A 115,343-nucleotide genomic window follows, 5' to 3' on the forward strand; every position below is an offset into this window, starting at 1 on the left:
TCAAAAACCATCTGGGCGGATTTAATCTTACTCATCATACCACCCGTACCAAATTTACTACCGGCACCACCAGCTGAGGCCAGAATTCCCTCGGTAATCTCTGGGACATAGCTACGAAGGGTCGCATCCTCATAAACATTTGGGTTCTTATCAAAGAGCCCATCAATATCTGACAGCATGATAAGTAGGTCTGCACCAACAATCTTAGCAACGATAGCAGACAAGCGGTCATTGTCTCCAAACTTAGTCGCATGGTCCATTTCATCTACGCTGACAGCGTCATTTTCATTAACAACCGGGACAACCCCAAGCTCGAAGAGGCTCTCAAAGGCATTGATGGCATTGGCCAAACTCTCAGGATACTCAACCACATCACGCGTCAAAAGCAACTGAGATATCTTGGTCTGGTAATGTGAAAAGACCTGCGAATAAAGGCTCATCATAGCCACCTGCCCTACACTTGAGACAGCCTGTTGCTTACCAACTTCTGCTGGGCGTTTCTCAAGGTCTAGAACATTTAGACCAAAGCCCATGGCACCAGAGGATACGAGGACAACCTCAATTCCCTTATTATGCAAGCTAGAAATGACAAAAGCTAATTGATCGATTTTTTCAAGATTAATTTTCCCTGATGGTAAAACCAGAGAACTAGTCCCGATTTTGATAACCAGGCGTTTTACTGAGTCAAAATTTCGTTTCATGTTTATGATTATACACTAAATTCAGGTATTTTGACATATATAATGCATAAGTTTACATATTAAGGATTTTCAGTAAAAAAGAATCCCTCCAATCGGAGAGACTCTTTAAACAGTTTGTACTAGGCAAAAAACATGGCTCTAATACGTTTCCAACGTCTGCGATCAACAAAGATATAAACGATTAGTACAACTAAAGCTATAAGCCCAGATACTATAGCATTGACTACTAGGGCAATCCAGAACTTACTTGCAAAGAAGACAATACCTCCTAGCAAGGCAGCGATGAAAATTGTAAGAATAAAGATACCCATATAGAGCCACTGTCCGCCACCTCGATTGAAGAGCTGGGTAACTTCCTGCCAATTCACTTCCAACAATTTAAGGTCACGTTCAAAGTAATAGCCACCTACAAGATAGGTTGTTACGAGAAAACCAAGAGTGAAACTTGCCACCAAAATAAGATGGAGATGAGCCAAGAATATTAAACCAAGTCCTCCTAATAAGAGGGAAACACCGACTTGCAAGCTATAGAAAAGCCAAAACTTTTGACGAAGATAGTCACCCGTATTGATTGGTAGGCTACGAATAAAGTCAAAGTTTGTCCCCTCTAAGGATGTTGCTACACCAAGAAAACTTGTTGGTTGAGCTGAAAAGAAACCAAAGGCAATTCCGACCAAAAGCAGGAGTCCGAAATAGTCTGGACCCAGATCTTTCAAAAATACCGCACCCCCACCTAACATGATCATATATAAGACTGGTACCACATAGGTATTGATAATGAGGGTTGAATTTCCCAAAGTAGATAAATGATGGCGAATCAAGACCTGTCTTTGGCTTCGAGTAACAGCTTTGGCCTGAGGCTTTCTAGCCTTTTGGTTATAAATGGCTTCGTGGAAATAACGAGGCATTCTGACCTTATAAAACCAAAAGCCCAAGATAAGCACTAAGATAAGAGGAAGATAGAAATTTAGCAGGGCCTCTGGAGATAGAGGGGCAGCTACGACATCATAGTAACCTCTTAGATAAGGAAGCAAGGGAAAATTGGCTTGTCCAGCACCATCAACATAGCCTTTAATAAAACCAACCATCATAATAGGCAACATAATCAATAGGGTTGACAGGGTCATCAAAATGGTTGAATAGAGCTTTTTATGAGAACTGCGAACAATCAGCGTTCCAATACTATTAGACAGAATCACTGAAAAAACGAGATTGATAAAGAGAGAAACGATAAAGGTCAGAAGCCCGACGACTATCCCCAATGGGCCAATAAATTGCCAGTAAGCTAGGATAAGAAGACTAAGGATAGGCACCATGAAGGTCATCCCGACCATAGAACCTGACAAGGTCTTGGCCAAAAAAACTTCCGCTGGCTTCAAGGGAAGAGGCAGATAAGCCTTGCTATCCTTACTGTCATAAAAGGTACTATAAAGAGCCGTGAAGGTCTGGAGAAGCCCCATGATTGAAAATGTCAAGAGATATAGGGTTAAGACTCCAGGATTGGCCTTATAATCGACACCTACAAAAAGATAGCTATAGACAACCGTAAAAACAACTAGAATCAAGAGTTGTTGTCTAAGCATGGCATTAACGATGGAGAAATTGGCTTTTTTCTTTTTCTCCTGACGTTTCTGTAGGTTAGTTACTGCTTGAGGATTAGCGTAGAGGAGATTGATTTTAAAAAGCTCCCAAACATGGTTCCAGTTCATGACTATACCTCCTCAATCTTACGTCCAGCCATTTCCAGATAAATAGTTTCCAAATCCTTGTCAGGGTACTGAGACTTCAGTTCAGCTAGAGACCCTTGGAAGATAAGTTTTCCTTTCTTCAAAATAGCAATACGATCACAGAGCTGCTCAGCTACACTTAAAACGTGGGTTGAGAAAAGGACACTATTACCTTCCTTGGCATGATGACGCATGGCTTCCTTCAAATCATAAGACGCCTGTGGATCCAGACCAGTCAGAGGCTCATCCAAAACCCAAATCTGTGGATTAACCAAAAGGGCACCGATGACAACAACCTTCTGACGCATACCGTGAGAGAAGGAAGAAATAAGGTTATAGCGACTTTCCGTTAGGTCAAAGGTAGCCATGAGATCAATCAAACGTTCCTCAACCTGACTAGCTTCCAAATCATAGATACGTGTCAAGAAGTACCAATAGTCATTGGCCGTCAAATTTAGGAATAGGTCCGGTGAATCTGGCACATAAGCGATTTTTTTCTTGATAGCATCACGATGTTGACTGAGGGCCATATCATCGACGTAAACTTCACCGTAGCTAGCTTCAATGATAGACGTCAAAATGGAAATGGTCGTGGTCTTACCAGCTCCATTGTGACCAATCAGCCCAAAAATCTCCCCATCTCGAATCTCGAGGTTAAGATCTGAGAGAGCATCTTTATCTTCATAACGTTTCGTTACGTGTTCAAAACGAATCATCTTTTATCCTTTCTTGAGAATCTATTTAACAATAGTCTCATTTTACACTTTATATTAGATTATAAATTAGAGTTATTACCTTGTTTTTTTTATGAACAATACTCTAATAATATCGGCAATAGATTTAGATAAGGCTATTTCGTTACCTTCTCATTTATTGTATCATTTCAAAGGTACAATTTCAAGAAAACGTTTGTAAAAACAAGACAATTTTGCATTCGGTCTTTGATAATGCTAAACTTATAGTATTTAAAACAAATAGGAGGAAAATCACAAGTGCCAACTGGAATTATCATCAACTCGCTATCTATTATTTTAGGAGGAATCGCTGGAGGTCTCTTTGGAGACTATCTCAGAGATGATTTCAAGGACAATCTTAACCTTATCTTTGGCCTAGCCTCTATGGTTATGGGGATTAGTGCTATTATGAATATGGTTAATATGCCTGCGGTTATCTTTGCGGTAGTTATCGGTACCATTATTGGACTGGCCCTAAAGTTTGGAAACCTCATCAACAAGGGAGCTGGGCTTATGGAAAAAGGCTTGTCCAAGATTACACCAAGCAAACAAACAGGGTTAGCTCACGATGAGTTTTATGCGCAGCTCTTAACGGTTATCGTCCTTTTCTGTGCGAGTGGTACAGGAATTTACGGGAGCCTTGAGTCTGGGATGACAGGCGATGCTTCCATCTTGATTTCCAAATCTATCCTAGATTTCTTTACGGCCATGATTTTCTCTTGTAGTCTAGGTTACATCGTCTCCATGATTGCCATTCCACAATTTATCGTTTTCTTCCTCCTCTTTGTGAGTGCTGGTTTCATTCTCCCTCTAACAACAAAAGCCATGATTGGAGACTTTAAGGCTTGCGGGGGCTTCCTCATGATTGCGACAGGTTTTCGTATTATGAAACTGCGTCAATTCCCAACAGCAGATATGATTCCAGCCATGATTCTGGTTATGCCTATTTCCTGGGCCTGGGTCAATTGGGTGGTGCCTTTGATTAGTTGACATTAGGATTAAACTAAACAAATACCGTCAGTCTAATGCTGGCGTTTTTTGTCTGTTTTTTAGCTGTTATAGACTTGGATTATTAAAAACTAGTAATGTTCGTGGTGTTGAATTCTAATTTTTCTAACCTTGTTTAGACTGAGATGAGTTTGTTATAATAACCCTTGTAGGACTAAGCAACCTACAAGATACTTTTTTTCATAACTATTTCCATCCTCTAATATTTTAACGAACTTACAATACTGATGGAAATCTATCAGAAAAGACTGGTGTGTGCACACTGGTCTTTTTTGGTGGGATTGAGACACAAAAAAACCACTCTTTCACTATGAAAGAATGGTTATGCTATAGCTTATACTTCTACAACTTCCAAGTTTTTTCCACCTAGGAGAATAAGGTATTTATCAATCTTATCTATTTGATAGGCTTGGCTGAGTGCTTTAGCATAGAGGCTCATTTGCCCTTTGTAGCGGTCCTTAAGCTCACCAGGTTGAGTGAAGCGGTCTGTCTTATAGTCAAAGAGGACAATACGGTCTTCAAGAAGAAGGTAGCCATCGATGATACCACGGACGACAAAGTCTTCCTTACTAGCCGGGTCTTCTGCCAACATGGCAAATGGCGCTTCGCGACGCAACTTATCACGGTTAGCTAGAATGAGCTTCCCAAGTTCGGTGTCAAAGAAGCCTAGTAGCTTTTCTAACTGCACACGCGCCTTGACTTGATCATCTGCCGATACTCGACTCAAGGCCTGTGTCAAATCTTGGAGGGTCACCTTGTCAGAAAGAATCAAGCGTTGCATGAGTTCATGGGTGGCTGAACCAACTGCAGCTCCAGTGACCTTGGTTTTTTGCCCAAAATCTGGAAGCTCAAAGCTAGTGGTAGTCTCAAGAGGTTGCACCTCCTCTTTCTTGTCCATAATATCCACCCCTTCGGTATCCATGACAGGTTCGTAGAAGGCTTTGAGCTGGCTCGGCGTACGCACAGATGGAAGTTCAATCGCTGGTGCATAAAGTTGATTGAGTTTTTCAACACTTTCTAAGACAGTTAGGGCACGCTTAATGTCTTCCGTCTGGCGATTGTTAGAGAGATCATCAGCATCTACTGCCGCTTGAACTTCAACCTGACCAATAGCCTCTGGGGTCAAGTCCTCAGCCTCAACAAAGCGAACAGTAAACTTGAGATCCTTTCTCATAAAGGCAGTATCCAAAGCCATAACCCAATCCTGATAAGTAGCAATTTGGTCACGTAGAGCTACTGGTAGGCGATTATTTTCAACATCCGTGCCAAATTGCTGGGTCAATTTTTCCTTACTACCCTTACCAACTAGGTAGAGTTTTTTCTCTGCACGGGTCATTGCAACATAGAGTAGACGCATCTCTTCTGAGATACTTGCTCGACGCTCTTCCCTACGATTTTCCTGGAAGGTTAAGGTCTCAAGAACAACATTTAACTTAGGCAAATTAGTGTTTACCTGGTCTTTGAGGTCAGCTAGATACTTAATGCCTAGTCCTTTTTCACGGTTAATGATGTACTTACCACTCAGTCCGTCCTTGCTGTGACCAATGAACTTGCGATTCATCTGCAAGACAAAGACATACTTGAACTCTAGTCCCTTGGACTTGTGAATGGTCATAAGGCTAACGGCATTTTTGGGAACCAAGTCTGTTACTTCCTCTAGGTCGTTACCGCTAGAAATAATCTTATCAATCATGCCAATAAAACGAGAAAGTCCCTTAAAGCCAGTCTTTTCATAGGCATTGGCACGCAAGGCAAGGGCGTAGAGATTGGCCTGGCGTTGCTCAGTTCGTGGAAGACTGCCGACATAATCATAATAGAAACGATCGTCGTAAATCTTCCAAATGAGGTCGTAAAGCGAGTGCCACTTACTGTAATAACGCCAATCTGAAAGAATCTCAATGAAGAGAGTCAACTTGGCCTCCAGTCCTTGCGTCACGACTTCTGGATGAAGTCCTGATTTAGTATGAGCTGCAAGAATCTTGTCATAGAATTGCACTTTGTCAGCCTGAACAGCAATCCGAGCCAAATCGTCCTCGTTGAAGTTAAACATAGGTGAACGAAGGAGGGCAACCAAGGCGTAGTCATTGAGAGGATTATTGATGGCACGAAGGGTATCCAACATAATCATAACTTCTAGTGACTCTAGGTAGCTTGACTTGTACTCGTCAGGAACCAAGGGAATTCCGTGCTCCTCAAAGCTTGCCATCAAGTCCAGATAGGTGTTGCGGGTTGGTGCTAGGAGGGTAATGTCCTCAAAACGTACACCCTGCTCGTGAAGTTTGATGATTTCTTTGATAACCAAGGAAATCTCTCCGCTACTAATAGGTTGATCAGCACTTTCCTCGTCAGGAGTTACACTCGCTTCATCACTATTGTAAATCAGAACCTCTGTCTCATTTTCAGGATGGGGTTCTTTTTGCTTCTCGCTACCTGCTACCAACATATGCGTCTTGTCATAGAGGATATCTCCGATTTCCTGGTCCATGAGGTGGCTGAAAACACCATTAGTCGCATCAAGAACCTCAGATTGGCTACGGAAGTTCTCTTTAAGGAGAATCAACTTACCTGCATCTGGATTTTCAAGGAAGAGCTGAAACTTGCCGTTAAAAATCTGAGGATCCGCCTGACGGAAACGATATATGGATTGTTTGATATCTCCCACCATGAATCGGTTGTGGCCGTTAGAGAGGAGCTCCAACATGCGTTCTTGGGTATGGCTATTGTCCTGATACTCGTCTACCATTACTTCATGGTAACGGTCACGGTAGCTAGCTGCCACCTCTGGATTTTCCTCCAAAATACGGATAGCAAAATGGGCAATATCCGAGAATTCAAAAGCATTTTCCTGAATCTTGGCCTGTAAATACTGGTCCGAAAAATCAAGTACAAAGGCCTGAAGCAACTCCAACAGAGGTAGGATGTCATCATTATGCTTGGTCAAAACCTCGAGGACCGTTAGTTGGGTATCAATCTCTCGCAACTGGGCCACAAACTCATTTTTGGTCTTGTTGTAAGCTTCCTTGTAGGCCTTGAGTTCCTCGTCTTTAGGACGGGTCATATTGGTCAAACCAGTCCCTCCTGACAAAGTCAAGAGTTGTTTGAGCAGGTCCTCCATATCCGTTTGGTCATTAGCCAAGGCTCCTTCAAGAAGGCTAATGGCATCTGACACATTATTTAGATATTTGGCCTTGGCAAATTCACGCTGAGCTAGACCTAGATGGTCTCTTAAGAAGTCTAAGAAATCAGCCAACAAGCCATCTTTGAGACCCTCTAAAAGCTCAGCTTTAGCCTTTTCTGGATTGGCCTCTGCCTGCCCTTTTAAAAGATTTTGACGTAGCCATTTTTCAGGACCTGCAGTAGCCTGAGAAAAGTTATAGACATCGTAAACTAAATCACGAAAAGCCTTACTAGTCTTGCCATTTCCTGCGAAGTTGCGGACCAATTTTTGGAAAAGTTGGGCATCCTTTCCTTGCATATAATCGTTAAAGAGATCAGCATAAACCTCATTTTTCATGAGTGTCTGCTCGGCAGGGTCTGTCATAATGCGGAAAATAGGTGACACACCCAGGAGATAGCCATACTGATTGACCAATTTCTGGGTAAAGGCATCCATAGTTCCAATATCAGCCGTTCCAATCTTGGCAATCTGATCTGAAAGAAAGGCACGCTCTTCATCCGTCTCAACTTGTCCAAGTTGCTCTGTCAGACGCTTTTCCAGACGCTCTTTTAACTCACCCGCGGCCTTTACCGTAAAGGTTGAGATAAAGAGTTGATCAATGCCAACGCCACGTCCAATCATATCAAGGATACGCTCAACCATAACAAAGGTTTTTCCTGATCCAGCCGAAGCTGACACAAGAATATTGCTACCATTACTGTAAATGGCCTCAATCTGCTCAGGTGTTAACTTGCGTTCCTTGTCAGAAGCTGCTTCTTGGGCAATGCGTTCCTTAATCTCTGTTGGACTTAAAAAAGCTTTAGTCAACATGGTTGTCCTCCTGGTCTTTTTTGTCTGCTGTCACAGCTTGATCAGTGACTGGAAAGGGGATGATTTTTTCAGCAACTTGCATCTGATTCTTGTCCTCATCTTTTGCCATCAGCTCCAAATAGGCTTCCTTCTTGCCCCTACTTGGTAAACGCAGGAGCTTTCGAGCCTGTCCCATGTGGCGGTCGGCCTCAAAATGAGTAATAGCCTTGATTTGATCCCCTTGAACAGACTTGCCATCCTCGGTATAAGGATTGACTGCAAAATTCCCGCTTCGAATAACTTCAGCAGCACCTGTAAAGAGCTTAATGTTGTATTCTAGCAAGGTCTCTAGGTCCTCCTTGTCGTAGGTGACAGTCTTTTGTAAATCATAGTTTCCACCAGCCAGATGCTCCGTCTCTGAAGCCACAAAGAGTCCCTTATAGGTCAATTCCTTATGAGCCTGAGCCGCTAGCTTGTCCAAGCCAAACTGAGCCAGATTAAGTTGTGGGTCCTTCATATGTAAATACATGGCACCAAAAAGCTGATCAGCATCAACCTTATAGGTCTGGCGAAGGGCTTCTAGATAGGTTACTAACTGCGGACTAAGGCCATTGTAGAATTTTTGAATGTCAAAGACATTTTTACCTGACTTGTAGTCAACGACACCCAGAGCCCCATCCGATAAACGGTCCACCCTGTCAATAATCCCTGTAATCTTGATGCTATTAGCTAAAAGCAAGTCAAACTTGGCTTCCTCTCGCTCAACCTTAACGGCTGCATTATCACGTAAAACACTAGCTGTAGAACGAGCGATATCTTCCAAAATCTGACGGGACAAACGACTCTCCTGGTCCTCCGTATAGAGGAGTTCAAAGGGTTGCTCCTGATTGGTCTGAGCAATTGCCTTTTCCAGTTTATCATCGAAGTTTTCTGACGAAGAATCCCCCATAACACGCTCAAAGACACGGTGCAAGTAAGTCCCGTGGTGTCGAGCATCCGGATGGATAGATTCCAACTCCTGAAGCCCCAAGACATAGCGCAAGAAATAAAGATACTGGTTGTTATAGAAGGTTGTCAGAGCCGAAGCTGATAATTTCAGTGGTTCTTCCCCCGGAAAGACCAACTGCATGACCTGATCATCCACCTTGGTCGTCGTCACATCGTCAATCACATTTGGAATCAAGACTTGGTCCTTATCAAGTCGCTTACGGAGATAACGCACAGCAACTGACCAGAAAGTCTGGGTTTCCTTGTCCAAATCAGCATCTAGCTGACTGCTATTAAGGGCAATGACAGTCGACAAGAGGTCCTTGTAGTTTCCAATCTGGTCACCTTTAGCCTCGAAACGATTGCGTCCCTTTTCAACCAAAGGAAGACCAAGATCAAGAAGTTCCTTCAAATAAACCGACATGTCATCCTGAGTCTCATTGAGAATTTGTGGCTGACTAAGCACCAATTGTTCACTAGCCGCATTAAAAAGTGACATAGCCACGAAATGTCCCCGCTGGCTATTGCTCTGCGTAACAATATCCAAACTTCTGTGCTCGTCCGTAGCTTCATTGATACGACTACGTTCCTCGTCAGACAGGAGACTCTTATTTTGCCCTACCTTTGGAAAATGCGACTGGGTCATTCCCAAGGCAAAAACATAAGGAGCAGAGTGTGGTTGAATCAAATCGTATTTCTTCACATTAACCACATCGACAGTGGCTGGGACCGTACGGTAATCACAGGCCAACATTCCTGAACGCAAAATGGACAAAAAGTCGTCCACTGACAGAGTTTCTTCCCCAAAAATAGTCTCAACCTGCTCCAAGAGTTGTGTGAAAGCCTTCCAGACCTGTTCATTCTGCTCTTTTTCGGCCTCACTGGCCTTGCCAGTCAAAGCAGCCATCTTACTTGGCACTTGCACAGCCTCTAAAAAAACCACAAGTTTTTTGAGCAGACTAGACCCCTTCTGTTTGCGACTGTTAAGCAACTTGTCCAAAGGCTCTACCAGTTGTGACCTCAAGGCATTGAGCTGGTCCAAATCATACTTATCACGACTATTAGCCGTGAAATCAGAAAGGAACTTGTGACGCCCCTTGATATCTGCAAAATTGACATAATACTCAAAAAGGTCTAAATCCTCTTGAGCAAAACCACCATAGAGACCGGATTTTATGAGATTAAGTAAATCCTCAGCACGGTAATTGTAGCGTTTGATCCGCTCCAAGGAATCCACAAACTGCACCAAAGGATGGCTAGACATGGTTTCTTCCTTACCGAAATAATAGGGAATATCAAATTTTCGAAAAATCTGACCCACCTGAAGCTTATAACTCTCCTCATCACCTAGCAAGACCAAGATATCCTTATAGCGCTTGCCATCTGCTAGCAACTGACGAATACTCTTAGCAACCTGAGCCACTTCTTCCTTTTGGTTGACCACTTCCCAAACCTGCAAAGCTTGCTTGTCCTGAGCAGTCAGCTGCTCGTCAATCGTACTAAAATCATGACGGCTCTCCAAAAGACGGCTAATATGTGCAAAAGAAGGATTCCCCTCTTTGTCTGTCGTCACATAGTCGGGTGTCACCTTATAGGTCTGAGCCAGAGTTCTCAGAAAATCCACTGAAGCCTGATAAACATTGCCGTAAACAAAGTTAGCACTATAAGCTTTTTGACTGGTATAAGTCCCAATGACAATTTGGTGGCACTTATCATTCAAGAGGGCAACTAGGGCCTCCTCCTCGGCAGAGAAACGCGTAAAGCCATCAATGACCAAAACCGTATTACTCAGTGCCTTATCCAGATGTCCTGAGGTAATTTCCTTGAAGAAGGCACTAAGTTTTGATTGATTGTCAAAATCTCCTGCCAACAAGAGATCCTGAGCCGCACTGAAAATCCTGAGCAAATCCTCTTGTTTCTCAACCTGATCCAAATGCTGCAAATCCAGAACCGTCATATTAGCCTGCTGCAACTCTTTGTAAAGGTCTACCAATTGATTAATAAAGTTACTATCCTTGCGCAAACGGCCATAAACCTTGAGCTCATCATCGCCCATATGCGACAACACCTTATAAAAAATCATGGCCAGACCAGTATCATCCAGCTGCGTTTTGGGGTTGCTCGTATTGAGAATGAAATATCTAGCCATCTGAGTAAAACGAGTCACCGTAATCTCAAAGGATGCTGACTGAGGCAGGTATTCCAAGACCTTACGCTCCTTCTCAAATGACAGGGCATTAGGGGCAATATAAAAGACCCTCTTTCCCTTTTGAGCATAGCTGGTTGCCTGCTCCGTCAGAATTTCTGTTAAATCCTGAGACATATCCGTATAAAGTAATTTCATAAGACGTCCCTTTCTTATCTCTACACCAGTCGTTAGGCCAAGCAAGAACTGCCATTCACTTAGTGCTAACAACCACTAATCCTTGCTATTATAACACAGAATGAAGCAACAATCAGACTCCTCCCTCGCCCCTATCTCCTCCGATGTCCTAAGTTTCTCACATAAGCACAAGCACCACAGCAAAGAGCCCTCCTTCATGGACTTGTACCTAAAAAAAAAGAGCCAAATCCTCTGATTTAGCTCTACATCTTTATTTAAAAATCAATTCCTGTTTGAAGAGGTAATCACCACTGCTTGTAATCAAATTGGCATCACTATACTTCCTAAGAATATCCTTGGCTGAGTGGAGGTTAAGACCTGAGGTCTTCTTCTGGTTTTCTTCCTGCATAATGGCATCAAGGTCAACTTTTTCTTCTTGCGTCCTATTTTCCATGACAAAATGGTAGCTTCCATCCTTATCATGTCGATGAAAACTAAACTTGATTTGACTGGCAGGTACCTGCTTACTCTCATCAATCGCATTACTAAAGAAAATAGACACCAGCAAGGTCAAGTCAACCACGTTCATGGTAAACCCTGAAATCTCCTCAGGAATATCACAAGTCACTGGAATATTACTACGTTTAGCCTCCATCATACGAGCCGAAAGAAGGCTACGTAAGGGTAGGGACTGAATATTTTCCAGCTTAGGATTATCAATGACACGGAAACGTTCAAACTCCTTGGCACTCTCTCTAAGGACATTCTGATACACCTGTTCAGCAAGAGCCTCTTCCTGGTCACGTACTTCCTCTGAAAATTGTTCCACAACCGTCTGATAAGACTGTCTGTATTGTAACAACTCATTGTAGAGAAGATCAATCTTTTGGTTGGCCTTGGTCAAACTATTCAAATGCCTCTTTTCCTCCATGGCCAAACTCTCTTCCAAATACTGCCGAGACAGTTGATTAAGATGGGCAATTAGGAAAATGAAAGCCACTGCGGACAAGAGAACCCAAAGCATCCGAAGTCTCAACTCCACCTCTGAAGAGTAGCCAGGAAACCAACTGTCTAAATTCACACTGAGATAGATTCCCAATAAATAAATGGCCATTGCTATAGCAACTCTTCTAGAAATCTGGAGGTTCTGGAAAGAGTCATCGCTATAGACCTTCCAACGCTTCAAATCCAAGCCCAAGAAACGGTCAAATACAAAATAAAGTGGCAAAATCAAACCGTAAGATAAGAGATAGAAAAGGGCATTAGACCCTACCTCAGCGACAGGGAGATTTAAGAGAAGGGGAATAAAGAAGAGTCCCAATAAGCGATAAAGTAAATCTGACGTCACCACTGGAAACAAAGTATGAAAAGCATACTGGGTCACCGACCAGGTCTTCCCTTTAGCAAGAAAGGCCAAAATCATCAGGATAAAGACATCAAAAACCATAATCATGTTAGTAATATTATACTGAATGACTACATCTAACAGGGCTAAGGTCAAGAAGACCGTCCAGGAGATACGAATGTCTGTCATTCGTTTGAAAATGGCACAATTTATCATCAGAGTTAAAATAAGCTGAATGGCTAGAAAGGCATCTGTATCATAGAGATTTAAAAAATTTATTCCCAAAAACGATTCAAACATCGAATCTCCTTTCTATATATTTTTTTACAAGTTATTTAGTATTCAAATTGCTGTCTATAGATGAACTTATCATTCGTAAAGCTAAGTTTAGACTGAGGGTAACGCTCCATAATATCTTCGAGCTGCTCATTGATTGATAAGTGACTCTCATACGCCTCGTGGGGCGCCTCGGCACTATCTTGCGAAAGGGTTGTCTCTACAGAGAGGACCTGGACCTCACCTCTTTGGTAATAAGACATACGAACTAAACTATTTTCTTGACCATGAGCTCTCAACAAGGCATTGTCCAAGAAGGTCGTTAGAACAGCTGATAAATCCACCACATCGATATGAACTGGGGATATAGGGTCTGGAACCTCCATGATAAAATCAACGCCAACTGCATGAAACTCCATATACTTACTCTCAATGACGGAACGTAACAATTGAGAAAGCAGGTTAGAAATATCTGGCATAACCTTGCTGAAGGGAACCTCTTCATTAGATAGGTTCTGAGTGTCTCCCTCTTGACTAGTAGCCAGAACGGTCTTAACCTTCTTAGGTACGACTACCTTAGGCACTCCATCACGGTATAGCTCCTGATAAAGATGGAGGATATGTCTACTAGATTCCTGTAAGCTCTGGAAATGACGCTCCTGCTCCTCTTTCAACTCCAGAAAAAGTTCATCCTTAATCCACTGGTTGGCATAGGAAACAACGATGAAGAAGGCTCCTGTTGCTAATAGAACGATCAACTTGGCATAATTGTTAACCACTTCTACAGACCAGATAGTAGCAAGGTAGGGTAAATAGTCGTTAAAAAGTCCATATGAAAGAAAGGCAAAGCTAACCCCAATAACAATAGGGGTGAAGTGTATGCGCAAGCTCTCCTTTTCCTCAACCTGCAAATATTCATAACCAATAAAACAGTGAACCAAGAAGTAAAGAGGATAGGTAACTACCACACATATAAACTCCGTTAAAGATTCTGGAATACGGCTCATCAAGTCGGCTCCCAAAAGTAAAGGAAAGACGATTAATGACAAGCCTCGTATAATGATATTGGTTGTCCCCCAGGAATAAAAACTATTAAATACCGGTTCTATCCATGGCAAGTCTGGACGTTTGTAATAACTAAAACAAAATAAAATGAGAGGATTAAGTAAAAATTTGAATCCCATAGGAAGAAGGGGAGTCAAAACAACCGACAAAAGACCACCTAATAAAAGTAGCCACCAAGAAATCTTGACCCTACCAGCTGCATGAAACATCAGATAATTGACAAAGAAAATCAAGAGCGTATCTATAGATACTAGCCAATGAAAATCTTTAAAAGCAGCAAGTAGTGATTCAATAATAGAAGTCATTCTTTTCCCCCTCTCCCTCTAATCTGATTTAAGAAACTTCCTCAAAAATCCCCTAGGAAGCCCTTTTTACAACACTACTCATTATATAGCTTTTTGTAAGTTTTCACAATAATTAATTTTATAAGAAAGCCTTCGCCTCCCTAATAATCCGCTTATTTATACAAGGAAGGTTGACTATTAAATTAAAGTTACAAATGTAATATAAAAAGTTGAGATAATTTTATCTCAACTCAGAATGAAGACAAACATCGTTTTTGATGTTTGTCTTTTTTATATTCTTACCTAATTCTCCTATAATCCAATAATATTGAGATATTTGGGTAAAATTATAGGTCTTTCCTGTCATCATTTTTACCAATTTTTTGATATTTAGACACGCTAAAGTAAGCCCAACCTTATCCTCCATTTTGGACTTTCCTTTTTCTCTGGTATAACGTAAGTTATGATATTCTTTAGCTGTTCCGAATAACCGTTCTATCGTTTCTTTCCGGTGTTGATACCGTTCTTTCATACCACTTTGATGGCGAATATCTTCACAGACTTCTAGGGCATCTTTCCAAATATGACGCACAACAACTTTTTGGTTCTGGCGACTTTCTGTACAAATAGCTAACAAGGGACAGGTCTTACAAATTTTAGGATTACTTTTATACTCTCGATAACCTTCACGTGTAGTTGTACGATAAGTTAACACCTGGTTCTCAGGACAAAGATAACAATCAAAATGCTCGTCATAGACAAAGTCTTTTGGACGTAAAAAATCTTTCTTACCTCTTGGTCTAGTGTAAGGGAAAACTGGTGTAATCCCTTTTTCTAGAAGAAACTTGGCAATACTAGGTGTTTTATAGCCTGAATCCGCAATAATGAATTCAGGTGAGAATGGTTCTAGTTTGACAAAAAGAGCAGAGAAAGCCTGACTATCATGGATGTTTCCTGCTTCAACCGTATAAGCTAAAGCCCAGCCGTGTTTATCACAAGCTACTTGAGCATTGTAAGCGAAGACCTCCTTATGTTCTCCCTTATGAAACCAACCACTGTCTGGGTCCGTCGTTGATTGTTTCTTAGGTTTAGCCTCGCTTTTTTTGGCGGGCTTTAAGAGCTTTTTTGCGTGTTTTCTCCTATCTAAATTAATCTCAATCTCCAGTTGTTCACTCATGAATTTAGCTTTTTGATCAATAACAACATTTTTGTACTTATGATTATTAGCAGCTGCCTTGATATGGGTCCCATCAATGAAGATTTCTGAGAGATCAATGAGCCCCGCTTCCAAAACATGATGAAGCACATGACTAAAAATGTGTGCTAACACTTCCTTGTTTTCAAAGCGTCGGCTATAGTTCTTACCGTAAGTTGTAAAATGTGGTACCTTATCGTCCAGAGATAAGCCAAGAAACCAACGGTAGGCTGTATTCACCTCAATATCTTTAATGGTTTGGCGCATAGAACGAATGCCATAAAAACATTGAATCAACGGAATTTTAACTAATAAAACGGGGTCTAGACTAGGGCGACCATTATCCGAGGAATAACTATCTTCGACAAGATCATAAATAAAAGAGAAATCAATCGTTTCCTCGACTTTTCTTAGAAAATGGTCTTTAGGCACAAGTTCGTCAAGCGTATAGAATCCTACTTGACGTCGATTGTATTCGGGATTTTCTTTGTGAAACATAGGAACACCTCATCAAATACCTTTTTCTTTTATTATACTCCTTCAAAGCAAGAAAAGTCCCCAGAAGTATAACTTCTGAGGACTTTGTCTTCAATCTGAGTTGAGATAATTTTATCTCAACTTTCAGATTTATCAGATCTAGTCAGCCTTGTAGTAGAATTGTTTGGCGTCAGATTGTGCACTTCCTGATTGGGTCACTAGGATACGGTCTTTGGTATTATCTGAAGCATCAGGATTATTTCCTGACACATTCGGTAATGTCGTACCTTTAGGGATGAAAAAGATTATTGCGCCATACATTCCTGTTCTTAGGCTCGCTCTCAGGTAGCCATTTTCAAGACTGGAATTAGCATTCTGAACCTCATAATCTGTTGGCGCAGTTACTTGATCCTTAGAAAATGTCAAACTATTACCATTCCCATTCTTCCAAGTCCCTTCGAGGCTTTGGAAGTTATTATCCTTGATAGCATTAACATCCATGCCTGTCTGTTCGGTCTTAGTTTCCGTTTTTGATTCTGTCTTAGTTTCTGATGAACTTGACGATGACTCTGATGATTGTGAAGAACTTGAAGATTCTGAGCTTTCAGATGTGCTAGCACTAGAGTAATGCTTGAGCAACTCTTGGTAAGCCTCTTGCATGTCATCTGGTGCTACCTTATAGGTCTGAACAGCCTTCTTATCGTAATTGCCCTTCCAGTAGTTCGTCACATAATAAACGGTACCGTTGGAGCCTAGAACGATTTGGTAAGAATCCTTATCTTGGTCAACCAAATCCTTATAGAGCTTGTTGTAGCCATTATAATTGCCACCAGTTTTATCATCAGCTGAAAAGTCCTTAAAGAGGGCTTTTTGTTCAGCCGCATCGTCTTCATACATCGCATGTTTCTTATCCTTCAAGGTATAAAGACGGAAGGATGATCTTGGGCTATAGTCTGCAGTCTTACCACTATTGTCATTAATCCCTAAAGCAAAGGAATCAACCGTGTTTTTATAGTCCTTGAAATCATAGTTTGAGACTTCCTTACCATTGATGATACCACTTGGAACACCAGTAACATGTTCATAGCCATCCGCATTGATGAGATTAGCAAGGATGGTAATCGTTTGGCTGCTACCTTTTTCCTTAGGTGCCTTAAATGACAGGAAGGTTGGACTACCATCATTGACCTTGGTGATGCTGTCAAAGCTACTTTGAACTAAAACAGCATCCTTGGCATAATCAGACTGATAGAGCCATTTCCCAAAGGCTTCTGTGATAGACTTAATGTCCTCAGTCGAATAGTCTGCAATATAAGTGGTTTCCTTATCACCATTGACATCAGTCTTAGTCTTGATATCTGCATTTGGCTTATTGGGATCGTTAGAAGACGATTCTGAGCTTGCATCGCTACCAGAGGATGAACTACTTGATTCCAAAATATCCTTAATAATGCTTTTAACTTGGCTACTTGAAGAACTAGACGAAGCCTCGCTAGACTCAACGACTTCAGAGCCTCCCTCAATCTGAGTATAGGTGTCTGATTCAGTCATTTCAACCTTCGCATCTCCTCCAGGTACCATACTTGGTGTGATACGGATAGTACCGTCTGAGCTACCGTTAGTTCCAGGCAACTTAAAGCTCAAAGAACGGTCTTCGCCGGATTGGGCATTAGCCTGATAAGTATCCCCGGTCTCCGTATTTTTGACTTCGTATTTGTCTCCCTTGATCTTACGAACTTCAAAACGCACCTTGTTCCCGGTATTCTTATCGACAACGGTTGTGGCATAAACTCTTGAAGACGATGTAAAAGCCGTGCTCTGAGTGTATTTTCCAAGTACCATGAAGACCAAAAAGACAATTAAGGCTAAACCGATAAACTTTTTATGTTTAAACTGTTTCATGAGGTCCTCCTAGATAAATAGATAGCCAACAACATAGCCAAAGAGAGCAATACAAATCAAGAGCAAAATTTCCAAAACTAAGAACCAGCTAAACTTGAGATCACCCAAACCAACCTTAGACAAAACTTGTCTGAATTTAGAATTTTTCTGTCTGCTCAAGCCACTCGAAAGAGCAAAACCAGTCTTAGCAGCTTCAGCAACTTCCTTATCGCTCGGCTTGCGACCATGCTGCACTTGGAAGTCAATCAGCCATTCATCATATTGTTGCATTTATTTCTCCTTCTTCTGAAGTGTGATGAAAAAGAGTAGGGCGTAAACGAGGCAATGAAGCACCAAGGCCCACCATTGTCCCCAGAATTCGCCTGTAGACCCTTGAAAGGCCTCCAACTGGCTCTTAGGGACAGGAACATGGTACTTAGCCAAGCTAGATGGCAAGTCTGACAAGTCACTAGAAATCCCAAAAAGCTTGTGGCCATAACCAAGATAGATAAATTTTTGTACCCAATCAATGGCCTTTGGCAAAGACAGGATAGTTCCCGACAATGAAAATTGCATGATACCCACAATGACTGCTAGGATAACAGAGGTAATCTCAGATTTGCCAACTAAGGCTGAGATAAAGAGGGCAATAAAATGCGACGCCAAGAAAACCAGGAGCACTGTAATCCCAACTTCCCAACGGTAGGAACCAAAAATATGACCAGCATCTGGAAATTCCTTGTCAAAGAACTTACTAAAGACAGAGTAAGATAGGATAAAGACAATGGTTTCCAAAACGGCAAAGAAGGCGTGAATCCCCATACTAGCCAAGGCGAAGGCTGAACGACTCAAACCTGAGAAAAAGTCACGGTTGAGGACCGAGCGTTCCTTAGAAATATAAATACTGTTTTGAACCACAATCAAGAGACTGGTTGAGAAAAGCAAGAGAAAGAGGGTCATTCGAGTTGTTTCGAAATCTTTCAAAAATCCCTTGTCTTGGATATAGAGGATTAAGCCTTCGAAAGCGACAATGCCCAGAAGAACCTTCACAAAATCCATGTAGTGGTGTTTAAATTTATACCAACTTAATCGTAATGCTGCGTTCATAAGTCTCCCTAAATCTTGTAAATACGTGTTGAAGCATTGAGCTCTTGGTAGACATCTGCTATATTCATATCCATATATTTACGAATCATATAAGGATCGCTAGTCTTGTATTCCAAAAGCAACTCTTCATAGGTTCCTGCAAATGTCGGACGTCCCTTAGACAAGAAGATGATCTTGTCAAAAATAGCCAAATTTTCTGTATTGTGAGTAATAACCACAATAGACTTGTTAGCTGATTTAGCCAAGATTTTCAAGGTACGTAAGAGATTACGATCACTAAGGGCATCCAAACCTGAAGACGGCTCATCAAGGATAAAGTAGGGACTAGGGCTAAGAAGCTCGATACCAATAGAGACACGACGTTTTTGCCCACCAGAAAGCTCTGAGATCTTCTTATTGGCAAATTCCGTCAACCCTAAATCATCCATGATGCCTGCAATGCGATGCTTTTTAGTCAGCTTACCACTCCCTTTCAGATGGTGGTCCGCATAAAAATCAAAGGTCTCAGATACCTTGAGGTACTCACGTAGGAGATTTTGTTGGGGTACATAGGACCAAGAGCGTGAACCCGCAGTCACAGGTTTACCATTTTCTAAAATACGAAATTGTTGGCAAGTCGGTTTAAGCTGGCCTAGGAGAATCTCTGTTAAAGTTGTTTTCCCTGAACCAGAAGCACCCAAGATACCGACAACTTGACCAGTCTCCATAGTAACATCCAAATCTGTAAAGAGCTGGTTATCATTTCCCTTATATTTGAAACAGATATGTTCAAATGTTAATTGATTGGTTTCCATTTATATCTCCTAAGACATAAGTAACATCAAAGCCACAATTAGAATGGCTCCGATAATAAGAACGATGACATTGATATTGAAGAAGAGAATCAAGCTTAGTAGAATCACAAAAGCGAAGGCCGCAAAGAGGTAATTTTTAAGAGGCGACTCTTTAGTCTGAGTCACCGCAACAGGTTCAAAAGGGATTTCCTTTTTAGCTGATAGATTGCTAGCATCAGTGGTCGTCACCTTCTCAACTTCCAAGGCCTTTCTCTGAGCCTGTCTAAGTTTTCGGTCATATTGTAACTTCTCATGGTCTGAGAAAAAGATTGAGCGAATCGTGTAGAGCTCACTGCGCAAACGCTCACCTTCTTTATCCAAGGTACCATTTGTCCAGAGCTCCTCCAGCTCCTCACGTAAAAAGGAAAGAGCCACGAAACAATCTTGAGCCGACATCTCTGGAGAGATGCGGTTACTGACCTCTCTTAAATAGGTCACTTCCTGTCCTGTCTCTGTATCAATTGCTTTGTAGTAGTCTATCATGAGATGAATTTAGCAAAAATAGCTTGAAGTTCTGACAAATCTTCCTTAACCACTTCTTGGGTTTGGTTGACTTGTGCATTGACTGAAAAGCGTGCCACAACAGTATTACTTCGAGGATCCGATACTGTCACGGTAACAATTTGTTCTGAGTCAAAGGCATAGGTGACTTGTGCCAAGAGCTCGCCTTTCTGACGAGGTTGTGGCACTTGCCCTTCCACTTGTCCCAAAATCTTCACAGCAAATGGATTCTCGTAATTTCCTTCTGTGATACGAAGCTTGAACTTGCTCTGTCCATCCACGACCGCAAAGAGATCCTTAGTAACAGCCAAAGGCAAGACCGAGTTACGTGGAACCACGACACTATTATAGTAGTCACCCACAAAGCTGTAGTTCTTATTTGGATTTTTCTTGAAGAGCAGACCGATTCCCTGAGAGGTCACATCCTTAACAACTACTCTATCTGTCTCAGTTGTCTTACCATCCTGATGTTCAGAGAAGCTAACCTCATTATTGACGATAAGGTCAGCCAAAATAGAAGCTCCCTGTGCCACGATAGTGTCTGGATTAAGGTCAAACTTAGGTTCCAAACCACTCATCAAGCGAATCATTTGACGAATCATTGGCATACGTGTTGACCCACCCACAAGGAGAATATGATCAATCTCTTCCCATTTTAAGCCAGATGCTTGAAGAGTAGACTGCACCTTGATTTCAGTATCTTTGAGGAGGTCCAAGGTAATTTCATTGAAAATCGCTTGAGTAATCAAGACACCGTAACCTTGACCATTGACATAGTGCTCATAGAGAGCTTGGTCATTCACAGACAGACTAGTCTTAATCTGCTCAGCCTTATATTGAAGTTGAATTTTTTCCTTCTCGGAAAGGTTAGTCATATTGACCCCTTGTTTTTCCAACTCCTGCATGATGTAGCCCACAAGACGCTTATCAAAGTCAATCCCACCAAGACGTGAATTCCCATCAGTTGCCAAAATATCATAGGCATGATCAGCCACGCGCATGATGGTAACGTCAAAAGTTCCTCCACCTAGGTCGAAGACCAAGACATTTCCTTGAGCATTTTTAGTGTGGGCATAGGCAATAGCCGCAGCTGTAGGCTCATTGATAATACGCAAGACATTAAATCCTGCGATACGACCAGCATTCTTAGTTGCTGCACGTTGATCTGACGTAAAGTAGGCAGGCACTGTGATAACAGCATCCTTGATACCATCTGCTTGCCCCATCTCCTGACCAACTACATAAGCGCGTTTACGAAATTCGTTCAAAACCAAGGCAGAAAGAATAATAGAATTGACACGTGTGTGGTCTGGTGTATCACTGGCAATTGGACGCCCAATATCACGTTTAAAGTCAAATTTAAAATTTTCTGTACTTCCGATTTCTGTCCCACGCTCAATGGCTTCCTTACCAAAAGACACATGGTTTTGTCCACCAATATTTGAGAAATAAACCGCTGAACGTAAGACCTGATCGTCATTCGTCCCCATCGGAATAATCTCTGGCATATCTTCACGAACAACAGCCATAACGGAATTCGTTGTTCCTAAATCAATACCAATCGCTTTTTTTCTCATAACAATTTCCCTTCTAGCCTCATTTTGAGTTTACTTGACTATCGCTCCAAGCAGGCATCTGCTTAGATTGTCTCCATTCATCGCTGTCACATAAAACTCCAAAAGAGTAAAGTTATTCCAGTCTAGTTTTTTCACTATACTATAGTATCACAAATAAAGAGACTATAAAACAGGAAAAAAGGGGGTAGGACCGAACAACTTTTTACAAATTGTTCCTTGTCCCACTCCCTTGAGTGTCAATCAATCTGATAGATTGGATGAACTTATAAATACAGAGGATATGATCTTCCTCATTGTCATGTTTAGAGCAACTTCTCTCCTAACTTAATCAATCGAACTCTCACCAACATAAATGATTTCTAAATTCCCCAAGGAAACATCCCCTTTGATGTAGAAGTCCTTGCTAGTCAAGTTGCTAGGATTTTCCTCATGCTGTACAGCTGAGAGAGAATTATCCACATTCACATGTACTCGCCAATCACTAGGCACATAGAGACTAAGACTTCCAAGAGAAACGTCCACATCAAACTGGGCAGATGGCCCCTCAATACGGCAATTATCAAAATAGACGGAAGCCTGTCCTAAACTAACATCTGCACTCCCATGCGTAAATTGCTGGTCATTAAGATACTTGGTCACTGATGAAAAAGTGACATCAATATCATTTCCTCCATTATTAGCGTCTGAACCAGTTACACCCAATCCAAAACGATTCTTTGTTTTACCAGAAGAATTGAAGAGAATGTTCAAGCCAATAACTGCAAGAACAGAAGAAAAAATAACGACCGAATTAGATACTGGAAGAAAATGGAACTGTCCATTGAGTGACAAAAGAGCCACAATACCATAGGCGAAACCAAGACCAAAATGTCGCTTCAAAAGACTAGAAAGGGATAAAATAGCCAGTAAGACCACCCAGGCCAACATCCAAATACTAATTTCCCATTTTATAAAATAGTCTTGTACAATTACCAAAGCTGCCAAAAGGATCAAGAGGATCCCAATTAATTTCTTTCTCATTATCTTACCTCATTTCGTTTAGTCGTTCTTTTAAAACTTGATAGTAGCGTCTTGATACATGGACCTGCTTGTGGGTCTGATAGAAATTCACCGTGCTGGTCCCTGAAAAAGACTTCTCCAAAGAATAAATCTGCTTAGCATTAACAATCGTCGATTTGGAAATCCGACAAAAGGCAATCGGAAGCAATTCTTCCAATTCGTAAAGCTTTTGCTTTACCTCATAGGCCTCATCCTTAGTATGACCATAAATTTTCTCCCCGTCTGTTTCAAAAAAGAGAATATCTGCCAAATCCAGAAAATATTCGCTTCGTTCCTTGTAAAAGGCTAAAGGAACTAACTTTTGCTTTAGAATAGACTCTTGGAGCTGGGCTAATTCCTGTGTTAACCGAGGAGCTCGAATCAAGATTTCAGGCTCATCCATGGATAGGTCTAATTCGATTCTAACTTTCATAAGACTCCTTTCCTGTCCTTTTGATGCTTCCATTATAACAACTGCTTTACACAAAACAAGGCCTTTGGGGTAAGTGGCACAGTTTAGCCCCTAAGAGGTAAAAACGGGCAAACAAAAGAACCTGGCAATTACCAGGCTCTCATTTTTAGTGTGGCGGTCTAGCCTCCTATTTGTAATCTGTTCAATGCTAACTAACTGAGCAAGCAACTACTACTTCACAGTATCCTCACGACTCACTTTTTGTGATTCACCAGCCTTACCATTGATACGGTAGTCGCTGTAGTTAGAACCACTACTACTAGAGTCACTATCGTCACCAACATATTCCACATTACATGACCAAGAGATTTTATCTTTGATATCTCCTGATGACTTGAATTTCGAATCATAACCATAATAGAAATCATAAACTGCTGTGAAGGTTACCTTGAAGGTCTTCTCACCAGTCTGAACGACTTCTGTGACGTCAACGTCTGAGAAAGAAATACTATCAGCAGCACGGTTTTTAGCACCCGTAGTATTTCTATCAATATCAGCCGTTACATCCTTGTACATGGTATCATCAGTACCATTAAGGAATATGTCGGATACACCATCTGGTGTCGTGTTGTGATTAGAAGCGTAGCTACCAAATTTACCGTAGGCAGCAGTCAAGAGACGATCTGCCGTATCACGATCAAGAACACCATCAGCATCTAGAGTCACCGTTTGGCCTTCAGAAATTTTCTTAATAGACAATGTCTCTGTCTTGATAGAGCTACCATCTTCGAAATTCTTCTTGACATAAACGGCTGATGATCCAGCTACTGCTACCTTGTTAACATCTAGTTTCCCTGAGTTGAGGGTTCCAATCTTGGTACCACCAACGTAGAGGTCTCCATCCTTAAGATTAGACTTAACAGTAAAGCTGAGATACTCTACAGAGAGATTGACTTCTGTTTTAGAGGTCACATTTTCCTCAGATGAGACAGTGATATCTTGATCATTGACCTTACCAGAAGCCACAAAATTGTAGGTTCCTGGATAGAGATGATTCAATTTAGCCGTGTAGTTATTGCCATCTGTGGTCGCGTAAGAAACCCCGTTAATAGTCACATTCAAATCAGCTGTATTAACAGTCAAATCAACCGTTCCAGGATCTACCACGACTCGCCACTTAGGAAAAATAAGGAACTGACGTCCAACCTTTTGCATACGTTCGCCAGACATGAGTTGGCTCTTGCTATAGGCTTGTGTACTTTTAGTGTCTGTGTACTTGACTTCGGATGTTTTAATTTCCTTTTTAGTATCAGACCATACTTGGTATTCCAAGCTATCTTTAAAGCTCTTCTTAGCTGCTGCTTCATAACGTTCTGCTACTTGACCACGTGAGTAGTAATAAGAACCAAAGCCGTAACCAGCAAGTGCTAAGACTGCTGCAACAACACCAGCAATAATCAGGATTTTCTTCCCTTTAGCCATGGCAGGCTTGGCTGGTTTCGCAGCCTTACCATCTGAGATAAATTGATGGATGGTTGACACATCATAACCTGAAGACTTACCAAGTAGGAATTCCTCAGGAAGAGGTTGACGCCCAACATAGGTTTTAAAAGCCTTCATCCAGATAGCTTGTGCTTCTTTAGAAGCGGCCTCTGAATTTTCTTCAGCTTGAGATACTGGTGTAAGCTCCTCAGTTTCTAAAGGAGTCGTTTCCTCTTCATCACCAAGCGGTACATCTTCAAACACTTCCTCGGCAACGTCATACTCATCCACTTCTTCTGTTGGTTCAGAAGGAGTGGCTTCTTGGTCCAAGCCCATTGCCGCAATGCCTTTAATAGCCTTTAAGTCAAAGTCTGCTTTCTGGCCTTCTTCAATCTCCAAAGCATGGGGCGGACGACCAACTGCCTTTTCAAATAAATCAATCCACTTTTCTTTTGTTGCCATAAAGACTCCTATAAACTTACTTTTTCAAAAAATGCTAGAGGTTTACTTAGATTAGAATAGAAGCCCCACCATAAATGATGACATAATAGTAAATACGATTGCAAACAAGATTGACAAAATTACACCATTCAAAAGTGCTGCCAAGATCATTTGATAGAACTTATCAGCCTTCCACGCTGTTGTTACAGGAACAATTGTAAAGAGGTTTGCAAGTGCAAATAAGAAGTAAACAACATAGAACAAGAAAAGTGGGAAGCCAACAAGTCCAATAGCTCCGAACAAGATTGTTACGAGCAAGATTGGCAAGGCCAATGATGTCAAGCGACCAAAACGGTCAAAGCTATTCAAGAAAGTAGTCTCAGGATCACGGAAGATGGCCTTACGTGTCACAAACCCTGCCAAGATGAAGGCAAAGATGAAGAGGAAGGCAGCTAGAATACTTGCGAAGAAAGCTCCAAAACCAATGCTAGATGTATGGCTTGAAAATGAAGATGAGTAACTATCTGTTCCGTAAGAACCAAACATACTAGACAATGCGTTTGTTGTTGATACAACTGGGCTAACAAATTTACGTGCCATAGCGCTCAAGATTGCAAAGAAGGCAAGTCCAGTGAAGAGTGACAAGAAGATATAGTTAAGCCAACCATTGTGTTTACCATAATCTGTCATGTCAGCTGGACGACGCCATGCATTAAGCAACCATGTCCAGTAGTTTTTGAAAGTAGTAGCAAATGCTGATGGTTGCGCTGGTACAACTACAGCTTGACCATTGATAAATTGAACGTTTTGACCTGGTTGAAGAGGTTGACCGTTAGCAAAAGCCGCTTGTTGACCAGCTTGAGGATTGGCAAAACCAGCTTGTGGTTGCGCTGCTTGATTTGGCACTCCTTGTACTGGAGTAGCTTGAGCACCCGCAAAGGTTGGTTGTGCTTGGGCTGCCTGAGCATTTGCAAAAGGAGCTTGCGCTGGCGCTTCTTGGGCACTCGCAAAAGTCGGCTGTGGTTGCGCTTCTTGGGCACCAGCGAAAGTCGGCTGTGGTTGCGCTTCTTGGGCACTCGCGAAAGTTGGCTGTGGTTGCACTTCTTGGGCACTCGCGAAAGTCGGTTGTGGTTGCGCTGGCGCTTCTTGTGTTGGAGCAGTTTCTACTGCTGGTGCGTCATCTTGGAACTCACCAGCTGCAAGTGCTGCTGCAATTTCTTCTTCAGTCGCTGAACGACCATTGATGGCTTCAAAAAAATCTAACCAATCTGCTTTAGTCATAACAATCTCCTTAAAAATACATAGAATGACTTCATTTTATCACAAATAAAGCCATTAATAAATGTCATTTTTATTAGAAAAAGGTTCGGAGCAAGCTGTCCAAACCTTTATATCTTCTTATCTGTTTCTTTGTAGAGATTTTTGAATCTGACGATCCAGCTCACGTTTAATGTGTGGTTCTGGTGCAAATCGCTCTTCCCAGTCACTTGGTTTAAGAATTTTGTGGGTCACAGGATCAAAATGGGCTTTTCCATCTGGGAAAATTTTCCCCATATTAGCCTCATGAACCGTATCAAAGAAAGGTTTAGGATCCACCCCCATAAGAACAAATGAACCATAGGTCAAGTAAAGCAAGTCAATCAAAGCATCCACCTGACCAACCATCGTTGACTCTGAGTGCTCTTTAGAACTAACTTTGAGGGCTGCCTTATCAAGAGCAGCATGCAAATCCAGAACAGCCTGACCAAAGACACGCTTGTCCCCACCTGATGAAGCATAAAGGAATTCGACAATTTCTTCCAACTTGAAGTCCGCACGGTGACCAGCTTCCTCGATACCGTAAACACGAGGCATGTCGTTAGTTGAGCCATCCATCAAATGGTGGAAATCCTTAACCTTGTTGAAGTTGTCATCATCACTGGTAAATGAATTTTCTGTCTCAAAATGAATCAAACCGTAGTGTGACAAGGCTTTGGCAATCCCATTTTGGTTATTAGTATCAGTGACATGGGTAGCCTGGTCTTTCAGCTCGTCTTCACCATTACCCATGGCAACACCAATGCCGACGCCAGACAGCATTTCTAGGTCATTTTCCGAATCCCCAAAGGCCATAACCTCACTGAGTTCGAAACCAAAAACCTCACCTAGATGAGCGATACCTTTCAACTTAGATTGGTCCGCTGAAATAATATCGGCTGAATAAGGGCTTGAACGGGTAATCTTCACATGAGGAAACTTTTCTTCAATATCTTGTGTTTCCCCCACCGTCGCTACCATAACCACCTGATAAATAGGCTCACGCATGATAGTCTTAAGAGTCTCAATACTTTGTGGCTTGAAACGACGAATCAAAGACTTGAAACTACGTTCCACCATCTTAGCCCAGGACTTAGGGACAATACGGCTAACGATTTGCCCAAACTTACTCGTTCCCATACTAATAATATTGGAACCAACAAGACCTGTGCTAGTCCCTAGAGAAATCTCTCTACGGTGCTTGGTGGCATAGCGAATCAAGTTGTAGACTGTTGATTTAGGGAGCTGATTTTGATACAGTACCTTGTCATGAGTCAAAATATATTGACCATTATAAGTGACTGCAAAATCCAGACCCAGATTGTCCATGAAAGGCTGAACAAATCCTGGCCCACGACCTGTTGCCAAACCAACTAAGATACCATCTTCCTTCATTTGACTGATAGCTTTTTTAGTCGAACTTGACACACGTTTTCGGTCATTTAGAAAAGTCCCATCAATATCAAAAAAGACTGCTTTAATGGCCACAGAGCTCCCCTCCTTCTAACATTTTATGCTAAAATAAATTATAACACATAATACAATGGTGAGTAATATAAATGAAAAAAAAAATCCTAGTCCTTCACACTGGAGGAACAATTTCCATGTCAGCAGATAATGATGGCAAGGTCAGTCAAAACGATGATAATCCCATGAACCATGTGGGACTTGATTTAGACAATTTAGAACTAACCGTTCTCGATTTTCTTAATATCCCTAGCCCACATATCACACCCTACCACATGCTGGATATTTACAAAAAAATCAAGGAAACAGCTGGGCAATATGATGGGGTGGTCATCACTCATGGGACAGATACTCTGGAAGAGACAGCCTACTTCCTAGACACCATGGCCGTTCCTGAAATTCCAATCGTTTTAACTGGTGCCATGCGTTCGTCGAACGAACTAGGTAGCGACGGAGTCTATAACTATCTCTCAGCTCTACGCGTTGCTAGCGACGACAAGGCCGCTGACAAAGGAATCCTGGTCGTGATGAATGATGAAATCCATGCAGCCAAGTATGTGACTAAGACCCATACCACAAACGTGGCAACCTTCCACACACCAACTCATGGTCCACTAGGAATCATCATGAAGCATGACATCCTCTGGTTCAAAACTGCTGAGCCTCGGGTTCGCTTTGATTTGGAACAAATCACAGGAACAGTCCCAATCATCAAGGCCTATGCTGGGATGGGTATCGGAGATGGAATCATCAGTCTCCTAGACCCTGAAAAGATTGACGGCGTGGTTATCGAGGCCCTAGGTGCTGGAAACCTCCCACCACTAGCTGCAAGAGAAATTACGTCACTTATGGACAAGGGAGTTCCCGTTGTACTCGTTTCCCGTTGCTTTAACGGTATCGCCGAACCAGTCTATGCCTACGAAGGAGGTGGCGTTAAACTCCAAGAAGCAGGCGTTATGTTTGTCAAAGAACTCAATGCACCAAAAGCCCGCCTCAAACTCCTCATCGCACTTAGTGCAGGACTTGAAGGCCAAGAATTGAAAGACTATATCGAGGGGTAAGACATGAAACTTAGCATTGAAGCAACCGATAAATTGGAAAACAAAGATTTCCACTATGAGCTGACAGTCTCAAAAACACATATCGCCATGGTCTGTGGCACCGTGCTAGCCAGTCTAGCCCTGGTCGCATGGCTAAAGAAAAAATAAAAAAAGCTTGAAGCATCGTCACGAGAAAGGTGACTGAACTGCTTCAGGCTTTTAGTTTTCTTCGTCTGGTCTATATTCAAGAATATCTCCTGGTTGACAATTCAACTCCTTACAAATAGCGTCCAGTGTTGTAAAACGGATTGCCTTGGCCTTGCCTGTCTTAAGAACCGAGAGATTGGCTGGGGTAATACCAATCCGTTCTGCAAGCTCACCCGAGCGCATCTTCTTCTTGGCAAGTTCAACGTCCAAATTGACAATAATCATAAGCCCCTCCTAAATCGTGTACTCATTTTCCTCAGCAATGGCATTAGCCTTGGTCAAAATCATAGCAACAGCATAGAGGACAAAACTAACTAGCAAATAACTGATGTTAAAGAAACTATAACTATGGCTGCCTGTTCCAAATGTAAAGATACCATTATTGATAAAAGCCCCAAGAACTAGCAAATGCGCTGACCAACGAACCAACTTAGCATTTTTAGCAATGAAAATATCAGAACGATAAAGATTAATCAAAAAGGCACGTAGACACAACAAGAATCCTATGTTGACTACCATACGAAGGAAATCAATGGTTGCTGTAAAAATCGTCAAACTAGAGCCGTTGCTTTTTACAGTAACTCCTGGACCGAGAAGCATCCGCAAACCTTGTTGTAAGAGTCCTTCATGACCAGTCAGAATAATGGCATCAGTAAGAATGGTGATTACAAGACTTAAAAAGCCCACAAAAAGGAGAACATTGACGAATAGGAGAACACTACGCAGACGTTTTTGTTCTTGCGTTTCCTGGCGACTTTTGGCACTTTTGGCAGATCTCCAACCATAATAACTAGAACCAGCTAAGGCTAGGACGATTAAAACATAGAATAAGATAGTTTTCATGTGTTACCTCAATTGTAAATACATTTTGATTTTTTTGGAGAATAGACTAGAAAAAGCCAAGGTGCCTCTAGGAGCCCTTGACCTCGTTCTAAATCATTAGCTAACTATTAACAGTATCAATTATATCGAATATCAATATAAAATACTAGTTTTTAGATAAGATTTTACTACTTTTCAAATAAGAATTATTCAATTATTTGACCGCTGTTTGTCCCTTACGAAGACGAATCGCATCACAAGCTAGAGAGACCAAGAAGAGCCAGACTGATGTACTAAAATCCATTACAAGGTGATTAGTCATTCCCAACTGCAGGAAGATATTCAAGGCTGATGGCACAAAGGTTAAGAGGGCAACCTTTTTCAAGAAAAGAGAGAAATCTTCTGTCCAAAGTGCCTTCCAAGTAAAGGATTTAAGTTCTTTACGAAGGAACCAAATCAAGGCAAGATAGAAGGCAAATTGTAGCTCTGCGACCAGCCAGTAACCCCAACCAGAAAGGTAATGAACCTCTGCACCTGGGAAAAGGCTAGCCACATCCACAAAAGGAAGGATAGGTAAAGCAAGCATTGCAAGACCGTAGATTGCCATAAGAAGAATAAGAAGAGCGTTGATGATTAATTTAAGTGTTTTCATGATAAGTATTTCCTTTGTTAAATAGTTTTTAGTATATAATTTCTCTGATACTGTCAATAAAGTTCATTCTATCACGATCTGCTAAACTGCCCATAATTAAAGGCAAAGCAAGTGTAGATAAGGCACCGATAATACTTAGAATTAATCCTACTATAAATAAAAAGTACTCAGGTATAAGAAAGCGTCTAATTTGAGATAATACTGAAGAACTTTTTTTACTCTCCATAATAGTACCTCAACCCACTAATACTCAAGTCTACTGTAAAAATATAAAGAAGCAATATACAAAATTGCATAGTAGACTACAAATAATAACATAATAAGTAATATACTACTATTAAAAGACATATGACCTAACACATTAACATAACCGTTCGGAAACACATATTTTAGCGAAGCAAGTTGTGGAGCTATAAAAGAAAAAAGTGCAAAAATAATTCCTACAAGCATAGTGAATCCATTTGTCAAGATAATTGATGCCAGACTGGCAACTAATAAACACAACAAAAACACCAAAATAGTCCCTAAAATACTAATTACCGTATACTGTACATCATCAATTTTGGAAGGCCAAAACCTACCTGATGTATATGGTTTATGAACCAAATAAACATAATAAGTAAACAATGATGAAAAGAAAGTTATTACTATATACAATATTTGAAACAATAAAATCGCTCCTAACTTTGCATTTAAAATAACTTTTCTACTAATATCTTTGTAAAGATACATAATACCACTTGTAATTTCATCCCTAAAAATCGTACTTACAATATAAATAAAAACTACTAATGGCAAGGTCATTTGGTACTGAGTAAATAAAACTGCACTAAAAAACTCTAAAAAGCTTAGTGACCCTACTGGGGCGCTCAATTGCATAAAATTGGTATTAAATAATCCTACAACAATTAATAGCATTGGGAAAAAGCTAAAAGCTAACGCAATTTTTGATTCTTTTTTCTTCAACAATGCTTTAAAAAAAGGTAATGTTAAGTAATTCATTCCTATTCCTCCACAAATAATCTTTCTAAACTATCCTTTTTAGATAAAACATTATTAATTAGCTTAGCAACTGCAAGTTGTTCCAAGATACTATTTAATGCTTCATTATTTACAGAATTATCAATTTCAATATTATTTTCACTATACTTTAAGCTATATTTTTTCACAAGATTCTCTATCAAATGATTATCTTCATCTCTGAAAATCTCATTCAGCTCTATTATAATACTATTTTGCTCCGTACTGATTTTATCATCAATTATCCCTGATTCAATGAAAAGATAACGTGTACACAAGTCTTCTAATTCTGCTAACTGATGACTAGATATTATCATTGATGTTTTATTAACTTTTGACCATTGTTTTAAAATTTCCAATAAATTTTTAACACCGATAGGATCTAAACCCACAAAAGGCTCATCTAACAACACAAATTGAGGTTCCGTAACAAGAGCCAATGCTAAAGCAGTTCTTTGTTTCATACCAAAAGAAAAATCTATAGGTTTTCTATCTTTAGCTTCCCAAAGTCCGACTAATTTCAGTATTTTTTCGATATTATCTTGATACTGTTCTTTCTTATGAATTTTAAGATATAACTTTAAGTTTTCTTCAACACTAATTTGTGGAAAGAATACAGGTTCTATCATGATTCCAAAATCTTTAAGAATATTATCTTCTTTAAAAATGTCCCTACCATTAAAAAAAACATTCCCTTCTGTAGGATTTTGAGATTTTGCTAATATTTTGAGCAAAGTACTCTTCCCTGAACCATTTTTACCTACTAAACCTATAATATCTCCCTCTTCAATCGTAAAAGTAGCATTTTCTAAAGAATAAAAAGCATTACCCTTATATTTTTTTCCTAACCCTTTAACTTCAATTATTGCCATTTTTCTTCACCATACGTTCCATAACTTTTATACTAATATACTCTACCAAGAAATAAAGTAAGGCTACAAATACAATTTGAGAAGGCTCAATTAAACTATTATTTATCTTGATATACATTTCTCCACTTGTTATTGTATTTTTTTGAATAAAACTAGTCCAGACACTAGAACCTTTTAAAAATAGCCCTATAATAATGTAAGCAATTAAAGAGATTGCTGGAAAAATTCATCAATATCTTGCTTTTGGGCTAGGAAGTTAAGCAGTTCTGTGCTAAACTGAGTCATAGGAATAAATCTCTTTCTAGTAATGTGTTGCAACTCTACTATAACGGATTTATTCCTTTTTGTGTTTACACAACTTATTTTACACTATCATTTCTCTTTTTCGCGAATAAGATTGTCTTTATCGAAAACTTATTATCGTTTATCGATAATTATATATTACACTCTTTATTTCTCCTTGTCAACAACTTTTATCGTTTTTCGATATTTTTTATCTAAGATTCAAAAAAATAGAAAAACCAGCTAAGAAAATCTTAACTGGTTACCTTACTTATGTTAATCACCTAGACTGGTCATACTTCCGTCTAGACTTGTTATGATTTTAAGAAGAGGGGTTCTACGTTATGAAAAAAAGGAAAAAGGGATTTTGGAAAATGAGGGATGAAAGTTGTAGAATATGGGTAAATTTAGCCTCTTCCTGGCATCAATATTAGTTTTGATAAACCTTAAAGTCTTGAGGATGCTTTTGGAAATTTGGGTTGTATGTTACTTTAATTTTTACTGTCATTGTTGTTTCCTCCTTTTTAGGAATGGTTTGGCCTAGCCAAAACGTTTTATTATCAAAACCTATCTCGTTTTGATGGTTTTATTATAGGATCTCTAACTTAAAGAAAGCTTGTAATAAGCTTGAAGGAAACTTAAAACTCTCAGTGAGTTCACTGAGAGTGCTTGTGTTTATATCATGGATAAAATAAGATAAAAACTGCAAAATAAAATATAAGACCTATCAGTAGAAGAAAGAAGGGATGAAAGATAGCAAAAAAATCGAGTTTTAACCGCTTCTTTTTCATGGGTTTCCTCCTCAGTCAAACTCAGCTTGCCTTCTCAAATGTGCTTCTAGCACCTGCCAAGTAGGATTTTCACGCCAGTTAGGGTCAGATACAATTTGGCTGGCCACGCGCCTTGCTTCTTCTAGGATATTATAGTCTTCCACAATGTCAGCCACCTGAAATTCAGGAATACCTGACTGCCGTGTCCCAAAAATCTCTCCTGAGCCACGCATTTTAAGGTCCTCTTCTGCTAGAACAAAACCATCCGTAGTCTCACACATGGCCTGCATGCGTTTTTTACCGATATCATTTTTAGGATTAGCCACCAATACACAGTAAGATTGCTTGTCGCCACGACCTACACGGCCTCGAAGCTGGTGAAGCTGGCTAAGTCCAAAACGATCCGCATCCATAATGACCATAACCGTGGCATTAGGTACGTTAACTCCCACTTCGATAACTGTGGTTGATACTAAAATCTGAGATATTTTGTTCTTAAAGTCCTGCATAATTTGGTCTTTTTCATCATTTTTCATGCGACCATGCATCAGAGCCACCGTAGCTGAATCTCCAAAGAACTCTGTGAGTTCCTGATGAAGGGCAACAGCATTTTTCAAATCAAGAGCCTCAGACTCTTCAATCAAAGGAGAAATAAAATAGACCTGAGCATCTTTTTCCAACTCGCTCTTAATCCAAGTCAATACGGTGTCTAGTTGCTCATGTTTAACCCAACGGGTAATAATGGGCTTACGCCCAGTTGGCATCTGGTCAATGATTGACACATCCATCTCCCCAAAGGCAGTGATTGCCAAAGTCCTAGGGATAGGGGTTGCTGTCATCATAAGAACGTCAGGATTGTCTCCCTTCTCGCGGAAAATACGACGTTGATTAACCCCAAAACGGTGCTGTTCATCAGTAATCACCAACCCAAGTTTATGATAAGTCACCGCATTCTGAATCAACGAGTGAGTCCCCACAATCATCTGAGCCTCCCCAGATTCAATTTTAGAAAGAGCTACTTTCTTATCTGCCGCCTTCATCCCAGAAGTTAAGAGGACTACCTCTAGTTCAGGAAAAAGTCCCTGCAAGCTCTGATAATGCTGCTCTGCTAAGATTTCCGTCGGAACCATCAGGGCTGACTGCAATCCTGCCGTATAGGCCCCATACATGGCAAGACTAGCGATAACTGTTTTCCCTGAGCCCACATCTCCTTGCAAGAGACGGTTCATATGAGCCCCAGATTTCATATCAGCTAGGATTTCTGATAAACTACGCTCCTGAGCCTCGGTCAAGGGGAAGGGCAAGGTAGCAATCTTGGCTTTGATTTTGCTTTCATCATAAGTAATTGCTAGACCATTAGTCTCTGACTTATTCTCAGCCTTTAGCACCTGTAAATTCATCTGGAAATAAAAGAGTTCTTCAAACTTTGTTCGGCGTAGAGCCTGCTTATATTCAGCCAAATCTTTAGGAAAATGCATGGCACGCACAGCCTCTTGACGCCCCATGAGACGATACTTGTCCATAAGCATCTGGGGAAGACTTTCCTCCAACAAATTCAGCGCCCCACTATCAAAAGCTGCTTTTATAGCCTTTATCAGCTGGGCCTGACTAACCCCCTGAGCCACATGGTAGACTGGCTGCATATCGTCCTCAACTTGAGCCAAGACTTTCATACCAGTCACTGCAGACTTCTTCTGGTCCCACTTGCCAAAGATAGCCACTTCTGCCCCCATCTCAATCTTGTCCACAAGATAAGGCTGGTTGAAGAAACTAATAGCAATCACTGCCTCCCCTTGTTTGATTTTAAAACTCAGACGATTACGTTTAAAGCCATAATACTGCACATTGGCAGGCGTCACCACTGTTCCCGTAATGACCGCCTTGTCTCCATCCATCAGTTCAAAGATGGACTTACTCTTAAAATCTTCATATCGGAAAGGAAAATAAAGCAAGAGGTCTCCAACTGTGTGTAAATCTAATTTGGTAAATTTTTCAGCGGACTTAGGACCAAAGCCCTTCAAATCTGCAATTGGTGAATCTAGTTGAATCATATTCTATATCATTTCTATCGAGTTCTGTTCCTCCTGAAAGAGGAAGCCTTATCAGCTATTATAACACATGGAAATAGTCTCCCTAAAATCAAAAAATCCAGTATCAAACTGGATTTCCTTTTTTTATATTAGTCATAGCTACGAGGTACACGATCAGTAAGTAAACAAAGGACCTCGTAATTGATTGTGCCACGTTTTTCAGCCACCTCTGTCGCAGTGATGCTTGCTCCACCATTTTCACCCATAAGAATGACAGGAGTTCCTAGGGGATAAACCTTAGGAAGACGAACGGTAATCTGGTCCATAGACACACGCCCAACAATAGGACAAAACTGTCCATCCACAATAACGTGGAAACCTTGTAAATCTCTGGTCCAACCATCCGCATAGCCAACTGGAATGGTTCCAATAACCTCATCAGCTGTCGTCGTATAGGTTGCACCATAACCCACATCTTGACCTGCTGGCAGGATCTTAACATGAACAAGCGCTGTCTCCAAGCTTAAAGCAGGACGAATGTTATAGGGAAGTTCTAAAGCACTGCCACTAGGATTGAGACCATATATCACGACACCCAGACGTACAGCATTAAAGACTGTTTCTGCATGCCAGATACTCGTCGCAGAGTTGCTTGCATGTACCAAGCGAGGGCGGTCCACCAAGTTATTAACCAAATCCGTGAAGAAGGCCAATTGACGCTTGAATTTACTATCATCTGCCTCATCAGCTGTTGCAAAATGGGTAAAAATACCTTCGACATCCGCACCAAGTGCCTTCAGACCAGCAATCAAGCTATCTGCATCTCCTTGGCTACGCACCCCAATGCGTCCCATGCCTGAATCAATCTTAATATGACAGGTCAAACCAGTCAAATCAAGCCCCTGATCCTTAGCCATTTCCAACCACTCAAGCGAAGCTACCGTCAGAGTGATGTTTTCTTGAATAGCCAAAGGAGCCTCGTCTGGCAAGACGACTCCTAAAATAAGTATCGGTTGCTCTAAGCCAGCTTGACGGAGTTCAAGTGCCTCGTCTAGGTTGGAAACACAAAAACCATCTACCTGTTTAGACAAATGCTTGGCCACCGTAACAGCACCATGACCATAGGCATTGGCCTTAACAACTGCAAAAGTCTTTACCTTTTTAGGAATGTGGCTAACCACTTGTTCAATATTTTCTGAAATTGCTGATAGATCAACCTTTGCCAAGGTTGGTCGATGTAAACTTGAGATCATAAGCTATCCTCTTCCAACATCTATCTCTTAGTTTTTTTCTAAAATGACACTTGCCTGAACAAAATCACCGCTATGGGAAATCGAGATGAAGACATTGCCTTCAAAAGGCGACTGGGTCACCACTGGCGCTCCCTTGTCATTGGTCAAAATTTCAATATCCTTAAAGCCGACTGCTCCAATACCTGTACCCCAGGCCTTTGAAAATGCTTCCTTACCGGCCCAGCGACCTGCTAAATAGGACATCTGACGATTGCCAGAAAGGGATTCAAAACGCTCCCACTCTTTTGGTGTCAATACCTTTTTTGCAAAGCGTGGATTGCGGTCATAAGCCTTTTTAACAGCTGAAATTTCCTGCAAGTCTATACCATGTCCAAAAATCATAATTGTTACGAAAGTCTATTGTGGATTTCACGAATAAGGCTATCTGTCTTATCCCAGCCAAGACATGGATCTGTGATTGATTTACCATAAACTTCAGGTGTGTCCTGACGACCATCCTCAAGGTAAGACTCAATCATAAAGCCACGCACGGTATCCGCGATACGCTCATCCCACTCACGGTTAAGAAGGACTTCTCGCACAATGCGAACTTGTTCCATGAAGTTTTTACCTGAGTTATCATGGTTTGTATCAACAAGAATAAATGGATTTTCCAAATTAAATGCACTGTACTTGTCCAAAGCCTTAACCAAGTCTTCGTAATGGTAGTTGACAATGTTCTGACCATTTTCATTGTTGGCACCACGCAAGATAGCGTGAGCGAGCGGGTTACCATCTGTTTTAACTTCAGCGCCATTGTAAAGGAAATGCTGTTGGTTCTGCGCAGCATAGATACCATTAAACATGACATTCAAATTTCCTGACGTTGGGTTCTTCAAACCAATTGGCACATCAATACCTGAAGCTACAAAGCGGTGTTCTTGGTCCTCAACCGAACGTATTCCAACAGCGTGGTAGCTAAGTAGGTCATCAAAGAAGGAAAGATTTGACGGATAAAGCATCTCATCAGCGATTGGGAGGCCTGTTTCAGTAATAATACGTGACTGAAGGTGGCGAACCGCCTTAACTCCAGCAAGAAGGTCTACATCACCCTCTGCATCTGGTTGGTGGATAAGCCCCTTATAACCATCCCCATTAGTACGAGGTTTAGCTGTATAAACACGCATAACAATAAAGATTTTATCTTTCACTTCTTCCTGAAGTTTGGCCAAACGGTGAGCATAGTCAAGAACGGCTTCTTCATTATCAGATGAACATGGGCCAATAACCAAGAGAATACGTTTGTCCTCACCCTTGATAATTTTTGCCAAAGCCTCATCATTAGCCTGTTTAGTTACTAGTGCGTCTCCCGTAAGAGCATGCAATTTCCTTACTTCCGCTACATCAATCAGCGGACTATTTTGATGAATTCCCATCTTTTTCCCTCTCTTTGTGAAAAGAGAGCGAACCGCTTGGTCATCCAAACGGTTCACTCCCCATATATGGTTTCTGTTACCTTATTATTTTGACAAAGTATCGTGGATTTCACGAATCAATTCTTCTGTCTTATCCCAACCAAGACATGGGTCAGTGATTGATTTACCATAGACATCTGGCGCATCTTGACGGCCATCTTCAAGGTAAGATTCAATCATGAAACCACGTGCAACTTTGTTGATTTTTTCATTCCAGTCACGGTTAATCAAGGTTTGACGAACGATACGGATTTGTTCCAAGTAACGTTTACCTGAATTATCATGGTTTGTATCAATAACGATGAATGGATTTTCAAGGCCCATTTGTTCATAGTGTTCGATTGTTTCAAGAACATCATCATAGTAGAAGTTAGGCACGTTTTTACCATATTCATTCGTTGAACCACGAAGAATAACGTGTGCCAATGGGTTACCTGATGTTTCAACTTCTTCACCGTTAAAGAGGAAGTTTTGTTTGTTTTGTGCAGCGTAGATACCATTAAACATAACGTTAAGGTTCCCTGATGTTGGGTTCTTCATACCAGTTGGAACATCAATACCTGATGCAACAAAACGGTGTTGTTGGTCTTCTACAGAACGTGCACCGATGGCAATATATGACACAAGGTCATCTACCAAAGGAAGGTTTTCTGGGTAAAGCATTTCATCAGCAGTTGTGATACCAGTTTCAGTGATAACACGGTAGTGAAGATTACGCACAGCCTTGATACCATTGATTAGGTTTGGTTTACCTTCAGCATCAGGTTGGTGGACAAGCCCTTTATAACCATCACCATTTGTACGAGGTTTAGCTGTATAAACACGCATAACCATAAAGACTTTATCTTTAACTTCTTCTTGAAGTTTAGCCAAACGGTGAGCATAGTCAAGAACTGCATCCTCATTATCAGATGAACATGGACCAATAACCAAAAGCGTACGGTCATCTTCACCCTTGATGATTGCTTCAAGCTCTTTATCACGAGCTTGTTTCTTGGCAAGGGCTTCACCTGTCAATGTAGTTGATTCTTTAACTGCATCAAAATCAATTTTTTCACTTACTGCTTTAAAAACCATAATAATTACCTATTTCTTTTTTCCTAAAATTGTTTACGACCGTGACAATTTTTAAATTTCTTACCAGAGCCACATGGACAGAAGTCATTACGACCAACCTTACTAAAGTCAATTTCTTGACCATTAGCATCTGCTTGGTGGGCCTGGATATTGCCTGTTGCTGTTGTCGAAACACGTTCATTCACATTTTCACGAGATTGCTCATGAATTTGTGCTTTCATCATTGTACGTGTCACATCATATTCAATTGCCCCAATCATATCTTGGAACATCTTGAACCCTTCAGATTGATACTCAACGATTGGGTTGTTTTGTGCATAACCACGCAAACCAACGGCATTACGTAATTGATCTAGAGCATCGATGTGGTCCGTCCACTTGTTATCAACAACCATCAAAATCAAGACTTTTTGGAATTCACGGATAGCTTCCTCTGAACGCAATTTCTTGATTTGACGAGCATAAACATCATCTGCTAACTCATTCAAGTAAACTTTAATAGCGTCATAATTAACACTACGTTTCGTTACCTCTCCCACTTCTTGTAAATCTTCAAGTGAGATGGCATTCTCAGGAACCAAGGCCTGACGAGCAAAGTTCAAGATACCTTTAAGAGCTTCCTCTTGATCATTGCGGCTGTGACCATCTACCGTACGGTTAATCGTACGCTTAATCATAGCCTTAATCTCAGGTTCAAGGTCACGTTCCGCTGTGATAACATCATAACGCTCAGCGTAGATGATTTCACGTTGTTCACGCATAACGTCATCGTACTGAAGGACTTGTTTACGAGTATCGTAGTTATTTCCTTCGACACGTTTTTGAGCCGCTTCCACTTGGCGTGTCAACATACGTGATTTGATAACAATATCCTCATCATCAGCATTCAAACGTTCCAAGACTTGCTTGATACGATCAGAACCGAAGCGACGCATCAATTCGTCTTCAAGTGAAAGATAGAATTGAGATTCTCCTGGGTCCCCTTGACGTCCCGCACGACCACGCAACTGGTTATCGATACGACGGCTTTCGTGACGCTCTGTACCAATGACACAGAGTCCACCAAGGTCAAGAACCCCTTCACCAAGTTTGATGTCGGTACCACGACCGGCCATGTTGGTCGCAATCGTAACGGCACCACGTTGACCCGCATTCATGATAATATGCGCTTCTTTTTCGTGGTTCTTGGCATTAAGCACTTCATGAGGAATACCTGCTTCAACCAACATCTTAGAAATCAAGTCAGATGTTTCAACGGCAACCGTACCAACAAGGACTGGTTGCCCCTTTTCATAACGACGTTTAACATCTTGTACCACAGCGCGGAATTTAGCATCCAAGGTAGGGTAAAGAAGGTCATCATGGTCAATACGTTGAATTGGACGGTTGGTTGGAATCGGAATGATTCGCATGTTATAAATTTCACGGAATTCATCTTCCTCAGTTTTACCAGTACCAGTCATCCCTGACAATTTCTTGTACATACGGAACATATTTTGGTAAGTGATTGAGGCAGATGTCTTCGTTTCTTCTTGAACTGGCACACCTTCTTTTGCCTCAATGGCTTGGTGGAGTCCATCTGAGAAACGACGACCTTCCATAGTACGACCTGTAAATTGGTCAACGATAAGGATTTCTTGCTCAGGACTGACCACATAGTCGATATCATGCAACATGATGTAGTTGGCACGAAGGGCGTTGTCAATATAGTGAGTCAAGGCAACATTGTCAATATCGTACAAGTTATCCAAGTTGAAGAATTCTTCAGCCTTGTCAATACCTGAGTCATTCAAACCAATCGTTTTCGTTGGAATATCAATAGCATAATCATCTTCTGTTAATGTCTTAACAAAAGCATCCGCACGATGATACAACTGATTAGTTTCTGAACTTACAGGACCTGATACGATCAATGGTGTACGAGCTTCGTCGATAAGAACTGAGTCAACTTCATCGACCAAAGCATAGTTCAATGGACGTTGTACCATGTTTTCCTTACGAACAACCATGTTATCACGAAGATAGTCGAAACCTACCTCTGAGTTGGTTGAATAAGTGATGTCACAGTTATAAGCTTCACGTTTTTCAGCTGGTGATTTGGCTGAAAGGTTAATCCCTACTGACAAACCAAGCCAACTATAAAGCTCACCCATTTCAGTCGCATCACGCTCTGAAAGGTATTCGTTAACGGTGATAACGTGCACGCCTTCACCTGAAATAGCATTTAGGTAAACAGGCATTGTCGCAGTCAGGGTTTTCCCTTCCCCTGTACGCATCTCTGGTACGTCACCATGGTGAAGAACGATACCACCCATGATTTGCACACGATATGGGAAAAGTCCAAGGACACGTTTTGCCCCTTCACGAACAACTGCAAATGCCTCTGGCAAGAGTTGGTCTAGGCTTTCTCCGTTTTGATATCGTTTTTTAAATTCTTCTGTTTTTGCCTGAAGTTCTTCATCTGAAAGAGCCGCCATTGCATCAGCATAGCTCTCGACTTTCTTGGCAGTTTTTTCTAGTTTCTTAATTTCGCCTTTATCATTTTCAATGATTTTGCGTAATATATTTGCCATCTTTTTTCCTTTCGACAGTCTTTATCTCCATATTTTACCACAAAAGCCCCCTTTAAACAAGAAATCACTCAAGGATTAACAAAGAAAAAAGCCCTAGTTTAAGGGCTTTCACAATGGATTTGCAAATAAACGAAAACTTTTTTATTAGATTCACTGAAAATATCGACAATAATGCTTTAAAACTACTTCTTAGAGTTCTCTTGGCTCTCTAGGATATCCTCAAAATCATGCAAGAGATTTTCAAAAGCCTGCTCAAAGAAGGCATGGTCGGTGCCGCTATAGGCCTTCATTATCATAGGGCTAGCTTCAAAATCAACGTAGAATTGATAGTCCAAGACACCATTTTTCCAGTAAAATTTAATGCTAGGGGATGCCGTTTTTTCACCGCACATACCAGGAATGGCCCGTTGTAAGCCATAAATGTGATCTCCATAGTCTTTCAGACGATAGTAAGCTCCCTCAAAATAATAAGATTTGCCGATTTCAATACGCTCAAATAGTGCAGCTAAAACTTTTTCATTACTCATACTTAAGCCTCGTTAGGGTGACTGACAATCATCTCCAATTGTCCATCAATTTCCCAATCTGTCACATCATTTGGAAGAATGAAGTGATCACCTTTTTTTAGACAATAAATGCGTGAATCGATAGTCATAGTCCCATTTCCAGAAAGTACCGAACAAAGCAAATAAGGAGCTGATTGCTTGAAGTCAACCAAGCCACTGAGTTTCCATTTATATACGGTGAAGAAGGAGTTTGATGTCAAACAAGTCGACTCTAATTGCAAGGTCTTAACAGTTGCTGGGACGCTATTTTCTGGGTCCCCTAGATTCAAGACATCGAGAGACTGTTGAATATGAAGCTCACGTTTATTGCCCTGATCATCCCTACGATCAAAATCATAGACACGGTAAGTGGTATCGCTAGATTGTTGAGTCTCTAAGATCAAGATACCTGGACCAATAGCATGCATGGTACCACTTGGTACAAAGAAAAAGTCACCTTTCTTAACAGGAGTTTTCGACAAAAGTCCGTCCCAATCACCTGCTTCAATTAAGGACGATAATTCTTCCTTGGTCTTAGCCTTGTGACCATAAATAATCTCTGCACCCTCTTCAGCATCAATAATATACCAACATTCTGTCTTTCCTAGCTCACCTTCATGCTCTAGTCCATAAGCATCATCAGGGTGTACTTGTACTGAGAGCCAGTCATTAGCGTCCAAAATCTTTGTCAACAAAGGAAAAACACTAGTCTTGGGATTTCCAAAAAGTTCCGGTTTATCCTTGTAAAGCTCTGCCAGGTGGAAACCAGCATACTTTCCGTTTTTGACATAGGATACACCATTAGGATGGGCAGAAATTGCCCAGTATTCACCAGTGTGTTCACTGGGAATATCGTAACCAAACTCTGTCTTGAGGCGATTACCTCCCCAGATTTTCTCATGCATTGGTGAATCTAAAAATAAAGGTTCCATTACACCCTCCTGTATAGAGCAAAACGCCTTAAGATTATCTCTTAAAGCGATTTTACATATTTTGTTTATTTGTTTGCATGCTTATCAGCTACGTCTTTAGCAAGTGCGAAGTTACCAAGCGTTGCAGAACCATTACCTGAAACAGCGGGTGTCACAATATACTCATTTACATCTGGTACTGGAAGGTAACCATTCAAAAGAGCTGTGAATTTTTCACGAACACGACGAAGCATGTGTTCTTGCCCCATAACACCACCACCAAAGACGATAACTTCTGGACGGTAGAGCACAGTTGCCTGGACAGCAGCTTGAGCAATGTAGTAAGCTTGAACATCCCAAACCTCAGAATTTTGCTCAATCAATTCGCCACGAATACCTGTACGGGCTTCAAGTGATGGACCAGCAGCCAAACCTTCCAAACATCCGCGGTGGAATGGACAAGTTCCGTTAAATTCATTGGAAACATCATTTGGGTGAAGAGGTACATATACGTGACCAGCTTCAGTGTGACCCATACCACCAATGAACTCACCATTTTGAATAGCACCGGCTCCAATACCAGTTCCGATAGTGTAGTAAACAAGACTCTTAACACTTTTACGAACAAGTGTCTCACCATAAGCAGAGGAGTTAACATCAGTCGTAAAGTAGAAAGGAATATTAAACTCTTTAGCAATCAAACCAAGAAGGTCGACATTTGACCAATGTGGTTTTGGAGTTGAAGTCACAAAACCATATGTTTCAGAGTTTGGATCAACATCAATTGGTCCAAATGAACCAATTGCAATTCCAACCAATTGATCTTCATAACGTTTGAAAAATTCAATCGTACGGTCAATTGTTTCGTAAGGTGTAGTTGTTGGGAATTGAGTTTTTTCAACGACTTGGAATTTCTCATCGCCAACAGCACAAACAAATTTTGTACCACCAGCTTCCAAGCTTCCGTAAAGTTTAGCCATATGCAAGCTATCTCCTTTTGTGATCTATAAATTACTATCTTAATTATAAAGAAAAGTGGCGTAAAAGACAATCTATATTCCGTTCGATTCACCAGCCATAGCCATTGGAACTCATCTCTTTTCTTTACCTGACATTTAACTAAAAAAGCCGAAATGGTTTCGACTTTCCTAGCTTATTATTTAACTGCGATGAAGTCTGCACCTTCAGCAACTGATCCAGTTGCTACTGATGAAACATCTTCGAAGTCTGCAGTATTTGTAACGATTACCATAGTTGTATCGTCAAGTCCTGCACCTGTGATAACTGAGCTATCGAAGGTAGCCAAGACATCACCTTTTTTAACACGTTGATTTGCTTGAACTTTAGCATCAAATCCTTTACCGTCAAGTGAGACAGTGTCGATACCGATGTGGATAAGCACTTCAGCACCTTTATCAGATTTAAGACCGTAAGCGTGACCTGTTGGGAAGGCGATTTGCACTTCACCATCAAATGGTGCGACTACTTGGTTTCCTGAAGGTTTAATAGCGGCACCTTTACCCATAGCTCCTGATGAGAAGACTGGGTCATTAACATTTTCCAAAGCTACAACTTCACCTTTAAGTGGTGCAGCGATTGTTTCGGCTTGCAATGCAACTGGAGCTGATTCTGCAGATGCAATATCTTCAGCAACAACTTCTTTTTGAGCTTCAACTTCTTCCTCTTTGTAACCGAAGATCCAAGTAAGAGCAAAACCAAGAGCAAGTGTTACAAGTACCATGATCACATACTTAAGCACTTGACCGTTAAGGTAAAGAAGAGTACCAGGAACGATTGTTACACCAAATCCTGTACCAGCGAGGTTAAGGATTGAGGCCAACCAACCACCAGCAGCACCAGCGATAAGACCCATGATAAATGGTTTACCGAAACGAAGGTTAACCCCGAAGATAGCTGGTTCAGTGATACCAAGTACCGCTGAAAGAGTTGCAGGGAAAGCAAGTGCTTTCAATTTAGCATCTTTAGTTTTAACACCCACTGCAAGTGTCGCACCAGCTTGGGCAGTCATAGCAGCTGTGATGATAGCGTTAAGTGGGTCTTTACCAGTATTAGCAATGAGGTTAGCTTCAAGCAAGTTAAAGACGTGGTGAACCCCTGTAACGACGATAACTTGGTGAACTCCACCAAGAACAAGACCAGCAAGACCAAATGGCAAGTTAAGAATCCATTCTGTAGCAGCAAGAACATAGCTTTCAACAGTATGGAAGACAGGACCAATGATAAAGAGGGCCAAAGCTGACATTACTGCGAAGACGATAAGTGGACGCAAGAGAAGGTCAAGAACGTCTGGAACCCATTTACGAACCCATTGCTCGAACTTAGCACCAAGCAAACCTACGAAGAAGGCTGGAAGCACTGAGTTTTGGTAACCTACTACTGGAATAAAATCAAAGAAGTAAATTGGTTTAGCAGCACCTGATGCAACATCCCAAGCGTTAGGAAGGGCGTTGTTAACCATCATCAAACCAAGAACCAAACCAAGAAGTGGTGAACCACCAAATACGTTAAAGGCTGACCAACAAATCAAGGCTGGGAAGAAGGCGAAGGCTGTATCTGTCAATACAACTGTGTAAGTATAGAAATCAGTAGCAGCAAAAGCTTTTGATGTTGTACCGAACAAACCAAGAACTGTATCGTTATTGATTGCTCCACGGATACCCATGAAAAGACCAGTCGCTACGATTGCTGGAAGCAATGGAACGAAAACGTCACCGAATGAACGGATAGCACGTTGGAACCAGTTACCTTGTTTAGCAGCTTCTGCTTTTTGTTCGTCTTTAGATGCTGTTGGAAGACCTTGAGCAACGACTTCGTCGTAAATCTTGTTAACAGTACCTGTACCAAAAATCATTTGGTATTGACCTGAGTTAAAGAAAGCACCTTGAACTTTTTCAATGTTCTCAGCCTTTTCTTTATTGATTTTGTTTTCATCTTTGACCATCACACGTAGACGAGTCGCACAGTGAGCAACACTGTTGACGTTTTCACGTCCACCGAGGGCATCGATGACTTCTTTTGCAATTTGTTTGTTATCCATTTGCAAAATTCTCCTTAATAAAATTTGGTATGAAAGCGTTTAGCTTTTCTTTACGATAACTATTTTAGCATCTTTCTGCCATATGTCAACCGTTTAGCATATTTTTTTATTTTTTGTTATAAATCGTTGATTTTTATAGGTAAAACGTTTACTATATTATTAACAAATAGATTAGGAGATTACTAAATATGAATCTACCAACAGAAGTTCGTTACCGTCCATACGCAGATTGGACAGACGAAGAAAAAACAAAGATTAGAGAAAATGTCGCTAAATCACCTTGGCGTGCAAGTTACCATATCGAACCAGAAACAGGGCTTCTTAATGATCCAAACGGTTTTTCTTACTTTAATGGTAAGTTCCAACTTTTCTACCAAAGTTGGCCATTTGGAGCTGCTCATGGTTTGAAACAATGGGTGCATACTGAAACTGAAGATTTGGTTCACTTTACAGAAACTGGTGTCAAACTCTTGCCAGACCATGAAAATGATAGCCACGGTGCCTACTCAGGTTCTGCTTATCAAATCGGTGATAAACTCTTTATCTTCTATACTGGGAACGTTCGTGATGAAAACTGGATTCGTGACCCACGTCAAATCGGCGCTTGGATGGATAAAGACGGCAAAATCGAAAAATTCGACAAGGTTCTTATCAAACAACCTGCTGACGCTACTGGGCACTTCCGTGACCCTCAAATCTTCGATTACAAGGGACAATTCTACGCTATCGTAGGTGCTCAAAACCACGATAAACAAGGTTATATCAAACTTTACAAGGCAGTAGACAATGATGTCGAAAACTGGGTTGAGGTTGGTAATCTTGACTTTGGTGGCACTGGGTCAGAGTACATGATTGAGTGTCCTAACCTTGTCTTTGTAGATGGCAAACCTGTTCTTCTTTATAGCCCACAAGGTCTCGATAAAGCTGAACTTGACTACGGTAACATCTACCCTAACACTTATAAGATTTTCCAAGATTTCGACACAGAAAAACCTGCCCTCGTTGATGGCACACCAATTATCAACTTGGACTACGGATTTGAAGCATATGCAACTCAAGGCTTTAATACTCCAGATGGTCGTGCCCTTATTGTCAGCTGGATCGGTCTTCCAGATGTGGACTATCCAACTGACAAATACGACTACCAAGGGGCTATGAGCTTGGTTAAAGAATTGTCTATTAAAGATGGCAAACTCTACCAATATCCAGTCGAAGCCATTACAAGCTTACGTGCTAGCCAAGAAGATTTCTCTGAAAAAACGGCAACAACTAACACTTACGAGCTTGAACTTAACTTTGAAGCTAACACTCAAACAGAACTTGTCCTCTTCGCAGACCAAGAAGGAAATGGCTTGTCACTTACAGTTGATACTGAAAACGGAAAAGTTATCCTTGACCGTTCTAAAGCTGGTGAACAATATGCTACTGACTTTGGCACAAGCCGTGAATGCGCTCTTGATGCCGGTCAAGCTGCAACAGCAAACATCTTTGTAGACAATTCAATCGTTGAAATTTTCTTCAACAAAGGTGAAAAAGTCTTCACTAGCCGCGTCTTCCCAAGTGCAGAACAAACTGGTATCAAAGTAACGTCAGGAAACGTTTCTGGACACTACTTCGACTTGAAATACTAAGGTGATTTATGGTCGCAAAGCTTACTGACGTTGCCGAACTGGCTGGTGTGAGCCCAACCACAGTTTCTCGCGTCATAAACAAAAAGGGCTACCTCTCACAGAAGACCATTGACAAAGTTCACGCTGCTATGCAAGAACTCAACTATAAACCTAATAATTTAGCTCGAGGTCTTCAAGGAAAGTCGGCCAAACTCGTTGGCTTGATTTTCCCAAATATTTCCAATGTATTTTATGCCGAACTTATTGAACGTCTTGAGGATGAACTCTTTAAGCAAGGTTATAAAACCATTATTTGTAATAGTGAGCATGATCCTAACAAGGAGAGGGACTATTTGGAGATGCTCGCCGCCAACCAATGTGACGGCATCATCTCATCTAGTCACAATCTTGGTATTGAGGATTATGAGAAGGTTGAAGCTCCCATCGTTGCCTTCGACCGTAATCTCGCCCCAAAGATTCCTATTGTTTCGTCTGACAACTTTGAAGGTGGCAAGTTAGCCGCAAGAGCTATGGTCAAGGCTGGCTGTCAACGCATTGTCATGATTACAGGCTATGATAATTCGGATTCTCCAACAGGACTTCGTCAACTAGGTTTTAATTATGAATTGGACAAGGAAGGTATTATTTGTCCTGTTCCAAACGATTTGTCTCTCATGCGACGAGAATTAGAAATCAAATCTATTATCTCTCGTGAAAAACCAGATGGCATCTTTGTTTCGGACGATTTAACAGCTATCTTGGTTATGAAGATAGCTAGACAATTGGGACTTTCTATCCCAGATGACCTAAAAATCATCGGTTATGACGGTACCGCCTTTATCCGTCACTTCTACCCAGAGTTAGCAACTATCCAACAACCTTTGGATGAAATTGCTAAACTTTGTGTCGAAATTCTTCTCAAGAAAATTAAAGGCAAAACAGTTAATCGTGATTATGTACTTCCAGTGAGTCTGATTGCTGGTAGCAGTATATAAATGAAAGTCGCAAGAAATCTCCGCTTGCGACTTTTTTCTTGTTACATTTGTAGAAAAAAAGAAGTTGAAACAAGGCTCAACTTCTTTTGCTTATGCTTCATCTGTCACAAACTGACTAAGTACACCATTAATGAACTTAGCAGATGTTTCATCAGAATATTTTTTAGCGATTTCAATGATTTCGTTAATAGCTACACGTCCTGGTGTTTCTTCAAATGACGTGATTTCATAAAGTCCCAAACGAAGGAGAGTACGATCTGTCACAATCAAACGTGAGAGGCTCCAACTCTCTTTCAACTTTTCTTCAATTTGACTATCAAGTTGGGCCAACTCTTCACGGACACCTGTTACCAGGCTAAGGAGAAAGGCTGATACATCAACTTCAGTTTCTTCGTCAATTGGCTTGTCATAAGTGTAAGCGAAAAGTGCTTGTTCCAGAGCTTCTCCACCAAATTCAAGGGCAAAAAGCGTTTGAAAAGCACGCTCACGAAGGTCACGACGTGAATCTTTAAAGATATTAGTCATTCAAAAAATCCTCGTTAAACAATTCAGCCAAGTCTGGTTTTTGTGACTTTTCAGTAACAATAGATTCAACGTGAACATTGACTTCTGAAATTGCCACTTCTGCCATATCATAGACAGCTGCTTTAACAGCCTTTTGAATTTCAATTGAAACCGCTGGTACGTTAACCCCATACTGAAGTGAGACGTAGATATCAGCATTTACAGTACCATCTTCTTCTGTTCGGAGGTAAACACCACGTCCCAAGCTTGTTTTGCTGAGACTATCCGTAACATTTTTATTTTGAAGGGCGTAAACACCTTCCACTTTAGTTGCAGCGATACCTGTAATCACTTCGAGCACGCGAGGGGCAATTACAATTTCACCGATATTTTCTGTAGTCATCGCATGTTTCCTTTCCGTTAGTTTGGAAAATAAAGCCTTCAAACCAGTGGTTTGAAAGACTTAGTTGGGCTTAGGCACGTGATACGTAAGTACCTTCAGCTGTGTTGATAACCAATTTTTGACCAGCTTCGATAAAGTCTGGAACGTTAACCACAAGACCAGTTTCAAGTGTTGCAGGTTTACCTGAACCTGTAACTGTTGCACCTTTGATAGATGGTTGTGTTTCAGTAACAGTCAATTCAACAGTTGTTGGAACTTGAACACCAATAACTTCTGTTCCGTAGAATTGGATTTTTACGTCTGAGTTTTCAAGGATAAATTTCAATTCTTCTTGAACGTTGGCTACTGGGATTTCATATTGGTCATATGTTTCAGTGTTCATGAAGTATGCAGTATCATCCATTTGGTACAAGTATTGTGCTGGTACTGTTTCGATGATTGCTTGTTCAAATTTTTCTTCTGGACGATAGCTAGTATCAAAAGTTGAACCTGAGCGAACATCACGCAATTTCATACGCATGATTGTGTTACCTTTACCAGGTTTGTGGTGGCTAGCTTCAAGAACTTTGATCAATTTGCCATCGTTAGTTACGAAAGTCATACCCGCACGGAGTTTACTTGCTTCAATCATTATTAAATACCTCTTTGTAAAAAATTATTATCAGTTTATTTTACCATAAATGATAGCATGGCTCAAATGTTTTATAGATTCAAGCCCAATCCTCAGGCTTTTTTCAAAGAACAAGCTAGTCATCCATTCCTAAGTGAACCTCTGGAACATCATGTTGCAAATAAGAAACGCCTTTTTGTTCCATCAATTCAATCGCAAAGGGATGGGGCCTATAATTGGCCTTGTATGTAATCTTAACAATACCAGCTTGCAAGAGAGCTTTGGTGCAGTTGATACAAGGAAAATGAGTCACATAAATCTCTGTATTTTTGGTAGAAATCCCCTCTTTGGCACATTGAATAAGGGCATTCATCTCTGCGTGTACCGTACGAATACAATGACCATCTTCCATATAGTGGCCTACTTCGTTACAGTTATCAGTCTCAGAAACTCCGCCATTATAACCTGTAGCGATAATACGCTTGTCCTTAACTAAAACAGCTCCAACAAAGGCACGGTCACACGTAGAACGCTTAGAAATCAGCTCTGCATTAGCCATAAAATAATCTTGCCAAGATAAACGGTTTGGCATAAAGTATTCCTCCAAATCTTAGAGAACAATCAATTCCTTAGGCGCAAGGGTAATCAATTCACAACCATTTTCTGTGATAATGATGTCATCTTCGATACGAACACCGTATTTATCAGCCAAATAAACACCTGGCTCGTCCGTCAAGACCATACCAGCTTCGATAGTCTCATCAGAGTTACCAAAGTAAGGAATCTCGTGAATGTCAAGACCGATACCATGTCCAATACCATGTGTAAAGTAGTCACCGTACCCCGCTTCGACAATAACATCACGCGCAACCTTATCATAGTCACGACGTGTCATACCAGCCTTAGCTGCGTCAATCAAGGCCTGGTTAGAACGTAGAACGATATCATAAATTTCACGCTCCTCATCAGTGGTGTCACCAATATGGATAGTACGAGTCATATCGCTAACGTAGTGGTTGTAGTAGCAACCAAAGTCCATCGTTAAGGTTTCACCAGATTGGATAACCTTTTCTGAAGCAACCCCATGAGGCATAGCAGAACGGTAACCTGAAGCAATGATAGACTCAAAGGAAACCCCTGAAGCTCCGTACTCACGCATACGGAAATCTAGGAAGTTTGCCACTTGTAGTTCTGTTGTTTGACCTGGTTTAATAAAATCAAGTACATCTGTAAAGGCACGGTCTGAGATAGAACAAGCCTTACGGATAGTTGCCAATTCTTTTTCATCCTTAATCATACGCAACTCTTCCATGAAGTTGCTTTGTGGTGATAAAGTGTAGCCTTCAAAGATCGCTTGAAGACCTTGATAGTAAGCAAATGATACCTGATTATCAAATCCGATTGTTTCCAGTTTATCAGCCTCGATAATTTTAACAATATCCTTAAGTGGGTCCTTACTTTCGATAATATCAAAGCCATGCACGGATTGTTTGGCAATGAGGGTATAACGTGAATCGGTTAAGAAGAGGCGACGATTCTTAGTGATGAAGACAGTCGCATTTGTCCCCCAGAAATCTGTCAAATAATAAATATTGTTTTGTCCTGTCACCAACAAGGCATCAAGGCCTGATTGGGCAAGTTTGGCATCAAATCGTTCAAGTCTACGTTGCATTATGAATTACTCCTTTGGTATTTTAGGTTAATTATACCAAATTTTCAGATTTTAAAGGATTAAATTGACATTTTAGCTTGTTTTTTTGAGGTCATAAAGAAAAAGCCAGATCAAACTCTGACTTTATTAGCATTACACAAAGGCTCGCTTTTCGTAGATAGTTGGCATAAAAAGGAGCAAAACCAAAGTCCAAACAAACAAAACAAAGGCTTCGCGAAGATTAAAGAACTCTTGACCACTAGTAAAGACTGCTCGCATAAAACTAAATGGTACATAAGTCATCAGCTTAGTCATGGTATCCCCTAAACTAGCCAAATAGAGCGTGAAGAAAGTCATTCCTGTTACTCCAAAATAAGCCGTTACAAAGGCCGTTAAGGTATTCTTCACAAACAAGACAAGCAAAGATGGAATCATATTTGATAAATTCTTTTATTCTCCAACTTAGAAAATAGTCTGTTAGATAAATTTCCCTAAAAGACTTATAAGCAGATCTGTTAGATTCCTAAAAACTTGCTTAATTTGAGACATTAGGCTAGTAACAGACCCTTCAGTATGATTAATTACATCCTTATCACTATCCTTGATAGTATCTTCAGAGGGAGATTCCGGTAAGGGTTTTTCCGCCCTCTCTACTACTTCTGTTCCCTCTGGTGTCTCTGTTTTCTCAGTTTCTTCCTTGAAAACAGCCTGATAAATAGCTTGGGCATCTGGAGCACTGCCAAGATAGCCAGAAACCAATTGACCATTTTTGAGACGAATGACACTTGGAGTCCCTGGAATTCCTAGCTTATCAAATAGTATTTTACGAGACTCACGGTCCAGCTGATCCGAATCTGTATTGTAATAAAGAAGCTGACCATCAATCAGGGTATTGAAATCCTTCAAAACTGGAGAATTTTGACGACAATAGTAGCAGGTTGGCCGCCCAACATAAAGGATATGGTCTCCGCCATCTTCAGTCAACATATTTGTAACATCACTATAAGAGACTGGCTTCAGGTTTTCAAGATTCTTTTCATAAGCTTCAACCGAAACCTCTTCAGACCTCACTTCTGTCTCAGCCACTCCCGTCTGTGATGATTGAGGAAGCGAATTTTCCTTTGTCTCACTAATAGATTCAACTTTCTCAGCTATCTGTTGAGAAGCTGTTTCAGAAGAAACTTCCACATTCTCTACTTCACCACTCTCAACAGAATTATTGGATAATTCGACTGTAGATTCCTTAACATCTAACTCATCCGCTGCTCCACTAAGCACCGCTAACTGGCAAGTACCTAAAACAAAACTCGCCATCAAAATAAATTGTATTTTCTTCATGTATTCTCCTTATTTGTTTACTGTGTTACATCTTACTTTTTACCAATTAACAAAAGCAATGGTACCATGACACTAATTACCATGTTCCTCTCCTTTTCTATTTAAATTAATACTTTAGCCACTAAGTCCAAGCTATGTCTTCATTATAAGAGCTTAACGAAATAAAAAATAGTGACATAAATGTCACCATTCTATAAGATTAAAGACAAAAAGAAAAGGCTAAGCAAATAAACTCAACCTAAGACTATAGTAATCAACATAGAAAATCATTTCTCCTTATCCTTACCCGCTACCCTAAGCGCAAACAAAGAAAAAGCTAGCGAAAGTGTTGACCAGACGAGACAATGGTCAATAAAGGCAACGCCTTCGGTGAAACTTAGCGTAGCAGTTATGATCACAATAAATAGCCAGACAATCACGATAACAATGCTTAAACTTCTAATAAGATTATTCTTCTGTTTATCCATACTCCTCTTTCCCATATCTGGTGCTCATGGTAACTTCTAATCGCCATAAGGAGGTCTTCTTTTCAACCACCATTTATTCCAACCCAATCGTTCAGGTAAGGTTTGAGGTTTAGATACAAAACCACCCCCTGTAACATTTTCTAAGGTTTCAGCATTGAGCTCTTCACCATATGCCTTAGTTCGCATTCTTATTTCTCCTTTCTTTTCAAAAATAAATACAGCAATAACCACTTGGACTATTCAAAGATTTAGTCGTCTTGGAAACCTAGTGCATTTGGGTATAAGGTCATTATAGGTTCTCTCTTTTCAAAAAAATAGTGACATAAATGTCACTATCTCTGAACACAAAAATCCAGCCCTCTATAAGACCTGTTCCAAAACTTGTTTATTTCTACGGTGTTTCAGAATAAGATAAAAAATAACCTCAAAAAGGAGAAAACTAAAATAAATTCCTAAAACGTAAAGCAAAGTTTCCCATTTATCTGTTGCTGATTGAAAATGGCCGTGATGATCCACTGTACGGATGCTAATTAAAAGACAAATATCTAGAAATAAGGCTAGAAGAATACCATTAAAGCCTATAAAAAAACGCTTTTTAACCATAGTCTGACTCCTGTATGTTTTTTCTTAACCATAGAATAGCAAACTCAACTTAAACCAGCCTAAAGCAAAAAAAAGACTCAGAGAGCCCTTTTTCTTTATGTCAATTTTTCTTTCAAATATTGTCCTGTGTAGCTTTCTGGAACAGCTGCTACTTCCTCTGGAGTCCCTGTTGCTACGATGGTACCTCCACCGACACCGCCTTCAGGACCCAAATCGATGATATGGTCTGCGGTCTTGATAACATCCAGATTGTGCTCAATCACGAGAACAGTGTTGCCATCATCCGCAAAACGCTGAAGCACCTTCAAGAGACGTGCAATGTCATCTGTATGGAGACCCGTCGTCGGTTCATCCAGAATGTAGAAGGACTTCCCTGTAGAGCGTTTGTGCAACTCACTAGCCAGTTTCATACGTTGAGCCTCACCACCTGATAAGGTTGTTGCTGGTTGTCCCAAGGTCACATACCCGAGCCCCACGTCCTTGATAGTTTGAACCTTACGAGCAATCTTAGGAATAGCCGCAAAAAAGTCAACTGCGTCATCAACTGTCATATCCAAAATTTCAGCAATATTCTTGCCCTTATAACGAACTTCTAAGGTCTCAGAATTATAGCGTGTGCCATGGCAAACCTCACAAGGGACATAAACATCAGGCAAGAAGTGCATCTCAATCTTAATAATGCCATCACCAGAGCAAGCTTCACAACGGCCACCCTTGACATTGAAAGAGAAACGCCCCTTCTTGTAACCGCGAATCTTGGCCTCATTAGTTTGGGCAAAAAGATCACGAATATCGTCAAAGACACCTGTGTAAGTCGCTGGATTAGAACGAGGTGTACGCCCAATTGGACTTTGGTCAATATCAATCAATCGCTCGATATGCTCAATGCCTGTCACTGATTTGTGTTTACCAGGTTTCTCACTATTTCGATTGAGCTCTTGGGCAATCTTTTTCTTGAGAATTCCATTAACCAAAGTCGATTTTCCCGAACCAGAAACACCAGTGACTGCAATCAACTTTCCAAGCGGAAACTTGACAGATACATTCTTCAGGTTATTCTCGCTAGCACCTTTAACCTCGATAAAACGACCATTACCTACACGACGTTCCGTCGGTACAGGAATTGATTTAGCACCTGACAAATATTGCCCGGTGATTGAATTCTTGTTCTTAGCCACTTCCTCTGGGGTTCCTGAAGCCATGATTTGACCACCAAAGGCACCAGCACCAGGCCCCACATCGATAAGCCAGTCAGCCTCACGCATGGTATCTTCATCATGCTCCACCACAATCAAGGTATTGCCCAAGTCACGCATCTTTTTAAGACTTGAAATCAAGCGATCATTGTCACGCTGATGAAGCCCTATAGAAGGCTCATCCAACACATATAAGACTCCAGAAAGGTTAGAGCCAATCTGTGTTGCCAAACGGATACGCTGACTCTCACCCCCAGAAAGGGTTCCAGCCATACGAGAGAGGGTCAAATAATTAAGGCCTACATTATTTAAGAAAGTCAAGCGATCCTTGATTTCCTTAACAATTGGACGAGCGATCACTCCCTCGTTTTCACCCAATTCAAGGTTATCGATTTCCTGAAGATGATCTGAAATAGACAAATCAGAGATTTGACCAATATTGAGGCCATTCTCACCACCAACACGAACTGAGAGAGCTGCTTCGTTAAGACGATAGCCATGACAAGTTGGACATGACAACTCATTCATATAACCTCGCATGACATTGCGAGTGAAATCACTATTGGTCTCGTGGTAGCGACGATTGATATTAGTCACAACTCCTTCAAAAGGAATATCAATATCACGCACCCCACCAAAATCATTAACATAATGGAAATGGAATTCGCGATTCCCAGATCCATAGAGAATCAAATCTTGTTCTTCTTTTTTAAGATCTTCAAATGGCGTATCCATATCCACGCCGAACTGCTCCATGGCCTGCTCAAGCATGGCTGGATAGTAGTTGGACGAAATAGGATTCCAAGGCGCCAGAGCACCTTCACGTAAGGTCTTACTAGCATCAGGGATAACCAAATCCATATCAACTTCCAGTTTATTACCCAAACCATCACAGGTCGGACAAGAGCCGAATGGCGCATTGAATGAAAAGAGACGAGGTTCTAACTCTGGCACTGTGAAGCCACAAACCGGACAAGAATAATGTTCTGAGTAAAGCAGCTCATTATCATCCATGGTATCCACAATCAAGTAGCCATCTGCTAAACGTAGGGCCGCCTCCACCGAATCAAAGAGACGACTACGGATACCATCCTTATTCACCAAGCGGTCTACAACTACTTCTATATTATGCATTTTAGACTTAGACAACTCTGGCACTTCTGTGACATCGTAAATCTCACCATCTACACGAACACGAACATAACCGTCTTTCTGTACACGCTCAAAAACGGCCTTGTGTTGCCCTTTTCTACGACGAACAATCGGCGCTAAAATCTGCATACGTGTACGCTCAGGAAGAGCTAGAACCTCGTCAACAATCTGTTCCACAGAGGACGACTGAATGGCTCCATGACCATTAGGACAATAGGGAACACCCACACGCGCATAAAGGAGACGAAGATAGTCATTAATCTCCGTTGCCGTCCCGACCGTCGAACGAGGGTTTTTGCTTGTTGTTTTCTGGTCAATGGAGATGGCAGGACTCAAACCATCAATCGAGTCCACATCAGGTTTCTCCATATTTCCCAAAAACTGACGGGCATAAGCCGAGAGACTTTCAACATAACGACGTTGCCCCTCTGCATAGATGGTATCAAAGGCCAAGGAAGACTTCCCAGAACCTGACAAACCCGTAACCACTACCAGTTTATCACGTGGAATCTCCACATCGATATTTTTTAAATTGTGAGCTCTTGCTCCATGAATCACTAACTTATCTTGCATATTTTAAGAGGCCCTAACCCAGAAGCTACGGCCACTCCTTTCTACAGACGGATGGAAAATCCATCCCGACTTTCTCTCATATTATAACAAAATTTCAATTTATCCAGCCCAAAAATGTTTCAAATGTAGTATAATATTGGAGTGTCTAAAAAAGGCAAGGAACATCGTCCCAAGCCTCATTTGACATCACTAAAAAAAGCTAAGAGCGGTGTTTATTTTACTTAAAAGCGATTGTAAAAATCCTTTTATAATCAAGACGCTAGCGCTTACCTAATGACAAAGGAGGGGTTCCCATTGAAACAAATGTTCTTATCCACCGGAAAAGAATTCAAAGAAATTGAAACATTCGAGCCTGGTGCCTGGATTCATTTGGTAAACCCTTCCCAGGAAGAAGCCATGAAGGTTGCAGAACGTTTTGACATTGATATCCAAGATCTCCGCGCCCCTCTGGACGTGGAAGAAACATCACGTATCGATGTCGAAGATGACTACACCCTAATTTTGGTCGACGTCCCAACCCAAGAAGAACGTAATAACAAAAGTTACTACGTTACCATTCCATTGGGTATCATCGTTACCGAAGAGGTAGTCGTTACTACCTGCCTCGAGGACATCAGCCTTATGGACAACTTCCTCAATCACCGTGTACGTAACTTCTATACCTTCATGAAGACACGCTTTGTCTTCCAAATTCTCTATCGCAATGCTCAACTTTACCTAACCGCCCTACGTTCTATCAATCGTCAGAGCGATAAATTGGAAGCTCAGTTGGAAAATGCGACAAAAAACGAGCAATTGATCGACATGATGGAATTGGAAAAATCCATTGTCTATCTAAAAGCCTCACTTAAGATGAATGAGCGAATTGTCAAAAAGCTAACAGGTAACGCCTCAAGCTTGAAGAAATATATCGAGGACGAGGATCTCTTGGAAGATACCCTGGTCGAAACCCAACAGGCCATTGAGATGGCAGGCATCTATGAAAATGTCTTGAACGCTATGGCTGAAACCTCGGCCTCTATCATCGGTAATAACCAGAACACTATCATGAAAACACTGGCTCTCATGACTATGGCTTTGGACATCCCAACCGTTATCTTCTCCGCTTACGGTATGAACTTTAAAAACAATTCTATGCCCCTAAACGATTTAGATAACGCCTTTTGGGTCATTTTCTTCATCGCGGCTCTCGGGTCATCTTGCGTTGTTATCTACTTTATCAGGAAAAAATGGTTCTAATATAGAGCCTCTTCTTTTCCCTAAACTACAAAACTAAAAAAATAATACTATTTATCGAAAGGTCATCTCATGGACATCCAAAAACTCACCAAGAAAAACCAAGAATTTATCCACATCGCAACTAACCAACTCATCAAAGATGGTAAATCAGACCAAGAAATCAAAGACATTCTTGGCAATGTCATTCCTGAACTTATCGAAAATCAGAAAAAAGGAATTACAGGACGTGGACTCCTTGGTGCTCCAACTGTTTGGGCAGCTAGTTTCTCTCCTGAAAAACACCAAAAACCTGAAACTGGTAAGCCTAACAAAGAAGTGCCAGAAACAGATAAAACTCCTTGGAAGATGTGGCTTGATACCTCACTCTTCCTTCTAGCCATCGTTGCTATCATGAACGCTATCTTTGGTTTCTCAGGTACACAAACTAGCTACGGCCTCACAACCCTTCTTTCAGTGTCATTCATTGGAGGCCTTGCTATGTATACCCCTTATCACTACATCTACCGTCACAATAACAAACCAAAAGAAGAACGTCCAAAATGGTGGTTCAGCATGACCGTCATCACACTCTCTTTTATTGCATGGTTTGCTCTCTTTAGTCTTACAGCCCTTCTTCCAAGCTACCTCAACCCTGGTCTTTCACCAATTGTAATCCTTATCATTGGTGTCATCGCTGGTGTTGCCAAATACTTCTTCAAACGTCATTACAACGTCCAAAGTACTTACGCACCTGCATCTTAATCAACCTCAAGCACCCATAAGGGTGCTTTTTTACGTCAGAAATCTTGACACAGTTGGCTATTCTATACTAAAATGTTAAAGTTAATAGACAAAAGAAAGAATTCCAATAGATGCGTATCAAATTCCCTCTACTAATCATTGCTTGCTGCCTACTACTTATGGCTTGTGGCCACAAGAATACTCAGAAAAACTATCAAGCTTACTATAGTTTTAACAATGTGACGACTTCCACTCAGGAAAAACAGCTAGCAAAAGCCTTAAAAAGCAAGGGTATTCCGACAAAAGACTGGGACAATCTAGCCCCTTATATTAGTCGTTACAATCAGGAAAATACAAATCTCCAACCTGTTGTCAAAAAATGGACCCAAAGTAAAATCGGCAAGGATCAAAATCAATTCGTCACCTTCCTTAATGAAAAAACTTTCGAAGATAACAAATCACATTTTACTGATGACTTAAACTGCCGACGAACATCGTTCCTCCTTCTTCATGACCTTATTACAAGCTCAGAGGACCTCACCAAATTGGACCTCCCCTCTCAAAACGAATTTATAGATCTTAAGTCACGCCACAAAGAGCTAACTTCCAAGGATCAAGCTCTCTATAGTCTCCTCTTTGGAGATAATATCAGCTACCAGTCTACGGATGACCTCCTTAAAGCTTGGAAAAAAGCTGGACTCAAGTTTCCAGAAAAGGTTAAACTCCTCTCAGTCTTTCAAAATAGCCCTGGTGATGTCAGCAATTTCCACACGGCTATAACTTACGAAAAAGATGGCAGTATCTATGTCTTTGAAAAACAGGACCCAACACTTCCTTATAGGTGGAGCCGCTTCAATAATTGGGCAGATATCAAAACACATTGGTTATCAAACCGCTTCAAGGTCTTCAAAGATAATGTCGATATCCTCGTTAACGACCAAAAATTTGATGATTTCTTAGAAAACACACTCTATATACCACAAAACAACCAACTAGCTCCTCAAGATAAATGAGAAGACCAGTTGGTTTTTCTTTTTCCCTAAAGTATAAAATAACACTCAACACACAAGCCTAAAAAGAAAAAAGCCCATAAAATCAAGCCAGAAAAAAACACCCTCAGTCGAGGGCATTATTTTTAGTCTTCGTTTACGTAAGGCATAAGTGCCATAACGCGAGCGCGTTTAATCGCTGTTGTTACTTTACGTTGGTTTTTAGCTGAAGTTCCTGTTACACGACGTGGAAGAATTTTACCACGTTCTGAAACGAAACGGCTAAGAAGCTCAGTATCTTTGTAATCAACATATTCGATTTTGTTAGCTGCGATGTAATCAACTTTTTTACGGCGTTTGAATCCGCCACGACGTTGTTGAGCCATGTTTATTTCTCCTTTATATATTTAATTCGTTTTGTCCATTCTTAGAATGGGAGATCGTCATCTGAAATATCCATTGGATTTGAATTACCAAATGGACTCTCGTCACGACCGAAGTTTGGTGTAGATTGTGCAGGTTGTGATCCACCAAATGAACCACCAGTTGAAGCTCCTCCACCGAATGAATTTGAATTATCAAATCCTCCAGCGTTGTAAGAACCACCACTGTGACCTTCACGTGCCGCACGGCTTTCCAACATTTGGAAATTATCAGCGACAACTTCAGTTACGTAAACACGTTGACCTTGTTGATTTTCATAGTTACGAGTCTGAATACGACCTGTAATTCCAATCAATGCGCCTTTCTTAGCCCAGTTAGCCAAATTTTCAGCTTGCTGGCGCCAGATAACACAGTTAATAAAGTCAGTTTCACGTTCACCATTAGCACCCTTGAAGTTACGGTTAACCGCAAGGCTGAATGTTGCAACAGCAACGTTACTTGGTGTATAACGAAGTTCCGCATCACGGGTCATGCGACCAACGAGTACGACATTATTAATCATAATTTACCTTCTTACGCGTCAAGTTTAACGATCATGTGACGAAGAATGTCACCGTTGATTTTTGAAAGACGGTCAAACTCGTTAAGAGCAAAATCGTTATCAGATTCAACGTTAACAACGTGGTAAAGTCCTTCACGGAAATCTTGGATTTCGTATGCAAGACGACGTTTTTCCCAATCTTTTGATTCAACAACAGTTGCACCGTTGTCAGTCAAGATAGAATCGAAACGTGCTACCAAAGCGTTTTTAGCTTCTTCTTCAATGTTTGGACGAATGATATAAAGAATTTCGTATTTAGCCATTGATATTTTCCTCCTCTTTTGGTCTAATGACTCATGGTCTTTCGCCACGAGTAAGTGAGGTGCACTCACAAGATATAATTCTACCAAAGTTTGAGGGATAATGCAAGGAAAAAGTAAAGAGTTAGAAATTTTCCCTCATAAAAAAATTAAGCCCTATGCGTCATCTTTTCTCCGGTCAAACTTCATGCTAAAATAAGAGAATGCTTTATCATAAAAAGAAATTAGGAGAAAAACTAGGACTTCCAACCTTTAACCACTACTATAATATTCCTATTACTTCCCTAGAATATAACCTTAAAAACTTAGGTCCGAGTGATACCTATATTATCACTTTTAAACAGGACAATAACCTCTTTGTTGTTGACATAAGACATTCGCTTGGACATACCAGTCATTTTGATACCGTCTCCCTCTTTGAACAAGACAAGGTCTTATCAGGCATCGCTGCTGTCCCTTTGGCCTCTGTTCATAGCATACAAATCTTGTCTTTTCCAGACAAGTTACACTCTCTGGACCCTAGTCAGCGTCTAAAAAATCTCGTCGCTCTTTACTACAAGGATGCAGAAATCATGCGTTACCTCAAGACGACTAAAAATATCGGTGATCAGGTGGCAAGATATCAATTAGAGGCTGATCGACTAGAAAGACAGGATAAGAGTTTTGACTTCTTCAAGTACGCCAGTCGTAGCAAAATACGAGAAGAAAACGGTCTTTCGGAAGTATCCAGCAAGGACTACGACTTCATTCCTGATTTTCATCCCTTCTTAACCTCACCAAGAAGCCAACAGGTTCTAAGCGTACCAGTAACCTACTGTGATGACAAAACGAAACAGACCGCTAAAATAGACATCATGGGGTGGTATATCAAGGACCAACAACTTAAGATTCGTTGGAAACCCAAGTACATGCGCAAACGTCGATGGCGCTCATCACGTATCTCAATTGATATCGTGACCGACAACTACTTCTTCCAAGGACAAATCTATAGAGACAGTAGCGCCCCCATATTTCTGAACAACCTAAGCTTTGATAGCAAGATTCCTAAGAGCTTCCTGCCGCATCTTAAAAATCAATACCAAATCTTTATGGCTCTAGTCGAAGAACAAAAAAGACTGGCTCTCCTACGAAAGGTCCAGTTAAACAATAAGGATTAAGGGCTCTATAATTTCTGTAGTGGGTAAAATCACTGTAGAGATTATAGAGCTTTTTGAATGCAGACAAAAAGTCCCATAAGAACTATAATGAAAAGCAACCAAACCATCATTAGGAAGAACTTATGAGACTTATTAAGAATACCACAGAATTAATCGGAATTAAAGACCAAAACATCAAGATTTCACTTGTTTTTGAAACTGACACTCATATAGAGATTCAAGCAAAACTCGATTATCCTGCACCATCATGTCCTCATTGCCATGGAAAAATGATCAAGTACGACTTTCAAAAGCCTTCTAAAATCCCTCTTCTCGAACAAGCGGGAACTCCAACACTACTACGTCTGAAGAAACGCCGCTTCCAGTGTAAAAATTGTAGGAGAGTCACGGTAGCTGAGACATCAATCGTTGAGAAAAACTGTCAAATCTCCAACCTTGTCCGACAAAAGGTTACACAACTCCTAACTGAGAAGGTGTCATTAACGGATATTGCCAGAAGACTTCGCGTGTCAACGTCCACTGTCTATCGTAAACTCGACCAGTTTACTTTCAAGGAACACTATGACAAACTCCCAGCTATTATGTCCTGGGATGAGTTTGGGTTCAAGAAAGGGAAATTGGCTTTTGTTGCGCAGAACTATGAGACAAACAAACTCATAACCATCCTTGATAATCGTCGCCAAACCACTATACGAAACTACTTTTTGAAGTATCCATTGAAAGTCCGACAACAGGTACAGTTTATCACGATGGATATGTCTGGGACCTATATGCCACTAGCCAAAAAACTTTTTCCAAACGCCAAAATCGTTCTTGATCGTTTCCACATTATCCAGCACCTTGGTCGAGCCTTTTTAAAGACAAGAATTGCTATTATGAACCAGTTTGATAAGAAGTCACTACCCTATCGAGCCTTGAAAAATCACTGGCGACTCTTCCAAAAGGACAGCCGTAAGTTATCTCTCAGCTCTTTTTATTCAAAGACTTTCCGACAAACTTTAGCACCACATGAAGTCGTTGAGAAGACTCTAGACTTTTCAGAAGAGCTCGCTAATGACTACAACCTCTATCAGCTTTTGCTTTTTCACTTTCAGGAGAAGAGGGTAGATGAATTTTTTGAGTTAATAGAGGAGAACATGAGTAAGGTCAATCACTACTTTCAAACGGTCTTTAGGACTTTTCTTAGACACAAGCAATACATCAAGAATGCGCTAGAAACTGACTATTCAAACGCGAAACTCGAAGCGACTAACAAGTTGATTAAAGACATCAAACGGTTGGGCTTCGGTTTTAGAAACTTCATCAACTTTAAGAAACGTGTCTTCATCACTCTAAACATAAAAAAAGAGAAGACCTATCAGGTCCTCTCTAGATGTTAGCTTTTCGTCACCCACTACAGTTGACAAAGAGCCGGATTAAGTAACTTTCAAAATTCAACATATCAAAAAGCTCATTCTTACACGCTAGAATGAGCTTTTAAGATTCTTCAATTGTCATTAGAACATCCTTTTGGAATTTTGTAAAAAATATTTTCATAAGGAGGAGTCATTGTGTGTCACCATTTTTATACCTAGCAATCATAGATTACCTCCATCAACTTACAAATAACTTTTATGTATTGTAAATTTTCTATTACATTGGTATCACTCCCTAAGCTATTTTATGCAATAACTTAAGGTGTCTCCATTTTTATAACGTCCTAAATTCATCATCATAGTAATCACCTCTGATTCGTATGATTTGAGACCTATCTCCCCATTGACCACTCAATGAGATCTACTTGTCGCCGTTCTTATAACGACTTACATCAAACATCAACATAAGCGTCACCTCGGTACTTTGTTACAAGATTTAAGCATTTAACTTTTGTCGATAGTTTACTCATTTGGCATCGGTATCACTCCTTAAGCTATTTTACGCAACAGCTTAAGTGTCTCCATTTTTATACCTACTAACATTTCTCATGAGCTTTACCTCACTTTTTGACGTTAATCTTGAGTTTAGCTTTCGATTTCTGGTGGTATCACTCCCTTGTAGCTATTTTATGCAACATTTTTAATCGCCGTTTTTATACCTACTGATATTTTTCATGAACTCACCTCGTTCATCTTAAGAATATAGGATTTACGTTTCGTGTGGCATGGGTATCACTCCTTAGGCTATTTTACGCAACAACCTAAGTGTCTCCATTTTTATACCTACTAACATTTCTCATGAGCTTTACCTCACTTCTTCTTAAGTTAACAGATTTGAGTTTAGCCTTCGACTTCTGGTGGTATCACTCCCTTGTAGCTATTTTATGCGACTGAATTAATCTCCGTTCTTGTAACGTCCTACTGTCATGCGGTCACGCTCCTCAGAGATGATTGATAAAGTTATTTGTTTTGCCTACTGTTTTGTTTAGAGATCTCAGTCTCCGTTTTTGTACCTTGAAATATTGACTCTCACCATGGCTTTTACCTCCTTGATGAATCCTTATCTTCTTTACACTCTTAGTATAATGTAAACGCTTACTTTTGTCAATCTTTTTAACAGAAAAACGCATAATTTTTTGAAAAAAGATTTCTTTGCTACAATAGAGACATGTTAGATTTAAAAGAATACGGCATTGTCATGTGGGATGCTGAGAAAATCGCCTCTTTTCGTCGTACCCTCCTGGACTGGTACGATCGAGAGAAACGAGACCTACCGTGGCGAAGAACTAAAAATCCCTACTATATCTGGGTCAGTGAAATCATGCTACAACAAACCCAGGTTCAGACTGTCATTCCCTATTACGAGCGCTTTTTAAACTGGTTTCCAACAGTTAAAGATTTGGCTGAAGCTCCAGAAGAGAAGCTTCTCAAAGCTTGGGAAGGGTTAGGTTACTATTCACGTGTCCGAAACATGCAAAAGGCTGCTAAACAAATCATGGATGACTTTGATGGTCAGTTTCCAGATACTTATGACAATATTGCCAAACTCAAGGGCATCGGGCCCTATACTGCTGGTGCTATTTCTAGCATCGCCTTTGGGCTCCCAGAACCCGCTGTTGATGGTAATGTTATGCGAGTCATGGCTCGTCTCTTTGAGGTTAATTACGATATTGGAGACGCCAAAAATCGTAAGATTTTCCAAGCGATTATGGACATTTTGATTGACCCTGACCGTCCAGGGGACTTTAATCAGGCGCTTATGGACCTTGGGACCGATATCGAATCGGCTAAAAATCCAAGACCAGACGAAAGCCCTATTCGCTTTTTCTGTGCAGCCTATCTCAATGGAACTTATGACAAGTACCCTATCAAATTGCCTAAGAAGAAGCCTAAACCTATGCAAATTCAAGCTTTTATTATCAGAAATGCAAAGGGTGAATTTCTGCTCGAAAAAAATATCGAGGGACGTCTGCTAGGTGGTTTCTGGTCCTTCCCTATCATGGAAACGGACTTTATTGGTCAACAACTCAGCCTTTTTGAAAAGGATGATTATATTCTCGAGACAGTCTCTCAAAAGGCTATTTTTGAAGAAAATTATGCCCTTAATCCAGAGTGGACGAACAATGATTTTACACCTGTAAAACATACCTTCAGCCACCAAAAATGGACCATCGAGATGGTAGAAGGTAGCGTCAATGACGACAAACTCACTACCGATAAGGAGTTATGCTGGGTAGCGGCTGAGGACTTCGACCAGTTCCCAATGGCCACACCACAAAAGAAAATGATTAAAACTTATGAAGACAGCAAAAAAGGATAGCATTGAGTGCTACCCTTTTTGTTATACGTCACGTTTAGCGTGCTTCCGGCCACGCAAAGCAAGGTATACCTTTGAAAGAACTACTCCCAAAAAGATATAAAACAACTCCAAATAAGTCACATTTTTTGACATCAAAAATTCAATCATAGTACGACACTCCTTTTTATTAAGAACTCCTGTCGCTGTTCTCAGTTATGGTTCTATTATAGGTAATACGGCCAATAAAAAATAGTGACATAAATGTCACTATGACGAAAACAAAAAAGCCGAAACGTTTCAGTTTCAGCTTGTTAATCATTAGTCTACTTTGTAGAAGAAATAACTATCGTCTGTGGTGCCATAAAGTGACTACCCACCCCAGATACGATCCTTACTTTTATCTGACTGATCATCGGCTTTCTCATTTGGCGATGACATTACAGAACCAGTCAAAGATACTCCTTTGGGTAAAAATGCTAATGTTCCACCACTAGGACCAACTTCTTTTGGCACAAGTCCTGCTTTAAAAAAGCCATCAGTAATTTTACCATATTCAATTGCTACCTTTGCCGTATACAATCCTATAAATTGGAATTAATTTACTTCATTGTCTCTTTCTTTTTTCTACATTTGTACACAATAAAATGGACTATACAAAATATAACGAACATAGACGTGAAATTTATCCAGATGTCCATATACGCGGACTGAGCTAAATTTTCTCTAAAGCTCGTAGACCATACATAAAAAAATGCAAGCAAAACTGTCGGTATGTACGAAACTGCATATCTTAGAACCATAGGCTTTATAATCAGCTCTGTAACAAGAGCATATGCCACTACACCTATTAAAACTATGATTGCTCTGTCTATTTCGTGCCAGTTTCCGCTCGGATCCTCATATATTCCGTTATATAAATACAAAATGCTGTTTAGCACCGTTACAAATGTATATAAAACCGTATATGCGAAAATCAAATTCTTATATTTATCCTTTTTCATTGCACTACTACTCCAGAAATTCAAATTTGTTTATCTAATTATAAAATAAAGGTTAACGACTAATCAATTTAATTATATAACTAAAATTAGAAATGTTTATTCCAAATTTATTTGAGAGCTGTTCTAAGTTATTCCTTCCTTTCTAAGTTCATAGATTAGAACTTGTAACTTGCTCTTCGGATGAAAGCCTCTGCTACCGGCCAAGGCTTAAAAAACCACCGAATAGTTCCACTTCAGCACCACCTTTGCTAGCTGACCCGACTAGCAAGTCTCATTAGTATATTAGCTACTGGTCGGGAACCCCTATCTAATATAACACTTTAGGGGGACTTTTTTGATACATCGTTAAAAACTTTTCGGAACCACTAGCATATCTGGTGTTTTTCAATAGGCAAATGGAAAATTTTCTTTCATGTTTTACTTTGCCTCATACCATGTGCGGCCGTCATTCTCATCTGCGATGAGAGGGACAGCGAGTTCGACTGCAGCTTCCATAGTTTCTTTAACCAAGGCTTTCATCGCTACAAGTTCGTCGTTTGGCACCTCAAGGACGATTTCATCGTGCACCTGTAGGAGCATCTTAGTTTTATAGCCACCTTCTACCAGAGCCTTGTCTAGGTTAATCATAGCAATCTTGAGGATATCAGCAGCACTTCCTTGGATAGGAGAGTTGATAGCTGTACGCTCTGCGAAGTTGCGGACGTTAAAGTTACGAGAATTAATATCTGGCAACTCACGACGGCGGTGGAAGAGAGTTTCTACGTAGCCCTTATCCTTGGCTTCACGAACCACATTATCCATATAGGCCTTGATACCAGGATAACGTTCAAAGTAGGTGTCGATATACTCCTTGGCCTTCTTACGGCTAATGCCAAGGTTGTTAGAAAGACCAAAATCAGAAATGCCATAAACAATCCCGAAGTTAACAGCCTTTGCATTACGACGGTCGTTAGGTGTGACATCCTCTGGCTTTTCAATGCCAAAGACACGCATGGCTGTAGAGGTATGGATATCTGCCCCCTCTTTAAAGGCTGCAATCAAATGCTCATCTCCCGAAATATGAGCCAGCACGCGCAACTCAATCTGTGAGTAATCCGAGCTTAAAAGCACTGCGTCCTCAGTCGATGGGACAAAGGCCTTACGGATGAGACGACCTTGCTCCAAGCGAACAGGAATATTTTGCAAGTTGGGATCCACTGATGACAAACGACCTGTCTGAGTTAAATCTTGCACATAACGGGTATGGATTTTACCATCCTCAAGGATATAATCCTGAAGCCCCAAGACATAGGTAGACTGAAGCTTAGTGATTTGGCGGTACTCCAAAATCTTAGCTACAATTGGAGCAATTGGTGCTAATCGTTCAAGGACATCCACAGCTGTTGAGTAACCTGTCTTGGTTTTCTTAGTGTATTCCAAAGGTAGACCCATCTTTTCAAAGAGGATAACACCCAACTGTTTAGGCGAGTTAATATTGAACTCCTCGCCCGCCATTTCGTAGATTTCTTGGGTCAATTTATCAATGACTACTTGGTTTTCCACTGCCATCTCGTTAAGGGTTTGTCCCTTAACCTTAATACCAGCGATTTCCATCTTAGCTAACACATTTGCCAGTGGTAACTCCATGTCAAAGAGAAGCTCTGATTGACCGTGTTCAGCCAATTTTTCAAGCATAACCGGTTTAGCAACCTGAAGGACCTTGACTTTTTTAGCTAGGTGGCTGAGTAAGACATCTTTTTCAGGAACCGCACGCTTAGCCCCCTTGCCATAGACCACTTCATCTGTTTCTAACGGTAGGTCCGTATAGAGACGGGCAATGGTTGACAATTCATTGTCTTCAACGGTTGAGAGCAGATACTTGGCCAGACGTGCATCAAAATTAGCCGTAGGCAAGTCAATACCTAGATGGCTCAAAAGGACCTTACTTCGCTTGAAATCGTAGATATTAACAGCTTTTGAAAGAGCTGCCTGGAAGGCTTCTGATTTGAGTAGGTCTGTATATGTAGACGCATAAATCTGCTTGTCATTCCCCCAAGCAAAACCGATGATAGGTTCTATGTGATAATTGTCACCGAGGATTTCAAAATAGAAGAAATCGTCAGAGCTAAAGTGAGCTTCTGTCACTTGACTAGGCTCTGCATAGGCCACATCAAAATCCTGCGGAACAGCCTCTCCACCAAGGGCATTTTTGAACTGAACAAAGCCCATCTCGTCATAAAAGGCTGCCAATTTTTCAAGGTCAGGTCCCGTAAAGGCCGTATCATCTAAGCCAATTTCAATAGGAGACTGGGTATCAATGGTCGCCAGAGTTTTAGAAAGGAAGGCTTGCTCCTTATCATTGATGAGATTTTCCTTCATCTTGGACTTCTTCATCTCATCAATATGCTCATAGATACCTTCAAGGGAACCGTGTTCCAAGAGGAGCTTGAGACCAGTCTTTTCACCAATCTTAGTAACCCCTGGAATATTATCGGACTTATCACCCATGAGGGCCTTGAGGTCGATGAATTGCGCTGGAGTAATCCCCATTTTCTCCATGAGGTAGTCAGGTGTGAAGGCCTCAAACTCAGCCACACCTTTCTTCGAAATCTCAACGACAGTATTTTCATCAGTCAGCTGAATCAAGTCTTTATCCCCAGAGACAACAGTAATTTGATAGTCCTCACTGGTATTTTCAGCCATCTTAGCCAAGGTACCGATAATGTCGTCTGCCTCGTACTGAGCCAAGTCATAATAGGCGATACCACGTGCAGCCAACATCTCACGGATATAAGGGAACTGCTCACGGAATTCCTCTGGTGTCTTAGCACGACCAGCCTTGTAGTCTGCGAACATCTCGGTACGGAAAGTTGTTTTGCCAGCATCAAAGGCTACCAAGACATGAGTCGGTTGGATACGCTCAAGCAGGTTGTCCAACATAAGGTGGAAACCGTAGATAGCATTGGTATGAAGGCCATTATTGTTACGAAAACGGTCAATTTGATTATAAAGTGCGAAAAAAGCACGAAAGGCAACGGATGAACCGTCAATTAGGAGTAATTTTTTCTGATTAGTCATAGGTTTATTATAGCATAGATGAGAGCATTGGTTTTAATTGAAAATCTCTTATTTTAGAGAGACTCTTTTGTAAAAGTAGCTAGTCAACATCTGATGACAAAAGGCCGCTCATAAAACGACCTCAGGCATTTCCCACCTCCACGCCCCATAGGCAAATGTGCTATAATAGAAGCTATGAACACAAAGATTTTAGACCAATTAGAATTTAACAAGGTCAAGGACCAGTTCACAGAATACCTGCAGACTGAACAGGCTCAGGCGGAGTTACGTGACTTGGTGCCTATGACCAATTCAGAAAGAATTCAAAATCAATTTACAGAAATTCAAGAAATGGCTGAGATTTTCGTAGAGCACCATGGCTTTGCCATTGGTAGCTTGCGAGATATTTCTGAGCCCTTGCGTCGCTTGGAACTGGATGCTGACCTCAACATTCAGGAGCTTATTGCCATCAAGAAAGTGCTACAAGCTTCAGCTGACCTTGGTCGCTTCTACGCTGACCTTGAAAATGTTGAGCTCGTCGCTCTCAAACGTCTTTTCGAAAAGATTGAGGCCTTTCCAAGTCTGCAAGGTAGTCTTCAAAGCATCAATGACGGTGGTTTCATTGAGCATTTTGCTAGCCCTGAGTTGCAAAATATCCGTCGTCAACTCAAATCTTGTGATGATGCCATTCGCCAGACCTTGCAAGACATTCTCAAGAAATCTGGCCACATGTTGGCTGAGAGTCTGATTGCTAGTCGTAATGGTCGTTCAGTGCTTCCGGTCAAAAATACCTACCGTAACCGTATTGCTGGGGTGGTGCATGACATCTCAAGCTCTGGAAACACAGTGTATATCGAGCCACGCGCCGTTATCCAGCTTAACGAAGAAATTACACAATTACGTGCAGACGAACGTCATGAGATGGCTCGTATCCTGCATGAACTATCTAATCAACTCCGTCCTCAAGCTGCTGCTATCGCCAACAACGCTTGGATTTTGGGCCACATGGACTTCATTCGAGGAAAATACCTCTATCTCCAGGATAAAAAGGCAGTTATTCCAAAGATTAGTGACAACCAAACACTCCAACTGCTTAACGTTCGTCACCCTCTTTTGGTCAATCCAGTAGCCAACGATTTACGCTTTGATGAGGACCTCACAGCTATTGTCATTACAGGTCCCAATACCGGTGGTAAAACGGTCATGCTTAAAACTCTTGGATTAGCACAACTGATGGCTCAATCTGGTCTTCCAATTTTGGCTGATAAGGGTAGTCGTGTAGCCACTTTCCAAGAGATTTTTGCGGACATCGGGGATGAACAGTCTATCGAACAGAGTTTGTCAACATTCTCTAGTCACATGACCCACATTGTCGAGATTCTGGACGCTGCCGACAGCAACAGTCTTGTCTTAGTCGATGAGCTTGGGGCCGGTACTGACCCTCAGGAAGGGGCTAGTCTAGCCATGGCAATCCTAGAGCACCTACGTTTGAGCCAGATTAAAACCATGGCTACTACTCACTATCCTGAGCTTAAGGCCTATGGGATTGAGACGCAACATGTGGAAAATGCCAGCATGGAGTTTGACACAGCGACTTTAAGCCCTACCTATCGTTTTATGCAGGGGGTTCCTGGTCGTTCTAATGCCTTTGAGATTGCTCGCCGCCTCGGTTTGAATGAGATTATTGTCAAGGAAGCAGAAAACCTCACGGATACTGATAGTGATGTCAACCGTATCATCGAGCAACTTGAAGCCCAAACTGTGGAAACACAAAAACGTCTGGAGCACATCAAGGACGTTGAGCAAGAGAACCTTAAATTCAACCGTGCGGTCAAGAAACTCTATAACGAATTCTCCCATGAGTACGACAAGGAACTCGAAAAGGCTCAGAAAGAAATTCAAGATATGGTGGATACAGCTTTGGCCGAGAGCGATAGTATTCTCAAAAATCTCCACGATAAGAGTCAACTCAAGCCTCATGAAGTTATCGACGCCAAAGGAAAACTCAAGAAACTTTCCCCACAAGTGGACCTCTCTAAGAATAAAGTCCTTCGTAAGGCTAAGAAAGAAAAGGCTGCGCGTGCCCCTCGTGTCGGAGATGATATCATCGTTACCGCCTATGGTCAACGTGGTACGCTTACCAGTCAAGCCAAAAATGGTAACTGGGAAGCCCAGGTAGGTCTCATCAAGATGACACTCAAGGCGGATGAATTTACTCTGGTGCGTGCCCAAGCCGAAGCCCAACAACCTAAGAAGAAACAGATTAACGTGGTTAAAAAAGCCAAAAAGTCATCTGGTGGTCCTCGTGCCCGTCTAGACCTTCGTGGGAAACGTTACGAAGAAGCCATGCAAGAGCTTGATGCCTTTATTGACCAAGCCCTACTTAATAACATGAGTCAGGTGGACATCATCCACGGTATTGGTACAGGTGTCATCCGTGATGCTGTTACCAAATATCTCCGCCGTCATCGCCATGTTAAAAGTTTTGAATATGCCCCACAGAGTGCTGGTGGTTCCGGATGTACCATTGCAACCTTAGGGTAAAAATAGTTAAGAAAGACTGAGACCTTGTGTCCGGTCTTTTTCATATCCTACCAAAACAAAGAACAAAAAAAGTCCCCCTTAATCAAGGAAGACTTCTATTTTCTATATCACACTTGTCCACAAATGCTGGATAATCTGACTAACTGGAAAATAACCATTAATCAAGATACGTAAAACCCAGCTCGATGACAAGAGCGTTTGAATGTTGTTCATAGGAACAGTCGCAAGAATATTCCCCAACATAGTCAAAGGCACAAGACTCACTAAGGTGGCCAAGACGCCACCTACCACTTGGTAACGTCTTTGATCAAGTCGCTCAATTCTCACAAAATGGAAGAAAATACCAAGAAAGCGTAAGCCATAATAGGCTATACAGTAGATAGCAAAATAAGCAACACCCGCATAATAGACACGGTCAAGTGAAAAGATGTTCTGATCTTTAAAGAAAGCTATACTAGCATCCTTGGTTGGATTGGTATAAGGTACCCAAAGATTGATAGCCTCTCCTAGCGACCGGTAGAAATAGGCCGCCACACACATGGCGATAATGACTGAAACCACGTAATAAGCTTGCATAAAGAGGCCTCGACGGTAGCCAATGTAGAAATTCCAAGCCATAATGGCTAAGACAAGGAGTCCAATCATGCGTCATCCTCATCGTCATTTGTAGCTGTCGCCTTAACCTTGAGCTGCTCAAGTTGCTTAGCTCTCAACGTTTCCAACTCTTTTTCCATATCTTCAACTTGAATTTCGCGTTCCAACTGAGTTGACAAAGAATTGATAGCCATTAGGATAGCGATTGTTTCATTGTCAGCATTTTTCATCTGCTCTTTGATAATTTTATATTTCTCATGGGCAACACGCTCCACCTCTTCCATGAATAGGTTGTCCTTATCAGTTGTTAGCGTGAGGTTCTTCTCTCCAAAATGAAATTTGTAACGGTTCTTATTTGCCATTTGCTTGTTAGCTGCCAATCAATGGTGGTCGCGGATTCGCCACCGCAGCTTCTCCTTATTTTATTGCTTTTATATCGCCATTTGGTAGCAAGATTCAGACACTTACTCTGAGGCGTGTTCGATACTTAAATGCCAACCCATTTTCTCTAATTGTGGAAAAAAGAGCATGGTTAGGCATTCTCTTTCTAATCATTATATCCTAAATTTTAACTTTCGTAAATTTTAGACTTTGCACTTCTCTAGAAAAATAATTTTCAGGGATTTCGAGTCTGTAAAATATCTACCAATTCTCCTTTTTTGTGCTAAAATAGATTTCATGGGCACAATCGTATTAAAAATGACAGCAGAGCAGATTTCGACACTCCAAAAGGACCTGGCAAACTATGCGACTGCGACTAAAAATCCTTATGCAAGTTTTTCAGCCAAGGTCGATGGAATAAGTGTCATCGCCTATACTTCAGGAAAGGTAACTTTCCAAGGAGCTAAGCCAGAAGTCTTGGCTAGCCGTTTTGGATACCAAGCTGAACCTAAGCATTCACCTGATGGGCAAAACCTAGCCCTAATTGGATCAGACGAAGTCGGAAATGGCTCCTATTTTGGTGGTCTAGCTGTTGTAGCTAGTCTAGTTACCCCGGCTGACCATGCCTTTTTGAAATCTCTTGGGGTCGATGATTCTAAAAATCTTAATGATATCAAGATTCGTCAGATTGCACCTATATTGGAGGAGAAAATTCCTCACAAGGCACTCCTTCTTTCGCCTAGAAAGTACAATGAAGTGGTTGGAGACGGTAAGAGTCATAATGCTGTGTCCGTTAAAGTAGCTCTCCACAATCAGGCTATCTTTCTATTGTTACAATCAGGTGCTAAACCAGATAAGATTGTCATTGATGCCTTCACCAGTGAGAAAAATTATCAAAAATACCTCAGGAATGAACGCAATCGCTTTGACTTTCCTATTACTTTAGAAGAAAAGGCTGAGGGGAAATACTTAGCTGTCGCAGTGAGCTCTATCATCGCTCGCAATCTCTTCCTGGAAAATCTTGACAAACTCAGCCAAGAGGTTGGCTACACCCTTCCTTCAGGTGCTGGTGCTAAATCTGACCAGGTCGCAACTAAGCTTCTTCAAGCCTACGGAGATCAGGCTCTCCAAGCTACTGCTAAATATCATTTCGCCAATACCAAAAAAGCCTACCAACGCTTAAAATAACCCTGAAAGGCCTTAACTATGAAAAACAAATGGACCCAATACTTCCTCATTTTACTTCGTGAATGGGGACTCTTTATCCTCTTTATCACATTTTTCCTTTTGACTCGCCTCTTCCTTTGGCTCCCTGTCCAGGTTGACGGCCACTCAATGGATCCTACTCTAGCCAATAATCAACGTGTTATCGTTTTGAAACACACATCTATTGAACGCTTCGATATTGTCGTTGCCAAGGAAGTCGAAGACGGTAAGACGAAACAAATCGTCAAACGTATCATCGGTATGCCAGGTGATACCATTACCTATCAAAATGATAAACTTACTGTCAACGGTAAAGAAGTCAAGGAAGAATACCTCAAAGAATTCCAAGCTGCCTTTGCCAAGGATAAGCTACAAAAAGAATATGCTTACAACGATGACAAGAGCAAGAGTAGCTACTTCCAACAACTAGCTAAGGATGCCAAGGCTTTTACAACCAATGCTGACGGCAACACGACCTTCTCTGTCACTGTTCCTGAAGGCAAATATTTCCTACTTGGAGACAACCGTATTGTTTCCAAAGATAGTCGAGTAGTTGGTTACTTTGACAAGAGTGCTCTTGTAGGGGAAGTTAAATTCCGCTTCTGGCCACTCTGGCCACTTAATAAAATTGGTACTGTTGAGGACAACTAAAAACACTAAATAAGATAAGGTTGGGGAAACCCAGCCTTATTATGTATCTAGGAAAAACACATGCAAGAATTTTATTTTTCAGGAACTATCGAACGCGTCATTTTCGAAAACGCTAGTAATTTTTTCCGTATTCTACTCTTAGAAATTGACGAAACAGACAGTGATTTTGAGGACTATGAAATCATTGTTACAGGAACCATGGGAGATGTCATGGAAGGTGAAGATTATACCTTCTGGGGTCAGCTAACCAATCATCCCAAATATGGTGAACAACTCCAAATGACGCGCTACGAACGGTCAAAACCTTCTGCCAGCGGTCTTATCAAGTATTTCGCCAGCGACAATTTTAAGGGGATTGGTAAGAAAACAGCTGAGCGTATTGTCGAGATTTATGGTGAAGACCCTATTGACAAGATTCTCGAGGATCCTAGCAAGTTAGAACAGATTCCTAACCTTTCAAAGGTAAACCGAGAAGCCTTCGTTGCAAAGTTAAAAATTAACTATGGAACCGAGCAAATCTTGTCCAAACTTTCCAGCTATGGACTCACACCAAAAGCTGCCTCACAAATTTTCAACCAATATAAGGAAGAATCGCTCAATCTTATCGAAGAACACCCTTATCTCTTGGTAGAGGAAGTTCAAGGAATCGGATTTAAAATAGCTGACCAACTAGCCGAACGCCTAGGGATTGCTAGTGATGCTCCTGAGCGTTTACGAGCTGCCTTGATTCATTGTCTGCTAGAAGCCAGTATGGAAGAAGGCGACACCTATATCGAAGCCAAAGCCTTGCTTGAACGAACTATCATCCTTTTGGAAAGTGCTCGTCAGATTGAACTTGACCCCGCCTTAGTCGCGAAGGAATTAACCAATCTCATCCAAGAGGATAAAGTGCAAAATATAGAAACTAAAATCTTTGATAATACCCTTTATTTTGCGGAACAGGGCATCTATACCCACCTAACTCGTATCATGAAAGACCAACCTGACATCAGTGCAGAGGACAAAATCCAAGCAAGTCTTGAAGAGGTGGAAGAGGAACTTGGTATTACTTATGATAAGGTTCAAAAAGATGCCATTATCAAAGCCCTACAAAGCAAGGTCTTCATCCTGACAGGTGGTCCCGGGACAGGTAAAACCACCGTTATTAACGGAATCATTAAAACTTATACCGACCTTCATGGTCTAGATCTCAAAAAGTCTGATTTGCCTATTATTTTAGCGGCACCAACAGGACGGGCTGCTCGTCGGATGAACGAACTCACCCAACTCCCTAGCGCCACTATCCATAGACATTTGGGCCTCAATAGCGAGGACGATTTCAAGACCTTGGAGGACTATCTCGATTGCGACTTGATTATCATCGATGAGTTTTCTATGGTTGATACTTGGTTGGCTAATCAACTTTTTGAAAGTATCTCTGATTCAACCCAAGTCATCATTGTGGGTGACCAAGACCAACTGCCTTCCGTAGGCCCTGGCCAGGTCTTGGCTGACCTTTTGCAGATTGATGACTTGCCTAAGGTTTCTCTGACCAAAATTTTCAGACAATCCGAGGACTCCACCATCGTTACCTTAGCTAGCCAGATGCGCCAAGGTCAACTACCTGCTGATTTCACAGAGAAAAAGGCTGACCGCTCTTACTTTGAGGCCAATGCCAACCATATTCCACAGATGGTTCCTAAAATTGTCTCTGCCGCTATAAAGAGCGGGATTGCTGCTCAGGATGTGCAGATTTTAGCCCCCATGTACCGAGGACAGGCTGGAATTAACAATCTCAATACCATTATGCAGGACCTACTTAATCCTCAAGAAAAGGCCAATCAGTTTGCCTTTAATGATATTTTCTTCCGTAAGAACGACAAAATTCTCCATCTGGTCAACGATACCGAACTCAATGTCTTCAATGGCGATATCGGAATCATTACTGATCTCATCCCTGATAAATATACTGAAAGCAAGCAGGACGAAATTTACATGTCCTTTGATGGCAATGAGGTTATCTATCCTCGTAACGAATGGAATAAGATTACTCTGGCCTATGCCATGTCAATCCACAAATCTCAAGGGAGTGAGTTCCCAGTCGTTATCCTTCCCATCACACGACAAAGTGGACGTATGCTACAACGCAACCTCATCTACACCGCTATCACACGCGCCAAGAGTAAACTAGTCATGTTAGGGGAAATCGCAGCCTTTGATTATGCCGTTCGCAACGAGGGAGCTAAACGAAATACTTATCTCATCCAACGTTTTGAACAAACTTATACACAAGCTGTTGATAAGTCTGTCGAAAAGATTGTTAAAAACGAGGCAACAGAGGCACCCGATCAAACAAAAACGAAAAACAACGATCCCTCAGAAACCCTTGAAAACAAAGACTTTTCGGAAAATATCAATCTATCCCAAGATCTTGTTAACACTTATTCACAACCTGTGGATAAGTCTGTTAACAAACCTGTGCAAACAGAAGAAAACTATCGCTTAACTGAAGAAAATTGGGCAACTATAGATCCAATGATTGGGCTCAGTGAAGACGATATTGCTGCCTTTTTTAACAATAACTAAAAAAGACTTGGAAAGCGACTCACTAAGAGCAACTCCAAGTCTTTTCATTTGCTAAAATACGAAACGAATCAGGGCCATAGATATTATACCGACGATTACTGCATAGAGCAGATTTTTGCTCTTAAAGGCTACAATTACCGTTGGCACAGTAGCCAGGATTTCCATCCACTTAAACTGTGGCAAGTGACCAATCTTCTCAGTCGTGAGACTAGAGAGAATCAGAGCAAAGAGGATAGAAACTGGTAAGTAGTGCAAAAATCGAACAACGATATCTGGTAGCCCCTTGTATTTCACTAAAACAAAGGGAAGCACACGAGGAACCCAGCTGACCAAAAAACCAAGTAGAATAGCAACGAGAATAAACTTATTGACGGCCATCACACATCACCCCCACACTACATCCAACCAAAGTAGCCACTAAAACAGCCAAAGATTCCGACAAGATGACACTAAAGCTCAGATAAGCCACAGCAATAGATAGTAAAATCAAGAGGAGCTTACGCACGCCTTCCCCTAACAAGGCATCAATCTGACTACTCAACAAACCAATAAACATGGCAATCAAAGCAAAATCCAAACCAAATAGCTCAGGATTAGGAATCATGGAACCAATCAAACAACCAATAACTGATGATACAATCCAAACCAAATAGCTGAAAATATTGTTACCATGCATCCAGTTAGCAGGAATATCTTTATGATGCACATATTCTCCCAACAAGACACCATAACTTTCATCCGTAATCAGACTACCAATTCCCAGCTGATTCCAGAGACTTGTTTTTGTAAAAATCGTCGTTGCATGTAAACTCATCAACATGTTACGCAAATTAACCAAGAAAACAGTCAAGGTTAACTCACCTAGACCAGCTCCTGCAACTACTAAGGCACACATGGCAAACTGGGCCGAGCCACCATAGACCAAGGCACACATGAGGCCAACCTCAAGGGCTGATAGACCCGAAGCAGCTGCTACAACACCAAAGGCTAGGCCAATAGCTACATAGCCTAAAGCTGTCGGTACCGCGGCTTTTACACCTAAACGAAAGTCAGACACACTCAATTCCTTTCTAAAGGAACCTCTTACCAAACTAGTAAGAGGCTCTTCTTATTCTTCAAATCCTGCAAAGGCTAGACTTGGTTTTGCATTCAAGTCCAACTCAGCAAAATGTTTTTGATCACATTCAATAGCGGCTGCTAGAGCAATCATACCAGCATTGTCACCACAGAGACGTAAAGGCGGAATAACCACATCTACATCTGTGATTTCTTCAGCCAAACGTTCACGTAATCCTTGATTAGCTGCCACACCACCTGCAACAACAAGTGTCTTGACAGGATAACGCTCCAAGGCTTTCTTAGTCTTAGCTAGGAGAATATCCAACACAGCAGCTTGGAAAGAAGCACAAAGGTCTTCTTTGACTAGAACTTCTCCCTTCTGTTCTGCATTGTGATGCAAATTGATGAAAGCTGACTTCAGGCCTGAAAATGAAAACTCCAAGTGGTCTTCCTTAATCATAGCGCGTGGAAAATCATAAACATCTTTCCCTTTATGAGCTAACTCATCAATTTCACGCCCAGCTGGGTAGGTCAAACCCATCACACGCCCGACCTTGTCATAGGCTTCACCAACTGCATCATCACGTGTCTCACCAACAATCTTGTAATTCCCCGGTTCTGACACATAAACCAACTCTGTGTGTCCCCCAGACACCAAAAGTGCTAAGAGGGGATATTCCAATTCTTTAACCTCACGCGCTGCCATAAGATGCCCAGCCATATGGTTAACTGGAATCAAAGGCAATCCGTGTGCCCAAGCGAAGGCCTTAGCCGCTGCCATCCCGACCAAGAGCGCCCCGACCAAACCAGGACCATAGGTTACCGCTACAGCATCTAGTTGTTCAGCAGTAATTCCCGCCTCAGAAAGGGCATCTTTAATGCAAAGAGTCACCACTTCCACATGATGACGACTAGCCACCTCAGGAACAACACCACCAAACCGTTTATGGCTTTCCACCTGACTGGCAATAATATTACTTAAAAGTTCTTTCTCATTTTTCAAAACGGCAACTGAAGTCTCATCACATGAACTCTCCACTGCCAAAATATATCTATCTGCCATTAGACTTCCTCTCGCCTCATGATAACTGCATCTTCTTGAGGCTCATGATAATAATTTTTCCGAATCCCTAGACTTTCAAAACCAAATTTTCTATAAAGTGTCTGAGCGACTTGATTTGAAGCCCTCACTTCTAGAAATATAGGCTCACTACGCTCTTCCAAATGCTTCATCAGCTGACTAGCATAACCACGCCCCTGATAAGCTTTTAAAACGGCGATATTGGTCACCTCGAGCTCACCCACCAAATTTTGAAGGGCTAAAAAACCAACAACTTCTTCCTGATCATAAACATAGAAATACTCCGTCGTATCCAAAGCCAAGTCTGCTACCACTTGTTCTATCGTCCACGGAGACTTGTCATAAACATCCGACAAAATCTGATAAATCAGTTGAGCTTGCTCCTGGCTACTCAATCTAGACGCGCTTGATGTAGTTGTCACGGTTAGTTTCCTCATGCGTCTTAAGCCAATTCTCCTCCGCCTCAACTCGCTTCAAGTAATGTGGAACAAAAGCATCCACATCAACAGAAGGCAAGGACAAGCCTAAACGACCAATTAACTGGGCAGACGGAAGACTTGACAAGATAGTTGCTTCTGGAAGGCTTTCTTTAATCTGATCCACAAAATTAGCCACTTCACCGACAAATGTCACCTTTTCAAAAGTTTTAGCTTGCTCCAGAACATCTACAAAAGCTGCATGGCAATCTGGGACGAGGGCCTGACCATTTTCATAAAAACCAACGTAAACATTATTACGACGGGCATCCATGATAGGAATCACAACACCGTCAACCGAAAGGTCTGTCAGTGCCTGTAGGCTTGAAACTCCCACCAAATCAATGTCGAGCGCATAGGCTAAAGTCTTAGCTGTTGCGACAGCCACACGAAGCCCTGTGTAAGAACCAGGGCCCTGTGCAACCACAATACGTTCTAAATCAGACGGTTGCCAGCCTGCCTGAGCAACTAAAAAATCAATGGTTGGCATTAGACTAATACTGTGGTTCTTTTTTACTGTGACAGTTGACTCTGCCACTAGTTTCTCATCTTCTAACAAGGCTACTGATAAAGCTGTGCTAGAAGTATCAAATGCTAATATTTTCATCTTTTTTCCTTGTTTCCTTTTATGCTTTTCTATTATAACACAAGTCACTGTTTCCCAGAAACGAACATTTTCCAACTTTTTCCGCCATTTTCTTTATCTAGCCCCTATCTTATGGTACAATAATAATAATTGTTAAACGAATCAAGGCTACTAGCTATTACTCATAAAGTGAATATCATAACGTCAAGTAAATCATAGAAAGATTAACTTGACCGGTTTTTTTATAGAATGGCAGAGCCTTTTGGAAAGAAAGGAAAACCATGATTTATAAAGTCTTTTACCAAGAAACTAAAGAGCGTAATCCACGCCGTGAACAGACAAAATCACTCTACCTAGATATCGATGCAGAAACTGAACTTGAGGGACGTATCCAAGCTCGTCAAATCATCGAAAAAAACACTGCCTATAACATCGAATTCATCGAGCTCCTTTCAGAAAAAGCCCTTGAATACGAAAAAGAAACAGGCGTTTTTGAAGTAACGGAGTTCTAAGACCATGGCATCAAAAATCAATCTAAAACCTGAAGAAGTTGGGGTTTATGCGATTGGTGGTTTGGGGGAAATCGGTAAAAATACCTATGGTATTGAATACCAAGATGAGATTATCATCGTCGATGCGGGTATTAAATTCCCCGAGGATGATCTTCTCGGAATCGACTATGTTATCCCGGACTATTCTCACATCGTTGAAAACGTTGATCGTGTAAAGGCACTAGTCATTACCCATGGTCACGAAGACCATATTGGTGGGATCCCCTTCCTTCTTAAACAGGCAAATATCCCAATTTATGCAGGACCACTTGCTCTTGCTCTTATCAAAGGAAAATTGGAAGAACACGGACTACTTCGTGATGCACAACTCTATGAAATTAATGCTAATACAGAGCTTACTTTCAAAAATATGAGCGTGACCTTCTTCCGCACTACTCACTCAATTCCAGAACCTCTCGGTATTGTCATCCATACACCTCAAGGTAAAATTGTTTGTACCGGTGACTTTAAGTTTGACTTCACCCCAGTAGGTGAGCCAGCAGACCTTCACCGTATGGCTGCACTTGGTGAAGAGGGCGTCCTTTGCCTCCTCTCAGACTCAACCAATGCTGAAGTACCAACTTTCACAAATTCCGAGAAGGTCGTTGGTCAATCCATCATGAAAATTATTGAAGGCATCCACGGACGTATTATCTTCGCCTCATTTGCCTCAAACATTTTCCGTCTGCAACAAGCTGCCGAAGCCGCTGTAAAAACTGGCCGTAAGATTGTTGTCTTCGGACGTTCTATGGAAAAAGCCATCGTCAATGGGGTTGAACTAGGCTACATCAAAGTTCCAAAAGGAACTATCATTGACCCTAGTGAGATGAAAAACTACCATGCCAGTGAGATTCTTATCATGTGTACTGGTTCTCAAGGAGAGCCTATGGCAGCCCTTGCACGTATCGCTAATGGGATGCACCGCCAAGTGACACTGCAACCTGGTGACACTGTTATCTTCTCATCTAGCCCTATCCCAGGAAACACAACTAGCGTTAACCGCTTGATTAATACTATTCAAGAAGCTGGTGTCGATGTTATCCACGGTAAAATCAACAATATCCATACCTCTGGACACGGTGGTCAACAAGAGCAAAAACTCATGCTTCGTTTGATCAAACCAAAATTCTTCATGCCTGTTCACGGTGAATACCGCATGCAGAAAGTTCACGCAGGCCTTGCTGTTGATTGTGGCGTTCCAAAAGATAATATCTTCATTATGGAAAATGGTGATGTCTTAGCCCTAACAAAAGACTCTGCTCGTCGTGCAGGTCACTTCAATGCCCAAGATATCTACGTTGATGGTAATGGTATTGGCGATATCGGAGCGGCCGTTCTTCGTGACCGTCGTGATCTCTCTGAAGATGGTGTCGTACTTGCCGTAGCAACTGTTGACTTCAAGTCTAAGATGATTCTAGCTGGTCCAGACATCCTCAGTCGTGGCTTCATCTATATGCGTGAATCTGGCGATCTTATCCGTGAGAGCCAACGCATTCTATTCAATGCTATTCGTATCGCTCTTAAGAATAAGGATGCTAGCATCCAATCCGTTAATGGTGCTATCGTCAATGCTTTACGCCCATTCTTATATGAAAAAACAGAACGTGAACCAATCATTATTCCAATGATTCTCACACCTGATAAATAAAAAAATGGTAGCTGGATGGCTACCATTTTTTAAGTTTAAATACAGTCTGGAGCACAACCCTTCCAGCAAGTAAAAAAAGCGTTTATAACGCTTTTTTCATTTTATGCACCTGGATAAATGTAAGATACTGAACCTGGTGTAGTTGAGTTTTGTGGGTCAAACCAACCACGATAGTTATTGATTTGTTGTTGACCTTGATAATTTGACTCCAAGATTTGAATTTGACCATCTTGATCAACTTGTGTTACATAACCAACGTGACCATAACCACCATCAGTCCAACATACAATTGATCCTGTCACAGGTGTTGAACCTACAGCATAACCTTGGCTAGCAGCGCTTCCTGCCCAATCGCCACCATTACCCCACCAGTTACTTACCCATGGAGCAACTTCCTTAACACCCCATGTACATTGACCAACTGGGTAACGATTCCAAGTAGCATCTGAATCAGTAGCTGTTACCTCTGAAGAAGAAGCTTCTGTCGTTTCCTCAACTGCTGTCGTAGCACCTGAAACTTCCAAGCTTCCACCAGGAACAATTGTTGACCAAATAGTCATGCCATTTTCAGCTGCCAATTGATAAGGATCTACCCCATACTGACTAGCAATCCCGAAGAATGAATCTCCATTTTGAACTGTATAAGTATCAGCATTAACTGTTTGTGCGACTGTAAGACCGAGCAATAATGCACTTGAGGCTGCTACCAAAGCAACTTTTTTTGTAGTTTTCATATTTCCCCCTGAATAAGATTAATATAAAATTAGTTTAACACTCACATATTTTAATGCGATTAAGGGTGAATAAAGAAATATGACAAAAGAAAACAGCTCAGTTAAAACTACGTAATTTGTCCAAGAACTTAATGAATTTAAAAGAAAAAGAAAACCAGGCATAACCTGATTTTCAAATTTAATTTCTTAATAAATATCCAAGTAGTTATCAATTTCCCATTGTGAAACAAAGGTAGCATAGCTTGCCCATTCCATACGTTTCGCATCAAGGAAGTTAGTATAGATATGATTACCCAAAGCTTGACGAACCACTTCATCTGTTTCCAATGCTTTAAGAGCGTTACGAAGTGTTGATGGCAAATCAATAATACCTGCTTCTTTACGTTCTTCAGGAGACATTGAGTAGATATTTGTTTCAACTGGATCTGGAGCATCAATCTTGTTGATAATACCATCAAGACCAGCTTCCAAAAGAACAGCAAGTGCCAAGTATGGGTTTGCCATTGGGTCTACTGAACGCAATTCCAAACGTGTACCCATACCACGAGACGCAGGAACGCGGATCAATGGTGAACGGTTGCTACCTGCCCATGCAATATATACAGGAGCTTCGTATCCAGGAACCAAACGTTTGTAAGAGTTCACTGTTGGGTTAATAATTGCAGTATAGTTGTATGCATGTTTCATCAAACCACCAAGGAAGTAGTAAGCATCTTGAGACAATTGCATACCACGTGGATCCTCTGGATCAAAGAATGCATTTCCTTCTTCAGTGAAGAGAGACATGTTACAGTGCATACCGCTACCAGCAATACCATATTTAGGTTTCGCCATAAATGTCGCATAAAGACCATGTTTACGAGCGATTGTCTTAACAACCAATTTGAAAATTTGGATATTATCACAAGCCTTCAAAACATCTGTATACTTGAAGTCGATTTCATGTTGACCAACCGCCACTTCGTGGTGAGATGCTTCAACATCGAATCCCATTTCTGTCAAGACATTAACGATTTCACGACGTGTATTGTCTGCAAGGTCAGTTGGTGCAAGGTCAAAATAACCACCTTTATCGTTAACTTCAAGCGTAGGATTACCTTGTTCATCTAATTTGAAAAGGAAGAATTCTGGTTCTGGTCCAAGGTTAAATGATTTATAACCAACTTCTTCCATATGACGCAAAGCCTTTTTCAAGTTACCACGAGGGTCACCAGCAAATGGTTCACCTGCAGAGGTATAGATATCACAAATAAGACCAGCTACTGCACCATTTTCATCACCCCAAGGAAAAACTGTCCACGTATCAAGATCTGGGTAAAGATACATATCAGATTCGTTGATACGAACAAATCCCTCAATTGATGAACCATCAAACATAGCTTTATTTGAAAGTACCTTATCCAACTGTTCATCTGTCGCAGGAATTTCAACGTTCTTCATAACACCAAGAATATCAGAGAACATTAAACGCAAGAAAGTAACATTCTTCTCTTTGACTTCGCGACGAATATCAGCTGCTGTGATTGCCATAATAGGGGTCTCCTTTATAAAAACCAAAAATAAAAGTTCAAAGCGTAATTAGATACGCAAGTTACCAAATTGTTGTGACGGGGTCGTAAAACGGCCTTGCTGAAGGAGTTCATCATGCAAGATACGTCGAACGTCCGCATCTGTTAAAGCCGCTTGTTTTTGTTGGGCACGAACTTCACGCTCTTCGTACTCATGCTTAATCGCTGCAATATTGTAACCATCATCCAAAAAATCTTTGATTTCCAATAAACGATCCATATCATTTAATGAGTACATACGACGATTTCCAGCTGTACGTTCAGGTTGAATTAAACCTTGATCTTCATAGTAACGAATTTGACGAGCAGTTAAATCCGTCAATTTCATAACTGTTCCAATCGGAAAAACAGCTAGAGAACGCCTTAATTCTTTCTCTCTTGCCATGATCATCCTCCTTTCCTAACAATTATATTCTGAATATTTCTACATGTCAACAGTTTATGTTACTTTTTCTTACACAATGAGTAATTCCCGAACATTATATTGTATATTCGCTCTAATTTAAGGATTTTATCAAAAAAACATAAAAAATAGAGTTCAATAGAACCCTATCATTCTTATTTTAAGTGTTTAAGTAACCAACCATAATCATAATTAACAAGGATTGCTATAAAGACTCCACAGAAAGTTTCAAAGACTCGAGCAATAACATAAGTGAAGGTATTATCAGGTGGAATAGACAAGGTAATAATCAAAAGTGCAGCCACCCCTCCAATAACACCAGATGCATTATTAAAGGACACATTAATGATAATCGTCAGCATTGTCAAAATTGGAACCAATAGCAAGGTCACCCAAACTGAATGATTAAACCACATATTCACAAAGTAAAATAATAGCGACAAAAGCCCTCCAACCGTATTCGCAAAAATACGTGATTTACCAAACTGAATACTTCTGTCAAAGTTTTCTCGAAGACTAAAGACTGCTGTCAAACAACCAATCTGAAGCCCTTCCCAGCCTAAAGCAGAAAAAAGACCTAAAACTAGAAAGACAGCAATCCCCGTCTTAAGTGTACGCATACCAAATTTAAATTTTTTCGGTTCAAATTTCAATCCCATTTTACTATTTTAACATGATTATGAAACTTTTGGCTACTTCTACAGTATTATGCCGTAAAGTTCAAACTAATAATCGCAATTTTTTGAGAGAAATTTACTTCCCAATAATAGTTTTAGCCTCTATCAAACAAATACTCAATGAGATAACACAAAAAAGAGTTGGTTTCCCAACTCTTTTCATTCTAATAGACTTATTTATCAGTAAGTGCAGCCAATCCTGGAAGTTCTTTACCTTCAAGAAGTTCCATAGAAGCACCACCACCAGTAGAGATCCATGAGAATTTATCTGCACGTCCAAGGTTGATTGCTGCGGCAGCTGAGTCACCACCACCGATGATTGATTTAACGCCTGGTTGTTTCACGATAGCGTCCATCACACCGATTGTACCAGCTTGGAAGTCAGGGTTTTCAAATACACCCATAGGACCATTCCATACAACTGTTTTCGCACCAGTCAAGGCTTTATCGAATTCAGCAATTGATTTAGGACCGATATCCAAACCAAGGAAACCTGGGTCTACTGCTTCACCTTCAGTGTCTTTCACTTCAGTGTAGTCAGCAAATGCATTAGCTTCTTTTGAGTCAACTGGCAAGATCAATTTACCGTTTGATTTTTCAAGAAGAGCTTTAGCAACATCAAGTTTATCTTCTTCTACAAGTGAGTTACCGATTTCGATACCTTGTGCTTTGTAGAATGTGTAAGTCATACCACCACCGATAAGAACTTTATCAGCTTTTGCAAGAAGGTTTTCGATAACACCAATCTTATCAGATACTTTAGAACCACCAAGGATAGCTACGAATGGACGTTCTGGAGTTTCAACTGCTTCTTTGATGTAAGCAATTTCGTTTTCAAGAAGGAAACCAGCAACAGCTTTATCAACGTTTGCTGAGATACCAACGTTAGATGCGTGTGCACGGTGAGCTGTACCGAATGCATCGTTTACGAAGATACCATCTCCAAGTGATGCCCAGTATTTACCAAGTTCAGGATCATTTTTAGATTCTTTCTTGCCATCAACATCTTCAAAACGAGTGTTTTCAACCAAGAGAACTTGTCCATCTTCAAGAGCGTTAACAGCTGCTTCCAATTCAGCACCACGTGTAACACCTGGGATAAATTTAACGTCTTGACCCAATTTAGCAGCCAAGTCAGCAGCTACAGGAGCAAGTGATTTGCCTTCTTTATCAGCTTCTTCTTTTACACGTCCAAGGTGAGAGAAGAGGATTGCACGTCCACCTTGTTCAAGGATGTACTTGATAGTTGGAAGGGCAGCAGTGATACGGTTATCGTTAGTAATCACGCCATCTTTTACAGGTACGTTGAAGTCAACACGAACGAGAACTTTTTTCCCTTTCAAGTCAACATCTTTAACAGTCAATTTAGCCATTTGATCAGACTCCTTAATTTTTTAATACGTTTTCATTATATCACAAAATGCATAAAAGAGATAGCAAAATCAGAAGGATTTCTAGCTTATTGCTAGTATGAGGCATTTAGCATATAATCTAAATAGAAAGGTCGAATATCCATGAAAAAACAGCTAAATAAAATTCAGAAAAAAGCTAATCAGGATTTACATATAATCCTCATACTTACACTTATTCCTCTTTTCTTCTTTCTTACCTTTAAACAAACTCTCGTTTCCTATATTAACCAAACCTCAGTCTCATTATGGACACGTTTAATCCTATTAGCCAGTTTGCAATTTGCCATTGCAGTTTTTGAAACGCCCTTTAACTTGCTTCAAAAGAGCCTTATTTTCTGTCTTGAATTGTCAAATTAAGTGCATACTTTCCCCATAGAATACTTCATAAGGTGTTTTCCAGTTAAGACATTTTCGTGGCCTATTATTAAGTTTGTTCTCCCATAGCTGAATAGTCTGATCATCAACCAATGTTAGATCACTACCCTTTGGAAAATATTCTCTAAGTAATCCATTCGTGTTCTCATTGGTTCCTCGTTGCCATGGAGCATGAGGGTCAGGAAAATAGACTTCAATGTTCAATTGATCACTCAATTTCTGATGATACGTGAATTCTTTCCCTCTATCAGGAGTTACTGTATACTTCGTCAAGGGTTCTAACATTTTTACCATAGCTTCTATTACCAACTTGCTTTTCTTAACAGCTACCTTTTTGATTTTTAGAAAACGAGAATAACGGTCTGTTAGAGTAACTAAACAAGCTTTTCCAGTTTTACCTGCAACAGTATCGGCTTCCCAATCTCCTATTCTAGTTCGATTATTAGCTTCTTCTGGTCTTTCGTGAATTGTATGAGAAATGGATATTTTCCCTCTATTTTCAACATGACCTTTAGTATGACGTGTTTTCCCACGATGACGAAGTTTACGAATGACACCACGAGCACCATGAGATAGTGAGTTATCATCAAAATGACCTCTGTAAATGGCTCTATAGATTGTTTGATAACTAATAACAGTTTTTCCATACTCTATTCGCAACCGACCTTCTATTTCTTCAGGAGACCATTGGTAATCGAGAAATAGATGTTTGACGGTATTGCTTAAATTGTGATCTATTTCAAGCATACGTTTTCGTCCACAGTGTGATTTAGCCATATGGTAAGATTCCTGTGCATGACTTGGAGAATAGCTTCCTTCTTTTAGATGCCGCTTCCACTCACGACTAATACTAGATGGATGACGATGAAGTAACTTAGCAATTTGAGAAAAATTTAGGCCTTGCGTACGGTAAATGAGAATACTTTCACGCTCGTCTATGGTAAAATGATGGTAGCTCATAAGATTTCCTTTCGTAACTAGTTCGTTCAATTCTATTTTACTAGAAAATCTTATGAGTTTTTATTGTGCACTTATATTGTATATTCAAGGTACAAAAAAAGAAGAGCCTAAGCTCTTCTTAATATACTATTGAATTATTTAGCAATTTTTGCGAAGTATTCAAGAGTACGTACAAGTTGTGAAGTGTATGACATTTCATTGTCGTACCATGACACAGTTTTAACCAATTGATGTCCATCAACAGTTTGAACTTTAGTTTGAGTTGCGTCAAACAATGAACCGAATGACATACCAACAACGTCAGAAGATACGATTGGATCTTCAGTGTAACCGTAAGATTCGTTAGCAGCTGCTTTCATTGCTACGTTAACTTCATCAACAGTTACTTCTTTGTTAAGGACTGAAACCAACTCAGTTACAGAACCTGTTGGAACTGGAACACGTTGAGCAGCACCGTCAAGTTTACCGTTCAATTCAGGGATAACCAAACCGATAGCTTTAGCAGCACCAGTTGAGTTAGGAACGATGTTAGCAGCACCAGCACGAGCACGACGCAAATCACCTTTACGGTGTGGTCCATCAAGGATCATTTGGTCTCCAGTGTAACCGTGGATAGTAGTCATCAAACCTTGTTTAACACCAAAGTTATCTTGCAATGCTTTAGCCATTGGTGCCAAACAGTTAGTTGTACATGAAGCACCTGAAATAACTGTTTCAGTACCATCAAGTGTATCGTGGTTAGTGTTGAATACAATTGTTTTAACATCGCTTCCACCAGGAGCAGTGATAACAACTTTCTTAGCACCACCATTAGCGTGCAAGTGTTTTTCAGCAGCTGCTTTAGTTGCAAAGAAACCAGTTGCTTCAAGAACGATTTCTACACCGTCACTAGCCCAGTCAATTTGTTCTGGATCACGTTCAGCAGAAACCTTAACGAATTTACCGTTAACTTCAAATCCACCTTCTTTTACTTCAACAGTTCCGTTGAAACGACCTTGAGTTGTGTCATATTTCAACAAATGTGCAAGCATTGTAGGATCTGTAAGGTCATTGATGCGTGTAACTTCAACACCTTCTACGTTTTGGATACGACGGAAAGCAAGACGACCAATACGACCGAAACCGTTAATACCAACTTTAACTACCATTAGTGATTTCCTCCTTATGAAAATCAAATAAATATAATTTTGAGAGCAAGCTCTCCCTATTGTGAAAAGATTAACTTGAGCGCTTTCAATCTAACCTTTCAACAGTCATATTATATAATTTTTTTCAAAAAATTGCAAATAGAAAAGGCACTTACTTTCATAAGTACCTTAACTTTTATATGTGCTAATTAAGCTTCACCAGAGTTTTTCTTGATGATTTCTTCTTGAACTGATTTAGGAACATCTTCATAGTGGTCAAATACCATCATGAATGTACCACGTCCTTGAGTTGCAGAACGAAGTGTTGTTGCATAACCGAACATTTCAGCAAGTGGAACGTAAGCACGAACGATTTGGCTGTTACCGTGTGCTTCCATACCATCAACACGTCCACGACGAGCTGTAACGTGACCCATAACATCACCAAGGTTTTCTTCAGGAACAGTGATTGTTACAAGCATCATTGGTTCAAGAATAGTTGGTTGTGCAGTCTTAGCAGCTTCTTTAAGCGCAAGAGATGCAGCGATCTTGAAGGCAGTTTCAGATGAATCGACATCGTGGTATGAACCATCGTAAAGTTTAGCTTTGATGTCAACCATTGGGTATCCAGCAAGGACACCGTTAGCCATAGATTCTTCCAATCCTTTTTCTACTGCAGGGATGAATTCACGTGGAACCACACCACCGACGATAGCATTTTCGAATTCGAAACCTTTACCTTCTTCATTTGGAGTAAATTCAATCCAAACATCACCAAACTGACCTTTACCACCAGATTGACGTTTGAAGAATCCACGTGCTTGTGTTCCAGCACGGAATGTTTCACGGTAAGATACTTGTGGAGCACCAACGTTTGCTTCAACTTTGTGTTCACGTTTCAAACGGTCAACAAGGACATCAAGGTGAAGTTCACCCATACCAGAGATAACTGTTTCACCAGTTTCAGGGTTAGTTTCAACACGGAATGTTGGATCTTCTTCGGCAAGTTTTTGAAGACCGATACCCATCTTATCTTGGTCAGCTTTAGTCTTAGGCTCAACCATCAATTGGATAACTGGTTCTGGAACTTCGATTGACTCAAGAATAACTTTAGCTTTTTCATCAGTCAATGAGTCACCAGTTGTAGTATCTTTCAAACCGATAGCAGCAGCGATATCACCAGCGTATACTTGTTCAATTTCTTGACGGCTGTTAGCGTGCATTTGAAGGATACGTCCGATACGTTCACGTTTACCTTTAGATGTGTTCATTACATATGAACCTGATTGAAGGATACCTGAGTAAACACGGATAAATGTCAAACGACCTACAAATGGGTCAGTCATGATCTTGAAGGCAAGAGCTGCAAATGGCTCATCATCAGATGCTGGACGAGTTTCTTCTTCGTCTGTATCTGGGTTGATACCTTTGATTGCAGGGATATCAAGTGGACTTGGAAGATAATCGATAACCGCATCAAGCATCAATTGAACACCTTTGTTCTTGAAGGCAGAACCACAAAGAACTGGGAAGAATTCAACGTTGATTGTTGCACGACGGATAGCTGCTTTCAATTCCTCGTTAGTGATTTCTTCACCTTCAAGGTATTTCATCATCAAATCTTCGTCAGTTTCAGCAACTGCTTCGATCAATTTTTCACGGTATTCGTTTGCTTGATCAACGTAATCAGCTGGAATATCTTCTTCAAGAATATCTGTACCAAGGTCATTAGTATAGATTTCAGCTTTCATTTTAATCAAGTCAATGATACCACGGAAATCATCTTCAGCACCGATTGGCAATTGGATTGGGTGTGCGTTTGCTTGAAGACGATCGTGAAGTGTGCTTACTGAGTAAAGGAAGTCTGCACCGATTTTATCCATTTTGTTGGCAAATACGATACGTGGAACACCATACTCAGTTGCTTGACGCCAAACTGTTTCAGTTTGAGGTTCTACACCTGATTGTGAGTCAAGAACGGTTACGGCACCATCCAATACACGAAGTGAACGTTGTACTTCGATTGTGAAGTCCACGTGTCCTGGTGTATCGATGATGTTAACGCGGTGACCATCCCATTGTGCTGTTGTAGCGGCAGATGTGATTGTGATACCACGTTCTTGTTCTTGCTCCATCCAGTCCATTTGTGATGCACCTTCGTGAGTTTCACCGATTTTGTGGATTTTACCAGTGTAGTAAAGGATACGCTCTGTTGTAGTTGTTTTACCGGCATCGACGTGGGCCATGATACCGATATTACGAGTTTTTGCAAGTGAAAATTCGCGTGCCATTAGGTTCATTCTCCTATAAATATTTTAGTTTACTTATTTATTATAACATTATTGTCAAAAAACGGATAGGCAGGACCTACCCGTTTTTTCACTAATATTTAACTGGTTTTCAAATGATATGAATAATATTATTTGAATTCAGAGTCAGCCTATTACAAATCCATAATCTTAGCTTATGAATATATGACTGTAATTCAGCTTGAAACTTATGATTACCAGCGGAAGTGTGCAAAGGCACGGTTTGCTTCAGCCATTTTGTGAGTATCTTCACGTTTCTTAACTGATGCACCAGTGTTGTTTGCAGCATCCATGATTTCTTTTGCAAGACGATCTTTCATAGTGTGTTCACCACGCGCACGTGATGCGTTAACCAACCAACGAAGACCAAGAGTTGTACGACGTTCTGGACGAACTTCAACTGGGACTTGGTAGTTTGAACCACCGACACGACGTGCACGTACTTCAAGTACAGGCATGATGTTGTCCATAGCTGTTTCAAATACTTCAAGAGCATCGTTTCCAGTTGCTTCTTTAATTTGCTCGAAAGCATCGTATACGATTGTTGCAGCAGTACCACGTTTACCGTCAAGCATTACACGGTTGATAAGACGTGTAACGATTTTTGAATTGTACAATGGATCTGCCAATACTTCGCGTTTAGGCGCTCTATTTTTACGACTCATTTTATCTTATCTCCCTTCTTATCCTTTAGGACGTTTAGCACCGTATTTAGAACGGCTTTGTTTACGATCAGCTACACCTGCAGTATCAAGTGCACCACGGACGATGTGGTAACGTACCCCTGGAAGGTCTTTTACACGTCCACCACGGATAAGAACAACGCTGTGTTCTTGGAGGTTGTGTCCGATACCTGGGATGTAAGCAGTAACTTCGATAAGGTTGCTCAAACGTACACGAGCGAATTTACGAAGGGCTGAGTTAGGTTTCTTAGGTGTCATTGTTCCAACACGTGTTGCAACACCACGTTTTTGTGGTGAAGATACGTTAGTTTGAACTTTTTTGTGGCTGTTGTAACCAACGTTCAAAGCTGGTGATTTAGATTTTACAACTTTTGATTGACGTGGTTTACGAACCAATTGGTTAATTGTAGGCATCTACATTCTCCTGTGTTTTTTATTTTTGGTTGATATGGCACTTGGTGACAGCCCATATCTGTGTGTACTTTTGCAACTTATGTCAGCACGTCTCTGTACACTTTTGAGAGACCAAAAGTAAAAAGTACCGTCTAATATAGTATCATTTTTTGATGATTATTGTCAAGACTTTCTTGTTAAAAAGAAAAATTCCTAATCGTTAAATTAGGAATACTATCGTAGATTAATTATTTATCAAAAATATTACCGACTTCAACTTCTACCTTCTGTGCTTTTACATCGATGTCAGAAACAGTAAGTAATGATTTATATTCATGGATATCACGATCGCCTTTAGCATTCTCTGCGAATACAGCTACACCTACTAACTCACTATCAAATTCTGAAAGCAAGCTAATCATACCTGTAATGGTACCGCCACCTTTAAGAAAATCATCAACAATAAGGACGCGGCTATTTGGTTTCAAACTACGTTTTGAAAGGAACATCTTTTCAATACGATCACTTGAACCACTAACGTAGTTTACCGATACGGTTGAACCTTCTGTAATTTTCAAGTCACGACGAACGATAACAAATGGAATGTTCAAGACATCTGCTACTGCATTTGCTAAAGGAACTCCTTTGGTTGCAACTGTCATAACGGCATCAATTTTTTGTCCTTTAAAGGCACTGGCAATGATACGACCAACATTTTTCAAAATAGACGGTGTACTCAATAAATCAGATAGGTAGAGATAACCACCTGGTAAGATACGATCACTCTCGGAAAGACGCTTACAAAGATCTTCAACCAGACTTCTTGCATCTTCATCAGAAATAGTTGGTGTAAACATAACGCCACCAGATGCACCCGTTACTGTTTCGATTTCTCCTATTTGACTTTCCTCAAAAGCTTTTTTAATGATAGCAACATCTTCTGAGATTGAAGACTTTGCAACTTCATAACGCTCTGCAAAGGTGTTGAGGCTTGTCAATTGATAAGGATTATTAATCAGATAGTTTGAAATCACTACCATGCGCTCACTTCGTTTTAATTTCATATGTTACCTATATTTTCTGTACTTTTTAACTATTATACCATAATACAGCAAAAAACGAACATTTTCATATAAAATGCTCGCTTAATTTCGATTTTAATCAAATTTTGGCTTGTAGAAGGAACGATTATCCATAGCAAAGAGACGATTTGTCATTTCTCCTGGACCTACTAGGTTAAGGGCTGTCGTCATCATCATCATACTGGCATCAAGATTATCAATCATATGAATAATTTCTGCTTCCATAATACGGGGGCGCACTGGACTACCATACTCTAGTTGTCCATGATGGCTGAGAATAACATGACGCAAAACAACGACATCCTCACGCGTATCGTCAATATTGAGATCCATGAGCACCTTAGTGATTTCTTCATCAATCAAAGCAATATGACCAATCAAGTTTCCACGAACCGTATACTCAGTATTTTCAGGACCAGTAAGTTCAATAACCTTAGCTAAATCATGAAGCATAATTCCGGCAAAGAGTAGACTCTTATTGAGCTCTGGATAAATATCTCCAATGCTGTCCGCTAGGCGAACCATAGTAGCTGTATGATAGGCTAGTCCACTTTCAAAGGCATGATGATTTGTTTTAGCAGCTGGAAAAGTGAAAAACTCCTTATTATACTTTCGATAAAGGGCACGAACAACACGCTGCCAAGTTGCTTCCTCAATCTTGAAAATCATTTGCTCTAGGTATTCGCGTACTTCGGAAGGATTTACTGGTGGTTTCTCTTTGAAATCAGCTGGATCATTTGGCTCACCAAATGTAGGCAAGCGTAAGGTAATTTGGTTTACCTGAGGAGTATTATTATAAACTTCTCGACGTCCCTCCATATGCACTACTTTACCTGTGGTAAATTCTTCGACATTATAAGGCTGAGCATCCCATAGGTTTCCTGAAATCTCTCCAGTATCATCCTGGAATGTAAAGGCAATGTAATCCTTTCCTGCTCTTGTCTTACGTACCTCTGCACGCTTAATCAGATAAAAACCTTCAAAATACTCGTCTTTTTTCATTTGATTAATCTTCATGCTTATCCTCGTTTTCTAATCGTGGTAAATCCAACAAACTTTGTGTCGCACTGTCTTGATAGGTTTCAATTGTATCAAGAGCTCTAACAATTGCCCTACTCCTTGTGTTGAGAAGACTATCGACTGTTTTACTCGCTGTATTCAATTGTTTCTGAGCTTTAGCTAACATATCTCCAAACCTGCCAAATTCTAGTTTGACGTTACCTAAAATCTTACTAATATCATCCGCATTCTTTTGAATATTCAAAGTTCTAAAACCTACAGACAATGAATTCAAGAGTGCTGATAAGGTTGACGGCCCTGCGATAACAATATTCTCCTCACGACGAAGGGCGTCAAAGAAGGCTGGTTGGCGTACTACCTCAGCATAAAGCCCTTCCGTCGGCAAAAATAATATGCCAAAATTTGTAGTTTCAGGTGGGTTAAGATACTTCTTGTTAATATCCTTTGCAAATCGCTTAATACTAGTCAAAAGTGACTTACGGTGATTCTCAATCTCCTCTTTATTACCAGACTCATAAGCATCTTCCAGACGATAGTAATCTTCCAAAGGAAACTTAGAATCAATGGGAAGGTAGATATATTCATCTTTATGGTTTCCTGGCATTTTGATTGCATATTCAACTCGTTCACTTGAACCTGATACCGTAGGAAATTCTCGCTCGTACTGATTAACAGTCAATATGTCTTCAATAATTTGTCCTAATTGAAGCTCACCCAGAATACCTCGTGTTTTTGTATTTGAAAGGACCTTGTTAAGACTTCCAACATCCTTGGCTACATTTTTCATTTCCCCCAAGCCCTGATTAACAGACTCTAATTGTCTTGAAACCGTCTCAAAAGAGGCTTGTAAACGTGTTTGTAAGGTTTGCTCAAGTTTCTCTTCAACTGTCTGACGCATTTGTTCCAAACGTTTCTCATTGGAATCCTGCATATCTTTAACAGCTTTGGTTAAGCTTTGGTTTATTTGCTCAAGACGTTGGTCAGAACGGTCTCGATTATCAGACAAATTTTGATGTAAAACCTCTCGGATATCTGTCAACTGTTGATATAGTTCCATCTGCAATTGGTTCAATTGCTTTGTCGTTTCCAGTTGGTTTGTCTTAGCAAAACTTTCCAATTGAAACGAAACTTGATCTGAAAGATTATCTGCATTTTCTTCCAAACTCTTATTAATCTGTTCTTTTAACTCCATATTCTTCAAGAAAAGAACAATAAGAATCCCCAAGCTTAATAAAGTTAAAAGTGTAAGTAGATAGATCATACTAACTCCTATCTTTAGTCTGGATGACAATCACATATCCATTTGGCACAATCACTTGAATTGGACCATCAACGAATTCATTGCTAGAATAGATTTTCTTCTGGAAATAATTCATACTAGTTAATTCGTATTTTGCTCCCAAAATCGTCAGTTCTCCATCACCCTCATGTAAAAAAGAAACATATGTCATTCCAGGTTCTGGTAAAACTTTATGACTTCCTTCTGGATAATAAGTAATCTTATTTTGCTTATCTCGCAAACAGATACGCCTCATAAAAGGAGCTAATTCAGGATCGCTGACCAAAAATATATTTGATAACATATGATCAATTCTGCCACCAAAAGCACCGAAAATAGTTACTTCCGCCTCAGGATATAACTGAAATGTAATTTTTAGGGCTAACTCTGTATCCGTGTCATCCTTTTCAGCCGGAGCAATCATACAATCTTTGGTAGCTGATTGGATCATCTCTAACTCTGACCGAGATACTGAATCAAAGTCTCCAACAGCCAAATCAATAGGTAAACCTAACTCCAACAAACGTAAGCACGCACGATCCACCCCAACAAAATAATCAAAATCGGTAGTGAACCACTCTAGCTCACCACCGACAAATAAAGCTATTTTAGGCATCGATAGCATCACGAAGCGTTTGAACTTGCGCTGTCAAATCAGGATTTTTGAAGAGGTAAGAGCCCGCGACAAAAACATTAGCCCCCGCCTTGGCACATGCTGCAATAGTGTTATTATCTACACCACCATCAACTTCAATATCGAATGAATAGCCACCTTTTTCGCGAAGCTCCACAACGCGCTCTACTTTAGACATCATTTCTGGAATGAACGCCTGACCACCAAAACCTGGATTTACAGTCATGATAAGTACTTGATCCACTAAATCAAGTACAGGAATAAGTGCCTCAACTGGGGTTCCAGGATTAATCACAACACCTGCTTTCATACCAGCAACTTTGATTTTCTGGAGGGCACCATGGATATGCCTAGTGGCTTCAACATGAATGGTCATGATATCTGCACCAGCTTGTGCATAGGCATCCACATAACGCTCAGGATCAACAACCATAAGGTGACAATCAAAAACTAACTTGCTATGTTTACGCATACTAGCAACCACATCTGCTCCCCAACTGATATTAGGAACAAATTGACCATCCATAATATCAATGTGAACATATTCCGCACCTGATGCATCAATACGAGCTAGTTCTGAAGCAAAATTAGCATAATCAGCAGCTAGGATAGAAGGAGCAATTTTATATGACATGAGAGACCTACTTTCTTTTTACAGTTTTTTTATATGTTTCACGACGATTTTCAATTTCACTTAGAAATTGAAGGTAATTATCATAACGGACTTGCCAGATTTGGCCATTTTCAACCTCTTCCTTAACAGCGCAAGAAGGCTCATGGGTATGAGTACAAGAACGGAATTTACAACCATGACTAGCTTGACGAATTTCCGGAAAAGCTTCACTCAAGTCCTCTGCATTATCCACTTCATAATCTAGCGAAGAGAATCCTGGTGTGTCAGCAATCTTCCCACCATGAACGTCATAAAGACTTACAGCCCTTGTAGTATGACGTCCACGACCTAAACTGTCTGAAATCTCACCTGTTTCTAAATGTAACTGTGGGGCAATACGGTTCAACAAGGTTGATTTTCCAACACCCGTCTGTCCCATAAAGACTGTTATTTTATCAGTCAAGAGCGGCAATAGTTCTTCCAAACTGAAGATAAAATCAAAACCAATTCTTTGATATTGTTTTTGAATGGCTTTCATTTCTGAATCATCTTCAACCAAGTCCATCTTAGAAATATAGATTACAGGCTTTATATTTTTATGCTCTAGTAGAACCAAAAAACGGTCCAAAAGATTACAGTTAAAATCCGGTTCCTTAACAGACATAATAACCACAGCCTGATCTATATTGACAATGGGTGGACGCACTAAACTATTGATTCGTTGACCAATTTTAAGGATATAACCTTCTGAATTTTCCTCTGCTGAAAATTCAACAAAATCTCCAACATAAGGTGTTTGTCCTTTTTTTCTAAAATTTCCTCGTGCACGCGTCTGGTATATAACACCATCATGCTCTACATAATAGAAACCTGCCAGTGCTTTGATAATTCTTCCTTGCAAGTGAACTCCTCATTCGTTTAATAGCCCTATTATATCACAAATTAGAAAGCTTTTCTGGAACAAAAAAACGGATTTTCCATTTCCCATGGGCCTCCTTGCATTTTCAATAGATTGCAGTATAATAGGCATATCATCTGCGGAGGTGGTGGAATGGCAGACACGCATGCTTCAGGCGCATGTGCTTTTTCAAGCGTGAGGGTTCAAATCCCTTTCTCCGCATAACTAATAATCCCACTGAGATTCAGTGGGATTTTTGAATTATAGGCCTGCTTCTCTCAAAGCATCTGATAAATGTGCAAAATCAGAAATAGATAAAGCCTCTCCACGAATAGAAGGTTTTATATCTGCAATTTCCAATGCCTTCTCAAGTTTGGATTTTACTTCTTCAGATTTACCAAAATGATTTGTTAAATTATTCCACAATGTCTTACGACGATGGACAAAGCTAGCCTTAGCCACTCGGAAAAGGAAATCCTCATCTTTAACTTCAACCAACGGTTGTTCACGACGCGTCATCTTCAAAATGGCTGAGTCAACATTAGGTGCTGGTACAAAGACTGTACGAGGGACAATGAACGCCACTTTAGCGGTCATATAATACTGAACGGCAATTGATAGAGAACCATAGGCCTTGCTATTAGGCTCTGCAGAAATGCGGTCAGCGACTTCTTTTTGCATCATAACAACAAATTCTGCAAAAGGAATCTTACTCTCAATCAAATGCATCAAGATTGGCGTCGTAATATAATATGGCAAATTGGCTACAACCTTAATTGGTAGTTCTGGATTTTTAAATTCTTTTACCCGTGTCTGCAAATCTGCCTTGAGAACATCTTCATTAATCACGTTAACATTATCATGATCATGTAATGTATCCTCTAAAATCGGAACCAATCGATCATCAATTTCAAATGCCATAACTTCCGCAGCATTTTCAGCCAAGAATTCTGTTAATGCTCCGATACCAGGTCCAATTTCGATTACATTGACATTTTTATCAATCTCTGCCGTATCAACAATTTTTTGTAAAATATTTGTATCTGTTAAGAAGTTCTGTCCGAAAGACTTCTTAAAGGTAAAGCCATGGCGTTCAAGGACAGCCTTGGTCACGCTATAATCTGCAATTCTCATTTATTCTCTTTTCTTGTTAATTTCACGATTTTTATATTTGGACACAAAACAAGTCCAAATCCTTAACTATCCCAACCTCTATAATAAGCTACTTAGTAGCGATTTGATTTTAAGATTACTGGTAGTCTAGTAATTTGACATAGCCTCTTCCAGCTCCTCTAAAGTAATTCCAAACAATTCCAAACGTTTTAGAAGCTGCTTGCCATTGCAGTAACCAATACGAAGTGCCTCACCCAAATATTCTCGACGCTTTCGGCTATCTGCTCCCATTAGTAGTCCTAACTTCATAAGATTTGATTTACTAATATCAAACTGATTATCATCATCGTAACTACCTAGAACTCCAGATAAGGCCTTTTGAAGATCCTCAAAACTCGCATGCTCAACACCCAATGAACGACCTTTAGTCTTAGATTTTGGTGTTGCTTCCCCACGGTTTAAGAAAGCATGCTTTGCTGTCGGAACAGCTTCCATGATGATTTTACGGATACGTTCACCATTATAGTCTGGATCAGTGAAAACAATCACTCCGCGTAAGTCATTAAGCTTATTGATACGCTCTAAGTCGTCTTCATTGATAGCAGAGCCTCTAGTCTCATAGGTATCCACCTCATAAAAACGTCTCAAATTTGCCGTATCATCCTTACCTTCTACCACGATGACTTCTTGAATTTTTATTTTATTCATCCAGACCAAAAATCCTCATCGCATTATCATAAGTAGCCCTAGCAACCTCTTCACTTGTTAAGCCACGAAGCTCAGCAATCTTGTCTACTACGTAACGTGTATAGCCTGTACGATTCTCTCGACCACGTTTGGGAACAGGTGCCAAATACGGTGCATCCGTTTCAACCAGAATCTTATCTAAAGGTAACTTCTGAGCAGCTTCTTGAACATCCAAAGCCTTCTTAAAAGTTACAACACCTGAAAATGAAATCATCATTCCAAGATCAACAAATTTTTGAGCCATTTCTAAGGATCCTGAGTATGAGTGCATAATCCCCCCACGAGGACCAACACCAACTTCTTTAATAACAGCGTAAGTATCCTCAAGTGCATCACGTGTATGGACAACAAAAGGTAGATTGTATTCCTTTGACAAAGCTATTTGACGCTTAAAGACATCAATCTGAATCTCTTTAGGATCTTCCATCCAATAATAATCCAAACCGATTTCCCCAAGTGCCACTACTTTCGGATTATCCAATTGTGATACAATCATATCCTCAATTTCCTGAGAATAGGACCCTGCTTCCGTAGGATGCCATCCAATCGTACTATATAGTTGATCATACTTCTCTGATAGTGCTAAAGATTTATCAATTGTTGGCTTATCAAAACCAACAATATTCATTTTAATAACACCTAGTTCAGCTGCAAAATCTATTTCTTCTTGTTCTTTTCCTGCAAAATTATCCACATTAAGATGGGTATGCGTATCAAAAATTTCAATCATAGGTCTATTATAACAAAAACGAGCGAGCATAGCTCACTCACCTTTTCATTTTATTAAACAAAGAGTCGCATATATTCAATCTTTGTACAACGATTCATTACAATATCCTGTCTATTCGCTTGACGAAGAATAGTCTCAGCTTCCTCATTCTCAAGACCAATTTGACTCCAAAAAACTTTTGCATCTGTCTCAAGAAAATCATAAGCAACATCTGGTAAAAACTCACTTCGTCTAAATACATCAACAATATCAATCGAAAATGGAATATCTTTAAGATAAGCATAAACATGCTCTCCCAGAAGCTCCTGACCTTCTAGTTTAGGATTTACTGGTATGATACGATAACCAGCAGCCTGTAGAAAATGAGCAACCTGATAAGATGCTGCCTCCTTACGATGAGATAAACCAACAATTGCAATCGTCTTTGCTGATTTTAGATAAGACTCTATAACCTCAGCACTAGGATTTTGAAATGAATAAGACATAAGACTCTCCTTGTCGTTCGAATAAAATAAAAATCCCTAAACGGGACTGTGACGATTAGTTAGCTAAGCTCTGCAACGATAGCTTTAATTTGTTCTTTTGTATGTACACCTGCAACTTGCTTAACAACCTCACCATCTTTTTTGAAGAGTAAAGTTGGGATAGACATAATTCCAAACTTCTGAGCTGTTTCTGGGTTCTCGTCAACATCAATTTTAACAATCTTAAGTTCATCTTCTGAAATTTCTTCAGAAAGTTGCTCAAGAATTGGTGCTTGCATCAAGCAAGGCCCACACCAAGTTGCCCAAAAATCAATCAAAACTAGCCCTTCAGCTGTTTCTTGTTCAAATGTAGCATCTATTACTACTTGTGTCATATATTCATCCTCCTAGACATTATAAAACTTTTGTAGACCTATTCTATATGATTCTAAAGGCCATTGCAAGAATTTGACACATACATAAAAAATTCTTATCAAATATTAGTCATTGCCTATCATAGACATCACTTGCTCACAGCCTATCTTGGGAGTATAATAATAAAAAACTAAAAAAATAGAAATGAGTAAATATGGATAAAGATGCAATGATTACCTATCTCATAGGTGAACTCAAAAAAGAAAATCTAGAATTACATGATTTGATTATCCCAGAAGAACTCGAGGAAAAGCAAAAGCTTCTCAGAGCCCTCTTTAATACACGTAAACCAATGGCAGCATCAACACAATTCTTGACAATACAAGATCTTTACCTACAAGTTAGGAAAGGGGAACGTGGATTTGTACAACTCAGTTCACTCCAGCCCATCCCTCAAGATGATCGAATCTACCTCTGGAAGGGTGATATTACAAGACTTGAAGTAGATGCAATCGTAAATGCAGCCAATAAAACCTTACTAGGATGTATGAAACCACTCCATGATTGTGTAGATAATGCTATTCATACATATGCAGGTGTTCAGTTACGCCAAGCTTGTTTCGAACTCATCTTAGAACAAGGATATGAAGAACCCGTTGGTATGGCTAAAATCACTCCAGCTTACAACCTTCCTTCTGCTTTTGTCATTCATACAGTAGGTCCGAAAATAGTAGACCAACCGACACAAATTGATGAGGATCTTTTAGCAAAAAGCTATCTCTCAGTATTAGCACTAGCCGAGAAAAATAACATTGAATCAATTGCTATTCCATGTCTATCAACTGGGGATTTCAATTTTCCAAAACAAAAAGCTGCCAAAATCGCCATTCAAACAGTCAAAACCTTTATTAATGAGTCAAGTATAATAAAAAAAGTCATATTTAACGTATTTGATGATGAAAATTTAGCAATTTATCAAAAACTCCTTGCTGAATAAAAAAGAAGAAAATCAAAATGATTTTCTTCTTTCAGATTGAAGACAAAGTCCTCAGAAGTTATACTTCTGGGGATTTTTCTTGCTTTGAAGGAGTATAATAAAAGAAAAAGGTATTTGATGAGGTGTTCCTATGTTTCACAAAGAAAATCCTGAATACAATCGACGTCAAGTAGGATTCTATACGCTTGATGAACTTGTGCCTAAAGACCATTTTCTAAGAAAAGTCGAGGAAACGATTGATTTCTCTTTTATTTATGATCTTGTCGAAGATAGTTATTCCTCGGATAATGGTCGCCCTAGTCTAGACCCTGTTTTATTAGTTAAAATTCCGTTGATTCAATGTTTTTATGGCATTCGTTCTATGCGCCAAACCATTAAAGATATTGAGGTGAATACGGCTTACCGTTGGTTTCTTGGCTTATCTCTGGACGATAAGGTGCCTCATTTTACAACTTACGGTAAGAACTATAGCCGACGCTTTGAAAACAAGGAAGTGTTAGCACACATTTTTAGTCATGTGCTTCATCATGTTTTGGAAGCAGGGCTCATTGATCCCTCAGAAATCTTCATTGATGGGACCCATATCAAGGCAGCTGCTAATAATCATAAGTACAAAACTGTTGTTATTGATCAAAAAGCTAAATTCATGAGTGAACAACTGGAGATTGAGATTAATTTAGATAGGAAAAAACACGCAAAAAAGTTCTTAAAGCCCGCCAAAAAAGGCGAGGCTAAACCTAAGAAACAATCAACGACGGACCCAGACAGTGGTTGGTTTCATAAGGGAGAACATAAGGAGGTCTTCGCTTACAATGCTCAAGTAGCTTGTGATAAACACGGCTGGGCTTTAGCTTATACGGTTGAAGCAGGAAACATCCATGATAGTCAGGCTTTCTCTGCTCTTTTTGTCAAACTAGAACCATTCTCACCTGAATTCATTATTGCGGATTCAGGCTATAAAACACCTAGTATTGCCAAGTTTCTTCTAGAAAAAGGGATTACACCAGTTTTCCCTTACACTAGACCAAGAGGTAAGAAAGATTTTTTACGTCCAAAAGACTTTGTCTATGACGAGCATTTTGATTGTTATCTTTGTCCTGAGAACCAGGTGTTAACTTATCGTACAACTACACGTGAAGGTTATCGAGAGTATAAAAGTAATCCTAAAATTTGTAAGACCTGTCCCTTGTTAGCTATTTGTACAGAAAGTCGCCAGAACCAAAAAGTTGTTGTGCGTCATATTTGGAAAGATGCCCTAGAAGTCTGTGAAGATATTCGCCATCAAAGTGGTATGAAAGAACGGTATCAACACCGGAAAGAAACGATAGAACGGTTATTCGGAACAGCTAAAGAATATCATAACTTACGTTATACCAGAGAAAAAGGAAAGTCCAAAATGGAGGATAAGGTTGGGCTTACTTTAGCGTGTCTAAATATCAAAAAATTGGTAAAAATGATGACAGGAAAGACCTATAATTTTACCCAAATATCTCAATATTATTGGATTATAGGAGAATTAGGTAAGAATATAAAAAAGACAAACATCAAAAACGATGTTTGTCTTCATTCTGAAAGAAGAAAATCAAAATGATTTTCTTCTTTTTTATTGCATAACTGAATGCTCTTTTAAAAGATTAAAAAATGAGGGATAATCTCTTTTAAGATTAACAAAACCACCATTCTTAGACAAGAAACTATGTTCAGAAGCAGCTGTACAAACAAGAACACCATTCTGATTTACCATATGGTATACAAAAGAAAGTTTAGCAGATTTAACACTTTTAACATTAATCTCAATAGAAATCACATCTGCAAAAGTAGAAGTAGCTTTATAGTCACAGGAAATTGAAGTAACAGGAGAGATAATTCCCTCCTCTTCAATTTTTTCATAAGCCCAACCTATCTCTCTTAGAAAAAAAGTTCTAGCCTCTTCCATCCATCGTACATAATTGGAATGATGAGTAATACCCATTCGATCTGTTTCATAATACTGGACCTCGTGTTTACAAATAAACATAAGAACCTCCAAAAAGATTAAGAAATAAAATCTAAAATGTCATCCTCAGAAAGAGAAGAGTCGCAAACAACCTTAGCAGTTCCATTTTCTGAAACAAATAGGGCTGGAACGGTAGCAATACCATATCTTTTACGTAAAGCTTGGATATCTTCAAGTTCTTCACTATTTTCACTATTAATATAGAAAATAGTAAGATTTGAATTACAAGCAACATTTGATAATTTAGGTTCAAAAAGTTGACAATATGGACAGGAAGGACGGCCAATAAATAAAATAAACTTATCTGTAGAAGAAATTTTATCTTTAACAGTAGAAATAGAAATAGGTGTAAACGCTGACGCAAAATTCGACATAATAATACCTCTCAAATAAAATATAATCATATCATATCTGAAATTAAGAGTTTTAACAAGTAAATAACTTGACAAAAAAAGCTAGACCTAAGTCCAGCAATGAAATCTATACTCCGCCAGTAGGACTCGAACCTACGACATCATGATTAACAGTCATGCGCTACTACCAACTGAGCTATGGCGGATAAACGCTAAGCGACTACCGTATCTAACAGGGGGCAACCCCCAACTACATCAGGCGTACTAGGGCTTAACTTCTGTGTTCGGCATGGGAACAGGTGTATCTCCTAGGCTATCGTCACTTAACTCTGAGTATTCTCAACTCAAAATTGAATATCTATACTGTATCAAGAAACCAAATCGTTGTCAATATGTCTCAGTTACTTTCTTTGGATAAGTCCTCGAGCTATTAGTATTAGTCCGCTACATGTGTCACCACACTTCCACTTCTAACCTATCAACCTGATCATCTCTCAGGGCTCTTACTGATATAAAATCATGGGAAATCTCATCTTGAGGTGGGCTTCACACTTAGATGCTTTCAGCGTTTATCCCTTCCCTACATAGCTACCCAGCGATGCTCTTGGCAGAACAACTGGTACACCAGCGGTAAGTCCACTCTGGTCCTCTCGTACTAGGAGCAGATCCTCTCAAATTTCCTACGCCCGCGACGGATAGGGACCGAACTGTCTCACGACGTTCTGAACCCAGCTCGCGTGCCGCTTTAATGGGCGAACAGCCCAACCCTTGGGACCGACTACAGCCCCAGGATGCGACGAGCCGACATCGAGGTGCCAAACCTCCCCGTCGATGTGAACTCTTGGGGGAGATAAGCCTGTTATCCCCAGGGTAGCTTTTATCCGTTGAGCGATGGCCCTTCCATGCGGAACCACCGGATCACTAAGCCCGACTTTCGTCCCTGCTCGAGTTGTAACTCTCGCAGTCAAGCTCCCTTATACCTTTACACTCTGCGAATGATTTCCAACCATTCTGAGGGAACCTTTGGGCGCCTCCGTTACCTTTTAGGAGGCGACCGCCCCAGTCAAACTGCCCGTCAGACACTGTCTCCGATAGGGATAACCTATCTGGGTTAGAGTAGCCATAACACAAGGGTAGTATCCCAACAACGCCTCACTCGAAACTGGCGTCCCGAGGTCATAGGCTCCTACCTATCCTGTACATGTGGTACAGATACTCAATATCAAACTGCAGTAAAGCTCCATGGGGTCTTTCCGTCCTGTCGCGGGTAACCTGCATCTTCACAGGTACTAAAATTTCACCGAGTCTCTCGTTGAGACAGTGCCCAAATCATTACGCCTTTCGTGCGGGTCGGAACTTACCCGACAAGGAATTTCGCTACCTTAGGACCGTTATAGTTACGGCCGCCGTTTACTGGGGCTTCAATTCATACCTTCGCTATTGCTAAGCACTCCTCTTAACCTTCCAGCACCGGGCAGGCGTCACCCCCTATACATCATCTTACGATTTAGCAGAGAGCTGTGTTTTTGATAAACAGTTGCTTGGGCCTATTCACTGCGGCTGACCATAAGTCAGCGCCCCTTCTCCCGAAGTTACGGGGCCATTTTGCCGAGTTCCTTAACGAGAGTTCTCTCGCTCACCTGAGGCTACTCGCCTCGACTACCTGTGTCGGTTTGCGGTACGGGTAGAGTATAATTAACGCTAGAAGCTTTTCTCGGCAGTGTGACATCACTAACTTCGCTACTAAACTTCGCTCCCCATCACAGCTCAATGTTATAGATATAAGCATTTGACTCATATCACACCTCACTGCTTGGCCAGACACTTCCAATCGTCTGGTTTAGTTAGCCTACTGCGTCCCTCCATCACTATATACTCTAGTACAGGAATATCAACCTGTTGTCCATCGGATACACCTTTCGGTCTCTCCTTAGGTCCCGACTAACCCAGGGCGGACGAGCCTTCCCCTGGAAACCTTAGTCTTACGGTGGACAGGATTCTCACCTGTCTTTCGCTACTCATACCGGCATTCTCACTTCTATGCGCTCCAGCACTCCTCACGGTACACCTTCTTCGCACATAGAACGCTCTCCTACCATACCTATAAAGGTATCCACAGCTTCGGTAATATGTTTTAGCCCCGGTACATTTTCGGCGCAGGGTCACTCGACTAGTGAGCTATTACGCACTCTTTGAATGAATAGCTGCTTCTAAGCTAACATCCTAGTTGTCTGTGCAACCCCACATCCTTTTCCACTTAACATATATTTTGGGACCTTAGCTGGTGGTCTGGGCTGTTTCCCTTTCGACTACGGATCTTAGCACTCGCAGTCTGACTGCCGATTATATCTCGTTGGCATTCGGAGTTTATCTGAGATTGGTAATCCGGGATGGACCCCTCACCCAAACAGTGCTCTACCTCCAAGAGACTTAACATCAACGCTAGCCCTAAAGCTATTTCGGAGAGAACCAGCTATCTCCAAGTTCGTTTGGAATTTCTCCGCTACCCACAAGTCATCCAAGCACTTTTCAACGTGCCCTGGTTCGGTCCTCCAGTGAGTTTTACCTCACCTTCAACCTGCTCATGGGTAGGTCACATGGTTTCGGGTCTACGACATGATACTAATACGCCCTATTAAGACTCGGTTTCCCTACGGCTCCGTCTCTTCAACTTAACCTCGCATCATATCGTAACTCGCCGGTTCATTCTACAAAAGGCACGCTCTCACCCATTAACGGGCTCGAACTTGTTGTAGGCACACGGTTTCAGGTTCTATTTCACTCCCCTCCCGGGGTGCTTTTCACCTTTCCCTCACGGTACTGGTTCACTATCGGTCACTAGAGAGTATTTAGGGTTGGGAGATGGTCCTCCCAGATTCCGACGAGATTTCTCGTGTCTCGCCGTACTCAGGATACTGCTAGGTATAAAGACTATTTCGAATACGAGGCTATTACTCTCTTTGGCCTACCTTCCCAGGTAGTTCTTCTATAATCTTTAAGTCCACGTTGCAGTCCTACAACCCCGAAGAGTAAACTCTTCGGTTTGCCCTCTTGCCGTTTCGCTCGCCGCTACTAAGGCAATCGCTTTTGCTTTCTCTTCCTGCAGCTACTTAGATGTTTCAGTTCACTGCGTCTTCCTCTACATTACCTTAACAGTAATGAGTGACAGGCATTACCTGCCGGGTTCCCCCATTCGGACATCTCTGGATCATTGCTCACTTACAGCTCCCCAAAGCATTTCGTCGTTAGTCACGTCCTTCATCGGCTTCTAGTGCCAAGGCATCCACCGTGCGCCCTTATTAACTTAACCTTATTTTGGTCTTTCGACCTAACTCATTAAATATTCACAGCGTTTCGGTTTATTTTCTTGTTACTATCTATATGTAATTAATTACATATGGAATTTGATATAGATATTCAATTTTCAATGGACAATACTTGAATCTTGCGATTCAATGGAGCCTAGCGGGATCGAACCGCTGACCTCCTGCGTGCAAAGCAGGCGCTCTCCCAGCTGAGCTAAGGCCCCACAAGACCTCTCAAAACTAAATAAGAAACTCAAGTACATTCCGTTTTTCCTTAGAAAGGAGGTGATCCAGCCGCACCTTCCGATACGGCTACCTTGTTACGACTTCACCCCAATCATCTATCCCACCTTAGGCGGCTGGCTCCAAAAGGTTACCTCACCGACTTCGGGTGTTACAAACTCTCGTGGTGTGACGGGCGGTGTGTACAAGGCCCGGGAACGTATTCACCGCGGCGTGCTGATCCGCGATTACTAGCGATTCCGACTTCATGTAGGCGAGTTGCAGCCTACAATCCGAACTGAGATTGGCTTTAAGAGATTAGCTTGCCGTCACCGACTCGCAACTCGTTGTACCAACCATTGTAGCACGTGTGTAGCCCAGGTCATAAGGGGCATGATGATTTGACGTCATCCCCACCTTCCTCCGGTTTATTACCGGCAGTCTCGCTAGAGTGCCCAACTGAATGATGGCAACTAACAATAGGGGTTGCGCTCGTTGCGGGACTTAACCCAACATCTCACGACACGAGCTGACGACAACCATGCACCACCTGTCACCGATGTACCGAAGTAACTTTCTATCTCTAGAAATAGCATCGGGATGTCAAGACCTGGTAAGGTTCTTCGCGTTGCTTCGAATTAAACCACATGCTCCACCGCTTGTGCGGGCCCCCGTCAATTCCTTTGAGTTTCAACCTTGCGGTCGTACTCCCCAGGCGGAGTGCTTAATGCGTTAGCTGCGGCACTGAATCCCGGAAAGGATCCAACACCTAGCACTCATCGTTTACGGCGTGGACTACCAGGGTATCTAATCCTGTTCGCTCCCCACGCTTTCGAGCCTCAGCGTCAGTTACAGACCAGAGAGCCGCTTTCGCCACCGGTGTTCCTCCATATATCTACGCATTTCACCGCTACACATGGAATTCCACTCTCCCCTTCTGCACTCAAGTTTGACAGTTTCCAAAGCGAACTATGGTTGAGCCACAGCCTTTAACTTCAGACTTATCAAACCGCCTGCGCTCGCTTTACGCCCAATAAATCCGGACAACGCTCGGGACCTACGTATTACCGCGGCTGCTGGCACGTAGTTAGCCGTCCCTTTCTGGTAAGCTACCGTCACAGTGTGAACTTTCCACTCTCACACTCGTTCTTGACTTACAACAGAGCTTTACGATCCGAAAACCTTCTTCACTCACGCGGCGTTGCTCGGTCAGGGTTGCCCCCATTGCCGAAGATTCCCTACTGCTGCCTCCCGTAGGAGTCTGGGCCGTGTCTCAGTCCCAGTGTGGCCGATCACCCTCTCAGGTCGGCTATGTATCGTCGCCTAGGTGAGCCGTTACCTCACCTACTAGCTAATACAACGCAGGTCCATCTTGTAGTGGAGCATTTGCCCCTTTCAAATAAATGACATGGGTCATCCATTGTTATGCGGTATTAGCTATCGTTTCCAATAGTTATCCCCCGCTACAAGGCAGGTTACCTACGCGTTACTCACCCGTTCGCAACTCATCCAAGAAGAGCAAGCTCCTCTCTTCAGCGTTCTACTTGCATGTATTAGGCACGCCGCCAGCGTTCGTCCTGAGCCAGGATCAAACTCTCATTAAAAAATTTAATAATTGTTCGAGCGTTAACTCATTACCGTCGTCTGACGATTTATTCTTGTAAATTGACAGGTTATAATTTCTTCTATAACCCTGCACTTGGTTTCTTATTCAGTTCTCAAAGGTCTTTGTCTCTCTTAAGACAACTTCTATATTCTAGCAAATTTAGAATAACTTGTCAACACTTTTTTGAAGTTTTTTTACTTCTCGTGTCCGCTGTCTCTCGCGAAACAGCTTATTTATAATATCATCTCTAGCTTGTCTTGTCAATAACTTTTTTAAAGTTTTGGAACCTTTTCAAGTTTGTGGCAAGTCAGTTAAGACAACTTTTATATCTTAACACCCAAATTAATGCTTGTCAATAGGATTTTGCAAAAAAATAAAGCAGTACAATCATGTACTGCTAAATAAATTATTTAAAAATTTCTTTTACTTGACTTGTAACCATACTTTTCTATAAAGTCTTGGCGGAACTCAAGTAAATTGTCATCTATAATAGCTTGTCGTACTTTAGCCATTAAATTCACCAAGAAGTAGAGATTATGATAACTTGTCAGGCGAATTCCAAACGTTTCATCCGCTTTCAACAAATGTCTCACATAAGCACGTGTGTAATTTTTACATGTATAACAATCACACTCAGGATCTATAGGGCTAAAATCTTCTGCATACGCCGCATTTTTAACCACGAGGCGTCCTTGACTCGTCATACAAGTTCCGTTACGAGCAATTCGTGTTGGGAGAACACAATCATACATGTCAACACCACGAATAACACCGTCGATCAAACTATCTGGTGCCCCTACCCCCATAAGATAACGTGGTTTATTCTCAGGAAGTAAAGGTACAGTAAAGTCTAGAACTGCATTCATCTCTTCATGAGTTTCTCCTACTGCAAGACCTCCAATTGAATAACCTGGAAAATCCATGGAAACCAAATCCTGTGCAGATTGTCTACGAAGATCTTCAAAACCTGCTCCCTGTACGATTCCAAAAAGACCTTGGTCATGTGGACGACGATGTGCTTTTAGCCCTCGTTCTGCCCAACGACTTGTACGTTCAATAGAATTTTTCACATAGTCGTATGGTTGGTAAAATTGAGGGCATTCATCAAAACTCATCATAATATCCGAACCGAGATTGTTCTGAATCGAGATCGCTTTTTCAGGAGATAAAAACATCTTACTTCCATTAAGGTGATTTTTAAAAGTTACACCTTCTTCCGAGATATTTCGTTTTTCGGCCAATGAATATACTTGGAAACCACCGCTATCTGTAAGAATCGCTTGGTCCCAATTCATGAATTTATGGAGTCCTCCAGCTTTGGCAACGAGCTCATCACCAGGTCTTAACCATAAATGATAGGTATTGGCCAAAATAATTCCTGAACCCATCTGTTTTAATTCTTCAGGAGATTGTGTTTTTACTGTAGCTTGAGTACCTACAGGCATAAACATCGGTGTTGGAAAAGTTCCATGAGGCGTGATAATTTCCCCCAAGCGTGCCCCTGTGTGTTTTTCTTTCTTTATAAGACGATATTTAATAGGAAAGTCAGTCATTTATACTCCTTACATTAGGAAAAACAGTCCTAAGTATTTTTTAGTAAGTGGTCATTATCCACAACCGCTTTAGTTTATCAAAAATTACAAGAATTGTCAGCTCTATATTTTCAAACTTTCGATGAATAACATCAACACTATCATTTATAGCAAAAAACAAAAAGCAACAGTCTCGAGCACTGTTGCTTTCAATAATGTCTTAAGCTGAAAGAACTTTACGTCCTTTACGACGACGAGCTGCAAGAACACGACGTCCGTTTTTAGTTGACATACGGTGACGGAATCCGTGTTTACGTTGACGACGGATTTTACTTGGTTGATAAGTACGTTTCACGTTGAATACCTCCTGATAGATTTTCGTATTCGTTTAGCCGGCTATTTTTGATCAGTTACTAAACATACCATACTATTTTATAGCAATAGCTTAATCTTGTCAAGAATTACTTAGATATTAATTTCATTATATCTTCGATGCCCGAAGACTAGTGATAACTGTAAACTACAATGCCGTTCCTATATCATCGCTTGCTCATAACCTTCTTGCTAGTTTAGCTATTTTCTTGAGTACCTCTTTTCGCTTATAATCACTCATATACTCAACGGGTGAAACCTGGGTAACTTTGACCGATTTAATACCACAAGGTTTTAGGACTTGAAATTTTAGGACTTTGCAATAATCTTGAACTAAAGGTAGAACAATCTTTGGTGTATTGTGGGTTGTAATAATCCAAGCTTTCCCAGTCAATTTACCATCCAATCCACGGGGTGTATTTTCATAGGCAAAGCCAGCAACAAAAACGCGTTCAATAAATCCTTTCAAGATAGCTGGCATTCCACTCCACCAAGTTGGAAAAATAAAAATCAACTGATCTGCCCAAGTTATTAAATCTCGATAGTCTTTCATAGCTACATCGTGCGCTAAGTCTCTTCTCCTATGTGTTGTATCAAAACGTAAAATAGGATCGAACTTTTCTTTATACAAATCTAGAATCTTTAACTCATGTTTAGACGATAAATTTTCTTTAACAGTCTCTAGTATAGAGGCATTGTAGCTCTTGTCGTTTGGATGGGCGTAGATAATTAAGGTTTTCATTGTTTAGCTCCTTTAACATAGATGTCTAACATAGTACTAACAGTCTCTTCAATAGTATTACTATTGAAATTATCACCAATGGGACTCCTTACCAAAACAGCTAATCCAGTAATAAAACTCCAGATATGAACTAATATTTCTGTCTCACTACCAGAAATGTTCATTTCACTTTTTAGCTTCAAAACCACACTCTTAAAGTGCTCAAACCCTGGTAAATGGGCATTAACAGAGATACTGTCCCGAGTGAGCTCCATATAATTGAAAGGAAACTTAATAAACAAGGCCTCAAAACTATTTGTTTCTTTTTGAGCAAATTCCACAAAATTGCAGCCCATTAATACTAATTGACCTCTTACATCAAGCGAAGAGTCTACCCCTTGTGTCAGA

At 40.7% G+C, this 115,343-nt stretch carries 105 protein-coding genes, 3 tRNA genes, 3 rRNA genes and 1 pseudogene (2 of these 112 only partly in view); 20 read left to right on the forward strand and 92 right to left on the reverse strand.

Features of this window, described 5'->3' with window-relative positions; genetic code table 11:
- From proB to V471_RS01170, 3 genes are all read right to left on the reverse strand, one after another.
- Positions 1-701 carry the 5' portion of a glutamate 5-kinase gene (gene proB, locus V471_RS01160; protein WP_014632637.1) on the reverse strand. The gene continues 103 nt to the left of window position 1, outside the view, so only the first 701 of its 804 coding nucleotides appear in the window; its start codon is at positions 699-701; the stop codon falls past the left edge of the window.
- Between the two features lie 119 nt (positions 702-820).
- The gene (locus tag V471_RS01165) at positions 821-2,410 is read right to left on the reverse strand and encodes a hypothetical protein (protein ID WP_045769183.1); all 1,590 of its coding nucleotides are present in this window, start codon (positions 2,408-2,410) and stop codon (positions 821-823) included.
- A gap of 2 nt (positions 2,411-2,412) precedes the next feature.
- Positions 2,413-3,144 (reverse strand): ABC transporter ATP-binding protein, encoded by a 732-nt coding sequence (locus V471_RS01170; RefSeq protein ID WP_045772452.1) that lies wholly within the window; start codon positions 3,142-3,144, stop codon positions 2,413-2,415.
- A 276-nt stretch (positions 3,145-3,420) separates the two neighbouring features.
- Between V471_RS01170 and V471_RS01175 the strand changes: the two genes are divergently transcribed.
- Complete coding sequence (locus tag V471_RS01175; RefSeq protein WP_013991143.1) at positions 3,421-4,152, forward strand: DUF554 domain-containing protein; 732 nt, start codon at positions 3,421-3,423, stop codon at positions 4,150-4,152.
- A 352-nt stretch (positions 4,153-4,504) separates the two neighbouring features.
- Here the strand turns inward: V471_RS01175 and addA are convergent, their stop codons facing one another.
- The 16 genes from addA to V471_RS01255 form a co-directional block, all read right to left on the reverse strand.
- The gene (gene addA / locus V471_RS01180; protein WP_084871018.1) at positions 4,505-8,158 is read right to left on the reverse strand and encodes a helicase-exonuclease AddAB subunit AddA; all 3,654 of its coding nucleotides are present in this window, start codon (positions 8,156-8,158) and stop codon (positions 4,505-4,507) included.
- Positions 8,148-11,468 (reverse strand): ATP-dependent nuclease subunit B, encoded by a 3,321-nt coding sequence (gene rexB, locus V471_RS01185; protein ID WP_084871019.1) that lies wholly within the window; start codon positions 11,466-11,468, stop codon positions 8,148-8,150. The genes addA and rexB overlap by 11 nt, the downstream gene beginning before the upstream one ends.
- Before the next feature lie 250 nt (positions 11,469-11,718).
- A complete protein-coding gene (locus tag V471_RS01190) occupies positions 11,719-13,092 on the reverse strand; it encodes a GHKL domain-containing protein (RefSeq protein WP_004183414.1) in 1,374 nt (457 codons plus the stop codon).
- Between the two features lie 35 nt (positions 13,093-13,127).
- Positions 13,128-14,438: an ATP-binding protein gene (locus tag V471_RS01195; protein ID WP_084871020.1), complete on the reverse strand. Its 1,311-nt coding sequence runs from the start codon at positions 14,436-14,438 to the stop codon at positions 13,128-13,130.
- A gap of 220 nt (positions 14,439-14,658) precedes the next feature.
- On the reverse strand, positions 14,659-16,110 hold the full coding sequence (locus V471_RS01200; protein WP_084871021.1) for an IS1182 family transposase: 1,452 nt from the start codon (positions 16,108-16,110) through the stop codon (positions 14,659-14,661).
- Between the two features lie 138 nt (positions 16,111-16,248).
- Positions 16,249-17,991: a DUF6287 domain-containing protein gene (locus tag V471_RS01205; protein WP_084871022.1), complete on the reverse strand. Its 1,743-nt coding sequence runs from the start codon at positions 17,989-17,991 to the stop codon at positions 16,249-16,251.
- A 9-nt stretch (positions 17,992-18,000) separates the two neighbouring features.
- The gene (locus V471_RS01210; protein WP_002884593.1) at positions 18,001-18,261 is read right to left on the reverse strand and encodes a hypothetical protein; all 261 of its coding nucleotides are present in this window, start codon (positions 18,259-18,261) and stop codon (positions 18,001-18,003) included.
- Complete coding sequence (locus V471_RS01215) at positions 18,262-19,077, reverse strand: ABC transporter permease (RefSeq protein WP_084871023.1); 816 nt, start codon at positions 19,075-19,077, stop codon at positions 18,262-18,264.
- Positions 19,078-19,085: 8 nt separating this feature from the next.
- On the reverse strand, positions 19,086-19,871 hold the full coding sequence (locus tag V471_RS01220; protein WP_002891779.1) for an ATP-binding cassette domain-containing protein: 786 nt from the start codon (positions 19,869-19,871) through the stop codon (positions 19,086-19,088).
- A gap of 9 nt (positions 19,872-19,880) precedes the next feature.
- Positions 19,881-20,393 (reverse strand): hypothetical protein, encoded by a 513-nt coding sequence (locus tag V471_RS01225; RefSeq protein ID WP_004183424.1) that lies wholly within the window; start codon positions 20,391-20,393, stop codon positions 19,881-19,883.
- Positions 20,390-21,988, reverse strand: a complete 1,599-nt coding sequence (locus tag V471_RS01230) for an Hsp70 family protein (RefSeq protein ID WP_004183425.1) — start codon at positions 21,986-21,988, stop codon at positions 20,390-20,392. The genes V471_RS01225 and V471_RS01230 overlap by 4 nt, the downstream gene beginning before the upstream one ends.
- Positions 21,989-22,312: 324 nt before the next feature.
- A complete protein-coding gene (locus V471_RS01235; RefSeq protein ID WP_084871024.1) occupies positions 22,313-23,008 on the reverse strand; it encodes a hypothetical protein in 696 nt (231 codons plus the stop codon).
- Between the two features lie 4 nt (positions 23,009-23,012).
- Positions 23,013-23,459: a LytTR family DNA-binding domain-containing protein gene (locus V471_RS01240; RefSeq protein ID WP_084871025.1), complete on the reverse strand. Its 447-nt coding sequence runs from the start codon at positions 23,457-23,459 to the stop codon at positions 23,013-23,015.
- 210 nt (positions 23,460-23,669) lie between these two features.
- A complete protein-coding gene (locus V471_RS01245) occupies positions 23,670-25,382 on the reverse strand; it encodes a zinc ribbon domain-containing protein (RefSeq protein ID WP_045769176.1) in 1,713 nt (570 codons plus the stop codon).
- Between the two features lie 51 nt (positions 25,383-25,433).
- Positions 25,434-26,642, reverse strand: a complete 1,209-nt coding sequence (locus V471_RS01250) for a DUF6574 domain-containing protein (RefSeq protein ID WP_084871026.1) — start codon at positions 26,640-26,642, stop codon at positions 25,434-25,436.
- Positions 26,643-26,759: 117 nt separating this feature from the next.
- Positions 26,760-28,145, reverse strand: a complete 1,386-nt coding sequence (locus tag V471_RS01255) for a Cof-type HAD-IIB family hydrolase (protein ID WP_084871027.1) — start codon at positions 28,143-28,145, stop codon at positions 26,760-26,762.
- Between the two features lie 71 nt (positions 28,146-28,216).
- On the opposite strand from V471_RS01255, the gene V471_RS01260 reads away from it, so the two are divergent.
- Complete coding sequence (locus V471_RS01260) at positions 28,217-29,185, forward strand: asparaginase (protein WP_041817278.1); 969 nt, start codon at positions 28,217-28,219, stop codon at positions 29,183-29,185.
- Positions 29,186-29,188: 3 nt separating this feature from the next.
- Positions 29,189-29,332 carry a hypothetical protein gene (locus V471_RS11045; RefSeq protein WP_013991161.1) on the forward strand — a complete coding sequence of 48 codons (144 nt, stop codon included), beginning with the start codon at positions 29,189-29,191 and terminating at the stop codon, positions 29,330-29,332.
- 51 nt (positions 29,333-29,383) lie between these two features.
- On the opposite strand, the gene V471_RS01265 is transcribed toward V471_RS11045, so the two are convergent.
- The 16 genes from V471_RS01265 to V471_RS01340 form a co-directional block, all read right to left on the reverse strand.
- Complete coding sequence (locus V471_RS01265) at positions 29,384-29,596, reverse strand: helix-turn-helix domain-containing protein (RefSeq protein WP_002889236.1); 213 nt, start codon at positions 29,594-29,596, stop codon at positions 29,384-29,386.
- Between the two features lie 9 nt (positions 29,597-29,605).
- The gene (locus tag V471_RS01270) at positions 29,606-30,214 is read right to left on the reverse strand and encodes a DUF2975 domain-containing protein (protein WP_084871028.1); all 609 of its coding nucleotides are present in this window, start codon (positions 30,212-30,214) and stop codon (positions 29,606-29,608) included.
- Positions 30,215-30,407: 193 nt separating this feature from the next.
- Positions 30,408-30,845: a hypothetical protein gene (locus tag V471_RS01275; protein WP_004183441.1), complete on the reverse strand. Its 438-nt coding sequence runs from the start codon at positions 30,843-30,845 to the stop codon at positions 30,408-30,410.
- A gap of 243 nt (positions 30,846-31,088) precedes the next feature.
- On the reverse strand, positions 31,089-31,847 hold the full coding sequence (locus V471_RS01280; protein ID WP_014632622.1) for an ABC transporter permease: 759 nt from the start codon (positions 31,845-31,847) through the stop codon (positions 31,089-31,091).
- A gap of 2 nt (positions 31,848-31,849) precedes the next feature.
- Positions 31,850-32,737 (reverse strand): ABC transporter ATP-binding protein, encoded by an 888-nt coding sequence (locus V471_RS01285; protein ID WP_014632621.1) that lies wholly within the window; start codon positions 32,735-32,737, stop codon positions 31,850-31,852.
- Entirely contained in the window at positions 32,724-32,963 is a 240-nt protein-coding gene (locus V471_RS11405) for an Msa family membrane protein (RefSeq protein WP_204321263.1), read from the reverse strand. The genes V471_RS01285 and V471_RS11405 overlap by 14 nt, the downstream gene beginning before the upstream one ends.
- Before the next feature lie 858 nt (positions 32,964-33,821).
- Complete coding sequence (recG, locus tag V471_RS01295) at positions 33,822-35,840, reverse strand: ATP-dependent DNA helicase RecG (protein WP_045001436.1); 2,019 nt, start codon at positions 35,838-35,840, stop codon at positions 33,822-33,824.
- Positions 35,841-35,968: 128 nt separating this feature from the next.
- Positions 35,969-37,072 carry an alanine racemase gene (gene alr, locus V471_RS01300; protein WP_084871029.1) on the reverse strand — a complete coding sequence of 368 codons (1,104 nt, stop codon included), beginning with the start codon at positions 37,070-37,072 and terminating at the stop codon, positions 35,969-35,971.
- A gap of 27 nt (positions 37,073-37,099) precedes the next feature.
- Entirely contained in the window at positions 37,100-37,453 is a 354-nt protein-coding gene (acpS, locus tag V471_RS01305; RefSeq protein ID WP_014632616.1) for a holo-ACP synthase, read from the reverse strand.
- Positions 37,454-37,458: 5 nt separating this feature from the next.
- The gene (locus tag V471_RS01310; RefSeq protein WP_084871030.1) at positions 37,459-38,487 is read right to left on the reverse strand and encodes a 3-deoxy-7-phosphoheptulonate synthase; all 1,029 of its coding nucleotides are present in this window, start codon (positions 38,485-38,487) and stop codon (positions 37,459-37,461) included.
- A gap of 84 nt (positions 38,488-38,571) precedes the next feature.
- Positions 38,572-39,603: a 3-deoxy-7-phosphoheptulonate synthase gene (locus tag V471_RS01315; RefSeq protein WP_014632614.1), complete on the reverse strand. Its 1,032-nt coding sequence runs from the start codon at positions 39,601-39,603 to the stop codon at positions 38,572-38,574.
- Between the two features lie 23 nt (positions 39,604-39,626).
- Entirely contained in the window at positions 39,627-42,176 is a 2,550-nt protein-coding gene (secA, locus tag V471_RS01320; RefSeq protein WP_070575338.1) for a preprotein translocase subunit SecA, read from the reverse strand.
- 182 nt (positions 42,177-42,358) lie between these two features.
- Positions 42,359-42,703: a hypothetical protein gene (locus V471_RS01325; protein WP_083312367.1), complete on the reverse strand. Its 345-nt coding sequence runs from the start codon at positions 42,701-42,703 to the stop codon at positions 42,359-42,361.
- 2 nt (positions 42,704-42,705) lie between these two features.
- Positions 42,706-43,653: a mannose-6-phosphate isomerase, class I gene (gene manA / locus V471_RS01330; RefSeq protein WP_084871031.1), complete on the reverse strand. Its 948-nt coding sequence runs from the start codon at positions 43,651-43,653 to the stop codon at positions 42,706-42,708.
- Between the two features lie 65 nt (positions 43,654-43,718).
- Entirely contained in the window at positions 43,719-44,612 is an 894-nt protein-coding gene (gene scrK, locus V471_RS01335; protein WP_048674940.1) for a fructokinase ScrK, read from the reverse strand.
- Between the two features lie 176 nt (positions 44,613-44,788).
- A complete protein-coding gene (locus V471_RS01340; protein ID WP_021146482.1) occupies positions 44,789-46,690 on the reverse strand; it encodes a sucrose-specific PTS transporter subunit IIBC in 1,902 nt (633 codons plus the stop codon).
- A gap of 188 nt (positions 46,691-46,878) precedes the next feature.
- On the opposite strand from V471_RS01340, the gene V471_RS01345 reads away from it, so the two are divergent.
- Both V471_RS01345 and V471_RS01350 read left to right on the forward strand, forming a co-directional pair.
- Positions 46,879-48,321 carry a sucrose-6-phosphate hydrolase gene (locus tag V471_RS01345; protein WP_014632609.1) on the forward strand — a complete coding sequence of 481 codons (1,443 nt, stop codon included), beginning with the start codon at positions 46,879-46,881 and terminating at the stop codon, positions 48,319-48,321.
- An 8-nt stretch (positions 48,322-48,329) separates the two neighbouring features.
- Positions 48,330-49,295: a LacI family DNA-binding transcriptional regulator gene (locus tag V471_RS01350; RefSeq protein ID WP_048674949.1), complete on the forward strand. Its 966-nt coding sequence runs from the start codon at positions 48,330-48,332 to the stop codon at positions 49,293-49,295.
- Positions 49,296-49,385: 90 nt separating this feature from the next.
- Here V471_RS01350 and nusB read toward each other — a convergent pair whose 3' ends face one another.
- From nusB to uvrA, 11 genes are all read right to left on the reverse strand, one after another.
- Positions 49,386-49,820 (reverse strand): transcription antitermination factor NusB, encoded by a 435-nt coding sequence (nusB, locus tag V471_RS01355; RefSeq protein ID WP_084871032.1) that lies wholly within the window; start codon positions 49,818-49,820, stop codon positions 49,386-49,388.
- On the reverse strand, positions 49,813-50,202 hold the full coding sequence (locus V471_RS01360) for an Asp23/Gls24 family envelope stress response protein (RefSeq protein WP_002884704.1): 390 nt from the start codon (positions 50,200-50,202) through the stop codon (positions 49,813-49,815). The genes nusB and V471_RS01360 overlap by 8 nt, the downstream gene beginning before the upstream one ends.
- A gap of 70 nt (positions 50,203-50,272) precedes the next feature.
- On the reverse strand, positions 50,273-50,833 hold the full coding sequence (efp, locus tag V471_RS01365) for an elongation factor P (RefSeq protein WP_002891830.1): 561 nt from the start codon (positions 50,831-50,833) through the stop codon (positions 50,273-50,275).
- Positions 50,834-50,948: 115 nt separating this feature from the next.
- Complete coding sequence (locus V471_RS01370; protein ID WP_002884736.1) at positions 50,949-51,404, reverse strand: deoxycytidylate deaminase; 456 nt, start codon at positions 51,402-51,404, stop codon at positions 50,949-50,951.
- Positions 51,405-51,422: 18 nt separating this feature from the next.
- Complete coding sequence (locus V471_RS01375) at positions 51,423-52,484, reverse strand: M24 family metallopeptidase (protein WP_002891832.1); 1,062 nt, start codon at positions 52,482-52,484, stop codon at positions 51,423-51,425.
- A gap of 132 nt (positions 52,485-52,616) precedes the next feature.
- Positions 52,617-52,898: a hypothetical protein gene (locus V471_RS01380; protein WP_073688467.1), complete on the reverse strand. Its 282-nt coding sequence runs from the start codon at positions 52,896-52,898 to the stop codon at positions 52,617-52,619.
- 42 nt (positions 52,899-52,940) lie between these two features.
- The gene (locus V471_RS01385) at positions 52,941-53,801 is read right to left on the reverse strand and encodes a thioredoxin family protein (protein ID WP_073688466.1); all 861 of its coding nucleotides are present in this window, start codon (positions 53,799-53,801) and stop codon (positions 52,941-52,943) included.
- A gap of 266 nt (positions 53,802-54,067) precedes the next feature.
- Positions 54,068-54,268 (reverse strand): hypothetical protein, encoded by a 201-nt coding sequence (locus V471_RS01390; RefSeq protein ID WP_073688465.1) that lies wholly within the window; start codon positions 54,266-54,268, stop codon positions 54,068-54,070.
- Positions 54,269-54,304: 36 nt separating this feature from the next.
- Complete coding sequence (locus V471_RS11050; protein WP_171966959.1) at positions 54,305-54,454, reverse strand: hypothetical protein; 150 nt, start codon at positions 54,452-54,454, stop codon at positions 54,305-54,307.
- Positions 54,455-54,628: 174 nt separating this feature from the next.
- Complete coding sequence (locus V471_RS01395; RefSeq protein ID WP_037602605.1) at positions 54,629-54,871, reverse strand: DUF3923 family protein; 243 nt, start codon at positions 54,869-54,871, stop codon at positions 54,629-54,631.
- Positions 54,872-54,966: 95 nt separating this feature from the next.
- Positions 54,967-57,792, reverse strand: a complete 2,826-nt coding sequence (gene uvrA, locus V471_RS01400; RefSeq protein ID WP_084871033.1) for an excinuclease ABC subunit UvrA — start codon at positions 57,790-57,792, stop codon at positions 54,967-54,969.
- A gap of 294 nt (positions 57,793-58,086) precedes the next feature.
- On the opposite strand from uvrA, the gene V471_RS01405 reads away from it, so the two are divergent.
- The 3 genes from V471_RS01405 (at position 58,087) to V471_RS01415 (ending at position 60,764) form a co-directional block, all read left to right on the forward strand.
- Complete coding sequence (locus tag V471_RS01405; protein WP_084869200.1) at positions 58,087-59,031, forward strand: magnesium transporter CorA family protein; 945 nt, start codon at positions 58,087-58,089, stop codon at positions 59,029-59,031.
- Positions 59,032-59,100: 69 nt separating this feature from the next.
- Positions 59,101-59,772 (forward strand): DUF1129 domain-containing protein, encoded by a 672-nt coding sequence (locus V471_RS01410; protein ID WP_013991182.1) that lies wholly within the window; start codon positions 59,101-59,103, stop codon positions 59,770-59,772.
- Between the two features lie 110 nt (positions 59,773-59,882).
- On the forward strand, positions 59,883-60,764 hold the full coding sequence (locus tag V471_RS01415) for a DUF4300 family protein (protein ID WP_004183473.1): 882 nt from the start codon (positions 59,883-59,885) through the stop codon (positions 60,762-60,764).
- A gap of 122 nt (positions 60,765-60,886) precedes the next feature.
- On the opposite strand, the gene rpsR is transcribed toward V471_RS01415, so the two are convergent.
- From rpsR to rpsF, 3 genes are read right to left on the reverse strand one after another with little or no spacing between them, the layout of a single operon-like run.
- Positions 60,887-61,126, reverse strand: coding sequence for a 30S ribosomal protein S18 (gene rpsR, locus V471_RS01420; protein ID WP_000068665.1), 240 nt, complete (start codon positions 61,124-61,126; stop codon positions 60,887-60,889).
- A 41-nt stretch (positions 61,127-61,167) separates the two neighbouring features.
- Complete coding sequence (locus V471_RS01425; protein WP_002891844.1) at positions 61,168-61,686, reverse strand: single-stranded DNA-binding protein; 519 nt, start codon at positions 61,684-61,686, stop codon at positions 61,168-61,170.
- Between the two features lie 11 nt (positions 61,687-61,697).
- Positions 61,698-61,988 carry a 30S ribosomal protein S6 gene (gene rpsF / locus V471_RS01430; RefSeq protein WP_002884188.1) on the reverse strand — a complete coding sequence of 97 codons (291 nt, stop codon included), beginning with the start codon at positions 61,986-61,988 and terminating at the stop codon, positions 61,698-61,700.
- Positions 61,989-62,188: 200 nt separating this feature from the next.
- Between rpsF and V471_RS01435 the strand changes: the two genes are divergently transcribed.
- From V471_RS01435 to mutY, 3 genes and pseudogenes are all read left to right on the forward strand, one after another.
- Positions 62,189-63,142 (forward strand): hypothetical protein, encoded by a 954-nt coding sequence (locus V471_RS01435; RefSeq protein ID WP_045769125.1) that lies wholly within the window; start codon positions 62,189-62,191, stop codon positions 63,140-63,142.
- Positions 63,143-63,264: 122 nt separating this feature from the next.
- Positions 63,265-64,514 (forward strand): annotated as a pseudogene (locus V471_RS01440) (ISL3 family transposase).
- 1,211 nt (positions 64,515-65,725) lie between these two features.
- Entirely contained in the window at positions 65,726-66,877 is a 1,152-nt protein-coding gene (mutY, locus tag V471_RS01445; RefSeq protein WP_014632598.1) for an A/G-specific adenine glycosylase, read from the forward strand.
- A 21-nt stretch (positions 66,878-66,898) separates the two neighbouring features.
- Here the strand turns inward: mutY and V471_RS11285 are convergent, their stop codons facing one another.
- From V471_RS11285 to polA, 4 genes are all read right to left on the reverse strand, one after another.
- Positions 66,899-67,024: a hypothetical protein gene (locus V471_RS11285; protein WP_004183520.1), complete on the reverse strand. Its 126-nt coding sequence runs from the start codon at positions 67,022-67,024 to the stop codon at positions 66,899-66,901.
- A 201-nt stretch (positions 67,025-67,225) separates the two neighbouring features.
- A complete protein-coding gene (locus tag V471_RS01450) occupies positions 67,226-67,435 on the reverse strand; it encodes a hypothetical protein (RefSeq protein WP_014632597.1) in 210 nt (69 codons plus the stop codon).
- Positions 67,436-67,455: 20 nt separating this feature from the next.
- Complete coding sequence (locus V471_RS11355; RefSeq protein WP_004183523.1) at positions 67,456-67,857, reverse strand: DUF6608 family protein; 402 nt, start codon at positions 67,855-67,857, stop codon at positions 67,456-67,458.
- 417 nt (positions 67,858-68,274) lie between these two features.
- Entirely contained in the window at positions 68,275-70,914 is a 2,640-nt protein-coding gene (gene polA / locus V471_RS01460) for a DNA polymerase I (RefSeq protein WP_084871034.1), read from the reverse strand.
- A gap of 174 nt (positions 70,915-71,088) precedes the next feature.
- Here polA and V471_RS01465 point away from each other — a divergent pair, with 174 nt between their 5' ends.
- Positions 71,089-73,437, forward strand: a complete 2,349-nt coding sequence (locus V471_RS01465) for an endonuclease MutS2 (RefSeq protein ID WP_084871035.1) — start codon at positions 71,089-71,091, stop codon at positions 73,435-73,437.
- Positions 73,438-73,539: 102 nt separating this feature from the next.
- On the opposite strand, the gene V471_RS01470 is transcribed toward V471_RS01465, so the two are convergent.
- Positions 73,540-74,082, reverse strand: coding sequence for a CvpA family protein (locus V471_RS01470; RefSeq protein ID WP_002884677.1), 543 nt, complete (start codon positions 74,080-74,082; stop codon positions 73,540-73,542).
- Positions 74,079-74,393 carry a cell division protein ZapA gene (gene zapA / locus V471_RS01475; RefSeq protein ID WP_004183554.1) on the reverse strand — a complete coding sequence of 105 codons (315 nt, stop codon included), beginning with the start codon at positions 74,391-74,393 and terminating at the stop codon, positions 74,079-74,081. The genes V471_RS01470 and zapA overlap by 4 nt, the downstream gene beginning before the upstream one ends.
- 316 nt (positions 74,394-74,709) lie before the next feature.
- Between zapA and rnhC the strand changes: the two genes are divergently transcribed.
- From rnhC to recD2, 3 genes are read left to right on the forward strand one after another with little or no spacing between them, the layout of a single operon-like run.
- Positions 74,710-75,600, forward strand: coding sequence for a ribonuclease HIII (rnhC, locus tag V471_RS01480; protein ID WP_037611250.1), 891 nt, complete (start codon positions 74,710-74,712; stop codon positions 75,598-75,600).
- An 18-nt stretch (positions 75,601-75,618) separates the two neighbouring features.
- Entirely contained in the window at positions 75,619-76,269 is a 651-nt protein-coding gene (gene lepB, locus V471_RS01485; RefSeq protein WP_084871036.1) for a signal peptidase I, read from the forward strand.
- Between the two features lie 60 nt (positions 76,270-76,329).
- Complete coding sequence (recD2, locus tag V471_RS01490; protein WP_084871037.1) at positions 76,330-78,834, forward strand: SF1B family DNA helicase RecD2; 2,505 nt, start codon at positions 76,330-76,332, stop codon at positions 78,832-78,834.
- 51 nt (positions 78,835-78,885) lie between these two features.
- Here recD2 and V471_RS01495 read toward each other — a convergent pair whose 3' ends face one another.
- Genes V471_RS01495 through tsaB form a run of 5 tightly spaced genes read right to left on the reverse strand, consistent with a single transcriptional unit; the run spans position 78,886 to position 82,057 of the window.
- Positions 78,886-79,212, reverse strand: coding sequence for an AzlD domain-containing protein (locus V471_RS01495; protein WP_049527803.1), 327 nt, complete (start codon positions 79,210-79,212; stop codon positions 78,886-78,888).
- The gene (locus tag V471_RS01500; protein ID WP_002884750.1) at positions 79,199-79,891 is read right to left on the reverse strand and encodes an AzlC family ABC transporter permease; all 693 of its coding nucleotides are present in this window, start codon (positions 79,889-79,891) and stop codon (positions 79,199-79,201) included. The genes V471_RS01495 and V471_RS01500 overlap by 14 nt, the downstream gene beginning before the upstream one ends.
- Positions 79,892-79,942: 51 nt before the next feature.
- On the reverse strand, positions 79,943-80,956 hold the full coding sequence (gene tsaD, locus V471_RS01505; RefSeq protein WP_049527802.1) for a tRNA (adenosine(37)-N6)-threonylcarbamoyltransferase complex transferase subunit TsaD: 1,014 nt from the start codon (positions 80,954-80,956) through the stop codon (positions 79,943-79,945).
- Positions 80,956-81,411, reverse strand: coding sequence for a ribosomal protein S18-alanine N-acetyltransferase (rimI, locus tag V471_RS01510; RefSeq protein ID WP_049527800.1), 456 nt, complete (start codon positions 81,409-81,411; stop codon positions 80,956-80,958). The genes tsaD and rimI overlap by 1 nt, the downstream gene beginning before the upstream one ends.
- Entirely contained in the window at positions 81,371-82,057 is a 687-nt protein-coding gene (gene tsaB / locus V471_RS01515; protein WP_049527796.1) for a tRNA (adenosine(37)-N6)-threonylcarbamoyltransferase complex dimerization subunit type 1 TsaB, read from the reverse strand. Before tsaB ends, rimI begins: the two co-directional genes overlap by 41 nt.
- Positions 82,058-82,317: 260 nt before the next feature.
- Between tsaB and V471_RS01520 the strand changes: the two genes are divergently transcribed.
- Complete coding sequence (locus V471_RS01520; RefSeq protein WP_002884752.1) at positions 82,318-82,548, forward strand: DNA-dependent RNA polymerase subunit epsilon; 231 nt, start codon at positions 82,318-82,320, stop codon at positions 82,546-82,548.
- A gap of 4 nt (positions 82,549-82,552) precedes the next feature.
- Positions 82,553-84,235, forward strand: coding sequence for a ribonuclease J1 (gene rnjA, locus V471_RS01525; protein WP_084871038.1), 1,683 nt, complete (start codon positions 82,553-82,555; stop codon positions 84,233-84,235).
- Between the two features lie 101 nt (positions 84,236-84,336).
- Here rnjA and V471_RS01530 read toward each other — a convergent pair whose 3' ends face one another.
- The 16 genes from V471_RS01530 to rsgA form a co-directional block, all read right to left on the reverse strand.
- A complete protein-coding gene (locus V471_RS01530) occupies positions 84,337-84,969 on the reverse strand; it encodes a CHAP domain-containing protein (RefSeq protein WP_084871039.1) in 633 nt (210 codons plus the stop codon).
- Positions 84,970-85,155: 186 nt separating this feature from the next.
- Positions 85,156-86,499, reverse strand: a complete 1,344-nt coding sequence (glnA, locus tag V471_RS01535; RefSeq protein ID WP_002884322.1) for a type I glutamate--ammonia ligase — start codon at positions 86,497-86,499, stop codon at positions 85,156-85,158.
- Between the two features lie 48 nt (positions 86,500-86,547).
- A complete protein-coding gene (locus V471_RS01540) occupies positions 86,548-86,922 on the reverse strand; it encodes a MerR family transcriptional regulator (RefSeq protein ID WP_004183576.1) in 375 nt (124 codons plus the stop codon).
- Positions 86,923-87,095: 173 nt separating this feature from the next.
- Positions 87,096-87,599 carry an FUSC family protein gene (locus tag V471_RS01545; RefSeq protein WP_049527791.1) on the reverse strand — a complete coding sequence of 168 codons (504 nt, stop codon included), beginning with the start codon at positions 87,597-87,599 and terminating at the stop codon, positions 87,096-87,098.
- 191 nt (positions 87,600-87,790) lie between these two features.
- Positions 87,791-88,990: a phosphoglycerate kinase gene (locus V471_RS01550; RefSeq protein WP_002884739.1), complete on the reverse strand. Its 1,200-nt coding sequence runs from the start codon at positions 88,988-88,990 to the stop codon at positions 87,791-87,793.
- 387 nt (positions 88,991-89,377) lie between these two features.
- Positions 89,378-90,364, reverse strand: coding sequence for an IS30 family transposase (locus V471_RS01560; RefSeq protein WP_084871040.1), 987 nt, complete (start codon positions 90,362-90,364; stop codon positions 89,378-89,380).
- 134 nt (positions 90,365-90,498) lie between these two features.
- Entirely contained in the window at positions 90,499-91,512 is a 1,014-nt protein-coding gene (gap, locus tag V471_RS01565) for a type I glyceraldehyde-3-phosphate dehydrogenase (RefSeq protein ID WP_084871041.1), read from the reverse strand.
- A 188-nt stretch (positions 91,513-91,700) separates the two neighbouring features.
- Complete coding sequence (gene fusA / locus V471_RS01570; protein WP_002884537.1) at positions 91,701-93,782, reverse strand: elongation factor G; 2,082 nt, start codon at positions 93,780-93,782, stop codon at positions 91,701-91,703.
- 212 nt (positions 93,783-93,994) lie between these two features.
- Positions 93,995-94,465, reverse strand: coding sequence for a 30S ribosomal protein S7 (gene rpsG, locus V471_RS01575; protein ID WP_002884746.1), 471 nt, complete (start codon positions 94,463-94,465; stop codon positions 93,995-93,997).
- A gap of 18 nt (positions 94,466-94,483) precedes the next feature.
- On the reverse strand, positions 94,484-94,897 hold the full coding sequence (gene rpsL, locus V471_RS01580; RefSeq protein WP_002884809.1) for a 30S ribosomal protein S12: 414 nt from the start codon (positions 94,895-94,897) through the stop codon (positions 94,484-94,486).
- A 227-nt stretch (positions 94,898-95,124) separates the two neighbouring features.
- A complete protein-coding gene (purR, locus tag V471_RS01585; RefSeq protein ID WP_049527624.1) occupies positions 95,125-95,940 on the reverse strand; it encodes a pur operon repressor in 816 nt (271 codons plus the stop codon).
- Positions 95,941-96,033: 93 nt separating this feature from the next.
- Complete coding sequence (locus tag V471_RS01590) at positions 96,034-96,975, reverse strand: 3'-5' exoribonuclease YhaM family protein (RefSeq protein WP_084871042.1); 942 nt, start codon at positions 96,973-96,975, stop codon at positions 96,034-96,036.
- Positions 96,965-98,239, reverse strand: coding sequence for a DNA recombination protein RmuC (locus tag V471_RS01595; protein WP_045771680.1), 1,275 nt, complete (start codon positions 98,237-98,239; stop codon positions 96,965-96,967). Before V471_RS01595 ends, V471_RS01590 begins: the two co-directional genes overlap by 11 nt.
- 1 nt (position 98,240) lies before the next feature.
- Positions 98,241-98,873 (reverse strand): thiamine diphosphokinase, encoded by a 633-nt coding sequence (locus V471_RS01600; RefSeq protein ID WP_013991211.1) that lies wholly within the window; start codon positions 98,871-98,873, stop codon positions 98,241-98,243.
- The gene (gene rpe, locus V471_RS01605) at positions 98,866-99,525 is read right to left on the reverse strand and encodes a ribulose-phosphate 3-epimerase (RefSeq protein ID WP_013991212.1); all 660 of its coding nucleotides are present in this window, start codon (positions 99,523-99,525) and stop codon (positions 98,866-98,868) included. Before rpe ends, V471_RS01600 begins: the two co-directional genes overlap by 8 nt.
- Positions 99,526-99,532: 7 nt before the next feature.
- Entirely contained in the window at positions 99,533-100,405 is an 873-nt protein-coding gene (gene rsgA / locus V471_RS01610; protein WP_014632574.1) for a ribosome small subunit-dependent GTPase A, read from the reverse strand.
- A 136-nt stretch (positions 100,406-100,541) separates the two neighbouring features.
- On the opposite strand from rsgA, the gene V471_RS01615 reads away from it, so the two are divergent.
- Positions 100,542-100,624 (forward strand) — tRNA-Leu (locus tag V471_RS01615).
- Positions 100,625-100,663: 39 nt separating this feature from the next.
- Here the strand turns inward: V471_RS01615 and rsmA are convergent.
- From rsmA to trxA, 5 genes are all read right to left on the reverse strand, one after another.
- On the reverse strand, positions 100,664-101,536 hold the full coding sequence (rsmA, locus tag V471_RS01620) for a 16S rRNA (adenine(1518)-N(6)/adenine(1519)-N(6))-dimethyltransferase RsmA (protein WP_049527628.1): 873 nt from the start codon (positions 101,534-101,536) through the stop codon (positions 100,664-100,666).
- A gap of 126 nt (positions 101,537-101,662) precedes the next feature.
- Entirely contained in the window at positions 101,663-102,223 is a 561-nt protein-coding gene (gene rnmV / locus V471_RS01625; protein WP_013991215.1) for a ribonuclease M5, read from the reverse strand.
- Positions 102,216-102,992, reverse strand: coding sequence for a TatD family hydrolase (locus V471_RS01630; protein ID WP_014632573.1), 777 nt, complete (start codon positions 102,990-102,992; stop codon positions 102,216-102,218). The genes rnmV and V471_RS01630 overlap by 8 nt, the downstream gene beginning before the upstream one ends.
- 53 nt (positions 102,993-103,045) lie before the next feature.
- The gene (locus V471_RS01635) at positions 103,046-103,477 is read right to left on the reverse strand and encodes a CoA-binding protein (RefSeq protein WP_014635075.1); all 432 of its coding nucleotides are present in this window, start codon (positions 103,475-103,477) and stop codon (positions 103,046-103,048) included.
- A 59-nt stretch (positions 103,478-103,536) separates the two neighbouring features.
- Positions 103,537-103,851, reverse strand: a complete 315-nt coding sequence (gene trxA, locus V471_RS01640) for a thioredoxin (RefSeq protein WP_014632572.1) — start codon at positions 103,849-103,851, stop codon at positions 103,537-103,539.
- Positions 103,852-104,045: 194 nt separating this feature from the next.
- Between trxA and V471_RS01645 the strand changes: the two genes are divergently transcribed.
- Together V471_RS01645 and V471_RS01650 are read left to right on the forward strand one after the other, a co-directional pair.
- Positions 104,046-104,828: a protein-ADP-ribose hydrolase gene (locus V471_RS01645; protein ID WP_002884817.1), complete on the forward strand. Its 783-nt coding sequence runs from the start codon at positions 104,046-104,048 to the stop codon at positions 104,826-104,828.
- 130 nt (positions 104,829-104,958) lie between these two features.
- The gene (locus tag V471_RS01650; protein WP_084871043.1) at positions 104,959-106,419 is read left to right on the forward strand and encodes an IS1182-like element ISSth2 family transposase; all 1,461 of its coding nucleotides are present in this window, start codon (positions 104,959-104,961) and stop codon (positions 106,417-106,419) included.
- Positions 106,420-106,431: 12 nt separating this feature from the next.
- On the opposite strand, the gene V471_RS01655 is transcribed toward V471_RS01650, so the two are convergent.
- The 11 genes from V471_RS01655 to V471_RS01705 form a co-directional block, all read right to left on the reverse strand.
- Positions 106,432-106,845: an acyl-CoA thioesterase gene (locus V471_RS01655; protein WP_013991218.1), complete on the reverse strand. Its 414-nt coding sequence runs from the start codon at positions 106,843-106,845 to the stop codon at positions 106,432-106,434.
- 17 nt (positions 106,846-106,862) lie between these two features.
- The gene (traF, locus tag V471_RS01660) at positions 106,863-107,198 is read right to left on the reverse strand and encodes a conjugal transfer protein TraF (protein ID WP_049527782.1); all 336 of its coding nucleotides are present in this window, start codon (positions 107,196-107,198) and stop codon (positions 106,863-106,865) included.
- 111 nt (positions 107,199-107,309) lie between these two features.
- Positions 107,310-107,383: transfer RNA gene (locus V471_RS01665), tRNA-Asn, on the reverse strand.
- 5 nt (positions 107,384-107,388) lie between these two features.
- Positions 107,389-107,504 (reverse strand): 5S ribosomal RNA (gene rrf / locus V471_RS01670).
- Between the two features lie 83 nt (positions 107,505-107,587).
- Positions 107,588-110,487: ribosomal RNA gene (locus tag V471_RS01675) — 23S ribosomal RNA — on the reverse strand.
- Positions 110,488-110,633: 146 nt separating this feature from the next.
- Positions 110,634-110,706 (reverse strand) — tRNA-Ala (locus tag V471_RS01680).
- Between the two features lie 54 nt (positions 110,707-110,760).
- A 16S ribosomal RNA gene (locus V471_RS01685) occupies positions 110,761-112,308 on the reverse strand.
- The 16S, 23S and 5S rRNA genes sit together here with 2 tRNA genes alongside, the layout of an rRNA operon.
- A 412-nt stretch (positions 112,309-112,720) precedes the next feature.
- Entirely contained in the window at positions 112,721-113,863 is a 1,143-nt protein-coding gene (gene tgt / locus V471_RS01690) for a tRNA guanosine(34) transglycosylase Tgt (protein WP_013991220.1), read from the reverse strand.
- Between the two features lie 199 nt (positions 113,864-114,062).
- The gene (gene rpmH, locus V471_RS01695) at positions 114,063-114,197 is read right to left on the reverse strand and encodes a 50S ribosomal protein L34 (protein WP_002885866.1); all 135 of its coding nucleotides are present in this window, start codon (positions 114,195-114,197) and stop codon (positions 114,063-114,065) included.
- A 195-nt stretch (positions 114,198-114,392) separates the two neighbouring features.
- Positions 114,393-114,956 (reverse strand): NAD(P)H-dependent oxidoreductase, encoded by a 564-nt coding sequence (locus V471_RS01700; protein ID WP_038676809.1) that lies wholly within the window; start codon positions 114,954-114,956, stop codon positions 114,393-114,395.
- Positions 114,953-115,343 carry the 3' portion of a TetR/AcrR family transcriptional regulator gene (locus V471_RS01705; protein WP_084871044.1) on the reverse strand. Its footprint extends 206 nt past the window's final position, so 391 of the gene's 597 nt are visible here — the last part of the coding sequence; the start codon falls outside the window, past its right edge; the stop codon is at positions 114,953-114,955. The genes V471_RS01700 and V471_RS01705 overlap by 4 nt, the downstream gene beginning before the upstream one ends.

Source organism: Streptococcus salivarius, assembly GCF_002094975.1.
GTDB lineage: Bacteria > Bacillota > Bacilli > Lactobacillales > Streptococcaceae > Streptococcus > Streptococcus salivarius_D.

Coding starts and splice junctions, on each gene's coding strand:
- V471_RS01165 (WP_045769183.1), bottom strand. CDS start 2,410: ATGAACTGGAACCATGTTTGGGAGCTTTTTAAAATCAATCTCCTCTAC.
- V471_RS01170 (WP_045772452.1), bottom strand. CDS start 3,144: ATGATTCGTTTTGAACACGTAACGAAACGTTATGAAGATAAAGATGCT.
- addA (WP_084871018.1), bottom strand. CDS start 8,158: ATGTTGACTAAAGCTTTTTTAAGTCCAACAGAGATTAAGGAACGCATT.
- rexB (WP_084871019.1), bottom strand. CDS start 11,468: ATGAAATTACTTTATACGGATATGTCTCAGGATTTAACAGAAATTCTG.
- V471_RS01190 (WP_004183414.1), bottom strand. CDS start 13,092: ATGTTTGAATCGTTTTTGGGAATAAATTTTTTAAATCTCTATGATACA.
- V471_RS01195 (WP_084871020.1), bottom strand. CDS start 14,438: ATGACTTCTATTATTGAATCACTACTTGCTGCTTTTAAAGATTTTCAT.
- V471_RS01200 (WP_084871021.1), bottom strand. CDS start 16,110: ATGTTTCACAAAGAAAATCCCGAATACAATCGACGTCAAGTAGGATTC.
- V471_RS01205 (WP_084871022.1), bottom strand. CDS start 17,991: ATGAAACAGTTTAAACATAAAAAGTTTATCGGTTTAGCCTTAATTGTC.
- V471_RS01210 (WP_002884593.1), bottom strand. CDS start 18,261: ATGCAACAATATGATGAATGGCTGATTGACTTCCAAGTGCAGCATGGT.
- V471_RS01215 (WP_084871023.1), bottom strand. CDS start 19,077: ATGAACGCAGCATTACGATTAAGTTGGTATAAATTTAAACACCACTAC.
- V471_RS01220 (WP_002891779.1), bottom strand. CDS start 19,871: ATGGAAACCAATCAATTAACATTTGAACATATCTGTTTCAAATATAAG.
- V471_RS01225 (WP_004183424.1), bottom strand. CDS start 20,393: ATGATAGACTACTACAAAGCAATTGATACAGAGACAGGACAGGAAGTG.
- V471_RS01230 (WP_004183425.1), bottom strand. CDS start 21,988: ATGAGAAAAAAAGCGATTGGTATTGATTTAGGAACAACGAATTCCGTT.
- V471_RS01235 (WP_084871024.1), bottom strand. CDS start 23,008: ATGAGAAAGAAATTAATTGGGATCCTCTTGATCCTTTTGGCAGCTTTG.
- V471_RS01240 (WP_084871025.1), bottom strand. CDS start 23,459: ATGAAAGTTAGAATCGAATTAGACCTATCCATGGATGAGCCTGAAATC.
- V471_RS01245 (WP_045769176.1), bottom strand. CDS start 25,382: ATGGCAACAAAAGAAAAGTGGATTGATTTATTTGAAAAGGCAGTTGGT.
- V471_RS01250 (WP_084871026.1), bottom strand. CDS start 26,642: ATGACTAAAGCAGATTGGTTAGATTTTTTTGAAGCCATCAATGGTCGT.
- V471_RS01260 (WP_041817278.1), top strand. CDS start 28,217: ATGAAAAAAAAAATCCTAGTCCTTCACACTGGAGGAACAATTTCCATG.
- V471_RS11045 (WP_013991161.1), top strand. CDS start 29,189: ATGAAACTTAGCATTGAAGCAACCGATAAATTGGAAAACAAAGATTTC.
- V471_RS01265 (WP_002889236.1), bottom strand. CDS start 29,596: ATGATTATTGTCAATTTGGACGTTGAACTTGCCAAGAAGAAGATGCGC.
- V471_RS01270 (WP_084871028.1), bottom strand. CDS start 30,214: ATGAAAACTATCTTATTCTATGTTTTAATCGTCCTAGCCTTAGCTGGT.
- V471_RS01275 (WP_004183441.1), bottom strand. CDS start 30,845: ATGAAAACACTTAAATTAATCATCAACGCTCTTCTTATTCTTCTTATG.
- V471_RS01280 (WP_014632622.1), bottom strand. CDS start 31,847: ATGAATTACTTAACATTACCTTTTTTTAAAGCATTGTTGAAGAAAAAA.
- V471_RS01285 (WP_014632621.1), bottom strand. CDS start 32,737: ATGGCAATAATTGAAGTTAAAGGGTTAGGAAAAAAATATAAGGGTAAT.
- recG (WP_045001436.1), bottom strand. CDS start 35,840: ATGATTCAACTAGATTCACCAATTGCAGATTTGAAGGGCTTTGGTCCT.
- alr (WP_084871029.1), bottom strand. CDS start 37,072: ATGATCTCAAGTTTACATCGACCAACCTTGGCAAAGGTTGATCTATCA.
- acpS (WP_014632616.1), bottom strand. CDS start 37,453: ATGATTTTTGGACATGGTATAGACTTGCAGGAAATTTCAGCTGTTAAA.
- V471_RS01310 (WP_084871030.1), bottom strand. CDS start 38,487: ATGGGAATTCATCAAAATAGTCCGCTGATTGATGTAGCGGAAGTAAGG.
- V471_RS01315 (WP_014632614.1), bottom strand. CDS start 39,603: ATGGTTTTTAAAGCAGTAAGTGAAAAAATTGATTTTGATGCAGTTAAA.
- secA (WP_070575338.1), bottom strand. CDS start 42,176: ATGGCAAATATATTACGCAAAATCATTGAAAATGATAAAGGCGAAATT.
- V471_RS01325 (WP_083312367.1), bottom strand. CDS start 42,703: ATGAGTAATGAAAAAGTTTTAGCTGCACTATTTGAGCGTATTGAAATC.
- manA (WP_084871031.1), bottom strand. CDS start 43,653: ATGGAACCTTTATTTTTAGATTCACCAATGCATGAGAAAATCTGGGGA.
- scrK (WP_048674940.1), bottom strand. CDS start 44,612: ATGGCTAAACTTTACGGAAGCTTGGAAGCTGGTGGTACAAAATTTGTT.
- V471_RS01340 (WP_021146482.1), bottom strand. CDS start 46,690: ATGGATAACAAACAAATTGCAAAAGAAGTCATCGATGCCCTCGGTGGA.
- V471_RS01345 (WP_014632609.1), top strand. CDS start 46,879: ATGAATCTACCAACAGAAGTTCGTTACCGTCCATACGCAGATTGGACA.
- V471_RS01350 (WP_048674949.1), top strand. CDS start 48,330: ATGGTCGCAAAGCTTACTGACGTTGCCGAACTGGCTGGTGTGAGCCCA.
- nusB (WP_084871032.1), bottom strand. CDS start 49,820: ATGACTAATATCTTTAAAGATTCACGTCGTGACCTTCGTGAGCGTGCT.
- V471_RS01360 (WP_002884704.1), bottom strand. CDS start 50,202: ATGACTACAGAAAATATCGGTGAAATTGTAATTGCCCCTCGCGTGCTC.
- efp (WP_002891830.1), bottom strand. CDS start 50,833: ATGATTGAAGCAAGTAAACTCCGTGCGGGTATGACTTTCGTAACTAAC.
- V471_RS01370 (WP_002884736.1), bottom strand. CDS start 51,404: ATGCCAAACCGTTTATCTTGGCAAGATTATTTTATGGCTAATGCAGAG.
- V471_RS01375 (WP_002891832.1), bottom strand. CDS start 52,484: ATGCAACGTAGACTTGAACGATTTGATGCCAAACTTGCCCAATCAGGC.
- V471_RS01380 (WP_073688467.1), bottom strand. CDS start 52,898: ATGATTCCATCTTTGCTTGTCTTGTTTGTGAAGAATACCTTAACGGCC.
- V471_RS01385 (WP_073688466.1), bottom strand. CDS start 53,801: ATGAAGAAAATACAATTTATTTTGATGGCGAGTTTTGTTTTAGGTACT.
- V471_RS01390 (WP_073688465.1), bottom strand. CDS start 54,268: ATGGATAAACAGAAGAATAATCTTATTAGAAGTTTAAGCATTGTTATC.
- V471_RS11050 (WP_171966959.1), bottom strand. CDS start 54,454: ATGCGAACTAAGGCATATGGTGAAGAGCTCAATGCTGAAACCTTAGAA.
- V471_RS01395 (WP_037602605.1), bottom strand. CDS start 54,871: ATGGTTAAAAAGCGTTTTTTTATAGGCTTTAATGGTATTCTTCTAGCC.
- uvrA (WP_084871033.1), bottom strand. CDS start 57,792: ATGCAAGATAAGTTAGTGATTCATGGAGCAAGAGCTCACAATTTAAAA.
- V471_RS01410 (WP_013991182.1), top strand. CDS start 59,101: ATGGACATCCAAAAACTCACCAAGAAAAACCAAGAATTTATCCACATC.
- V471_RS01415 (WP_004183473.1), top strand. CDS start 59,883: ATGCGTATCAAATTCCCTCTACTAATCATTGCTTGCTGCCTACTACTT.
- rpsR (WP_000068665.1), bottom strand. CDS start 61,126: ATGGCTCAACAACGTCGTGGCGGATTCAAACGCCGTAAAAAAGTTGAT.
- V471_RS01425 (WP_002891844.1), bottom strand. CDS start 61,686: ATGATTAATAATGTCGTACTCGTTGGTCGCATGACCCGTGATGCGGAA.
- rpsF (WP_002884188.1), bottom strand. CDS start 61,988: ATGGCTAAATACGAAATTCTTTATATCATTCGTCCAAACATTGAAGAA.
- V471_RS01435 (WP_045769125.1), top strand. CDS start 62,189: ATGCTTTATCATAAAAAGAAATTAGGAGAAAAACTAGGACTTCCAACC.
- mutY (WP_014632598.1), top strand. CDS start 65,726: ATGTTAGATTTAAAAGAATACGGCATTGTCATGTGGGATGCTGAGAAA.
- V471_RS11285 (WP_004183520.1), bottom strand. CDS start 67,024: ATGATTGAATTTTTGATGTCAAAAAATGTGACTTATTTGGAGTTGTTT.
- V471_RS11355 (WP_004183523.1), bottom strand. CDS start 67,857: ATGAAAAAGGATAAATATAAGAATTTGATTTTCGCATATACGGTTTTA.
- polA (WP_084871034.1), bottom strand. CDS start 70,914: ATGACTAATCAGAAAAAATTACTCCTAATTGACGGTTCATCCGTTGCC.
- V471_RS01465 (WP_084871035.1), top strand. CDS start 71,089: ATGAACACAAAGATTTTAGACCAATTAGAATTTAACAAGGTCAAGGAC.
- V471_RS01470 (WP_002884677.1), bottom strand. CDS start 74,082: ATGATTGGACTCCTTGTCTTAGCCATTATGGCTTGGAATTTCTACATT.
- zapA (WP_004183554.1), bottom strand. CDS start 74,393: ATGGCAAATAAGAACCGTTACAAATTTCATTTTGGAGAGAAGAACCTC.
- rnhC (WP_037611250.1), top strand. CDS start 74,710: ATGGGCACAATCGTATTAAAAATGACAGCAGAGCAGATTTCGACACTC.
- lepB (WP_084871036.1), top strand. CDS start 75,619: ATGAAAAACAAATGGACCCAATACTTCCTCATTTTACTTCGTGAATGG.
- recD2 (WP_084871037.1), top strand. CDS start 76,330: ATGCAAGAATTTTATTTTTCAGGAACTATCGAACGCGTCATTTTCGAA.
- V471_RS01495 (WP_049527803.1), bottom strand. CDS start 79,212: ATGGCCGTCAATAAGTTTATTCTCGTTGCTATTCTACTTGGTTTTTTG.
- tsaD (WP_049527802.1), bottom strand. CDS start 80,956: ATGGCAGATAGATATATTTTGGCAGTGGAGAGTTCATGTGATGAGACT.
- rimI (WP_049527800.1), bottom strand. CDS start 81,411: ATGAGGAAACTAACCGTGACAACTACATCAAGCGCGTCTAGATTGAGT.
- tsaB (WP_049527796.1), bottom strand. CDS start 82,057: ATGAAAATATTAGCATTTGATACTTCTAGCACAGCTTTATCAGTAGCC.
- V471_RS01520 (WP_002884752.1), top strand. CDS start 82,318: ATGATTTATAAAGTCTTTTACCAAGAAACTAAAGAGCGTAATCCACGC.
- rnjA (WP_084871038.1), top strand. CDS start 82,553: ATGGCATCAAAAATCAATCTAAAACCTGAAGAAGTTGGGGTTTATGCG.
- V471_RS01530 (WP_084871039.1), bottom strand. CDS start 84,969: ATGAAAACTACAAAAAAAGTTGCTTTGGTAGCAGCCTCAAGTGCATTA.
- glnA (WP_002884322.1), bottom strand. CDS start 86,499: ATGGCAATCACAGCAGCTGATATTCGTCGCGAAGTCAAAGAGAAGAAT.
- V471_RS01540 (WP_004183576.1), bottom strand. CDS start 86,922: ATGGCAAGAGAGAAAGAATTAAGGCGTTCTCTAGCTGTTTTTCCGATT.
- V471_RS01545 (WP_049527791.1), bottom strand. CDS start 87,599: ATGGGATTGAAATTTGAACCGAAAAAATTTAAATTTGGTATGCGTACA.
- V471_RS01550 (WP_002884739.1), bottom strand. CDS start 88,990: ATGGCTAAATTGACTGTTAAAGATGTTGACTTGAAAGGGAAAAAAGTT.
- V471_RS01560 (WP_084871040.1), bottom strand. CDS start 90,364: ATGAGCTACCATCATTTTACCATAGACGAGCGTGAAAGTATTCTCATT.
- gap (WP_084871041.1), bottom strand. CDS start 91,512: ATGGTAGTTAAAGTTGGTATTAACGGTTTCGGTCGTATTGGTCGTCTT.
- fusA (WP_002884537.1), bottom strand. CDS start 93,782: ATGGCACGCGAATTTTCACTTGCAAAAACTCGTAATATCGGTATCATG.
- rpsG (WP_002884746.1), bottom strand. CDS start 94,465: ATGAGTCGTAAAAATAGAGCGCCTAAACGCGAAGTATTGGCAGATCCA.
- rpsL (WP_002884809.1), bottom strand. CDS start 94,897: ATGCCTACAATTAACCAATTGGTTCGTAAACCACGTCAATCAAAAGTT.
- purR (WP_049527624.1), bottom strand. CDS start 95,940: ATGAAATTAAAACGAAGTGAGCGCATGGTAGTGATTTCAAACTATCTG.
- V471_RS01590 (WP_084871042.1), bottom strand. CDS start 96,975: ATGAAGATTAATCAAATGAAAAAAGACGAGTATTTTGAAGGTTTTTAT.
- V471_RS01595 (WP_045771680.1), bottom strand. CDS start 98,239: ATGATCTATCTACTTACACTTTTAACTTTATTAAGCTTGGGGATTCTT.
- V471_RS01600 (WP_013991211.1), bottom strand. CDS start 98,873: ATGCCTAAAATAGCTTTATTTGTCGGTGGTGAGCTAGAGTGGTTCACT.
- rpe (WP_013991212.1), bottom strand. CDS start 99,525: ATGTCATATAAAATTGCTCCTTCTATCCTAGCTGCTGATTATGCTAAT.
- rsmA (WP_049527628.1), bottom strand. CDS start 101,536: ATGAGAATTGCAGATTATAGCGTGACCAAGGCTGTCCTTGAACGCCAT.
- rnmV (WP_013991215.1), bottom strand. CDS start 102,223: ATGAATAAAATAAAAATTCAAGAAGTCATCGTGGTAGAAGGTAAGGAT.
- V471_RS01630 (WP_014632573.1), bottom strand. CDS start 102,992: ATGATTGAAATTTTTGATACGCATACCCATCTTAATGTGGATAATTTT.
- V471_RS01635 (WP_014635075.1), bottom strand. CDS start 103,477: ATGTCTTATTCATTTCAAAATCCTAGTGCTGAGGTTATAGAGTCTTAT.
- trxA (WP_014632572.1), bottom strand. CDS start 103,851: ATGACACAAGTAGTAATAGATGCTACATTTGAACAAGAAACAGCTGAA.
- V471_RS01645 (WP_002884817.1), top strand. CDS start 104,046: ATGGATAAAGATGCAATGATTACCTATCTCATAGGTGAACTCAAAAAA.
- V471_RS01650 (WP_084871043.1), top strand. CDS start 104,959: ATGTTTCACAAAGAAAATCCTGAATACAATCGACGTCAAGTAGGATTC.
- V471_RS01655 (WP_013991218.1), bottom strand. CDS start 106,845: ATGTTTATTTGTAAACACGAGGTCCAGTATTATGAAACAGATCGAATG.
- traF (WP_049527782.1), bottom strand. CDS start 107,198: ATGTCGAATTTTGCGTCAGCGTTTACACCTATTTCTATTTCTACTGTT.
- tgt (WP_013991220.1), bottom strand. CDS start 113,863: ATGACTGACTTTCCTATTAAATATCGTCTTATAAAGAAAGAAAAACAC.
- V471_RS01700 (WP_038676809.1), bottom strand. CDS start 114,956: ATGAAAACCTTAATTATCTACGCCCATCCAAACGACAAGAGCTACAAT.